The sequence below is a fragment of the Mesorhizobium sp. B2-8-9 genome, assembly GCF_006439475.1.
Lineage (GTDB): Bacteria > Pseudomonadota > Alphaproteobacteria > Rhizobiales > Rhizobiaceae > Mesorhizobium.
Map to the genome: position 1 here is coordinate 57,138 of NZ_VFTQ01000016.1, position 103,308 is coordinate 160,445.

At 64.0% G+C, this 103,308-nt stretch carries 85 protein-coding genes and 2 pseudogenes (1 of these 87 cut by a window edge); 42 read left to right on the forward strand and 45 right to left on the reverse strand.

Translation table 11 applies throughout. From position 1 onward, the window contains the following. The 6 genes in view from cyoB to FJ423_RS19545 are tightly spaced (at most 59 nt apart) and all read left to right on the forward strand, a layout consistent with a single transcriptional unit that may run on beyond the window. A protein-coding gene (gene cyoB, locus FJ423_RS19520; protein ID WP_140844041.1) for a cytochrome o ubiquinol oxidase subunit I crosses the window boundary here: on the forward strand, nucleotides 1–899 show its final stretch. It extends 1,108 nt beyond the left edge of the window; 899 of the gene's 2,007 nt are visible here — the last part of the coding sequence; the start codon falls outside the window, past its left edge; its stop codon occupies nucleotides 897–899. 2 nt (nucleotides 900–901) lie between these two features. Next, a complete protein-coding gene (cyoC, locus tag FJ423_RS19525; RefSeq protein ID WP_140844043.1) occupies nucleotides 902–1,528 on the forward strand; it encodes a cytochrome o ubiquinol oxidase subunit III in 627 nt (208 codons plus the stop codon). After that, nucleotides 1,525–1,899, forward strand: a complete 375-nt coding sequence (gene cyoD, locus FJ423_RS19530; RefSeq protein WP_140844045.1) for a cytochrome o ubiquinol oxidase subunit IV — start codon at nucleotides 1,525–1,527, stop codon at nucleotides 1,897–1,899. Before cyoC ends, cyoD begins: the two co-directional genes overlap by 4 nt. A gap of 59 nt (nucleotides 1,900–1,958) precedes the next feature. Further along, nucleotides 1,959–2,702, forward strand: coding sequence for an SURF1 family protein (locus FJ423_RS19535; RefSeq protein WP_140844187.1), 744 nt, complete (start codon nucleotides 1,959–1,961; stop codon nucleotides 2,700–2,702). Then, nucleotides 2,702–4,048 (forward strand): ATP-binding protein, encoded by a 1,347-nt coding sequence (locus FJ423_RS19540; RefSeq protein WP_140844047.1) that lies wholly within the window; start codon nucleotides 2,702–2,704, stop codon nucleotides 4,046–4,048. The genes FJ423_RS19535 and FJ423_RS19540 overlap by 1 nt, the downstream gene beginning before the upstream one ends. Further along, nucleotides 4,038–4,571, forward strand: coding sequence for a response regulator transcription factor (locus tag FJ423_RS19545; protein ID WP_210239569.1), 534 nt, complete (start codon nucleotides 4,038–4,040; stop codon nucleotides 4,569–4,571). Before FJ423_RS19540 ends, FJ423_RS19545 begins: the two co-directional genes overlap by 11 nt. Nucleotides 4,572–4,586: 15 nt before the next feature. On the opposite strand, the gene doeB is transcribed toward FJ423_RS19545, so the two are convergent. The 10 genes from doeB to FJ423_RS19595 all read right to left on the reverse strand — a co-directional run bounded on the left by doeB (nucleotide 4,587) and on the right by FJ423_RS19595 (nucleotide 14,367). Then, nucleotides 4,587–5,591, reverse strand: a complete 1,005-nt coding sequence (gene doeB / locus FJ423_RS19550; protein ID WP_140844052.1) for a N(2)-acetyl-L-2,4-diaminobutanoate deacetylase DoeB — start codon at nucleotides 5,589–5,591, stop codon at nucleotides 4,587–4,589. A gap of 4 nt (nucleotides 5,592–5,595) precedes the next feature. Further along, a complete protein-coding gene (gene doeA, locus FJ423_RS19555; RefSeq protein ID WP_140844054.1) occupies nucleotides 5,596–6,774 on the reverse strand; it encodes an ectoine hydrolase DoeA in 1,179 nt (392 codons plus the stop codon). A 36-nt stretch (nucleotides 6,775–6,810) separates the two neighbouring features. Further along, a complete protein-coding gene (locus FJ423_RS19560; RefSeq protein WP_140844056.1) occupies nucleotides 6,811–7,803 on the reverse strand; it encodes a cyclodeaminase in 993 nt (330 codons plus the stop codon). Further along, nucleotides 7,800–8,783 carry a hydroxyectoine utilization dehydratase EutB gene (gene eutB, locus FJ423_RS19565; RefSeq protein ID WP_140844058.1) on the reverse strand — a complete coding sequence of 328 codons (984 nt, stop codon included), beginning with the start codon at nucleotides 8,781–8,783 and terminating at the stop codon, nucleotides 7,800–7,802. Before eutB ends, FJ423_RS19560 begins: the two co-directional genes overlap by 4 nt. A 19-nt stretch (nucleotides 8,784–8,802) precedes the next feature. Then, nucleotides 8,803–9,579: an ectoine utilization protein EutA gene (eutA, locus tag FJ423_RS19570; RefSeq protein WP_140844191.1), complete on the reverse strand. Its 777-nt coding sequence runs from the start codon at nucleotides 9,577–9,579 to the stop codon at nucleotides 8,803–8,805. Between the two features lie 5 nt (nucleotides 9,580–9,584). Then, nucleotides 9,585–10,244 (reverse strand): ectoine/hydroxyectoine ABC transporter permease subunit EhuD, encoded by a 660-nt coding sequence (gene ehuD / locus FJ423_RS19575; RefSeq protein ID WP_140844060.1) that lies wholly within the window; start codon nucleotides 10,242–10,244, stop codon nucleotides 9,585–9,587. Between the two features lie 16 nt (nucleotides 10,245–10,260). Then, the gene (ehuC, locus tag FJ423_RS19580; RefSeq protein ID WP_095765846.1) at nucleotides 10,261–10,920 is read right to left on the reverse strand and encodes an ectoine/hydroxyectoine ABC transporter permease subunit EhuC; all 660 of its coding nucleotides are present in this window, start codon (nucleotides 10,918–10,920) and stop codon (nucleotides 10,261–10,263) included. Between the two features lie 194 nt (nucleotides 10,921–11,114). Continuing rightward, nucleotides 11,115–11,966 (reverse strand): ectoine/hydroxyectoine ABC transporter substrate-binding protein EhuB, encoded by an 852-nt coding sequence (gene ehuB, locus FJ423_RS19585; RefSeq protein ID WP_140844062.1) that lies wholly within the window; start codon nucleotides 11,964–11,966, stop codon nucleotides 11,115–11,117. Nucleotides 11,967–12,059: 93 nt separating this feature from the next. Then, complete coding sequence (ehuA, locus tag FJ423_RS19590) at nucleotides 12,060–12,845, reverse strand: ectoine/hydroxyectoine ABC transporter ATP-binding protein EhuA (protein ID WP_140844064.1); 786 nt, start codon at nucleotides 12,843–12,845, stop codon at nucleotides 12,060–12,062. A gap of 136 nt (nucleotides 12,846–12,981) precedes the next feature. After that, nucleotides 12,982–14,367 carry a PLP-dependent aminotransferase family protein gene (locus FJ423_RS19595; protein WP_140844066.1) on the reverse strand — a complete coding sequence of 462 codons (1,386 nt, stop codon included), beginning with the start codon at nucleotides 14,365–14,367 and terminating at the stop codon, nucleotides 12,982–12,984. Between the two features lie 82 nt (nucleotides 14,368–14,449). Here FJ423_RS19595 and FJ423_RS19600 point away from each other — a divergent pair, with 82 nt between their 5' ends. The 7 genes from FJ423_RS19600 to FJ423_RS19635 all read left to right on the forward strand — a co-directional run bounded on the left by FJ423_RS19600 (nucleotide 14,450) and on the right by FJ423_RS19635 (nucleotide 25,061). Further along, entirely contained in the window at nucleotides 14,450–14,935 is a 486-nt protein-coding gene (locus FJ423_RS19600) for an Lrp/AsnC family transcriptional regulator (protein WP_140844068.1), read from the forward strand. 417 nt (nucleotides 14,936–15,352) lie between these two features. After that, nucleotides 15,353–16,846: an NAD-dependent succinate-semialdehyde dehydrogenase gene (locus tag FJ423_RS19605; protein WP_140844070.1), complete on the forward strand. Its 1,494-nt coding sequence runs from the start codon at nucleotides 15,353–15,355 to the stop codon at nucleotides 16,844–16,846. 34 nt (nucleotides 16,847–16,880) lie between these two features. Next, on the forward strand, nucleotides 16,881–18,260 hold the full coding sequence (locus FJ423_RS19610) for an aspartate aminotransferase family protein (RefSeq protein ID WP_140844072.1): 1,380 nt from the start codon (nucleotides 16,881–16,883) through the stop codon (nucleotides 18,258–18,260). A 22-nt stretch (nucleotides 18,261–18,282) separates the two neighbouring features. Beyond that, nucleotides 18,283–19,383 carry an alcohol dehydrogenase family protein gene (locus FJ423_RS19615; RefSeq protein WP_140844074.1) on the forward strand — a complete coding sequence of 367 codons (1,101 nt, stop codon included), beginning with the start codon at nucleotides 18,283–18,285 and terminating at the stop codon, nucleotides 19,381–19,383. 366 nt (nucleotides 19,384–19,749) lie between these two features. Further along, nucleotides 19,750–22,299, forward strand: a complete 2,550-nt coding sequence (locus tag FJ423_RS19620) for a caspase family protein (RefSeq protein ID WP_140844076.1) — start codon at nucleotides 19,750–19,752, stop codon at nucleotides 22,297–22,299. A gap of 424 nt (nucleotides 22,300–22,723) precedes the next feature. Beyond that, the gene (locus FJ423_RS19630) at nucleotides 22,724–23,815 is read left to right on the forward strand and encodes an OmpA family protein (RefSeq protein WP_140844080.1); all 1,092 of its coding nucleotides are present in this window, start codon (nucleotides 22,724–22,726) and stop codon (nucleotides 23,813–23,815) included. An 85-nt stretch (nucleotides 23,816–23,900) separates the two neighbouring features. Further along, nucleotides 23,901–25,061, forward strand: coding sequence for a caspase domain-containing protein (locus tag FJ423_RS19635; protein WP_246680202.1), 1,161 nt, complete (start codon nucleotides 23,901–23,903; stop codon nucleotides 25,059–25,061). 16 nt (nucleotides 25,062–25,077) lie between these two features. Here FJ423_RS19635 and FJ423_RS19640 read toward each other — a convergent pair whose 3' ends face one another. Continuing rightward, entirely contained in the window at nucleotides 25,078–25,638 is a 561-nt protein-coding gene (locus FJ423_RS19640; RefSeq protein WP_224707942.1) for a hypothetical protein, read from the reverse strand. Between the two features lie 261 nt (nucleotides 25,639–25,899). On the opposite strand from FJ423_RS19640, the gene FJ423_RS19645 reads away from it, so the two are divergent. Continuing rightward, a complete protein-coding gene (locus FJ423_RS19645) occupies nucleotides 25,900–26,433 on the forward strand; it encodes an OmpA family protein (protein WP_181174843.1) in 534 nt (177 codons plus the stop codon). Between the two features lie 228 nt (nucleotides 26,434–26,661). Here FJ423_RS19645 and FJ423_RS19650 read toward each other — a convergent pair whose 3' ends face one another. The 8 genes from FJ423_RS19650 to tagH (FJ423_RS19685) form a co-directional block, all read right to left on the reverse strand. Beyond that, complete coding sequence (locus tag FJ423_RS19650; protein WP_140844086.1) at nucleotides 26,662–26,877, reverse strand: hypothetical protein; 216 nt, start codon at nucleotides 26,875–26,877, stop codon at nucleotides 26,662–26,664. A gap of 67 nt (nucleotides 26,878–26,944) precedes the next feature. After that, nucleotides 26,945–29,386, reverse strand: a complete 2,442-nt coding sequence (locus FJ423_RS19655) for a M23 family metallopeptidase (RefSeq protein ID WP_140844088.1) — start codon at nucleotides 29,384–29,386, stop codon at nucleotides 26,945–26,947. Continuing rightward, nucleotides 29,383–29,793 carry a DUF1036 domain-containing protein gene (locus FJ423_RS19660; RefSeq protein WP_181174849.1) on the reverse strand — a complete coding sequence of 137 codons (411 nt, stop codon included), beginning with the start codon at nucleotides 29,791–29,793 and terminating at the stop codon, nucleotides 29,383–29,385. The genes FJ423_RS19655 and FJ423_RS19660 overlap by 4 nt, the downstream gene beginning before the upstream one ends. An 89-nt stretch (nucleotides 29,794–29,882) precedes the next feature. After that, nucleotides 29,883–32,426, reverse strand: a complete 2,544-nt coding sequence (locus tag FJ423_RS19665) for a serine/threonine-protein kinase (protein ID WP_140844090.1) — start codon at nucleotides 32,424–32,426, stop codon at nucleotides 29,883–29,885. Beyond that, entirely contained in the window at nucleotides 32,423–33,202 is a 780-nt protein-coding gene (locus FJ423_RS19670) for a PP2C family serine/threonine-protein phosphatase (protein WP_140844092.1), read from the reverse strand. Before FJ423_RS19670 ends, FJ423_RS19665 begins: the two co-directional genes overlap by 4 nt. Nucleotides 33,203–33,319: 117 nt before the next feature. After that, a complete protein-coding gene (gene tssM / locus FJ423_RS19675; protein ID WP_181174844.1) occupies nucleotides 33,320–36,847 on the reverse strand; it encodes a type VI secretion system membrane subunit TssM in 3,528 nt (1,175 codons plus the stop codon). Then, nucleotides 36,847–38,238, reverse strand: coding sequence for a type VI secretion system protein TssL, long form (gene tssL / locus FJ423_RS19680; RefSeq protein WP_348642910.1), 1,392 nt, complete (start codon nucleotides 38,236–38,238; stop codon nucleotides 36,847–36,849). Before tssL (FJ423_RS19680) ends, tssM (FJ423_RS19675) begins: the two co-directional genes overlap by 1 nt. A 441-nt stretch (nucleotides 38,239–38,679) precedes the next feature. Continuing rightward, entirely contained in the window at nucleotides 38,680–39,759 is a 1,080-nt protein-coding gene (gene tagH / locus FJ423_RS19685) for a type VI secretion system-associated FHA domain protein TagH (RefSeq protein ID WP_140844098.1), read from the reverse strand. A 308-nt stretch (nucleotides 39,760–40,067) separates the two neighbouring features. On the opposite strand from tagH (FJ423_RS19685), the gene tssI reads away from it, so the two are divergent. Genes tssI through FJ423_RS19700 form a run of 3 tightly spaced genes read left to right on the forward strand, consistent with a single transcriptional unit; the run spans nucleotide 40,068 to nucleotide 43,186 of the window. Further along, on the forward strand, nucleotides 40,068–42,392 hold the full coding sequence (tssI, locus tag FJ423_RS19690; RefSeq protein ID WP_140844100.1) for a type VI secretion system tip protein TssI/VgrG: 2,325 nt from the start codon (nucleotides 40,068–40,070) through the stop codon (nucleotides 42,390–42,392). Between the two features lie 9 nt (nucleotides 42,393–42,401). After that, a complete protein-coding gene (locus FJ423_RS19695) occupies nucleotides 42,402–42,827 on the forward strand; it encodes a DUF6484 domain-containing protein (protein ID WP_140844102.1) in 426 nt (141 codons plus the stop codon). After that, complete coding sequence (locus FJ423_RS19700) at nucleotides 42,827–43,186, forward strand: hypothetical protein (RefSeq protein ID WP_140844104.1); 360 nt, start codon at nucleotides 42,827–42,829, stop codon at nucleotides 43,184–43,186. Before FJ423_RS19695 ends, FJ423_RS19700 begins: the two co-directional genes overlap by 1 nt. A gap of 45 nt (nucleotides 43,187–43,231) precedes the next feature. Here FJ423_RS19700 and FJ423_RS19705 read toward each other — a convergent pair whose 3' ends face one another. Genes FJ423_RS19705 through tssA form a run of 17 tightly spaced genes read right to left on the reverse strand, consistent with a single transcriptional unit; the run spans nucleotide 43,232 to nucleotide 63,389 of the window. After that, nucleotides 43,232–44,137, reverse strand: coding sequence for a hypothetical protein (locus FJ423_RS19705; protein WP_140844106.1), 906 nt, complete (start codon nucleotides 44,135–44,137; stop codon nucleotides 43,232–43,234). Nucleotides 44,138–44,155: 18 nt separating this feature from the next. Further along, a complete protein-coding gene (locus tag FJ423_RS19710; RefSeq protein WP_140844108.1) occupies nucleotides 44,156–45,223 on the reverse strand; it encodes a PAAR-like domain-containing protein in 1,068 nt (355 codons plus the stop codon). After that, the gene (locus FJ423_RS19715; protein WP_140844110.1) at nucleotides 45,220–46,245 is read right to left on the reverse strand and encodes a beta-ketoacyl synthase N-terminal-like domain-containing protein; all 1,026 of its coding nucleotides are present in this window, start codon (nucleotides 46,243–46,245) and stop codon (nucleotides 45,220–45,222) included. The genes FJ423_RS19710 and FJ423_RS19715 overlap by 4 nt, the downstream gene beginning before the upstream one ends. Further along, on the reverse strand, nucleotides 46,242–47,339 hold the full coding sequence (locus FJ423_RS19720; protein WP_140844112.1) for a DUF2169 domain-containing protein: 1,098 nt from the start codon (nucleotides 47,337–47,339) through the stop codon (nucleotides 46,242–46,244). The genes FJ423_RS19715 and FJ423_RS19720 overlap by 4 nt, the downstream gene beginning before the upstream one ends. Beyond that, a complete protein-coding gene (tagF, locus tag FJ423_RS19725; protein WP_181174845.1) occupies nucleotides 47,339–47,881 on the reverse strand; it encodes a type VI secretion system-associated protein TagF in 543 nt (180 codons plus the stop codon). The genes FJ423_RS19720 and tagF overlap by 1 nt, the downstream gene beginning before the upstream one ends. Next, nucleotides 47,863–51,402 carry a type VI secretion system membrane subunit TssM gene (tssM, locus tag FJ423_RS19730; protein ID WP_140844114.1) on the reverse strand — a complete coding sequence of 1,180 codons (3,540 nt, stop codon included), beginning with the start codon at nucleotides 51,400–51,402 and terminating at the stop codon, nucleotides 47,863–47,865. The genes tagF and tssM (FJ423_RS19730) overlap by 19 nt, the downstream gene beginning before the upstream one ends. Nucleotide 51,403: 1 nt before the next feature. Beyond that, a complete protein-coding gene (gene tssL, locus FJ423_RS19735) occupies nucleotides 51,404–52,729 on the reverse strand; it encodes a type VI secretion system protein TssL, long form (protein ID WP_140844116.1) in 1,326 nt (441 codons plus the stop codon). Between the two features lie 4 nt (nucleotides 52,730–52,733). Further along, entirely contained in the window at nucleotides 52,734–54,068 is a 1,335-nt protein-coding gene (gene tssK / locus FJ423_RS19740; RefSeq protein ID WP_140844118.1) for a type VI secretion system baseplate subunit TssK, read from the reverse strand. A 35-nt stretch (nucleotides 54,069–54,103) separates the two neighbouring features. Then, nucleotides 54,104–54,556 carry a type VI secretion system lipoprotein TssJ gene (tssJ, locus tag FJ423_RS19745; protein WP_095765815.1) on the reverse strand — a complete coding sequence of 151 codons (453 nt, stop codon included), beginning with the start codon at nucleotides 54,554–54,556 and terminating at the stop codon, nucleotides 54,104–54,106. A 4-nt stretch (nucleotides 54,557–54,560) separates the two neighbouring features. Further along, nucleotides 54,561–56,000, reverse strand: coding sequence for a type VI secretion system-associated FHA domain protein TagH (gene tagH / locus FJ423_RS19750; protein ID WP_140844120.1), 1,440 nt, complete (start codon nucleotides 55,998–56,000; stop codon nucleotides 54,561–54,563). Beyond that, on the reverse strand, nucleotides 56,000–57,064 hold the full coding sequence (gene tssG, locus FJ423_RS19755) for a type VI secretion system baseplate subunit TssG (RefSeq protein WP_140844122.1): 1,065 nt from the start codon (nucleotides 57,062–57,064) through the stop codon (nucleotides 56,000–56,002). Before tssG ends, tagH (FJ423_RS19750) begins: the two co-directional genes overlap by 1 nt. Then, nucleotides 57,028–58,902: a type VI secretion system baseplate subunit TssF gene (gene tssF, locus FJ423_RS19760; RefSeq protein WP_140844124.1), complete on the reverse strand. Its 1,875-nt coding sequence runs from the start codon at nucleotides 58,900–58,902 to the stop codon at nucleotides 57,028–57,030. Before tssF ends, tssG begins: the two co-directional genes overlap by 37 nt. 1 nt (nucleotide 58,903) lies before the next feature. After that, complete coding sequence (tssE, locus tag FJ423_RS19765; RefSeq protein ID WP_140844126.1) at nucleotides 58,904–59,656, reverse strand: type VI secretion system baseplate subunit TssE; 753 nt, start codon at nucleotides 59,654–59,656, stop codon at nucleotides 58,904–58,906. After that, on the reverse strand, nucleotides 59,643–60,119 hold the full coding sequence (locus tag FJ423_RS19770; protein WP_095765810.1) for an Hcp family type VI secretion system effector: 477 nt from the start codon (nucleotides 60,117–60,119) through the stop codon (nucleotides 59,643–59,645). The genes tssE and FJ423_RS19770 overlap by 14 nt, the downstream gene beginning before the upstream one ends. A 45-nt stretch (nucleotides 60,120–60,164) precedes the next feature. Continuing rightward, a complete protein-coding gene (gene tssC, locus FJ423_RS19775; RefSeq protein WP_140844128.1) occupies nucleotides 60,165–61,670 on the reverse strand; it encodes a type VI secretion system contractile sheath large subunit in 1,506 nt (501 codons plus the stop codon). Between the two features lie 3 nt (nucleotides 61,671–61,673). Further along, the gene (gene tssB, locus FJ423_RS19780; protein WP_095765809.1) at nucleotides 61,674–62,210 is read right to left on the reverse strand and encodes a type VI secretion system contractile sheath small subunit; all 537 of its coding nucleotides are present in this window, start codon (nucleotides 62,208–62,210) and stop codon (nucleotides 61,674–61,676) included. Between the two features lie 6 nt (nucleotides 62,211–62,216). Continuing rightward, on the reverse strand, nucleotides 62,217–63,389 hold the full coding sequence (gene tssA, locus FJ423_RS19785; RefSeq protein ID WP_140844130.1) for a type VI secretion system protein TssA: 1,173 nt from the start codon (nucleotides 63,387–63,389) through the stop codon (nucleotides 62,217–62,219). A 332-nt stretch (nucleotides 63,390–63,721) separates the two neighbouring features. On the opposite strand from tssA, the gene tssH reads away from it, so the two are divergent. Beyond that, on the forward strand, nucleotides 63,722–66,547 hold the full coding sequence (gene tssH, locus FJ423_RS19790; RefSeq protein WP_140844133.1) for a type VI secretion system ATPase TssH: 2,826 nt from the start codon (nucleotides 63,722–63,724) through the stop codon (nucleotides 66,545–66,547). Between the two features lie 83 nt (nucleotides 66,548–66,630). Here the strand turns inward: tssH and FJ423_RS19795 are convergent. The 6 genes and pseudogenes from FJ423_RS19795 to FJ423_RS19820 all read right to left on the reverse strand — a co-directional run bounded on the left by FJ423_RS19795 (nucleotide 66,631) and on the right by FJ423_RS19820 (nucleotide 73,100). After that, a pseudogene (locus FJ423_RS19795) lies at nucleotides 66,631–67,367 on the reverse strand (ribonuclease activity regulator RraA). A gap of 24 nt (nucleotides 67,368–67,391) precedes the next feature. Next, nucleotides 67,392–68,555 carry a mandelate racemase/muconate lactonizing enzyme family protein gene (locus tag FJ423_RS19800; protein ID WP_140844135.1) on the reverse strand — a complete coding sequence of 388 codons (1,164 nt, stop codon included), beginning with the start codon at nucleotides 68,553–68,555 and terminating at the stop codon, nucleotides 67,392–67,394. A gap of 29 nt (nucleotides 68,556–68,584) precedes the next feature. Continuing rightward, complete coding sequence (locus tag FJ423_RS19805; protein WP_140844138.1) at nucleotides 68,585–69,682, reverse strand: ABC transporter ATP-binding protein; 1,098 nt, start codon at nucleotides 69,680–69,682, stop codon at nucleotides 68,585–68,587. A gap of 12 nt (nucleotides 69,683–69,694) precedes the next feature. Continuing rightward, the gene (locus FJ423_RS19810) at nucleotides 69,695–70,585 is read right to left on the reverse strand and encodes a carbohydrate ABC transporter permease (RefSeq protein WP_140844140.1); all 891 of its coding nucleotides are present in this window, start codon (nucleotides 70,583–70,585) and stop codon (nucleotides 69,695–69,697) included. Then, entirely contained in the window at nucleotides 70,582–71,541 is a 960-nt protein-coding gene (locus tag FJ423_RS19815) for a sugar ABC transporter permease (RefSeq protein WP_140844142.1), read from the reverse strand. Before FJ423_RS19815 ends, FJ423_RS19810 begins: the two co-directional genes overlap by 4 nt. Nucleotides 71,542–71,618: 77 nt before the next feature. Then, entirely contained in the window at nucleotides 71,619–73,100 is a 1,482-nt protein-coding gene (locus FJ423_RS19820) for a sugar ABC transporter substrate-binding protein (RefSeq protein WP_140844144.1), read from the reverse strand. A 219-nt stretch (nucleotides 73,101–73,319) separates the two neighbouring features. On the opposite strand from FJ423_RS19820, the gene FJ423_RS19825 reads away from it, so the two are divergent. The 5 genes from FJ423_RS19825 to FJ423_RS19845 all read left to right on the forward strand — a co-directional run bounded on the left by FJ423_RS19825 (nucleotide 73,320) and on the right by FJ423_RS19845 (nucleotide 78,300). After that, nucleotides 73,320–74,030, forward strand: a complete 711-nt coding sequence (locus tag FJ423_RS19825) for a GntR family transcriptional regulator (RefSeq protein ID WP_140844146.1) — start codon at nucleotides 73,320–73,322, stop codon at nucleotides 74,028–74,030. A 48-nt stretch (nucleotides 74,031–74,078) separates the two neighbouring features. Beyond that, complete coding sequence (locus tag FJ423_RS19830) at nucleotides 74,079–75,245, forward strand: mandelate racemase/muconate lactonizing enzyme family protein (protein ID WP_140844148.1); 1,167 nt, start codon at nucleotides 74,079–74,081, stop codon at nucleotides 75,243–75,245. 58 nt (nucleotides 75,246–75,303) lie between these two features. After that, the gene (locus FJ423_RS19835) at nucleotides 75,304–76,662 is read left to right on the forward strand and encodes a mandelate racemase/muconate lactonizing enzyme family protein (RefSeq protein ID WP_140844150.1); all 1,359 of its coding nucleotides are present in this window, start codon (nucleotides 75,304–75,306) and stop codon (nucleotides 76,660–76,662) included. 102 nt (nucleotides 76,663–76,764) lie between these two features. Next, a complete protein-coding gene (locus tag FJ423_RS19840) occupies nucleotides 76,765–77,091 on the forward strand; it encodes an NIPSNAP family protein (protein WP_140844200.1) in 327 nt (108 codons plus the stop codon). A 9-nt stretch (nucleotides 77,092–77,100) separates the two neighbouring features. Further along, nucleotides 77,101–78,300, forward strand: a complete 1,200-nt coding sequence (locus FJ423_RS19845; protein ID WP_140844152.1) for a mandelate racemase/muconate lactonizing enzyme family protein — start codon at nucleotides 77,101–77,103, stop codon at nucleotides 78,298–78,300. 427 nt (nucleotides 78,301–78,727) lie between these two features. On the opposite strand, the gene FJ423_RS19850 is transcribed toward FJ423_RS19845, so the two are convergent. Beyond that, on the reverse strand, nucleotides 78,728–79,903 hold the full coding sequence (locus FJ423_RS19850) for an acetyl-CoA C-acetyltransferase (RefSeq protein ID WP_140844154.1): 1,176 nt from the start codon (nucleotides 79,901–79,903) through the stop codon (nucleotides 78,728–78,730). 134 nt (nucleotides 79,904–80,037) lie between these two features. Between FJ423_RS19850 and FJ423_RS19855 the strand changes: the two genes are divergently transcribed. The 14 genes from FJ423_RS19855 (at nucleotide 80,038) to FJ423_RS19920 (ending at nucleotide 94,257) form a co-directional block, all read left to right on the forward strand. After that, entirely contained in the window at nucleotides 80,038–81,984 is a 1,947-nt protein-coding gene (locus FJ423_RS19855) for an acetoacetate--CoA ligase (protein WP_140844156.1), read from the forward strand. Beyond that, complete coding sequence (locus FJ423_RS19860; RefSeq protein ID WP_140844158.1) at nucleotides 81,981–83,132, forward strand: thiolase family protein; 1,152 nt, start codon at nucleotides 81,981–81,983, stop codon at nucleotides 83,130–83,132. The genes FJ423_RS19855 and FJ423_RS19860 overlap by 4 nt, the downstream gene beginning before the upstream one ends. Beyond that, entirely contained in the window at nucleotides 83,132–83,572 is a 441-nt protein-coding gene (locus tag FJ423_RS19865; protein WP_140844159.1) for a zinc ribbon domain-containing protein, read from the forward strand. The genes FJ423_RS19860 and FJ423_RS19865 overlap by 1 nt, the downstream gene beginning before the upstream one ends. Further along, on the forward strand, nucleotides 83,569–84,021 hold the full coding sequence (locus FJ423_RS19870; protein ID WP_140844161.1) for a MaoC family dehydratase: 453 nt from the start codon (nucleotides 83,569–83,571) through the stop codon (nucleotides 84,019–84,021). Before FJ423_RS19865 ends, FJ423_RS19870 begins: the two co-directional genes overlap by 4 nt. Continuing rightward, nucleotides 84,018–85,256 carry an MFS transporter gene (locus FJ423_RS19875; protein ID WP_140844163.1) on the forward strand — a complete coding sequence of 413 codons (1,239 nt, stop codon included), beginning with the start codon at nucleotides 84,018–84,020 and terminating at the stop codon, nucleotides 85,254–85,256. The genes FJ423_RS19870 and FJ423_RS19875 overlap by 4 nt, the downstream gene beginning before the upstream one ends. A gap of 52 nt (nucleotides 85,257–85,308) precedes the next feature. Then, complete coding sequence (locus tag FJ423_RS19880; protein WP_095765791.1) at nucleotides 85,309–86,163, forward strand: GntR family transcriptional regulator; 855 nt, start codon at nucleotides 85,309–85,311, stop codon at nucleotides 86,161–86,163. Nucleotides 86,164–86,364: 201 nt separating this feature from the next. Next, complete coding sequence (locus FJ423_RS19885) at nucleotides 86,365–87,141, forward strand: SDR family oxidoreductase (protein WP_140844165.1); 777 nt, start codon at nucleotides 86,365–86,367, stop codon at nucleotides 87,139–87,141. A 27-nt stretch (nucleotides 87,142–87,168) separates the two neighbouring features. After that, nucleotides 87,169–87,828 (forward strand): L-fuculose-phosphate aldolase, encoded by a 660-nt coding sequence (locus FJ423_RS19890; protein WP_095765789.1) that lies wholly within the window; start codon nucleotides 87,169–87,171, stop codon nucleotides 87,826–87,828. A gap of 70 nt (nucleotides 87,829–87,898) precedes the next feature. Beyond that, nucleotides 87,899–88,900 carry a sugar ABC transporter substrate-binding protein gene (locus FJ423_RS19895; protein ID WP_246680203.1) on the forward strand — a complete coding sequence of 334 codons (1,002 nt, stop codon included), beginning with the start codon at nucleotides 87,899–87,901 and terminating at the stop codon, nucleotides 88,898–88,900. A 101-nt stretch (nucleotides 88,901–89,001) separates the two neighbouring features. After that, nucleotides 89,002–90,495 (forward strand): sugar ABC transporter ATP-binding protein, encoded by a 1,494-nt coding sequence (locus FJ423_RS19900; protein WP_140844167.1) that lies wholly within the window; start codon nucleotides 89,002–89,004, stop codon nucleotides 90,493–90,495. Next, the gene (locus tag FJ423_RS19905; protein WP_095765786.1) at nucleotides 90,492–91,523 is read left to right on the forward strand and encodes an ABC transporter permease; all 1,032 of its coding nucleotides are present in this window, start codon (nucleotides 90,492–90,494) and stop codon (nucleotides 91,521–91,523) included. Before FJ423_RS19900 ends, FJ423_RS19905 begins: the two co-directional genes overlap by 4 nt. Then, entirely contained in the window at nucleotides 91,520–92,506 is a 987-nt protein-coding gene (locus FJ423_RS19910; protein ID WP_140844169.1) for an ABC transporter permease, read from the forward strand. The genes FJ423_RS19905 and FJ423_RS19910 overlap by 4 nt, the downstream gene beginning before the upstream one ends. Before the next feature lie 21 nt (nucleotides 92,507–92,527). Further along, nucleotides 92,528–93,493 (forward strand): sugar kinase, encoded by a 966-nt coding sequence (locus FJ423_RS19915; protein ID WP_140844171.1) that lies wholly within the window; start codon nucleotides 92,528–92,530, stop codon nucleotides 93,491–93,493. Next, complete coding sequence (locus FJ423_RS19920; protein ID WP_140844173.1) at nucleotides 93,490–94,257, forward strand: SDR family NAD(P)-dependent oxidoreductase; 768 nt, start codon at nucleotides 93,490–93,492, stop codon at nucleotides 94,255–94,257. Before FJ423_RS19915 ends, FJ423_RS19920 begins: the two co-directional genes overlap by 4 nt. Nucleotides 94,258–94,777: 520 nt before the next feature. Here the strand turns inward: FJ423_RS19920 and FJ423_RS19925 are convergent. Together FJ423_RS19925 and FJ423_RS19930 are read right to left on the reverse strand one after the other, a co-directional pair. Next, nucleotides 94,778–95,905 carry an FAD-binding oxidoreductase gene (locus FJ423_RS19925; protein WP_140844175.1) on the reverse strand — a complete coding sequence of 376 codons (1,128 nt, stop codon included), beginning with the start codon at nucleotides 95,903–95,905 and terminating at the stop codon, nucleotides 94,778–94,780. Nucleotides 95,906–95,968: 63 nt separating this feature from the next. Further along, nucleotides 95,969–96,970: an SIS domain-containing protein gene (locus FJ423_RS19930; protein WP_140844177.1), complete on the reverse strand. Its 1,002-nt coding sequence runs from the start codon at nucleotides 96,968–96,970 to the stop codon at nucleotides 95,969–95,971. 101 nt (nucleotides 96,971–97,071) lie between these two features. On the opposite strand from FJ423_RS19930, the gene FJ423_RS19935 reads away from it, so the two are divergent. The 5 genes and pseudogenes from FJ423_RS19935 to FJ423_RS19960 all read left to right on the forward strand — a co-directional run. Beyond that, entirely contained in the window at nucleotides 97,072–97,935 is an 864-nt protein-coding gene (locus FJ423_RS19935) for a PfkB family carbohydrate kinase (RefSeq protein WP_140844179.1), read from the forward strand. A gap of 97 nt (nucleotides 97,936–98,032) precedes the next feature. Then, nucleotides 98,033–98,929, forward strand: coding sequence for an ABC transporter substrate-binding protein (locus FJ423_RS19940; protein ID WP_246680204.1), 897 nt, complete (start codon nucleotides 98,033–98,035; stop codon nucleotides 98,927–98,929). Nucleotides 98,930–99,007: 78 nt separating this feature from the next. Continuing rightward, nucleotides 99,008–100,537 (forward strand): amino acid ABC transporter permease/ATP-binding protein, encoded by a 1,530-nt coding sequence (locus FJ423_RS34630; RefSeq protein ID WP_095765778.1) that lies wholly within the window; start codon nucleotides 99,008–99,010, stop codon nucleotides 100,535–100,537. A gap of 112 nt (nucleotides 100,538–100,649) precedes the next feature. Then, a complete protein-coding gene (locus tag FJ423_RS19950) occupies nucleotides 100,650–101,750 on the forward strand; it encodes a LacI family DNA-binding transcriptional regulator (RefSeq protein WP_095765777.1) in 1,101 nt (366 codons plus the stop codon). Between the two features lie 1,208 nt (nucleotides 101,751–102,958). Beyond that, a pseudogene (locus FJ423_RS19960) lies at nucleotides 102,959–103,308 on the forward strand (helix-turn-helix domain-containing protein); the annotation flags it as partial.

The following is a 103,308-nucleotide window of genomic DNA, read 5'->3' on the forward strand; positions in this document are numbered from 1 at the left end:
AGATATTCAACTGGCTGTTCACCATGTATCGCGGCCGCATCCGCTTCGAATTGCCGATGATGTGGACGGTGGCCTTCATGCTCACCTTCGTCGTTGGCGGCATGACCGGCGTGCTGCTTGCCGTGCCTCCGGCCGACTTCGTGCTGCACAACAGCCTGTTCCTGATCGCGCATTTCCACAACGTCATCATCGGCGGCGTGCTGTTCGGCCTGTTCGCCGGCATCGCCTATTGGTGGCCCAAGGCCTTCGGCTTTAAGCTCGATCCGTTCTGGGGCAAGGTCTCGTTCTGGTGCTGGGTGCTCGGCTTCTGGTTCGCCTTCATGCCGCTCTACATCCTCGGCCTGATGGGCGTGACGCGCCGCATGCGCGTCTTCGACGATCCCTCGCTGCAGATCTGGTTCGTTATCGCCGCTTTCGGCGCGGTGCTGATCGCCTGCGGCATCGCCGCCTTCCTGGTCCAGATCTTCGTCTCCATCCGCAAGCGCGAAGCGCTGGCCGATCACACCGGCGACCCCTGGGACGGCCGCACCCTCGAATGGTCGACCTCCTCGCCGCCGCCGGCCTACAACTTCGCCTTCACGCCAGTTATTCGCGACAACGACGCCTGGTTCGACATGAAGAAGGCCGGCTACCGGCGCCCGCTGTCCGGGTTCAAACCGATCCACATGCCGAGCAACACCGGCACTGGCGTCGTCCTGGCGGTGTTCAGCGTCGCGCTCGGCTTCGGCCTGATCTGGTACATCTGGTGGCTGGCGGCGCTGAGCTTCGTCTGCCTCATCGCAACCGCGATCGGCCACACCTTCAACTACCACCGCGACTTCGACATCCCGGCTGCCGAGGTCACGCAAACCGAAGAGGCGAGGACGACGCTCCTCGCCGCACAGGAGGTTAGGGTTTGAGCATGGCATCGACCGCGATCATGGCCGGCGCGGAACCGGTCTTCCACCTGGAAGAAGAGCACGCGCACGCCGAAGGCGGCAGCACCATGCTCGGCTTCTGGCTCTACCTGATGAGCGACTGCCTGATCTTCGCGATGCTGTTCGCGGCCTATGGCGTGCTTGGCGGCAATTACGCGGCGGGTCCGGCGCCGAAGGATCTGTTCGATCTCGGTCTGGTGGCGGTCAACACCACCATGCTGCTCTTATCCTCGATCACCTATGGCTTTGCCATGCTGACCATGGACAAGGGCCGTGTCGGCGCGACGCAAGCCTGGCTCGTGGTGACCATGCTGTTCGGCCTGGCGTTCCTCTCCATCGAGCTATCCGAATTCGCGCACGTGATCCATGAAGGCGCGACGCCGCAGCGCAGCGCCTTCCTGTCGTCGTTCTTCACCCTGGTCGGCACGCATGGCCTGCACGTGACCTTCGGCATCGTCTGGATGGTGACGCTGATGGTGCAGGTCGCGAGACACGGCCTCATCGAGGCCAACCGCCGCCGGCTGATGTGCCTCTCGATGTTCTGGCACTTCCTCGACGTCGTCTGGATCGGCGTCTTCACCTTTGTCTATCTGATGGGGATGCTCAGATGAGCGCTCATGATCATGCCGATCGCGACCGTACCCATGGCGGCGCCGCGCACGGCTCGCTGAGGGGCTACCTGATCGGCTTCGTCCTGTCAGTGATCCTCACCGCCATCCCGTTCTGGATGATCATGACCGGCGCCATGGACAACAAACAGGCCGCGGCCATCATCATCATGGCCTTCGCGGTGGTGCAGATCGTGGTGCACATGGTCTTCTTCCTGCATATGAACCCCGCCTCGGAAGGTGGATGGTCGATGCTGGCGCTCATCTTCACGGTGGTTCTCGTCGTCATCGTGCTGAGCGGCTCGCTCTGGGTGATGTACCACCTCAACGCCAACATGATGCCCGGGCTCCACGAGATGCGGGAGATGCCATGAGCCCCATTTCGGGCGTGGGCGTGTGGCGCGCGGGGAGGACCAAAGCCGAGGCAAAGGACATGACCGGCTCTCATGCGGCCTCGAAGGGTTCCACGTCGCGATTCCTGGCTGTGGTGCTTGGGATTCTCGGCGTCCTGGTGTTTCTCGGACTCGGCGTCTGGCAGCTGGAAAGACGGGTCTGGAAGCTCGACCTGATCGCCCGCGTCGACCAGCGCATCCATGCTCCCGTCGTCGATGCGCCCGGCCCGCAGGACTGGAGCGGGTTGAGCGCACCGGACTACGAATATCGCCACGTGCGGTTGACCGGGCGCTTGCAGGGCGGCGCCAACACGCTGGTGCAGGCGGTGACCGAGCTTGGCGGCGGCTATTGGGTGCTGACGCCGATGCGCGACGACCGCGGTTTCACGGTCCTCGTCAACCGCGGCTTCATCCCGCAGGAGCGCAAGGTGGAGTTCGAGCGGGAGAATGCCGCGCTCGCCTCGCCGGCGACGGTTGACGGGCTGCTGCGCATCAGCGAGCCCGGCGGCGGTTTCCTGCGCAGCAACGATTCCGCGGCCGATCGCTGGTATTCGCGCGACGTCGCGGCAATCGCCAAGGCGCGCGGCCTGGCGGATGTCGCGCCCTATTTCATCGATGCCGAGGCATCCGGCGCTGCTGGCTGGCCGCGCGGCGGGCTCACCGTCGTCACCTTCCGCAACAGCCATCTCATCTATGCTTTGACCTGGTTTGCCCTTGCAGGGATGCTGGCGATGGCGCTTGCCAGACAGGTCCTCGCCGGCCGCCGGAACTGGGATGCAGCGTGATGAATATCGCGTGGCCCCATCGCGACAAGCCGTTCCTGACGCTTCTTCCAACTCGGCAGGGAGGCGCCGCGTCGGACGCCGACGTCACGAACAGGAAGAACCTGCTCCTGCTCATCCAGCTGCGCTGGCTGGCGGTGACGGGGCAGGTGCTGACCATCCTGGTCACGCAATACTGGTTCGCCATCCCGCTGCCGCTCGCCGAGATGGCGGGCGTGGTGCTTTTCCTCGTCGGCCTCAACATCTTCAGCCTGCTCGCCCTGCGCGGCAACCGCCGGATCTCCAACGCGCAGCTCTTCGTCGCGCTGATTTTCGACATGGCGGCGCTGACGACGCAGCTCTACCTGAGCGGCGGCGCCTCGAATCCGTTCGTGTCGCTCTATCTCCTGCAGATCACGCTCGGCGCCGCGCTGCTGGCGCCATGGTCGACCTGGCTCCTGGTGGTGGCGGCCTCGGCCTGCTTCGTCTTCCTCATCTTCGTCTTCCAGCCGATCGCACTCCCGCATCACGGCGGCAGCGACCTCCTGGCGCTGCATCTGCGAGGCATGTTCATCTGCTTCGTGCTCGCGGCCGGCCTGATCGTGATCTTCATGACGCGCATCAACCGCAACCTGCGCGAACGCGATGCCTATCTCGCCGACCTGCGCCAGCGTTCGGCCGAGGAAGATCACATCGTGCGCATGGGCCTGCTGGCCTCGGGTGCCGCGCATGAACTGGGCACACCGCTGTCGACAATAGCGGTCATCCTGTCCGACTGGCGCCAGATGCGCGGCGTCAAGCGCAACCGCGAACTTTCCGAGGACGTGGCCGAGATGCAGGCGCAGATCGAACGCTGCAAAGGCATCGTCACGGGCATTCTCATGTCCTCCGGCCAGGCGCGGGGCGAGGGCACCATCCGCACCACGATCCGCCGGTTCCTCGACGATCTCATCGAGGAATGGCGCGTCAGCCGCCAGCCTATCAAGCTGCATTACAGCAACGACTTCGAGCCGGACGAGCAGATCGTGTCCGACACGGCGCTGAAACAGGTGATCTTCAATGTGCTCGACAATGCGCAGGAAGCATCGCACGATTGGGTCGGCATCACCGCCGAGCGGCAGGATGAGAAGCTGGTGCTCTCCGTCACGGATCGCGGACCCGGTTTCGACAAGGATATTCTGGCAACGCTCGGCCAGCCCTATATGTCGAGCAAGGGGCGACCAGGCGGCGGCCTGGGCCTCTTCCTGGTGTTCAACGTGGTGCGCAAGCTTGGCGGCGACGTTTCGGCGCACAACATGGCTGAGGGCGCCCGTGTTACCCTTTCGCTGCCGCTGGCGGCGCTGACCTATGGAGACGATCGTGAAATCTGATCGATCCTTGTTCGTCATCGAGGACGACGCGACCTTTGCGCGCACGCTCAAACGCTCGTTTGAAAAGCGCGACTATGACGTCGTGGTCTGCCACGACCGCGAGGCGCTGCTGGTCGCGCTGGAAACGGCCGTTCCGGCCTACGCCGTCGTCGATCTCAAGCTCGGATCGGGATCGGGTCTCGAATGCGTCAAGCTTCTCAGCGCCCGCAATCCGTCGATGCGCATCGTCGTGCTGACGGGATTTGCCAGCATCGCCACGGCCGTCGAGGCGATCAAGCTCGGCGCGGGCCACTATCTGGCCAAGCCCGCCAACACCGATGACATCGAAGCCGCCTTCGGCCGCGCCGAGGGTGACGTTTCGGTACCGCTCACCAGCCGCCCCACCTCGATCAAGAACCTCGAATGGGAGCGCATCCACGAAACGCTGGTCGAGACCGGCTTCAACATCTCCGAAACCGCGCGCCGGCTCGGCCTGCACCGGCGCACGCTTGCCCGCAAGCTCGAGAAGCGCGTGGTGCAGTAGGGCGCCGCACCAAGATTATTCGCGAACGGCCACGGCCAGCACCGAGACGCAGTCGCCAGCCTTGACCAGACCCGGGAAATGACGCGCGGCGAGCAGCCCCGACATCCTTGTCCTGATCTCCTGCGGCGCCTGCCCGGTGCGCCCGACCGGATGGATGCGCGCGACAACCTGGCCATCCTTCACGGATTCGCCGAGATCGACCATCGTCTCGATCATGCCGTCATCCTCGGCGAAGGCGAAGCAATCGCCCGACGGCATGTCCAGCCACTGAGTTCTGCCCTTCTCGACCGCACCATCGACGATGCCGGCGTGGCGGAGCACGTTGAGGATGCCGCGCCGGGCGATCCGCACCGTCTCGGCGCGCGAAGTTCCGCCGCCGCCGAGCTCGGTGGTGACAAAGACCTTGCCCATCTCCTCGGCGGCCGTGTCATACATGCCGACCGCGTCGATCTCGGTCATGCGCATCGAGAACGGCGCGGAGAAAGCCTCGACCGCGGCGAAGGCCTTTTTCTCCTGCGCCTTGTCCGGCAGGGTATGCGCCGCGCAGAAGGGTACGAAGTCCAGCGTCTTGCCGCCGGAATGGAAGTCGAAGACGATGTCCGCGCGCGGCAGCAATTCACGCTGGAAATAGTCGGCGATCTTCTCCGTCACCGTGCCGTCCGGGCGCCCAGGGAAAGAGCGATTCATGTTGCCCTTGTCGATCGGCGAGGTGCGCGTGCCGGCCCGGAAGGCCGGATAGTTCATCGCCGGCACGATGATGACCGTGCCGGAGACATTTTTCGGATCGAGCGTGCGGGCGAGTTCGTAGAGCGCCAGCGGCCCCTCATATTCGTCGCCGTGATTGCCGCCGGTGAGCAGCGCCGTCGAGCCCTTGCCGTTACGCATGACGCAGACCGGGATCATCACCGATCCCCAGGCGGAATCGTCGCGGCTGTAGGGCAGGCGCAGGAAGCCGTGCTGGACGCCGTCGCGCTCGAAGTCGACGGTCGGCGTGATCGGCGCGGGACGCAAAGCGGACATCGGCTCAGTCCTTCACGAACAGCTTGCGCGGCACGTTGGCCAGGCATTCGACGCCGGTGTCGGTGATCAGGATCGACTCGGTGATCTCAAGCCCCATCGTCTCCAGCCACAGTCCAGTCATGAAATGGAAGGTCATGCCGGGCTTGAGCTCGGTGCGGTCGCCAGGGCGCAGGCTCATGGTGCGCTCGCCCCAGTCCGGCGGATAGGAGATGCCGATCGGGTAGCCCGTGCGGTTGTCCTTGACGATGCCGTATTTCTTCAACACGGCGAAGAAGGCGTTGGCGATATCTTCGCAGGTGTTGCCGGGCTTGGCGGCCGCGAGGCCGGCTTCCATGCCTTCCAGCGTCGCCTTCTCGGCGTCCAGGAAGGCCTGGGTCGGCTTGCCGAGAAACACGGTGCGCGACAGCGGACAATGATAGCGATTGTAGCAGCCGGCGATCTCGAAGAACGTGCCTTCATTCACCTTCATCGGCTTGTCGTCCCAGGTGAGATGCGGCGCCGAGGCGTCCGCCCCCGACGGCAAGAGCGGCACGATCGCCGGATAGTCGCCGCCGATGCCGGCGACGCCGCGCGTGCCGGCATCGTAGATCTCGGCGACCAAATCGCATTTGCGCATGCCGACCTCTATTTTGTCGACGATGCGCTGGTGCATCGCCTCGACGATACGGGCAGCGTTGCGCATATACTCGATCTCGGTCGGGCTTTTCACCGCGCGCTGCCAGTTCACCAGCGCTGTGGCATCGGCGAAGCGGGCGTTGGGCAGGTGCTTCTGCAGCGCCGCGAAGGCGGCGGCCGAAAACCAGTAATTGTCCATCTCGACGCCGATGCTGAGCTTGTCCCAGCCGCGCCCGGCCAGCACGCTGGCGAGGTAATCCATCGGATGCCGCTCGGTCGACTGCACATAATGGTCAGCGTAGCCAATGATGTTGTCATGCGCGAGATAAGCGGTGCGCTTGGCGCCGTTGGCGTCCTGGCCGCGGCCGTACCAGACCGGCTCGCCGGAAGGCGGCACGATGACGGCCTGATGCACATAGAACGACCACCCGTCATAGCCCGTCAGCCAGGCCATGTTGGAGGGATCGCTGACGATCAGCAGATCGACGCTTTTAGCCTCCATGGCTTTTCGTGTCTTGGCGAGGCGCTCCGCATATTCGCCGCGCGAGAATTTCAAATTTGGCTGCATTTTGTTGTCCTCGTTTGTTGGGCCTGGCGGCCAGCATCAACTTTCGAAATTGAGCCCGGCATTGGCGGCGCGCGCACGGTCGCGAGCCAAAGTGGCGATTGCGGTGTCCTGCACGCCGGTGCCGGTGAGGTCGGCGATGGTGATGTCGCTGGCCGAGCGCCGTCCGGGCTTGCTGCCGGCGATGATCTGGCCGAGCTCCGTGACCTCGGCGTCGGCGGCGAAGACCGCCGCCTCGACGGCGTGATGGAGCTCGCCCAGACGCCGCGTCTGCTTGGCGCTGTCGGCGACATAGAGATCGGCCATGCGCAGGATCGCCGGCGCGATCTCGTTCTTGTGCTCGGCGTCTGAGCCCATGGCGGTGATGTGCTGGCCGGCGGTGACGAAGCCTGCCTTGATCAGCGGTTCGGTCGAAGGCGTGGTGGTGACGATGATGTCAGCGCCCGCTGCCGCGTTCGCCGCATCCGGCTCGGCCCGCACGAGGATACCGAGCTTCTCGCGCAGGCGCGCGGCGGTGGCTTCAGCCTTGGCGGCGTCACGCGCCCAGATGCGCGCTTCCTCGATCGGTCTGACGAGACACAGCGCTTCCAACTGCAGGCCGGCCTGAAGGCCGGCGCCGAAGATCGCGGCGACGCTGGAGCCTTGGCGCGACAAATGCTTGGCCGCGACCGCGCCGGCGGCAGCCGTGCGGATATCGGTGAGATAGCCATTGTCGAGCAACAGCGCCTCGACCACGCCGGTCTTGGCCGAAAGCAACACCATCATGCCGCCGCCGCTCGGCAGGCCGAGCGTCGGGTTGTCGAAGAAACCGGAGCTTATCTTGACGGCGAAGCCGTCTATGCCGGGCACATAGGCGGACTTCACGTCGACCTCGCCGCGATGCTCGGGAATGTCGAGCCGCAGGATCGCTGGCATCGCCACCGGCAGGGTGGCCAAGGCGCGAAAAGCGTCCTCGATGCAGGCAACGGCGTCCAGATCAAGCGTCACGATCTTGCGCAGATCACTCTCGGTGAGAATGGTTATGCGGCTCATGCTGCGCGCTCCGCGATTGTCTCGCCGCAGACGATGCGGCGGTGCAGGTCCATGTCGATGTTCTTGCCGGAGAGGATGAGAACAGCGGGGCCGCTCACTTTGGCCTTGCCGGCAAGCAGCGCGCCTATGCCGACGGCCCCGGCGCCTTCGACAATCTCGCGCTCCTCTTCATACGCATGGCGGATGCCGGCCGCGATCTCCTCCTCCGAAAGCAGGACCGCGTCGTCGAGCAGTCCCCGGCACATGGCAAAGGTCAGCCGGTTGTCGAGCCCGATGCCGCCGCCGAGCGAATCCGCCAGTGTCGGCAGTTCCTCGACCTGCACCGGCCGGCCGGCGTCGAGGCTGGCCTTCATCGCAGCACCGCGCGCCATCGAGATGCCGATGACTTTGGTGCGCGGGCTCACGCCTTTGACCGCCGCCGCCACACCGGCCGCCAGCCCGCCGCCGGAGAGCGGCACCAGCACGCTTGCCGCGTTCGGAACCTGCTCCACGATTTCCAGCCCAAGCGTGCCTTGTCCGGCGACGATATCGGCATGGTCGAAGGGCGGCAGCATGACCAGCCCTTCTTCCGCCACCAGCCTGTCGACTTCCTGCTGGGCGTCGTCCTGGCTGTTGCCGACGATGCGGATATCCGCGCCGAGACGACGAATGGCGTCGAGCTTGTTTTCCGGCACCAGCCTCGACATGCAGATCACCGCGCGGATGCCTTCGAGCTTCGCCGCATGCGCCAGCGCGCGGCCGTGATTGCCGGTCGAGGCGGCGACGACGCCGCGCGATTTTTCTTCCGCGCTCAATGCTGCGATCGCATTGGAAGCGCCGCGCAGCTTGAACGCGCCGGTGGTCTGGTGATGCTCCAGCTTGAGATGAACAGGACGGCCCGCGCGCTCCGAGAGGCTTTGCGACAGCACCATGGGTGTCCGCTCGACCTTGCCGGCAATGCGTTCGCGCGCCGCGCGAATATGCTGAAGCTCAACAGTCATTTCGATCACGGGCACTCGTTCACTGGGCCAGCGGCTTCGTCCATAGCCGGCCGAACTCGGGCCGGGGCGTTTCGTTGCCGCACAGCCGCAGGCAATTCCAGGCGCTGGCCTGGTTGCTGGTGACGACTGGACGTCCGATCGCCTCTTCCATAGCTGGAACCGCGAGCGCGGCGCGCAGCGCGGTGCATGAGACGAACAGCGCATCGGCCTGCGGATAGATGATCTTGCGCGCCAGCTCGACCAGGGACGCCGGCGTGATGCGCGCCATCTCGCGGTCGTCCTCGAAGCCCAGGCAGGTGAAGCTCTGGATATCGAAGCCGTGCGCCGCGAAATAGGCGGCCATCGGCCGGCTGGTCTCGACGGTATAGGGAGTCAGGATGCTGACGCGCCTCACCCCGAACGCGTTCAGGCCGCGCACACCGGCCATCGGCGGGGTGACGACGGGCACGCCGGGCTTGGCTGCATGGATCGCCTGCTCGATCTCAGCGTCGCCGATCACCACCGACGCAGAGGTGCACGAGTAGCATATCGCATCGAGCGGCTCGTCCGGCAGGATGAGCGCCGCGCCCGCCGAAAGCGACGGCTGCATCTTGCGCAGGTTTTCCGGCGTCGTCGGATTGGCGTAGGGGATGCGCGCAACATAGACGCCGATCCGCTCGCTCGCCACCATGCGGCGGAAATCCACTTCGCTGGTGTGATCGGTCGCAAGCGCAATCAGGCCGACGCGCTTTTCCAGCGGACGCGAGTCCAAAGTGGGACGCGCCGTTTCGAGGCGGATCTCGGGCAATGCGTTCATGACTTTCATCTTTCGATCCTGCCGTAGCGATGCTCCAGCCAGCGCAACAGCACGACGGAGCAGAGGCTGATGACGAGAAAGAAGGCGCCGACCAGCGTCATCGGCTCGATGTAGCGGTAATAGGTGTTGGCGACGCTCTTGGCTTGGTTCATCAGTTCCAGCACGGTGATCGCCGACAGCAGCGGCGTCTCCTTGAACATGGCGATGAAATAGTTGGCCAACGCCGGGATCATCGGCGGGATCGCCTGCGGCAGGATGATATGCGTCCAGGTGTGGCGGCCGCCCAGATTGCAGGCCTTGGCAGCTTCCCACTGGCCGCGCGGCACATTGTCGATGCCGGCGCGGTAAACCTCGGCCGTGTAGGTGCCGTAATGCAGGCCGAGCCCGATGATGCCCGCCACCAGCGGCGGCAGCAGGATGCCGATGTCGGGCAGCACGTAGAAGATGAAATAGAGCTGCACCAGGAGCGGCGTGCCGCGGATGAACTCGGCGAACCAGCCGACGCTGCGCGCGACGATGCGGTTCTCCGAGCGCCGCGCCAGCGCGATCCCAAGCCCCACGATCGCCGCCAGGACCGAGCCGAGCACCGTCGCCAGGATGGTGATCTTCACCCCCTGGATAAGGGTCGGCATGATCTCCCAGACGAAGTTCCAATCCCAGTCCATTATTTGGCCCATTCCATCAGACGCGCACTCCGTCGAGGCCGCGCGCCATGCGGCGCTCCAGCGTGCGAATGCCCCAGGAGATAATCAGCGCCAGCGCGAAATAGATGACGAGAACGGAGAGGAAGGGCATCAGCGTGCTGCCGGTCTGCGAGCGCACCACCTGCGCCTGGAAAGTCAGGTCGGCGAGCGAGATAAGCGAGACGACCGAGGTTGCCTTGAGCAGCTCGATCGCGTTGTTGCCGAAGGTCGGCAGCATGACCAGCAGCGCCTGCGGCAGGATCACATGGCGCATGCCTTGCCAGCGGCCGAGATTGAGCGCCGTGCAGGCCTCGTATTGCTCGCGGCCGACCGACAGGATGGCGCCGCGCACGACTTCCGCCGCATAGGCGCCGACATTCAAGCCCAGCGCCAGCACGCCTGCCTGCAGCGGCGTCAGCGACAGGCCGGCGAAAGGTAGCACGAAATAGGCCCAGAACAACTGCACGAAGATCGAGGTGCCGCGGAAGAATTCGATGTACGTCGTCGCCAACGCGCGGATGATGAAGAAGCGCGACACGCGCCCCATGCCAGCCAGGAAGGCCATGATCAGCGCAAGCACCGACCCCATCAGCGTCAGCTCGATGGTGACAAGAGCTCCCTGCAATATCAGGCCGAGATAGCCGGACCACTGGGTCATTAGGTTGCGAATTTCCTAGCGTTTTGCGGTTGTGCGAGGCGGCTGCGACAAGTCCCTTCTCCCCGTTCACGGGGAGAAGATGCCGGTAGGCAGATGAGGGCGGAGCCAGCCTTGGCAGAATTTGGCGCCGCCCCTCATCCGTCACTTCGTGACACCTTCTCCCCGTTGAACGGGGAGAAGGCAAAGGCCGCGTCCTACTTCGCCGCGCAGAGCTTCTCGCGCGTCGTCGACATCGCCGCCTTGGCGGAGAAGCCGTAGGGCTCGATGATCTTGGCGAACTCGCCGGACTTCTTCATCTTGGCGAGCTCGACGTCATAGGCGTCGCGTAGTGCCTCGTCGCCTTTCTTGAAGGCCGCGCCATCGCAATAGACCGGCGCGCCCTGCACCGGCGCGATCACTTCGAGGTTCGGGTCGTTGGCCTTCTTCATCAGGTCGTTGATCGAGAGCACAGGCAACGAATAGGCGTCGATACGGCCGTCCTGCACCATCTTCAGGCCGCTCTGGCCGTCCGGCACGACGATGACGCGATCGCGCGGCACGCCGGCAGTGAGCGCCAGCTTCTCCTCGGTGCCGCCGCCCGGCGCACCGACCGTGGCGGAGCTGTCCTTGGCGATGTCCTCGTAGCTCTTGAAGCCCTTCGGATTGCCCTTCTTCACCAGCATCGCTTCGGCATCGCAAAGCACCGGCTCGGAATAGGCGACTGCCGCGCAGCGCTCCGGCTTCATAAACAGACCGGCGGTGACGACGTCGAAGCGGCCGGCCTGCAGGCCGGGGATCATCGCGCCGTATTCGGAGATGGAAGCGACGACGTCGTTGACGCCGAGACGCTTGAAGATCTCGCGCGCCACGTCGGGTGCCGCGCCCGAAACCTTGCCGTCGGCCGCGACCGCCGTATAGGGCGGCTCGTTGGCGATGGCGACGCGGGCGAAGCCTTGCTGCTTGAGCTGCTCCAGCTTGGCGTCATCCGCCGACCGCGCGCCGGGGGCGAGCAGCATCGCGGTGATCGCGAGGCCGGCGACGCCAGCCAGAATGCCAAGTTTCTTCATTGTTCCCAACTCCTTGTTTGTCTTCTTGGTTTGCCTGGTTCGGGCGGCCTTTGACCGCCCGTGGACGGCTTGCGCCGCCCGCTCGCATTGCGGTCAGACGCGATGTCCGGCCGCGATGATCTTCTTCAGGAAGCTCTGCGTTCTTTCCTGTTTGGGATGGCGGAAAATCTCATCGGGCTTGCCTTCCTCGACGATCCTGCCGCGGTCGAAGAACAGCACGCGGTCGGCGAAGTCGTGGGCGAAGCCCATCTCATGGGTGACCAGAAGCATCGTCATGTCGGTCTCGGCGGCGAGCTTGCGCATGACGTTGAGCACTTCCTCGACGAGCTCGGGGTCAAGCGCCGAGGTGACCTCGTCGAACAGCATGATCTTGGGCGACAGCGCCAACGCCCTGGCGATCGCCACGCGTTGCTTCTGGCCGCCGGAGAGCTGCGCCGGCATCGCCTTTGCCTTGTCCGCAAGTCCGACCATGTCGAGCAGTTCCATCGCCCGCTTCTCGGCGGCGGCGCGCGCGACGCCCTTGGTCAGCATCGGCGCCAGGGTCACATTGTCCATGACGCACTTGTGCGGGAAGAGATTGAACAGCTGGAAGACCATGCCGATTTTCTGGCGCATCCTGGCCAGGTGCCGCTCGTCGGCCGGCAGCAGCTGGCCGTTGCGCTCCATGTGGTAGAGCTGCTCGCCGTCGACCTGGATGTGCCCGCCGTCGATCTTCTCCAGCGTCATCAGGATGCGCAGGATCGTCGTCTTGCCGGAACCGGACGGGCCGATCAACGCCAGCTTCTCGCCAGGCATGACCTGCATCGACAGGCCGTCCAGCACCTTGAAGGCGCCGAAGCTCTTCGAAATCGCATCAACCTTGATGATGGGCGCGGGCAATCCATGTCCCCGTTCTGGAGAAGCCTATGTTCTTAACGATGCGAAACGTGCCAAATCATGTCAATTGGAAAAATAATATCATGACAATATTTCCGGCGCGGCACAATTTCAGGGCAATCTGAGCTTCCTTTGTGCATCAGATGGCGAGCAGGAGATGCTCCGGATCGCCGAGCAGCAGTTTGGCGACAACGCTCAGGCCCGCCCGCAGTTCCCCCTCGGTGGTCGATCCGAGGGAGATGCGCACGGCCGGATGCCAGGGCGTGTCGGCGATGCGGAACGAGGTGCCTGGCGCGATCGCCACCCCGCGCAGGCGCGCCTGCGCGACAAAGCTCTCCTCGGCCCGGTCGCCCGGCAGCTCGAGCCACAGATGCAGCCCGTCGCGATGACAGCGATAGTCGACACCCGTGAGCACTTCCGCGGCGATCTCCTGCCGGCGCCTCAGCGCGCCACGCTGCCAGTTGACCAATTCCATCGCTGTGCCGTCGGTCACCCAGCGCGTGGCGATCTCTGCAACCATCGGCGTCGCCATCCAGTTCGAGACGAGGTGGCGGTTGGCGACAGCCGCGACATAGCGGTCCGGTACCGCGAGATAGCCGATGCGCAGGCCTGGCACGACGATTTTGGTGAAGGAGGTGACGTAGAGCGTCCGTTCCGGCGCGAAGGCGGCGACCGCCGGCGGCCGGCCTTCGACCAGCGGCCCGAGCACGTCGTTCTCGATGATGGCGATGTCGTGCTTGCGTGCGACCGCCGCGATCTGCTCGCGCCTTGTGGCGTCCATCAGCGTCGCCGTCGGGTTGATTACCGACGGCTGCACGAACACAGCGCGAATGTCCGAGAGGCGGCAGGCCTCGTCGAGCGCTTCGGGGACCAGCCCGTTGCCGTCGATCGGCAGGCCTTCGAGATTGAAGCCGAGATAGCGGGCGAGCGGGATCAGCGTGTGGTGGCCGATCGCCTCGGTGGCGACCGTCGAGCCGGGCGGCGCGACGCTCATCAGCGCCACCGTCATGCCGGCAGTGGCGCCGTTGGTCAGGCTGATGTTCTGCGGCGAGGCTTCAAGGCCGCAAAGTTTCAGCCATTCGATCGCGACCGCGCGGTGGCGCGGGAAAACCATGTTCGGCCGGAACGATAGCGCCGAGCTCGACGGCAGGTTCTCGGCCAGCCAGCCCAGCGCCTGCTTTAGTTTCTCCAAATGCATCGGCTCGCAGACCGGCTTCAGGATCGAGAGGTCGATGACCTCGCCCAGCCGTTCCGGGATGTAGGGCGGCTCGGGCTCGCGGCGCTGCGTCTGCACGAAACTACCGCGGCCGACCTCGCCGGAAATCAGTCCCCGGCGGATCAACTCCTCATAGGCGCGGCTGACGGTCTGCACCGAAAGCTTCAGATCGTCTGCCAGCCGGCGGTGCGTCGGCAGCCGCGTGCCGTTGGCCAGACGCCCGTCATGGATGGCGCGCGCGAACTGGTCGGCCAGCGAGAGATAGGCCGGCCGGCGGATGAGAGCAGGATCTGGCTGCCAAAATGTCATGACTTATTAGAGATCGAAATCAGTGCAATTGACAATCGAAATAATGCATCGTCATGGTGTCCGCAACGAAAGGCGGACCCGCATGGCGGCAGCGAAACTCGACCCGATCGACCTCAGGATTCTCGATGCCATCCAGCGCGACGGGCGTATCACCAAGCTCGCGCTGGCCGAGAAGGTCGGCCTGTCGCCAACGCCGTGCTGGATGCGGCTGCGCAAGCTGGAGAAGGCCGGCATCGTCTCCGGCTATCACGCCGCGATCGCCATGCGTGTCATCGCGCCGGTGGCGACGGTGCTGATGGAGGTCACCCTGGCCAATCATCGCCAGGCTGACTTCGACCGCTTCGAGCGGGTGGTGCGCGATATCCCGGAGATCGTCGCCTGCTGGTCGGTGGGCGGCGGCGTCGACTACGTACTGAAAGTGATGGCGCGCGACATCGACGCCTATCAGCGGCTGGTCGACGGCCTGCTTGAGCGCGAGATCGGCATCGACCGCTACTTCACCTACATCGTCACCAAGACGGTCAAGGACGAGACCGTGCTGCCGGTGGCCGATCTGCTGCCGGAATAAGGGCGAGTCGATCCCACGATCAGCGTGGAGATTAGCCGAAACGTCCGCTACTTCGTCATCCACGGGCGGAGCAAGGAGCGAAGCGACGCGGCGCAGACCCGAGGATCCATTCCGTAAGGCCAAGGCGTTGCAACGGTGCAGAATTCTGCTCCGCTGCGCCCTTCGATCAAGGTCACGGAATGGATCCTCGGGTCTACGCGTCCGCTTCGCTTCCGCTCCGCCCATGGATGACCAAGTTGTGGGAGGCGGCCAATTTCACCGGTTGGTGGCATCCGGCGGCTGGTAAGCTAGAGAGATTGACCTGCTCTCCCGGACAAATAGAGACAATCTCTCTACATCGGACCGCCGAAACAGCCTCTTTGTCCCGATTGCACGACTAGTCTCTCCATATCGCCTCGGCACCGGGAGACCCGACTGATGTCCGCACATTTTGCCCGTACCAACCACCATGACGCGCTCGACCGCCTCGCCGATCGCCGGCTGCTGCGCGCGCTCGCCTATGTCGATGGCCATTGGACCGCGAGCGAAGCGGCGGCAAGCTTTGAGGTTACCGATCCGGCCACCGGCGCTACCGTCGCCTTCGTAGCCGCGCTCGATGCCGCCCAGACGACAAAGGCGATCAATGCGGCGTCGCGCGCGTTTTCCGCCTGGCGCTCGGCGCTGCCGCAGGAGCGCTCGAAAATCCTGCGAAAATGGTTCGATCTGATCATCGCCGCCAAGGACGATCTGGCGCTGCTGATGACGCTCGAGCAGGGCAAGCCGTTGAAGGAATCGCTTGGCGAGATCGACTACGCCGCGTCCTTTATCGAGTGGTATGCCGAGGAAGCGAAACGCCTCAACGCCGAAAGCGTCACCAGCCATCTGCCGAATGCCGAGATGTCGGTGCGCCGCGAGCCGCTCGGCGTCGTCGGGGTCGTCACGCCCTGGAATTTTCCGTCGGCCATGCTCACCCGCAAGGCGGCCGCGGCGCTCGCCGCCGGCTGCACGGTTGTGGCGCATCCGTCCTCGGAGACCCCGCTGTCGGCCCTGGCGCTGGCGGAACTCGGCGAGCGTGCCGGGCTGCCGGCAGGCGTCTTCAACGTCGTCACCGGCGATGCGCGCACGATTGTCGGCGCGATGTGCGCCGATGCGCGGGTCCGCGCCATGAGCTTCACCGGCTCGACCGAGGTCGGCCGGCTGATCGCCGCGCAGAGCGCTGCGACGATGAAACGACTGGTGATGGAACTCGGCGGCCACGCGCCGCTGATCGTCTTCGACGACGCCGACATCGATAAGGCCGTGGCGATCGCGCTCGATGCCAAATTCGCCACCTCCGGCCAGGATTGCCTCGCCGCCAACCGCATCTATGTGCAGCGGCCGATCTATGATCGCTTCTGCGCTGCTTTCGCCCGCCGCATCGAGCAGCTCCGCACCGGCAATGGCTTATCGGCAGACGCCGATATCGGACCGCTGATGCATGAGCGCGCGGTCAAGAAGGTCGAGGAGCAAGTCGCCGATGCGCTCACCCACGGTGCACGCTGCCTGACCGGCGGTAAGCGTCACGCGGCCGGGCCGCTGTTCTACCAGCCGACGCTGCTCGCCGATGTGCCGGACGAAGCGCTGATCATGCGCGAAGAAACCTTCGGCCCTGTCGCGGCTGTGACGCCATTCGACGACGAGGCGGAAGTCGTCGCCCGCGCCAATGCCACGGAATATGGCCTGGTCGCCTATGTCGTCACCGAAAACGGCGCGCGCCAGGCGCGCATGGGCCGCGCCTTGGAGTACGGCATGGTCGCCATAAACCGGGTCAAGATCACCGGCGCGCCGATCCCTTTCGGCGGCGTCAAGCAATCAGGCATCGGCCGCGAAGGCTCCCGCCACGGCCTCGAAGCTTTTACAGACCTCAAATACCTTTGCCTCGACGTAGCCTAAGCTACGCAGGCCTCATTCTCGTCAGGAGTCAAAAATGCTCGAACAGTCCAACGAACTCTCCGCTTGGGACCGCGACCACTTCTTCCATCCCTCGACGCATATGGGCACGCACGCGCGGGGTGAGTCGCCGGCCCGCATCATGGCCGGCGGCGAAGGCGTCACCGTCTGGGACAACACCGGCAAGAAGAGCATCGATGCCTTCGCCGGCCTCTATTGCGTCAATGTCGGTTACGGCCGCCAGAAGATCGCCGACGCCATCGCCGAGCAGGCGAAGAACCTCGCCTACTATCACGCCTATGTCGGGCATGGCACCGAGGCCTCGATCCGGCTCTCCAAGATGATCATCGACCGCGCGCCGAAGGGCATGAGCCGAGTCTATTTCGGTCTCTCCGGCTCGGATGCCAACGAGACCAACATCAAGCTGATCTGGTATTACAACAACGTTCTCGGCCGGCCGGAGAAGAAGAAGATCATCTCGCGCTGGCGCGGCTATCACGGCTCGGGCATCATGACTGGGTCGCTGACCGGGCTCGAGCTGTTCCACAACGCCTTCGACCTGCCGCGCGCTCCGATCCTGCACACCGAAGCACCGTATTATTTCCGCCGCGCCGACCGCTCGATGAGCGAGGAGCAGTTCTCGCAATATTGCGCCGACAAGCTGGAAGAGATGATCCTGGCCGAGGGCCCCGACACGGTCGCGGCCTTCATCGGCGAGCCGATCCTCGGCACCGGCGGCATCGTGCCGCCGCCGGCCGGATATTGGGCAAAGATCCAGGCCGTGCTCAACAAATACGACGTGCTGCTCGTCGCCGACGAGGTGGTGACCGGCTTTGGTCGTCTCGGCACCATGTTCGGTTCCGACCATTACGGCATCAAGCCCGACCTGATCACCATCGCCAAGGGCCTGACCTCGGCCTATGCGCCGCTTTCCGGCGTCATCGTCGCCGACAAGGTCTGGCAGGTGCTGGTCAATGGCTCGGACAAGCTCGGCTCGCTCGGCCATGGCTGGACCTATTCGGCGCACCCGATCTGCGTTGCCGCCGGTGTCGCCAATCTCGAGCTGATCGACGAGATGGACCTGGTGCGGAACGCCGGCGAGACCGGTGCTTACTTCCGCGCCGAGCTTGCCAGGGCCGTTGGCGGCCACCGGAATGTCGGCGAGGTGCGTGGCGATGGCATGCTGGCCGCAATCGAGTTCGTCAAGGACCGCGACGACCGCGTCTTCTTCGATCCGGCGCTGAAGGTCGGGCCGCAGATCGCCACCGCGCTCGCCGCCAGCGGCGTCATCGGCCGCGCCATGCCGCAGGGCGATATCCTCGGTTTCGCGCCGCCGCTCTGCCTGACGCGCGAGGAAGCCGACATCGTCGTCGCAAAGACCGCCGACGCGGTGAACAATGTATTGGCCAGCATCTGAGAAGTGACATCCGAGAAGCGACATGAATGCCATGACCAGAACTCTTCCCGCCACCATGGCCGCCGTGCAGCTTACGGGCCATGGCGGCCTTGAGAAGCTCGTCTACCGCACGGATGTGAAGGTGCCGGCACCTGCCGCCGGCGAGGTGCTGGTCAAGGTCAGCGCCTGCGGCATGAACAACACCGATGTCTGGGTGCGCCAGGGCGCCTATGGCACGGAGGAAGATGCCGGGGCGGTGTCGACGTGGCGCCGGCAAGGCAACACTCTGACCTTCCCGCGCATCCAGGGCACCGACACTGTTGGCACGATCGTCGCCGTCGGCGACGGCGTGTCCGCGGAGCGCATCGGCGAGCGCGTCATGGTCGATTTCTCGATCTATAATCGCGACGACGATTCGCTGGCCGACATCGACTATATGGGCCACGGCCGTGACGGCGGTTATGCCGAATACCAGGCGCTGCCGGCCGAGAACGCGCATGTCGTCGACACCGATCTGAGCGACGTCGAGCTAGCCACCTTCTGCTGCGCCTATCTCACCGGCGAGCAGATGCTGGAGCGGGCGGCGCTAAAAGCTGGCGAGCGTGTGTTGGTCACCGGCGCCTCCGGCGGTGTCGGCTCCGGCATCGTGCAACTGGCGAGGGCGCGGGGCGCCATCCCCTATGCCGTCGTCGGCAAGGGCAAGGAACAGGCCGTGCTCGACATCGGCGCCGAGAAGGTGATCACGCGCGGCGTGGCCGACCTGCTCACCGCCGTCAACGAAGCGACGAATGGCCAGCCCATCGATGTGGTGGCCGACCTCGTCGGCGGCGCCATCTTCAACGACCTCCTACGCATCCTGCGGCCCGAAGGCCGCTACACGACTGCCGGCGCGATCGCCGGGCCGGTCGTGCAGCTCGACCTCCGCACCATGTATCTGAAGCAGCTCCAACTCCACGGCTCGAGCCAAGGCACGCGCGCGGACTTCCGCCGTATCGTGCGCTACATCGAGGAAAAGAAGATCAAACCGCTGGTCGGCGGCGCGTACAAACTGTCGGACTTCCACCGCGCCCAGACCGACTTCATGGCCAAGGACTTCGTCGGCAAGCTGGTGGTGGTGCCGGACGCGATGTGGAGCGGCGCCTGACCCGGGAAAGAGGCCGGCTTGGGCTCGGCGGGTCGCCGTAGCCTTCCGTCCGGAATTGCGTAAAGCAAAGAGATAGGACGTTTTCGCCTTTTCCATGAAACGCCGTGGCGTCGCAGACACGCAGCGCTGCGCGGAGGCGTGGCTCGCCGATGGCGATCCTGCATCGACAGACGCCGATGCGCTTACCCAGGTCATTGCGGCGCCGGGGTCTCTGGGTTATTTTAGCAGCTGGTTGAATGCGCGATCTGCCTTGCCATCGCAGGCGCGTTCCTTGCCGTCTTGGCAGATTGTGAAGTCTTTAACAGACCGCGATGCCGCAAGCTGCGTTCTTGTGGCCGACGGGTGATAGCAGTTAGGGATTTTACCATGCTGCGATGCTGCGCGCTGATAGCAGCCTTGATCCTCGTGGGCCTCGCGACGGTGCAGGCGCACGCCGATCGAAGGGTTGCGCTTGTCATCGGCAATTCCGAATATCGCGAAATCCCTGCGCTGAAAAATCCGGACAAGGATGCCGACGACGTGTCGAGCACGTTCCGGCTGGCCGGCTTCGATGTGTTCGTCGCCAAAGATCTCACCAAGCTCCAGTTCGAGAAGGAATTTCGCAATTATCTCGCGGCGGCGGACGGCGCCGATTTGGCGGTCGTCTACTATTCGGGTCACGGCTTTCAGATCGGCGGCGAGAATTTCCTGATCCCGGTCGATGCGTCGCTCAAGGATGCGGCGGACATCGAGGTGCAGGCGGTCAAGCTCGACGACGTCCTGCAACAGTTGCGCGCCAAATCGAAGATCCAGGTGATCATCCTCGATGCCTGCCGCAACAACCCGTTCCCGCGCAAGGATTACTGGCTGCGCGACCAGTTGATCGCGGCCGGCGGCACCGGCCTCGCGCAGGTGAAAAGCTCGCTGAACACGCTGATCGCCTTCGCCACGGAACCCGGCGCCGTCGCCTATGACGGGTCCGGCGATCTCAGCCCGTTTTCATCCGCCTTCTCGCGCCGCGCGCTGGCGCCGAACCAGGAGATACGCTCGGTCATGGCGGCCGTCCGCCGCGATGTGGTCGAGGCCACCAAGGGCGCGCAGGTTCCCTGGGAAAATTCCTCGCTGATCGACGAGGTGGTGCTGATGCGCCGCGCCAGCCGGCCGGCTTTGCCGCCGGTGCTGGAAAAGACCGTACCGTCGGGCGTCGGTCCGGTCGCGCTCGACCTGCCGGTGCCGGTCGATGTCGATGGCGGCGCGGTCACTATCAGCATCGAAAGGCCGCCGGCGCTGGGGCGTCTGATCCTGGACGGCAAGCCGGTCGCGACGGGCGAGCCGATAGAGGGCAAGGATCTGCCGCGGCTCGCGATGGATGTGCCGAAGGGCGCCGACGCCGAGGACCAGGTCGATATGCTGGCCTATGCCGCGCATGACGAATGGGGCGGCGGATCGCAGGGCATACTGGTGTTCCGGGTCAAGAATGGCGAGGGTGCCGCGGGCAAGCAGCTTGTCGCCTCGCTCGAGTCGAAACAGAAGCAGCAGGTGGTGGAGCGCGGCATCCACATCGCCGGCGCCGCCGAGGCGATCGAGAACCGCGACGTCAAGATTCCGGTCGGTATCGGCCCGGTGCCGCTGAAGCTGGATTTCCCGACCAACGATCCGGCCGTAAGCGTGAAGCTTGCGAGCTATCCGGCAACCGGGACGCTGTCCCTGCCGGACCGGACCTTGTCGCCGCAATCGAGCCTGATGGCCGACGAGGTCGATAAACTGCGCTACGAACCGCAGATAGGCGCGGTCAAGCCATTGATAGTCGGCGTCGAAATCAGAGCTGACAACACATCGTCGAAGCCGGCGACGATGAAGCTGTCGCCAAGCGTCGATCCCTGCGACACGCAGGCAGGCGAACCCTTGGACCTGCAGGGCGTCGTTCCCGGCCTGTTGCCGAACGAGATCGGCGCCGGGGCGGTGGAGGCCTGCCGGGCGGCTGTGAAGGCCTATCCCGATGTCGCCCGCTTCCACTACGAACTCGGCCGCGCGCTGCTCGCCGCCGGCAAGGTCGAGGAGGCCAAGAAGGCGATCCAGAAGGCTGCCGACAAGGGACATGTCCGCGCCGTGTTCGAGCTCGGCTACCTCAACGCGACCGGCACGGGTATGCCCGCGAACCGCAAGCAGGCCAACACTTTCTACGCGGCGGCGTCCAATAAGGGCGACCCCTATGGAATGACTTCATGGGGCCGCGCCTTGTTCAACGGTTACGGTGTCGATCGCGACACCGGCAAGGGGCTTGACCTGCTGCTCAAGGCGGCGGCGATGGGTCATACCTATGCGATGAACGACCTTGCGGCGATCTTCACCGAAGGCCGCAACGGCGTGCCGGCCGATCCGGCTCGCGCCGTGGCCTTCCTCAAGGCCGGCGTCGAGCGGCAGGACATGTATTCGATGAACCTGCTTGGCCGCAATTATCTCTCCGGCACGGGGGTCGAGAAGGACCCCAAAACCGCGCTCACGCTGTTCCAGAAATCGATGGATCTCGGCCAGCCCTATGCCCCCGGCAGCCTTGCACGCATGTACAGGGACGGTGTCGGCGTGCAGCAGGATCTGGCAGAGGCGCAAAGGCTGTTCGAGCTGGCGACCGATCGCGGCGATCAGTCGGCCGCATATGATCGCGCGGCGCTGGAGATGCAAAGAGGCGACAAGGCCGACCAGGCGGTGGCCGCGCGCTATCTTGCTTTCGCGGCCGCGCTCGATCTTCGCAACGAGATTCCGGACGCAAAGGCGACGCTCGCGAAATTTGGAGCCAAGGCGAAGACAGCGGCTCTGAAACAGATGCGTGGGGAACTCAAATCCAAGATTTCGGCGGACGGCTCGTTGGACGATCAACTGGTCAAGACGGCCAGGGCGGTCTGGGAACAAGCCAATCCGCGCCGGGACCTGTTCTGATCAGCAAGGAGGCAATGTTGTGGGCTGGGCATCGAAACACGCAATCGTCGCAACAATCCTGTCCGGTGCTCTCGCAGTCGCGGGCTGCACGACCGTGACGCCCAGGGTCGAGCCGGCCCCGACGGAGAAGCATAGGACGAAGGCTGTTCGCACGACGACCGCGCCAAAAGTCGTCGAGCGCAAGAAGGTCACCGCCAAGAAACTGATCAAGCCCGTTCAGACCGAAACCGCGCCTGTCATTGCACCGATAGGCGGGGGAGGGGGCAGTGGCGGAGGCGGCGGAGGCGGTTGGGGATGAGGACTCGGGAGCTGCGGCCGAGTCGTTTATCAAGTCCGCCGTAACCGCTCGCCAAGCCGGGGCAAGTGCTCTATGCTCCGATCACATGCCGGTATCGAGATCGGGTTGTCCTGGCGGGGGCGTTCCATGTTCGAAGTCGTCGCATTCTGGCGAAAAATGCGAGCCAAGGCCGCGGCTTTTGGCTTGGTCGTAGTCGCGCTGCTGGTCTTCGGATCGCAGGCTGCGAGCGCCGCGCCGAACTGGACGCTCGATCCGTCCGCTTCGGTGCTCACCTACCAGTCGGTCAAGAAGAACACGATCGTCGAGACCAATAAGATCAGGAACATCACCGGCACGCTGAGTTCCGCCGGCGACGCCAGGATCAGCTTCGACCTCAATTCCGTCGATACGGGCGTCGACCTGCGCAACGTTCGCATGCGTTTCCTGTTTTTCGAGACATTCACCTATCCGACGGCCGAAGTGACTGCGAAGGTGGACCCAGCGGCGTTCGCCGATTTGCCTACCAAGCGCCGCGTGAAGACGACACTGCCGTTCCGCCTCAGCCTGCATGGCGTCGACAAGGATCTCGAGGCAAGCGTCGTCGTCACCATGATCAGCGACGCCCAGGTTTCCGTCGCTTCGGAAGCGCCCGTCGCGGTCCATGTCGAGGATTTCGGCCTCCTGCCCAACATCGACAAATTGCAGCAGGCGGCCAACGTGACCAACATCGTGCCCACGGCGTCGGTGTCCTTCGATTTCGTCTTCACCGCCGACGGCGCCAAGCCGGCCGCCGTGCAGACCGTTGCGGCCTCGACCGCCGAGGTCGGCCCCGTCGCCACCGATGCCGCGAAAGCCAATTTCAGCGACGAGGAATGCCTCAACCGGTTTGCCGTGCTCTCGCGCACCGGCGCCATCTATTTCCGCCAGGCGAGCGCGAGGCTCGACGCCAAGAGCCGCCCGCTGCTGGCGGAGGTCGAGGGCGTCGTCGGCAAATGCCCGGCCCTCAAGGTCGAAGTGTCCGGCTATACCGATTCCGACGGATCGCCCGAGGCGAACAAGGCGCTCTCCGAGCGGCGCGCCCAGGCGGTCGCCGATGCGCTTATCGCCGACGGCGTGCCGCGCAACCAGATAAGCTCGGCCGGTTATGGCGAGGACAAGCCGGTCGCCGCCAACGACACGCCCAAGAACAAGGCGCTCAACCGGCGGATCGAATTCTCCGCCAGCAAGCTCACCAACTGAGGTGACGGTGGGTCCTGGTCCGATCGCCTTTTGCGGTGGCCTGCTTCGCGCCGCGGGAGTTGTGGCGCTTGCCCTGATTCTGACGATGGCCGCCGCAAATGCCGAGCGGCGCGTCGCGCTCGTGCTCGGCAACTCGCAATATCAGCACGCGGCGCCGCTCGCCAATCCGGCGTGGGATGCGCAGGCCATGGCCGATCGGCTCAAGGACCTCGACTTCGAGGTGGTCTCCGGCTTCGACCTCACCAAGCAGCAGACACAGACTACGGTCGCGCAGTTTGCCAAGCAGGTGCGGGGCGCCGACATCGCGCTTTTCTTCTATGCCGGCCATGGCCTGCAGGTCTCCGGTAAGAATTATCTGCTTCCGGTCGACGCCGCGCTCGAGGACGAGACCTCGCTCGATTTCGAGGCCGTCTCGGTCGATTTCGTCCTGCGCCAGATGTCGCGCGAGACCAGCATAAGACTGGTTTTCCTGGACGCTTGCCGCGACAATCCGCTCGCCGACGTGCTGGCGAAGACCGCCGGCATCAAGGGCGCAAGCAGCGGCCTCGCTGAAATCCCGATCGAGAATGGCGGCGCCGGCACGCTGGTCGCCTTCGCCGCAAGTCCGAACCAGCTCGCCTATGACGGTTCGGGCGACCACTCGCCGTTCACCACGGCGCTGCTCCAGCATATCGGTGAAGCCAACGTCTCCATCACCGAAGCGATGAACAGGGTGACCAGCGATGTCTTCAAGGCCACTGCCGGCAAGCAGCGCCCCTGGATCAACGTCTCGCTGACCACCGAGGTCGTCCTGCACAGGATCGATCTCAATGCGCCGCTGATCGTCGGCGAGGCAGGTCCGCCGCAGGCCGAAGCGGGCTCCGGGACGCGCAACACCGGCGCGGCGTCCGGCCAGACCGACGAACAGCTTGCGCTCAATGCGCTGCGTGAAAGAATCCCGAAGTTGGGAACGGACGGGCCGATCTTTTTCGATCGCCCGGTCAAGTTCGGCGACCCGGCGATCGACGGCAAGAGCATAGCCCAACTGATCAAGGGACAACCGCTTTTCAGTCCGGTCGAAGGCCTCGACAAGTCGGTCTGGCAAGGCAAGCACTGCGACGGCTGCCACGAGTGGAACGAGACCCGCCTTTGCGAGCAGGCGAAGAATTTCGCTGCCAACGACGTCTCCGTGCTGCGCCTGCAGCATCCGCTCGGCACGCGCTTCAAGGTCGCTTTGGCCAGGTGGGCGCAAGGCGGCTGCAAATGACTGTGTGCGGTAGGCCCTAATACGCGTCGACCGATTGCCGCTGCGCCTCCATCTCCACCATCTGGATGCCCATATCGACGAAGGCCGAAAGCACGCCAAAGCGGTCCGCGGTCGAGACGCGCGCCAGCCCCGCCAGGATCCCGGCGTTGACGGCGTGGGCGGCGGGAAATCCAGTCGACAGCATATCGAAGGCCGGGTCGCGCCACGCCGCGGACAGAGCGATCCAAGCAGCCGGCGTCGTCGGCGACGGATCGACGGCGTCGCCCAGCGCCATTCGATGACGGGGATTGCCAGGCTCGCCGACCCAGTCATTGACGAGCGCCAGCAATTCGAGGTCCCTATCGGCAAGGAGTTCTGAGAGATGGCTCAGGCATTCATGCCCCCACCAGACCGCGGCGCGTTCCGGCAGGAGATAGGCACAGAACGTGACAGCCTCCTCCGGCACGCGCCCGGCGAGCAGGGCGCGGCAGAACTCGAGCGGGGATTGATTGGCGGGCGGCGATTTCATGTCCCGGGCGATCGCGGGACAGGCAAGAAAGAGATCCCTTGCGGTTCTGTATCCGAGTTCGTTGGCCATGGCTGCCAAACCCCGAGAGCCAGCTGATAACCACTCAAGCCTTTAGCCGAGAGCCGGTCAAGCCTTAGAGCCGGATGAACCCGTCTCTAAATCAAAGAACTAGAGCATGATGCCGCCCGAAACCGCTTCATATTTTTCGGCATCATGCTCTAGCTTTTAGCAGGTGGCGGCCATCGGCAACGTGCGCTTGTTCACAGACAATCGCTTCAAGATTTGATATGGTGCGCGCCAGCGAAACCCGCTCAAACAGGAGTGACGGTCATGCGGTGGGGCAGCTCAGCCTTGGCATTGGCGACCGTGCTTTTTTCAACGCACGTTTTTGCCGATCCGCTACAGAAATCGGAAGACATCGTGAAGTTCTTCGCTGGCCAGGGTAATCTTGGCGCGTCGCGGGGTATCTGCGTCGGCACCGAGGAAGAGTGCAAGAGCAAAGCCGACAAGAACGAGGCGCCCCAAAAGGGCAGCCTCGACATGATGATCAATTTCGCCCTGGATTCGGCCCAGCTCGACCAGACCGCCCGCACGGAGCTGGACGAGTTCGCCAAGGCGCTGAAGGACAATAGGCTGAGCACGTTCAGCTTCGTCGTCGAAGGCCACACCGACGCGACCGGTACGGATCGCTACAACCAGGACCTGTCGCAGCGAAGGGCGCAATCGGTGGCGGCCTTCCTGACAGCGAACGGCGTTCAATCGACCCGCCTCGAGCCGATAGGCCTGGGCAAGTCGCATCCGCGCGTCGCCAATCCCTACGATCCGGTCAACCGCCGGGTGGAAATGCGGATCAGGACGCAATAGGGCGGTCGGCGCCGATCAGCTCTTAGCGAACTGCCGATGGGCGACTGCCGACAGGCAGGGCTCGCATTCTCGATCAGTTCTAAAGCATGACCCGAAAAGTGGGAGCCGGTTTTCGGGACCATGGCTTAGAGGAAGCAATTTACCACTCGTTTACGATATTAGCGCAGCCTGATATTCGGCCATGCCGGTACAGCGTACATGCCCAAAGAGCCCCAGCGCCGATCCCCCTCAGCGCTGGGGTTTTTTACGCATGATCCATTCGACCACGTTGGGATCGACGTAATCGTCCCCGGTCATGATGCGAACCAGCTTCGTCGCGCGCGGTCGCCATTGATCTTCAGGAATCTCATCCTCATCGACCCAGCGCCTGAACGCTTCGCGCATGACGTCGAATTCGAAGCACGAACCGTTTTCGTTGGATTGCTTTTTGACCATGGCCGGCAACGTCGAATCCTCTCAAATGTTCCAGCTCACCGCGCGTCGAAATCGTGCCTTAGCCAAAAGACCACGGTCAGCCGGGTCCCGGCGTATTCTGGATCGAACCTATCAGCGCGGCGATCGCCTGCTTGTATTTTTCGAATTCGGGAGACGTCTGCCGGATTTCGGTCGTGGTCGTCGCCGGCTGGCCTTGGTCGGTCACCACGCGCGGCACCTTCTGCCCCATTTTCCGCTCGGCCCAGTCCACGACATAACTGGCGGTCTTGCCGGTAAGGAACGGGTTGGCCTGGATGACGGCTGATCCCAGAACCGCGGTCAATTGCGACGAGCCCGGCGCCGCCAGCACCTGATGCGCCCCTTCCATGCCGAGGAAATGGCAAAGATAGAGGCGACCGGCGGTGATCTGGTGGCCGCGGGCGCGCAGATAGGCTTCGCCTTCGCGCGCCAGGTTGCGCACCATTTCGCGCGACAGCGTCGCGTCGTAGCGGAGCGCCAAAAGGTCGGCGGTCGAAAGCGAGCGGGCGAGATCGGGACGATAGGTGTTCATCATGCGGATCCAGGTCTTGGAGATGAACTGGCCGGCGCCGGTCGCCGACGAAAGCGGGTTCTTGGCACGGGCGCTGCCGCCGCTTTCGACGTGCACGATCCGGTCGGTCAGCGTCTCGACGGCGGAATCGCCTGAGCCGCCGGAGCTGACGGAAACGGCGGTGGCGACCGAAGTGACCGTGCCCAGCGGATCGATCGCCACGCCATTCTGATAGAGTTCGAAATGCAGATGCGGGCCGGTCGAAAGCCCTGTTGTGCCGATATAGCCGATGACGTCGCCGGCCTTCACCTTGGTGCCGACCCCGCTGGCGATGGCGAATTTCTGCATATGCGCATAACGCGTCTCGCGGCCGTTGGCATGCGTGATCTTCACCAGATTGCCGTAGCCGCCGCCATCGCCCTGAAAGGAGATCGCGCCGTCGAAGGCGGCCACGATCGGCGTACCGACCGGCGCCGCCCAGTCGACGCCCTTATGGATTCGAACCGTGCCGAGGATCGGATGCTTGCGCGGGCCGAAGGTCGAGGTCATCACTCCGGCGACCGGTGTGACCATGCCGTTGGTGACGGTCAGCGATCGCACCTGATCGTCGCCCGTCACGCAGGCATACTGGCCGTCGCTCTGCTGGAAGACGAAACAGTCGAGGCTCTTTTGCGCGCCTTGGACACCGACATAGAGCACCCGGCCGGAGATCTCGCCTTGGCCGCGCGGCGTCTGCGAATAGATCAGCACCAGGCGCTGGTCCTCGCTGGCAAAGGCGTCGAGGTCCTGCCCCCGCGACAGATACATGATCGCCTCGCCGATGACGCTGGTCGGCACCTTGTTGCGTGCTGCCGTCGAATAGATCGCGTCGAGCAGGCGGTACTGCCGCTTGGGCCCGCCCTGGTCGGAGGCGCCGGAATAGTTGAACAGATCCTCGCGGACCCAGGGGTCGACGCCCGACACGAAGGCGCCGGCCGCATTGCGCGTCAGCGTGCCGACATAGACATTCTTGGCGTAGATCGAGACCTGCATCAGCGACATCATCGTCGTCTCGCGGTTCGGCCGGAACCCGCGCATGGCCACCACAAAGCCGGGCTCCAGCCCGTCGCGGTTGAACAGCGTCTTCAGCGCCTCGCCCGCAAGCTTCGCGTCGTCGGCGGAGAAATGCGCGTCGAGTGCCACGCTGTCCAGGCTGCGGTCGTTGAGGATCTTCACGAAGGTATCCTCGGTCGCCTCGAAGCGCTGATATTCGCTGGCGACGGTCGCCACGGTCGTGTTGTTCTCGACCGCGGTCTTCTTGAAAGCCGGGAGCGCGGCTTCCCCCTGGTCGATGGTCTCGCCCCAGCCGGCCTCGGGGTCGTCGGCGTCGGCCTTGGGCGCCGGGCCGGCGTCGCTCTCGTCAGGCGCCGCCTGGAGGTCGTTCTCGAGGTCGCCCTGCTGATCGCCCTGTTGATCGTCTGGCGCCGCGGCCGGAGCGGGCGGTGCCGGTTGCGCGTCGTCGGGCGTCGCCGCCGAAGGCTTGGAAGCGGCCTGCCGCTGCGCCTGGAAGAAGGCGAAGTCCTCCTGCGTCGACGGGATCGTCGTCATGAACTTCTCGCTGGCGCTCAGCATTACGTCGGACAGCATCTCGATCTGCGGCGAAGCCCCGGAACTGTCGAGCTCAGCCGGGCGCGCGACGGTCTTGCCTTTCTTCGCGCTGTCGGCATCGGGCGCCAGCGTGATCCACATCGGATCGCCGGCGAGGTCGATGATCGCCGGCACATAGACCGAGGCATCGGGCGGCACGTCCTCCATGCCCTCGACGGGATGCAGCTCCTCGTCCTCGTCGCCGAACGACCAATAGTCCCTGGTTAGGTAGAAGCCGGTGACCAAAGCGACGACGGCGAGCGTTGCGGCCCCTGCAAGGATTCCGCGCCAGAGCTTGCGCCGGCGCTCGGCCAAGCGCGCCAGCTTCTTCTGCCTGAAGCTCGTGTCGATCGAGTGCGTCACGGGCTGCTTCCGGTCAGGAAGTAGGTCCAGCGCACCTGCTCCTGCGTATCGACCTCGACGAAGCGCGCCGCGATATGGCCGCGCTGCCAGCACTCTTCGATGCCACGGATCGAAAAGCGCCGCCGGTCGATGCACATCTCGGTCGATCCGTTGAGGATCGCGTGGCCGAAGACGTCCGTCGCGTAGAGGTAGATGTAGCGATTGGCCAGCTCCTCGCGGATGACGTTGACGCACTGGTTGGCGCCGATGGTCCACCAGCCGTCAGTCTGGTCGGCATTGTCGACTTTCTGTCCGACCGCGAGATTGACGACGTCGAGCGTCTGGTTGCAGACGGTGAATTCGGCATGCGCCTTGCCGGGCGAAAGGATCGAGAACAGCGCCGCGCCGAGCAGCGCCACAAGCGTCATGCGGCCCGGCAATCGGAGCCGGTTACGCTGCTTGCGTGGCGAGGGCTGGTGCAAATAACGCAGGCGGCGAAGGTCCATCGGCGTTCATGCTATCCGCCAAGCCGGAAATAGGTGGCCGTGGCGGAGAACTGCGATCCATCGGCCTCGATCTCCTCGAGGATCCTCGGCAAAAGCTCCGAGGCCGGCGTCGGTCTGGAGAACATGGCAGCCTGGATGTCCTTGGGGCCGGTGATCACCAGCATGATCTGCGGCACCGCCTTGCCGGCTGCTTTGTCCGCGGCAGCGAGACCGATCGGGATGTTGAAAGTCACCTTGTCGGTCTGCGGCACCATGCGGTCGTCGAGATTGAAGGCGATGCCCTTGTGGTCGATCAGCATGATGTTCGAGACAAGCCCGCCGCCCGTATACAGCGCGCCGCTGACCGGCGATCCGTCGGGGACCGATGTCCGGTCGAGGACAAGCTGTGGCTTTGCAGCCGAGCTTCGGTCGAGGAAGCGAAGGAAGGTGGGCACTCCGCACTGCGGCGGGGTGATCAGGCGCACGCTGATGTCCGGCTCGACATGGAACCTCGTCTGGAAATCGTTGAGCAATTGTTCGAACGGCTGCACCGCCGTTGCGTATCCCTCGATCGTCGGGGTGGCGCCAGGTCCGGAAGTGACGTTCGCGTAAAAACAGCTGCCGCCGCTGAAATCACGCACCCAGGAGCGCTGGTCGTTCCACTTGATCATGTCGTCTTCCGCTGAAGGAAGCGCCGGCTTCGGCACATTGATGGCAACGTCGGTGTTGTCGGGCTGCTTGGCCGCCGGTGTCTGCGCTTGCTGCGCTGGTTGTGCCGGCGCGATCGGCGTTTCCGGCTGACTAGGTGTTGGGGTCTGCGCCTTCGGCTCGGCCGGCGGAGGCGTCGGCTGCGTCGATGCCTGGCTTTGCGAAGCTGGAGGTGGGGAAGCCGCCGGCTTGGGCAACTTGGAAAGCATCTCCACGAGCTCTTTTACGCTCGGCTTGGCCGCCGGCGGACTTGCCTCCTGCGCCGGCTTGTTCTCAGCCGCCTGGCTCGGTTCCGGCGTCTTGGCTGCCGGCTTGCCTGCAGGCTGCGCCGGCTTGTGGCTTTCGGCGGCCGCTAGCGCGGGAGCTGGCGCAGGCTTCGGCGATTGCGCCGCCGGCGGTTGCGCCGGTTTGGTCTCGACCTGTGGGAGATGCGGTTGGCTGTTGGCCTCGCTCTCCGGCTGAGTGGCAGGCCGGGCCGGCCTCTCGACGGGCGTCTTGGCCTCCGCATCGGGTTGGACAGGCGGCTTCGCCGTCTCGATGGTGGCGGCGCCGTCAGGCTTCGGCGCCTGCGGCTGAGCCGCGGCCGGTGCCTGCGCCTGAGATTTCGGCGCCTCCGGTGGCTGCGCCTCGGCCACCGGCTTGGCGGCTTCGGCGACCGGCTTCGGCGTCAGTGGCTTGGGTGTTACCGTTGCCGGCGGGGGCGCCAGGACACCGCTGAAATAAACGCCGCCCCCAACCAGCACAGCGAGAGCCGCGACCCCTCCGGCGATGGCGGGCATGCGCGAAGTCTTTTTGGGTGCGGCCGGTGCGGGCGCACTGGCCGGGGCGGCTGCCGGCGCGGGCCGTGGCTCCGACAGATGTGCGGGACGCACATGCTCAACGAAGCGGGGCTCGCCGGGAGACGCCGGCGGCTGCGGTTTGGAATCCGGCAGCGCCGTCCAACCGGCGCGCGGCAGGCCGGAGCGTTCGCGTGCCCCAAACGACACCGGCGGCGGCAATGTCGCCTCGAGATCCTCGCCGCGCGAGGCCCTGGCAATCTCGGCCATGCTGGCCGGCCGGTCGCGCGGATCCGGCTGCAGCATGGCTTCGATCAGCTCGCGGAAATCGGGATCGATATCCGACAGGTCCGGCACCGCCCGGCGCTTTTCGATGACCTCATATTGCGACCCGCTCATGTCGAGCGGCTTTCCGCGCAGCGCTGCCGCCAGCACCAGGCCGAGGCTGTAGATGTCGGATTGCTCGCTGACCTCGCCGCCATAGAGGCCGAGCTGTTCGGGCGAGACGTAATTGTATTTGCCGGCGAACTTTCCGCCGATCAGCGTTTCGCCGCCGACGGTGGCCGACCGGGCGATGCCGAAATCGATGATCTTGGCGCGCTCCACCCGACCGCCGGGCAGGATGATGTTGTCCGGCGAGAGGTCGCGGTGCACCGCGCCTGCCTGGTGCACCGCGGCGAGCCCCGAGGCGAGGCGATGGCAAAGCCGGCGCACATCATCCCCCGGCATCGGCCCGCGGCGCATGACGTCGAACAGCGACTGGCCGTCCACGAACTCCATCGCAAGATAGGGACGGCCGATCCCCGGATCGATGGTGAAGACGTGGTAGCGCACCACCGCGTCATGCGACAGATGGTTGAGGATCGATGCTTCCTTGCGGAACAGCGACAGGATCGTCTGGTCGCGGGCGAATTCGGGCAGCACGATCTTGATCGCCACATGGTCGCCGGTCTGGATGTTGTGGCCGCGATAGACTTCGCCCATGCCGCCGGAGGCGATCCTCTCGTCGAGCTCGTAAATGCCGCTGAGCTGTGTGCCGACACCCGTATAGGTGACGTTCGTCGACAGCCGTGTCTTGTCGTCGTCGCTCATCCGGCCAGCCCCTCCGCCGCGGACCGATCCGAATGGATCGCGCCGCTTTGCCCGTCGCCGACCTTCACGAGCACGATGGTCACATTGTCGGTGCCGCCGCGGGCCAGCACGGTTTCCAAGAGGTTCTCGCATGCCGTCCGCGGCGTGGCGGATCTGACCGCGGCCTCGATCTCGGCGTCGCTGACATGCGCGGTCAATCCGTCGGTGCCCAGAACGAAGACATCGCCCGCCATCAGCTCGCCCTGCTGGAAATCGATCTCGAGCTGGTCGCTGACGCCGATCGCATGCGTGATCACGTTGCGGCGCGGCCAGACGCGCGCTTCCTCGGCGCTGATCATGCCGCGGTCGAGCAATTCCTGCACCTCGGTGTGATCCTTGGAAACCTGGAAGATCGAGCCGTTGCGGACGAGATAGATGCGGCTGTCGCCGGCCCACAGGCAGGCGAAGCGCCCATCCATGGCAAGCAGGGCCGCGAAAGTGGAGCCGATGGTGATGCCGCGCGAGCGCGAGATGTTGCGGATCTCGGCGTTGGCGCGGCTGAGCCTGTCCTCGAAGCGGGCACGAAGATCCGGCGCCGAGCTCGCAATTCCGATCGTCGCGAGATGGTCGACGATGCTGGCCGAGGCGACTTCGCCGGCCTCATGGCCGCCCATGCCGTCGGCCACCACCCACAGCCCTGTCTGCGGCTCGATGAGGTAATTGTCTTCATTGTGGTCGCGCACGCAGCCCTTGTGGCTCACGCCGAAGCTGTCGATGGGGAAGGCGACAGTGCTCAATTTGCCACCAAGCGCTCAGCAGGCGTCCTCTGTGACCAGCCATGGGCCGCGTGCCCAGGCCACTCTGCCACAAGCGTATGTATTAGAGTACCGAAATGAAGGCTGGGACCGACCATCTCAGAACGCCTTCGGACAGCTGAAGCCGGACAAGGCCGGCAGCAGCAACGGATTGGCGCCCGAGCCGGCCTGGATGGTGTAGGCGACATCGCGTCCGCCGATCACGAAGCGCGCTTCGGTGTTGGCGCCGTCGCCGGTGATGGTTGCTTTGTCGAAAAGCCGCTTCAATGCCCATGGTCCTTCAAATTTGAGCGCGGACTCCCGGCCGGGCATTTCCGGCACGAGGCTGAGGCTCGCCGATCCGGAAGCGGCGCCGCTCGGCCATGTCACGATGCTCGGCGCGTTGCCGGCCTGGGCGCTCTGGACCGTCTGCCCGTCGACGTCGAGCAAAGCGCTGTCGACTTCGCTGTTCAATGAGGTGGGCGTTATGGTGATCGACACCGAGGGCACCGAGCCACCGGAAGGGAAAAAGGCGCTGCGGATTTCCGCCGCCGACTGGAACGCCTTCAAGGTCGACTTGGCCAGGTCGCGGCTGGAACGGACGTCCTGCTTCCAAGTCCACTCCTGGCCGGTCATGTCGATCAGCGGCGCGAGGTTCTGCGCGAAGAACCGATCCATCAGCCCGCCAGGCGCGAACAGCTTGGTGAAATCCGCCATCGAGATCTCGTCCGTGCCGTCGCGTGTGAAGGGATAGCGGCCGTTGACTGCCTCCTCGCAGACGCGCGTCACCGTCTGGTCGAGGCTCTGGTTGAGATTGGCTACGGAGGCCTCGGCGACATTGCCTTCGAGCTCGTCCGCCGCCGCGTTGACCATGCGCGCCAGCGGCTTCGGCAGGCGCGAGACATTGGCCCTTAGCGTCGAGATCTGCAGTTGCAAATTGGCGTTGACGCGTTCGGTCTGCGTGGGGACATCGGCCGCGAGCTTCAGGCTCTGGAAGATGTCGTGGAAATTCTGGGTCAGCGCGTCGAGCGGCCGGCGCCCGGCGGCCCCGCCGACGAGCGCTTGGAACGAGCGGAACTGCGCCTCGACGTTCGCGCCGGCATTCTGCGCAAAGGCCGAGCTCGCGCCGGCGCGGCTCTGCGACTTGCCGCCGGCGATCTGCAGGCCGATGCGGGCCAGTCCCTTGGCCATGCTGGCGGGGTCCTGCTGCGCCGTGCCGATATCGCCGTCGGCGCCGCTGTCCTTCGTCAATGCGGTTTCATCGGCGATCGCGGTGAAGAGCTGGTCGAGCGGCGACTCCGGCGCGGCGAGGGCGGAGAGCGCCAGATATTGCGGTTTGTCCTTCAGCATCGCCTTGAGCTTCAGCTGGTCGAGCACGCCGTTCCAGGCTGCGGCGAATTCCTTGCCGTAGCGGTCGATGAGCTCGGGACCGAGCCTGGGCAGGTCCTGGTCGATGCCGCCCTGTTCCCCGCCGCCGCCGAGCACCCACTGGTCGTCGACGAGCATCTGCGCGATGCGCGAGAGCTGCGGCAGGAAGAAGCCATTGAACCCGGCGCGCGTGTAAAGGCCGGGGACCTGAAGATCGGCGAGCTCGCTGCCATCCGTGCGCTCGAACACCAGCTGCGCTTCCGGACCGGCTTTCGCGGCGATGGAGAAATCCTGCAGCTTTGCCGCGTAGACCGCTGACTTGATCTGCGCCGAGGCGCGGTCGGCGAGGCTCATGCGTCCGAGCGAGCGCTGTGCGGCCTCGACCAGCGGCTGGTTGAGCGCAAAGGTTGGATCGTAGGCGTCGTCAAGCGCAAGCATGGCGCGCAGATGCTTTTCGAGCTGCGCGCGGCCTTCGCGGTTGTTCTCGCCGGGGTAGCGGTTCTCTTCCCAGTCCTGCCTCATCCAGGAAACGATCAGCTCGTCGTCGACCTTCGGCGCCCTGCCGCCCAGCATCAGGTAGATCTTGAGCGGCTCGTAAAGCGCGATCGGATCGGCCATCCTGGCCTGGATCGTCCGCTCGGCCTGCACCAGCAGCCGCGAGCGGAAGGTCCGCTCCAGCGCCTGCCGGTAGGCCGTCTTCGAGGCCGACAGCAGCCGCTCGCGCTGACTGAGCCCGAACGTCTCCTCGATCGGCTTTCCCTGGTCGCTATTTTCGAAACCGGCCGGCAGGTTGCGCAGCTGGTCGAGCGGACCGATGACGTTTTCGAGGTCGACATCCGTCACCGTGGTGCTCTTGAGCAGGCTATCGGCGCTGTCGCGATAATGCGCCATGGCTTGGCGTGTGGAAGCGATCAGCGCCTTGTTGGCGAAGAAGCTGAGGCCAAGCATGCCGAGCGCCGCGAACGCCGCCAGCGCGATTGCGGCCAGGCCGCCGAACCTGGCGAGCCTGATGCGGCGTTCGGCCGCCCGATCGAAGGACACCCAGCCCGATTCCGGGAAGATCACATTGGCCAGCAGGTCGTGCAGGAAGAAGCTCTTGCCGGCGCCGGAAAGATGCGCCTGCGAGGCACTGCCGAAACTGCGGCCGATCGCGCCCAACACCTGGTCGAAGGGCGTTCCTTCCTGCGTGCCGGACGAGAAATAGAGCCCGCGCAGGCTGACATTGACCTGCGACCTCGATGTGTCGAACAGGCTGCCGACAAACTGCGTTATCCGGTTCTTCAGCGCCCCGAACTGGGCCGGGAAGCCGAACAGCGCGATCCGCGCCACCGGGTCGGGCTCTTCTTGCAAGCGATCGGCGACTTCTTCGGCGAGCCGCTTCCCCAGCTCGTCGAAGGCTGCGGGCGCCTCGCCGGCCATGTTTTTGGTGCGGTCGGCGGTCTGGAACGTCGCGCCCCATACCTTGCGCCTGCGCGCCTCGTCGAAATCGCCGAAATAATCCATGAAGCCGCAGATGAGATCGGCCTTGGTGAAGAGCAGATAGACCGGGAACTGGACCTTCAGCGTCTCGTGCAGCTCGCGCAGGCGGCTCCTGATCTCGGCGACATGCGCGTCGAGTTGCCGGTCGTCGAAGCCGATCAGGTCGGCAAGGCTGATGGCAAGGATCACGCCGTTGATCGGTTGCCTGGTGCGGTGCTTCTTGAGCAGTCCCAGGAAGGCGAGCCAGCTTGCCTTGTCGTGCTCACGGTCCGATTCCTGCGTCGTATAGCGGCCGGCCGTGTCGATCAGCACCGCCTCGTCGGTGAACCACCAGTCGCAGGATCGCGTGCCGCCGACGCCGGCCAGCGGCTGCGCGCTGCCGGAGCCGGCAAGCGGGAACTTCAGCCCGGAATTGACCAGCGCCGTCGTCTTGCCGGCGCCTGGCGGGCCGATGATGATGTACCAGGGAATATCATAGAGGAAATTGCGCTTGCCGCTCGTCCGCTTCAGCGTCGCGATGGCTTCGCTCATGCGCGCTTCAAGCACCTGTGAATCGTCGTTGCGCTCATCGCTGCGCACGATCGCCGTTTCGAGCGCCTTTTGCGCCTTGCGCCGCCGCCAGAAGCGGACCCCGTAGAACAGCGCAAGCACCGCAACGGTGACGCCGATGATGGTGGCCCTGAGCCACACAGGCCCAAGCGGGCGCGTATCGGCGAAGCGGATCAGCGGCCCGGTATACCAGACCGCCGCCGAGAAACCGGCAAGCGCGGCCAAGCTGAAGATCCGCAGCATCCAGCGCATCAGTTGCCGTTCTCCGCCGCCGCGCTCGTCTGCAGGGTCTCCTGTTTCGGGATCATAACGTCGACGCGGCGGTTCCTGGCGCGACCGTCCGCCGTGCCGTTGTCGGCGATCGGTTCATCCTCGCCCCTGCCGTCGGCGGTCAGCCGCGACGGGTCCTTCAATTGCTTGGCCAACATCGCCTGGACGGCCTTCGCCCGGGCGACGGAAAGATCGAAGTTCGATTTGAAAATGCTCGATTTCTTCGGCTTCACATTGTCGGTGTGGCCGATGATATTGATGGGCCCCGGTTCAGCATCGAGCGCCGTGGCGATGTCGGCGGCGACAGGCTGGAACTGCGGCTTCACCTCCGCCTGGCCGGGCGCAAACAAAAGCTGGTTGTTGATCTCGATGATGATGAACTCGCCCTTCTCGCCGACGCTCAGTCCGCCGCCGGCAACCTCCTTGGCAAGTGCGGCGCGGATGCGGTCGATCTGGATGGTGTCCGGAACCGCGGGCGGCGGCGGGCTGGCTAGCACCGGCTCAGTGGGCGCCGCCACGCTGGCGCGCTCGATGGTGACGGGCGTCGACGGGTTGAGCGCCAGCAATTCGCCGGCGGTCGCGTCGCCTTCGTCGGTGATCAGCACCCGCAGCCCGAAGAAGGCCACTGTCACCAGCGTCGCCGCGGCGGCCGCTGCCGCCCAGAGCGGCAGCCGCGCCCTTGGCTTCGGCAGCGCCGCCGCCATGCCTTGCCAGCGTGGCGAGACGTCGTCGTTGGCGCGCGGCTTGAGGTAGCGCAGCGTGTCGTAGACGTCGCGCCGGACGCGTTCGAGCATGTTTCGTTCGCTTGTCAGCCCCCGATACTGGCCTTGGAAGCCGAGCGACAGGCAGGCATGCATCAGTTCGAGCAGGTCGTAATGCGCTTCCGGCTGGGCGAGAATGTTGTTCAACGCTCCATAGAAGCCCGTGCCCGTCGGTTGGGTGTGGAAGAACCGCGCCGCCAGGCTGTGCTGAAGCCAGCTGTCCTTGTCCGGCCAAGGTAGATTGCCGACGAGGTCGTCGGCGGTTTCGCAAAGGGCGAATTTGGCGATGCGCGCGTCTTGCTCGGCTACGCCGGCTTTGACGATCGCGCGGTCGAAGGTCTCGATCGCATCGGCGATACGCTCCGCCAAGGGTGCGGCTTGCCGTTCGACCGGTATCAGCCGCAATTGGCCGAAGAGCATCAGCAGCGGCGCCGCCGCGGCAAGGATCGGATTTGTCGCGGCATATCGCACGCCCTCGGCGGCGGCGAGCAGGGCATCCTGCGGCAGCCCCGGCGTCGCATTGTCCACCGCTCCCGGGGCGGGCCCCTGAAACAGCACGGTTCCGGACGACCAGCCGGTTGGCATCTGTCGGCCGCCGCCGGGGTCGAACATTGTCGCCTCGCGGGCAGGCGATGGAGCAGGACGTGCGCCTTCCGGACCGGATCTCTCGGGAGCCGCAAGCGGCTTCTGCTTCGGCCGCGGCGCGCGGATGACGGTTCTATCCGCCGGCCTGGAAGGATCGTCCTTGGAACTCATCGGCGACGACCCGCCCTCGAATTGCAATGAGCAGGTTTTGGCCCGGGGCAACGCGTTCCAGCCTGAGCCTCGGCGGCGCACCGCATGGACAGGCTCATCTCGCCGAAACATGACATTGCTGCACACGCCCCAAGCCACGCCGCTTTGCCCGCCGGGCAAGCGTCCCTGGGCATTCTAGTCGCCCGGATACCCAATTGAAACGGCCCGCCGATTGAAATCAGAGAGCAAGATGCTCGAAGAGGCGGCTTCTTCTATGAGACCCGTCACATACGGCCGGCGCGGTCCGTGCCCGTGCGGCTATTTCTGCTTGTCGGCCTTGGCGTAGGCTTCGGCGAAATAGGCGAGGAAGACATCCAGCATGCCGTTCTCGTGCTTGTCTTCCATCGTCCGCCAGGTCGCGACAAGCGCATCCCAGGCCTGGCTCTTCCTGGACGAGAAGGACGCCGGCGGGATCTTTTTGGCGATCGCTTCCGGCGACAGGTCATCAAGCAGCCTGGACAGCGCGGCCTGCATGGCGGCGTAGGTCGCGATCTCATGGGTCTTCAGGTCGCGGAACGCATCCTCGACGCTGCGCCTGGCATCGAGATAGCCGGCCCTGCGCCTGGCGAACATGATCTCCAATATGTCGTCAGTGCCCGGCACGAATTTCAGCGGGTTGTTGTCCTCGGCGCCGATCATCGTGCGGTGCGAGCTCTTGGCGAGCACCTTTGCCGCCGCACGCGCCTTGAGCAGCAGGGATAGCTGCTCGACCGTCGTCCTCAGCACCGCGCCGATCTCGGCCGCGACATCGTGCGGGTCGCGCGACTGCAGCAATTCAGGCGCGATGCCCGCCGCCCTGGCGATCTCCCGCAGCATCGCGTCCGCTTCCGCCGGCCGATTGGCCGGGGCCGCCGGACCGGGCTGCGGGGCCGACGATCTGGAGACTGGCGCCGTCCCGGTCGGGCGCTGTTCCGCCGGACTGAAGAACGGCTCATGGCTGGGAACCGACGGGCCGCCGAGCGAGGGCGGCAGCTCGCGCTGCGTCGATCCCGTCCTGGTCTGCGGATGTCCGGTCGCGGCCCGTTCGTTTTCGATTGAAACGCCGACGACATAGCGGCCGATCAGCAGCCGGTCGCCCTGGGCCAGCCGATGCGGTCCGCTCATGCGCTGGCTGGACCCGTTGACGAAAGTGCCGTTGCGCGAGACATCGTAGAGCCAGAATGAACCCGCCTGATAGCGGACCTCACAGTGCCGGCCCGAAATGAACTTGTCCGGGTCCGACAGCGTCCAGTCGCAATTCTCGCGGCCGATCTCGAAGCTGCGGTCGCGGGCGGCATAGCTGGCGGCAGTGCCGCCCGGCAGCCTGTCGACATTGCTGATCTGGAGCGAGATGAACATCCGGAAGCGTCGCCCAACTTGGTCAACAAAATGCTTATTTTCCGCGCAGTTCCAGGCGGAAACGCCAACGCAGCTTTCCTGGAAATGCTCTGGCATTCTAGCAGCTTGCGAGCGCGGCGGGAGAGCTGCGTTTCACACCGGCGCACGGGGCGGTTTAGCCACGGCTGTTATTTGGCCGCCGCCAAACATGTGCTAGGCTGAAAGCGGTCCGGTGCGGTGGGCGTGAAAAGTTCCCGAACGTGATGCGGTTAACATAGCGGGGGCTTCAATCCATCATACTGGCGGCCGCGTCCAGGAGGGGCACGACCATGCCGAACGAACGCGCCACGGTTGTGCAGACGCCGGCGGGCGCCGACCTGACCTTCACCCATCTCATCGGCCGCGATGAGATCAGCCGCTGTTTTGCCTATACGGTTGGGTTCGTCTCGAAGAACCGCGACATCGACCCGTTGAAGATGCTGGGCGGCGTCGTTTCGGTCGAGGGCGAATCCGATCCGAAGCGCTGGTTCAGCGGCCTCGTGTCGGATTTCAAACTGACCCGCATCGAGGACCGGCTGGCCTTCTACGAGGCGACCGTCAGGCCATGGCCCTGGTTTCTCGGCAACACCACCGACTGCCGCATCTTCCAGAACATGACGGCGGTGGAGATCGTCGAGAAGATATTCTCGAAATACGGCATCGCCAAATTCGAGAAGCGGCTGCAGGGGTCCTATCCCCAGCGCGAATATTGCGTTCAGTACGACGAGAGCGATCTCGATTTCGTGCAGCGGCTGCTCGAGCACGAAGGCATCTTCTATTTCTTCGAGCATGACGAGGGCAAGCACACGCTCATCCTCTGCGATGCGATGAGCAAGCTGAAGCCGGCGCCCGGTTACGAGAAGGTGCTTTACAATTTCGAGGGCCAGGCCTCGCGGCGCGATGTCGAATACATCACCGAGTGGATTCCGGGCAGCGCGGTGCGCCCGGGCGCCTATGCCCATACGGATTATGATTTCGAGAAGCCCGGCGCCGATCTGATGGCGAAATCCGCCCAGCCCTTCGCCCATAAGGAGGCCTCGGGCGAGAACTACCGCCAGCCCGGCGCGCATCTCGATGTCGGGCGCGGCGACAAGATCGCCGGGATCCGCCGCGAGGAACTTCAGGCAGTGCATCAGCACAGCACGGCGGTGGGTACCGTGCGCGGTCTTTTTTCCGGCTGCAAGTTCACGCTTGAAAGCTTTCCGCGCGACGACCAGAACCAGGACTATCTGGTGGTCAGCGCCGAATATCGCCTGTTCGACCCGGGCTACCGGACGCAGAACGAGGCCCACAGCGAGAATTTCAAGGTGGTGCTCGGCGTTGCGCCCACCAAACTGCCCTACCGCCCGGCGCGCATCACTCCGCGGCCGATCATGCGCGGCCCGCAGACGGCGACCGTTGTCGGGCCTTCGGGCGAGGAGATCTTCACCGACAAATATGCGCGGGTGAAAGTGCAGTTCCACTGGGACCGGCTCGGCAAGAAGGACCAGAACTCTTCCTGTTTCGTGCGCGTCTCGCAGACCTGGGCCGGCAGCAACTGGGGCTTCATCCAGATCCCACGCATTGGCCAGGAGGTCATCGTCGATTTCATCGAAGGCGATCCGGACCTGCCGATCATCACCGGCCGCGTCTACAACGCCTCGCAGATGCCGCCCTATGGGCTGCCCGGCAACGCCACGCAATCCGGCTGGAAGTCGAATTCCTCGAAAGGCGGCGGCGGCTACAACGAGCTGATGTTCGAGGACAAGGCGGGCTCCGAGCTGGTCAACTTCCAGGCCCAGAAGGATCATCACCTGCTGATCAAGCACGACCGCAACAAAACGGTCCAGCACGACCAGTCCGACCGCATCGACCATGACGCCAAGCACTCCGTCGGCCACAACCTCGACGAGGACGTCGGCAACAACAAGACCGTCAAGATCGGCGTCGACCAGACCACCAACATTGGCAGCAACGACACCGAGACGGTGGGCAAGAACAGGTCGCTGACGGTGGGGGCGAATGAGACCATCCACGTCGTCGGCAACTCGACGGAAAACATCGACGCCAACCATTCGCAGACGGTGGGGCTAGTGCAGACGGTCACGGTGGGCGCGGCGCGTGTGGATACGGTGGGGGCGGCTGAAGCGCGAACTGTCGGCGCTTCGCAGACGAACACGATTGGGGCGACACGGTCGGTCACTGTGGGGTCGGCGCAGAGCCACCAAATTGGTGCCGACGACAGCTGGAACATCGCGTCAAATCAGGACGTGACGATCGGCGGCGGCCAAACCGTCAACATCGCCGGCGATCAGAAGTCGAAGATCGGCAAGGGAAGGCGTGCCGAAATCGCCGCCGACGACGGAACCAAGGTGGGGGGCGCCTACGAGTTGCGGATCGCCAAAGGGAGCATGGTTCAAATCGGCGAGGACGGAAAGATAAATGTCGGCAAGACATTCCTGATCGAGGCCGGCGATTCGATTGCCCTCAAATGCGGCTCCGCAGCGATTACGATGAAGAAAGACGGCACCATAACCATCGAAGGCAACGACATCTCCATCAAGGGCTCCGGCAAGATCAATGTTAAGGCCTCGAGCGACATCACGATGAAGGGGTCAGAGATAAAGCAGAACTGAGGGCTGGCCATGGCGGTGACAAAAGAACGGATTGATGGCGTTGTGATCGGCATTTTCCTGGGCTTCGGTGAGGATTCCCCCCTTGTGGTTTTCCCGGGCAATCCAAAGGAAACTGCCGTGTCGGCGCGAAGCCTCGCGGAATTGACCTCGGACATGATCGGCGCCGAGGTGGCACTGCTCTTCCAGGAGGGCGATCCAGGCCGGCCGCTGATTGTCGGGCGGATTGTTGACCCCGCGCATAAATCTGATGCGCCGCACGTGGTTCGGGACGGAGAACGTGTGAGGATCAACGCAAATGAGCGCATTGAACTTCGCTGCGGAAAGGCCACGATCATCATGGAAAAAGACGGACGCATCACGATCCGCGGCACCTACGTAACGAGCCATGCCAGCGCAACCAACCGTGTTCGTGGGGCATCGGTGAATCTCAACTGATGCCCAAGGTTGTCCTGCGCGAGATCGTGCGTCAGCACGCGGAAATGGCCGCGTTTCTTTGGACCGTCTATGACCATCATTTGCTGCATCCCGACGAGAATCCCGATATGGACGAGGAGCGGCTCGAGCGCCTTGTCGAAAGGCTGGATGCTCATCTCGATGGCCTCCGGACCGCCGGCGATGCCGGACGGGAAATTGCTGAGGCCCTCTATGCCGAGTATCCCGAAGCGGGAGAGATGTTCGTCTTGCGCATGCTGATCGACGGCGCGCCGAAACGCGTTGCCGACCTCGACCTTGCCAAGGTGCGAGCGTACCTGTCGCAGAACGGCCATCAGTCTGGTGAGACGTCCGTAGTGTGAACCTCGTCTGCGGAGGTAAAGAAATACTGCCCCCGCTGGGCAGTTTCAGATAAGTCGAAGGCCGTCATCGTAGACAAGAGTCAGCGTCTTCCATCTGCGGCCATCGAACCGCCACGCCGTGTCGATGCCGGCGACGTACAGGAACTCGCCATCCGTGCGGAGGTCTGAGGCAATGCCGGTGTCCTCGAATGGCAGAAGCGCGTTGGCCTTTTCGATGTTCAGCCCGGCCTCGTCGCCCCAATAGGCATTGCCATTGAAGGTTCGCACGGAGAGATAAGTCATGTCGGCGGTAGCGGTTATCTCGGTTATTTCGTCATTTGCAATTCGAAGGCAGACGCCGTCATCGCCGGCGACCCTGATCTTGCCGTCAGGCGCGACGTCGATACCGCGCAACTGATCGTGCCGGTGTGTTTCCAAGGACTGCCAGCCTGCACCCATCAGGCGGTGGAGAGTGCCCATCTCACCGCATGCATAGATGCCGTGCTTGCGGTGTCCATGAATATCCAAGTACTCGTTGGATCCGAGCGGCGTAATCGCCTGCCATCGCGGCCCAACGAGCCGGAAGGCCACGCCGTCCGTGCCAACCGTGATCGGCCCTCCGGCATCCTCTGCCCAGACCTGCCTGAGGCTTTTGTCGCTGACTTTGTCACGTGTCCAAGTCGTACCAGCGTATCGCCAGATCCAGGTGGTCGCCTCAAGTGCGAACAACTCGCCAGAAGGCGCGGCTGAGAGCGCCATCAGCCATTCAGACGTTACCAGGGCACCACGGGATTTCTTGGGGTCGAAATTCTCGACGACGAAAATCACCGAGACAGTGGTGACGTAGTCGGCATCGCTGAGCAGGAACAGGATGGCCACTTTGTTGCCGCTCAACGGCGCAACCTGCAGGCATTCGATGTCGGTGTCCGGATCGGTTGCGAATCCCTCGAGGTCTTCTTTGTCCATCTTCATTCGCTTCGTCCTTTCCGGCTAGCAGGAAACTTTCGAGGGGGCCACATCCGCGGCTGTCACAACGACGGATTCCCCACCCGCCGCCTTCCTGAGGCGCTTTTTGGCGACTTGAACAAGACGAGCCTGATCCTTCGCCTTAGGGCAAGTCCCGTGGCAGGCTTTCTTGTCCTTCACCTGTTTCTCGGACTTGTTCATGCTCTTCTTCAAGTATTCCATGTTCGCAGTCTTGAGGCATTCTGTGGCAGCGGCGTGCACGGCAGGCGGAATCTTGGGGTCGTCAAGGTTTTTCACCGTGCTGTTCACGCATTCGTCAGTAAAATCGCCCAGCTTGCCGGCAGAATTGTTGCTCAGCCAGTTGCGGGCATCCGCAGACTTTTTATTGTGCGGGGTTTTGCGCTTCTTGCCGACCACCTTTTTGCCGGGCGCGCCCGCAGCCTTGGCTTTTGCCGCTTCGCCCGCCATCCATTTCGCCTTCATGCAAATGCATGGCGCTTCTTTGTCGTCGTAGTCCTTGCAGCAGTCCAGAGTCAGGTCGCGCACACCTTCGGCCGTGAAGAACTGGACCTCAACGGTATGCTCCTTTTCATAGCCTTCCGGGCATTCCAGCTCCTTGTACGGCTTTATCTCGAGATCCGAGCATTTGAAGGTTGCCGGCGTGGCCGTAGCGACCTTCGGCATTGGAGGTCCGCCCGCGGTAGGGGAGGCGTGATCGTTCGATGAAATGTCGGTGAAACGGCTGATCGGCTCGCCATCCATCTTGACGTCGCCGGACCAGGCATGGGCGTATTCCTTGCCCGTATTGACCGAGGTGATGATGTTTTTCTTTGGCGCGCAGCCCGCCTCGTTGCCGCTACATCTGGTGTAGTAAGATTTGTTTTTCTGCGTGACAGTCTTTCCGCCGATCTTGACTGTGCCTGTTCCGTTGTCCGTGTCGCTGTCCATTCCAAACGTTGGATAGGGTACCGGGACGCCGGGCGGTGTTGCCGGAGTTTGTGGCGGGGTGAAGCAGACGTAAGGAAAGGCCGCGATGACCTGGTTAGCCTGCGCTTTGCAGGCAATCTCAAGACTATTGGCGTAGACGGTCATGCCCTTCTCCCGTAAGCGAACACCGCGGCGCCGCACGCACCTGCGTCGGAAGACGCCTCGATGAGGACCGGATTGCCGGCGGCATATCCTTTGCCGGCTGCGGTCCACGCCATGCCTACCATAAGCGGAACGGCTGCGGCACCGATGTTGCCCAGAGACTCCGCGGGCGACCATAGGTCCTGGAACTCATGGCGCCCCCGCAGCAGGCGGATCGAGGCCAGCGCGGTCTGCTTGAACCAGTATTGCTCGCCGATCAGGTCGGCGATGCGATAGCCGAGCCGGTTCATATCAATCCCGGTTTCGTGGAACGCCGCATCGTAGGCAGCCGTCATGCCATCGGCGCGCAACGGCAGATCTTGGTCGTTGTAAATAGAAGCCTCCTCGCGCGAAAGACCGAGGCCGAACAGCCGGAAACCGTTACCCTGCGGTCTCGAGCAGAGAATGGCCGCAGCGGCTTCGCCTGGAATGAAGCCGTTGGAATTATCCGCCGTAAGCAAGCGGCGCTTGCTGAGGTAGTGGGAAATTGTTGATCCGGTCAGATAGCTGTCGACGCCTGCAATCATGACATAGGGAGCTTCGCCAGATGCAAGCAGTCTGCGCGCTTGATCGAACGCTACGTGCCCGGAAGGACGTCCATAAGCCACGATGCGAGAACGCAGATGAGGTTCGATCTCGACGATTTCGCTGATCCGGCGGAGCAAGGCGAGATTGTCCCGGACCGGGCGGCCGGGGCGATCCTCCTCCGGTAGGCAGAGGATGAGCGCCGTCTGCCCTCGAGCTTGCGGATGATTTCCGAACGCTTCCGATATCGCCCCTGCTGCTAGGTGGGCCATTCGTTTTTCGCCGATCCAGTTGCGTGGCAGCGGCACCGGCGCACCCGTAAGCCAGCCCGCGGGTGAGCCCACGAAACGGGTTTCCTGGAAGCCATCGAGCCGAGCGCGCATCGCTGCGCAGGCTGAGGGCGCGTCAAGGCCAACGGCCGTCACCATACCAACCGAAACGATCTCGACCGGGGAGGTCATGCTTCCTCCTCCTCCGGCGCCGTGCCGTTGGCGCGGATATAGGTGCGGCCTGTCGCGCGCGCCTTCAGCATTGCCGGCGTGGGCGGACCGACCCAGCACTCGGAGAAATCGAGGATAGTCCGCTGGATTCGCTGTGAGACGCGCCAGACCAGCGAGAAGCGACGCCTTTCGGGGTCAAGGAGGACGGTGTCGGGAAAAATATCACCTTCGTAGGCCTTTTGGTTCCCCTTGAACAAGGTGATGGGCAATGCAGTCGACGGCAGCCGAAAGCTAACACGCCCATCGGGCGTGAGGTTCACAAGCGCAATCTCCTCGCCGCCATGCGGGTGATCGATCTGCTGGTCCTCAGGCGCCATCTGGAAATAGCGTTCGTCGAAGTCCGGCGGCAGGAACGGAAAAATGTTCTTCGTCCAGTTGTCGTCATAGGTGCCGCCATATTCGATGCGGCCAGGCCAGCCGCGGCCCATCGGCCCAAAGCTCATCGGCTTGTAGTCGCCGAAGGGCGAGCGGATTTCCTCGTTGACAGCTTGCGTGTTCGGTAGCCGCAGGCCTGGGATGAGACGCTGGTTCTTCGTTCGCGACCAGCCGGTGCCGACCGGGTTGTATTTGTAGCTGGCGGGCAGTTCGTCCTCCGGATCCAGGCGATCGATGCCGCCCCAGGCGACATCGTAAGAGATCGGCAGTTTCAAAAAGGGCTGCGGTGCTGTCGCGCTGAACACTGGCCCGATGGAGCGCCATTCGCGGTGGCCGACGACCTCGAAGAGCTTCGACCAGTTGCCGACTTTTATGCCGACCGGCACGCGCTCGGCCGGGCGGCCTCCCGGCGCATAGGCACAGCCATTGGCGATGACATCGCAGCGCGCCTTGCGGAAGGCGAAATCCGTCTCCCACAGCGTCGCCGAATAGCCCGGCGCGCCGGTGTGCGTGTCGGCCATCACCAGCGGCACCTGTTCTGCCGATTTCCGCACCAGCCCGCCGGGCGTCGTCGGAAAATCGAAAGTGCCCTTCACCACCACGACCAGCCACTCATGGCCGGCCTTGTCCATGCCCATGGTGAACTGGTGCGGATAGCCCATCTGGTTCCAGATCTGCATCAGCTGGTCTCCCAACTAGCCGCGAAAATCTGCTCCAGCACCGGCTGCGGCGCCTGCGGATCGACGTCGAAAATATCCGTATGCGCCGTCCATGCCACGAGGCCGTCGATGACATCGCCCTCACCCTCGACGGGCGGAATGGGCAGGTCCGCAAGCGCCGCGTCGAGTTCGTCGGGCGTCAGCTCGCCCCGTTGCGCGGCGAGGGCGGCATTCTCGATGCCGTCAAACCACCTATCCGCATAAGCCAGCTTCAGCGGCGCCTCCGAAATCCGGGCGACGACGCTGAGCGGGAACCGCCGGCCGACCCGGTCGGCGCTCTGCAGCACGATGCCCGCCGAGGCACCGAAGGAACCCGGGCCGGCCAGAAAACGCAGCGCCGTGTTCTGCGGCCAGGCTTCGAGCCCGAACAGCGGCACGATGTGCTGTGCCAGCCAGCGGTCCCACACGCGCACGAAATCGCCCGGCAGCCGGCGCGTCACGAAATCGCCGGCGGCGGGCATCTTGCCGTAGAAGCCGGGCAGGATCAGATCTGCGGCGGACATGTGAATTTCTTGAACATTTCGAGCGTGTAGGGGTTCTCGACGCTGGCCGCCTTGAGCTCGAAATCGGCCCACATCCCTTTGGTGCCGAGCCGCAGGCTGTAGACGTCGGTGAGCTTGGTCGCGTTGAAGCGGCCGCCCCGCAGCATCCTCAGCCATGCCCAGCTGCCGGTTTCGTTGAGCATCACCTCGGGCGAGCCGTCGACCGGCTGGAAGGCGAGCGAGATCACGCCGGTGCCGTCCTTGCCCGGCCACGTCATCGGCTGCGGCCTGGTTGCGTTGTTGTAATAGACGAGGTTCTGGCCATCGAGGTTGAGCGTCACCCGCGCCACGTTGGGCGACAGATCCTTGGGTTCCAGCGTGAAATTCATCACCGGTCCGGTGCCGCCGGGGAACAGATCGTCGCGAATGTGGCGCGCCTGCTCGAACGCCGCCAGCGCCGCCGGGTCGAGGCCGAAATCGGCGCGCCATTTCCATGGCTCGCTGGCGGTGTCGACATAGTTGATCAGATGGTCATTGGTGAAGGCGTCGATCAGCCCGGTCGGGCCGAACAGGCGCTGGAAGTCGCGCACATTGACGTCGACCGCGCTGTCGGGGCTGAACGGATAGCGGTTGTTGAGCGCCGCCTGGCAGAAGGGCAGGATGTCGGCGCGCCAAATGGCGTTGAGCTCATTGGTGACGGCCTTCTGCGACAGGCCGCTGGTGTCGCCGGCAATTCCGCCCAGCCAGTCGTTGATCGGCGAAGGAAGGATCTGCGCCTGCCTTGCGACCGCGCCCGTCAGTTCGGCCAGCCCGCCCTGTTTCTTGATGGCATCTTGCGGATCGGGGTTGGCGGTCACCGTCTGCAGCACGTTGGACAGCGCCGTCAGCGCCACGACGGCGGCGTCGAGCGCAGGCGGCTGGCCGTCGACCTGGGCGATCGTGCCCTTGAGCGGCTTGAAATGCTCGGCCACCAGGCTGCCGGTCATATCGACCTGATCGGCCGAGCCCGCGCGGGGCAGCAATTTCGCTCCCGTTTTCACCACCTTGCCCAATTTGCCGAGCTTGCTGAGCAGCTTCGAACCGGTCTTGGCGGCGCCGCTCTTGTCGTCGGCCGGCGCCTCGTCGGAACGGGTCAGGTCGGTCTCCTGCACCACCGCGGTGAGCAGGCGCTTCAGCGCGGAGTCGGCGCTGGAAAGATCCTTGAGGTTCTCGCTGGCGACGTTGAGGTCGGTCAGCGGCGCCAGCCGCATGTCACGCAGAAAACTGTCCCACTGCGCGATATAGTCGTCGTAATAGAGCTTCAGAATGTCTTCGGACAGCGCCGAGACCGACGTCTCCGAATTCTCCGAGCAGCCGCCGGCAAACACCGCGCGGTCGAGCGCCGCCTGTCCGGCGACATCCTCGACCCGGTCGAGGATCGCGTCGTGGAAGCCGGCATAGGTGTAGGGGCCCGGCACGCCGACGCGCAGCGTCTTGTCGGAGCGGCGCGCGAACACCTTGGCGCCGTTCGGTCCGGCGAAATTGGCCGGCACCCATTCCTTGACCGCCGCCACTTCGGGGTCGGCAAGCAACTGCTTGTAGGCGCGCTCCGGCAGCGAGATCGTGCACACCGTCTTCAGCGCCTCGGCGACCAGCTCCTTGTCCGGCGCGATGTAGCTGTCGTCAACGGCCATGCGGCGGATCGCGGCAAGCTGGTGCTCTTCGGCGTCCGCTGTCGGGAAGGGCGCGGCCGGCGCGAATTGCGGCAGGCTGTTCACCCACCAGTTCTGCACGAAATCGGTGTCCATCTGCGATAGGCCGGTCATCATCCGGTAGGTCTTCAGCGCGCCGAGCATGAAATCCGGATCGCGGATCTGCCGCCACATCGTGGCTTCCAGCAACGCGACCATATGCGGCTCCAGCACGTTGCGCAGCGCATGGTCGTAGGTATCGGCCTGCGCGCGTACCAGCTCGGCCGAGGCGGTCGGGCCGAGCAGATTGTGGACGGCATCCGGCGGTGCCGTGCGGGCCGTGGCCACCGCGTCCATCGCCGCCAGCGCGCCGTCCATGGTCGGCTGCTCAACCGCGGCCGGCATCGCGGCGACGTCCGTGAGCGGCGCCTGCAGCGCCTCGAATTGACCGGCCTGTTCGGCGATCGCATTGCGGTTGTCGAGATAGGACCAGGTGAACAGTCCGCCGGCGAGCAGGGCGGCGAGCGCACAGGCGGCGGCGGCTCCGCGCCAGATCCAGGCGCGGCGGCGCTGCGCCAGCGGATCGAATGTGCCGAGGCCGGCTTCCTTGAAGATCACCTCGGTCAGAAGGTTCCTGAGGAAGAAGCTGCGTTTCTCGACGCGCGCCGCCGGCATGGCGCGACGCGGCGGCAGCCCGAAGGATGAGGAAAGGGCGGCAGTCAGCCGGTCGATCGGCGCGCCTTCCTGCGTCGCCGAGGTCAGATAGAGGCCGCGCAGCCAGGCGGCTTCCTCGTAGCGGCTCTCGCCGAACATCGCCTCGACCAGCACCTGGATCGGCTCGGACAGGCTGGCAAGCTGCGCCGGGAAGCGGAAGATCTCGGCCCGCTGGCCAAGCTTGTCCTCGTCCTCCAGCCGCGGCACCAGCCGCCGCTCCAGTTCGGCGGCAAGCCTGGCGAGTTCCGTCTGGATCATGCCGGCATTGACGCGGGCATCGAGCGGGAAAGTGGTTCCCCACACTTGCTCGCGCGCCGTGGTCGACAAGCCGCCGAAGAACGCTTCGAACCCTTTGATCAGATCGGCCTTGGTCAGCATCAGATAGACGGGAAGGCGGATCTCCAGCCGGTCGTTCAGCTCCGCCAGCCGGCGGCGGATCTTTCTGCCATGCGCCTTGATCGCGTCGTCGCCCTCCGACAGCGTGTCGATCGACAGCGCGACGATCACCCCGTTGAGCGCGCGGCGGCCCCGATGCTTCTTCAGGAGGTCGAGGAAGCCCAGCCACTCCGCCGCGTCGACATCCGGCTGGCTTTCCTGCTGAACGTAGCGGCCCGCCGTGTCGATCAACACCGCGTTCTCGGAGAAGAACCAGTCGCAATTGCGCGTGCCGCCGACGCCTTGCAGGTCGTCCGTGAGGTCGATCGGGAAATTGAGGCCGGACTGGCGCAGCGCCGTGGTCTTGCCGGTGGCCGGCGGACCGACGATCACATACCAGGGCATCTCGCGCAGGAATTTTCTGCCGCCGAGCTTACGGCGCTTCAGTTCCGCCATCACCTCGCCGAATTTGGCGCCGACGGCCGCAACGCTTTCCTCGCCGGGCGTGAGCTGCTTTTCGGCGACCGGCGCCGCGATCTCGGCGACGAACATGCGGTTGGCGCGGATCGCGCGGCGCTGCGCGATGATCAGCCAGATCAACCACAGGATGATCAGCCCGGCGATGATGGCGATGCGCACATTGTCGGATTCGAACGGCGCGTAAGGGCCGACCTGCACGATCGGGCCGAACACCCAGATCAGCAGCGAAAGCAGCGCGATGCCGATCAGCGTCCAGAGAAAACGCGAGGTGATGACGGCCCAGAGGAAGCGCAGGATGAACATCTCAGAGCCTCTTCTCGACCAGAACCTCGACGCGCCGGTTGAGCGCGCGGCCCTCGCGCGTCGAGTTGTCGGCCACCGGATCGGTTTCGGCGCGCCCCTCGGAAGAGATGCTCTCCTGCGGCACGCCGGCTTGCACCAGAAGCTTGGCTATGGTTTCGGCGCGCGCTTCCGACAGACGCTGGTTGCTGGCCAGCGGGTTGGACTTTTGCAGGCGCACATTGTCGGTGTGGCCGACGACAGTGATTTTTCCGATCAGCTCCTTATTGTCCAGGATCACCTTGGCGATCGCTGCGATCAGCGGTTCGTATCCTTCCGTCAGCGTCGGCCGGGAGGACTGGAACAGCTCGGGATTGGAGGACTGGATGACCAGCTTGGCCAGCGAGACGCTCTCGGTGCCACTCAGCGCCCCCTTGAGGTTGTCCGGCGCTTCGGCCTTGAATTCCGGCAGCAGCGCGAAATCGACCGGTTGCGGCTCGGCCGCGGGTGCATCCTGCTTGGGCGCCGCGCGGGTGATGTCGCCGCGCGAGGCCGGCGGCAGCGTGCGCACCAGCGCGGAAAGCTCGACCGCCTGGCTGCTCAGGCCCATCGACAGGCCGATATAGGCTGCCGCGGCGACGACGATCGCGGCAAGCGCCATCACCCAGATCGGCACGATGAAGCGCTGCGGCTCGTCGGAGGCGATCACGCCTTTCCAGTTCGGCGACAGCGGCGCGTCTTCGGCGTCCGCATTGCGCAGGAAGCGCGCCGCCGCCACGCGCACGGCGTTGAGCGAACGGTCGCCGGCGCGGCCGGGCACGCGGTATTTGCCGCGGAAGCCGAGCGCCAGGCAGTAATATTGCAGCTCCAGCATTTCGCGGTCGCGGTTGGGATGCCGCTCCAGCTCGTCGAGGCGGGTGAAGAACTGGGTGCCGGCGTCGACATCGCCGCGCAGCATGACGACCAGCGGCTGGCGCGGCCAGGCGCTGGCGCCGCCCCACGGCGTGTTGAGCGCCAGATCGTCGAGCAGCGCCGCCACCGCCCATGCGGCCTGGTCGGCGCGCTCCAGCGATGAGCCCGCTGCCACCGCCGCGTCTCGGGCCCGCACCAACTCGTCGAGCAGGCGCGTGCGCATGAATTCCGGGTTCTCCGGCGCCAGCGCGCTTTCGAGTTCCGGCGCGAATTCGAGCAGCGGCGCGAAGATGTTGATCAGCGTGTTGGGATGGGCACGCGCCCGTTTGACCGGCGCGCCCGGTGCTAGCGGCGCCATCGGCCGGGGCGCGGCTCCGGTTAGGCGGATGCGGGTTCGCTCGCGATCCTCCGACAGTCCGAAAGGATCATCCCGGCTCATGGCCTCACCTGTTCACCGAATAGCAGTCGACCTGCGGCTCGCTCGGCAGCACACCGGAAACGCCGATGACGAAGCCGGGCGCGTCGAGCAGCGAAGCCCAATGCTCGCTCTTCTGGTCGAGCTCCAGGCACAGCCGGTCGCCGTCATACGGGATCTCGCGCGGCTGCGAATGCAGCGGTTTCAGCGGAATGCCCGGCAGGCGCGACTTCCACAATCCTTCGAACTGGTCGGCGGAGCCGACCGTCGCCTGGTTGACAAAGATCTTGCGCAGCGCGTCTTCCGAAAGCTCGGAGCCGACGCGGATGACGATGCGGCTGGCGACCAGCAGTTTCGGATTGTCGATGCGCACCTTCCACACATTGGTCGCGTGCCGCATGACCGGCAGCGCGCGCGACTTCGGCTCGATGTAGCGCAGGCTGAGGATGAGCGAACGCAAGGCGTCGGCCAGCGCCATATAGGCGGGACCCGGCGCCATGTGGTCGTAGGCCGGCAATTCGCCGAGCCGCCGCGAGCTCGAGCCGTAGGTGGCCATTTCGCCGGCGAGGCCGGCAAGCTCGAGATAGAGCTCGGCCGGATGGAAGACATCCTGCGCCAGCATATGCGCAAGGCGCGGCCGCGCGGCATTGGCGAGATGCAGCATCAAAAGGTCCTCGACGCTGCGGCCGGCGCCGCCCATCACCATCTTGCCATGCGCCTCGGCGATCTGGTCGAGGCCGGTGACGACCTCCTGCAGCAATTGCCGGTACCAGTGGACGGCGCCGGTGATCAGCGTCGGCGGCAGGAAGGCCTGGTCGAGCGAGACGCCGCCGTCGGCGCGCACGCCTTTGATGTCGGCGACCGGCAGCGCCGTATAGCCGCCAACCGATTTGCCGGGCGCCAGCAGCACCGCTTGCGGCCGCGCGATCTCGATCTCTTCCGGATCGGCGCCGCCCTGCACGGCATCGCGCACCGCAACGATCTTGCCGTGGTAGCGCGCGCCCGTCGACGCGGAATGCGCCGGATCGAAGCCGACGCCGCCGGGCGGCTCGAGCGGCAGCGCCACCAGCACCGGCCCGGCGCCGGTGTCGGCGGTGACCGGCAGCGGCTTCGGCGCGTCCATCAGCTCCGGGATGGAGAAGGGCGTGCCGTCCGGGAAGATGCCCCGGGCGGACACGATCGACACCTGGCCGGCATCGAGCAGCGACTGGTCGAGCGTCAGCTGCTGGAAGCCGAGCGTATGGAGCTGGCCGGCCTGCAAGGCGCCGCGCACCATCCCCTCGAAGAACCGGTCCTGCTGCTGGAAATGCTGGGTCCTCAAGAAGAGTCCCTCGGACCACAGCACCCTGTTTGCGTCGCTCATGCCACTGCTCTCTGCACTGCCTCGTCGTCAGTCTGCTAGGCGGAAATGCCGCCCTTGCCGAGGCTGACGTTGATGGTGAATTTCGACCCCGGCGATACCGACTTGGTCGTGCGCCAGTTGCGTCCGCCGGGCTCGCGGATCAGCGCGACGAAGCCGAGCGCCGTCGCGTTCGGTTCGACCGTGATGGTCTTGGCTGCCGTCTTGCCCGGAGCGACCGAGATTGCGTCCGATCCGATGAGGTCGGCGCCGAGCGCCGAGCCGGCATCGCCCTGCAGCGCGAAATAATCGGCCGAGTTGAACTTGCCTGTGCTGGCAAGCCGCATCACCAGCACGGTCACCGGCCTGTCGCCGCCGCCCGGTCCCGGATTCATGCCGGCGCCACCGGTCACGTTGACCGAGATGACCGATGGTTTCGGCGGGCCGCTCTGGCAAGCCGCAAGCAGCCCCGTCGCGCCGATGGCGACGATGAATTCACGTCTGTCGATCATGTCCCTACTCCTCTTCGTATGCGTCCCTGAAATCTGCGCCGATCTCGCCCAGGAAGCTCGATTCCGCGCTCTGGGCGATGTCGCGATGGCGTTTCTGGTAAAGCTCCCACAGCTTGGCATTGCGCCCGCCGGCAAGCAGATTGCCGATCGCCGAATTGGACTTGAGCTCTTCCTCGATCGCGGCCGGATCGAAGCGGTCGATCATGCGCCGCAGCGCCGCCTGTACGCCGCGCCAGGCGCGCACGTGATGCTGCGCGAGGTCCTTCACCGCGTCGCCGATCGCCGCCTCGCCGGACAAAAAGCCGGGACTGCGTTCCGCGATGATGGTGACGATGACATCCTCGACCGTCGGCAGGAATTTGAGCGGGTTGACCTCGGAGGCGCCGACCATGGTCTGGGCGACGCGCGCGCTGCCCTTCTCCTCGGCGCGCTTGCGCAAGAGCTGCATCAGCCCATCGAGCATCAGCCGGTACTCGCGCCCGAATTTCTCCATTTCGGCGATCGGATCGCGCCCGGGGAAATCGGCCTCCTCGACGCCCATGCCGCGCAGGAACGCCGCGCGCAACGCCATGTCGCTGGGCGCCGGTTGCATCGAACGTGACGGTTTGGGAGCGGGACGCGGCGGCGCAGCGGGTTCGGCCCGCACCGGCATCTCCCATGGGCGGGCGGCCTGCGGCTTCTCGGCGGCCTTTTCGACGCGGCGAGCTGGATCGGCACTGTTGCCGGAAGCGGGCGTCGCGGCTGGCCCGAAGCCGAAATCGTCGAAGCCGGACGGTTTCGCCGCGGGTTCGGGCATATCGCTGCGCAACGGCATGTCGCCGAAGCCGAACGGATCCGACCTGCCGACGGCGGGCTCGTCGTTCGAGGCCGGCGTCGCCACCGGATCGAGGCTGAACGGATCGTCGAACGCCGGTGAGCTGCGCTGATTGGAACTGCGATCGTAAGCTCCGGGCACAGGCTGCTCGAACGGATCGGGCAGCCCGGCCGGGCGCGGCCGCAGCGGCTCTTCCTCGACCTTGGCCGAGAAAAAGTCGTCGCCGCCGATGCTGGCCGGCGTCCGCGATCGCGGCGACCATGCCGGCTCGGCGTTGGCGATCGGCGCCTGGCTGATCGAGGTGTGGCCGGCGCTGGGCTGCACCTCGACATGGAGCACATAGTCGCCCATGCGCAGCCGCATGCCGCTTTGCAGGCGCGTCGACCTGCCGGTGCCGAGCGGGCTGTCGGAATCGTCGATGAACAGTCCGCTACTCGACGTATCGGTGACGTAATAGCCGTCGCGGCCGCCGCTGATCTTGCAGTGCGCGCGTGAGACGAACATGTCCGGATCGTCGATCTGCCAGCCGGCATCGGCGCTGCGGCCGATCACCAGCTCGCCCTCGTCCAGCCGGGCCTGCCTGACCACTTGCGAGCGCGGGCCTTGTTCCAGGGTCAGCAGCAGGCTCATCAGGCTGCCTCCGCCATGTCCGGCCGCCAGCCGACGATGGTGCGCAGCCTGAGATCGTCGGCGTCGCCCTTTTCGGCAGGGCGCGCAAGCCAGGAGGTACGGCCGAGCTGGATGGTTCCCATCTTCGGCGAAGGCACGGCGCCGCGCGCGAGCACGATGCGCAGATCGACATCGAGCGCTTCGCCGATCATGTCGCGCACTGCCTTCTTGAACAGGGCAAGGCGCCGTTCTCCAGGCAGGAACGATTTGAAGTCGTCGAGGCTTAGCGGGCCGACCCGCAATTCGATCCGGCTCTGCCGGCTGAAGACGCGCGGTCCGATCGTTGCCCCGCCGCCGAGCGACGCATAGGCCTTGCCGACGCGGCTCTGCAGCGCTGTGGGAATCGTGATCCAGGCGGCGACGAATTCCTTGATCTCAACCGGCACCTTGAAGGCGGTGGCGAGAAACAGCGTCAGCCGTTCGGCCCCCTCGACCTGGTTGGCCAGCGATCCGGCCTGGCGCAGCCGCACCGTGTCGAGCTCGGGGTCCTGCATGCCGGGAAGGCCGATGCCGGCCATCGCTTCCAGCATGGCGCGGACGCGCCCACCGACCGAACGTTCGACCTGCACCGCCGGATGAGCATCGGCCCATGCGCGGTAGTAGAGCGCGATCATGCGATGCTGCAGGATGTTGACGAAGTCGACGAAGGTCGTGTCGCTGGTCTGCTCGGCGTCGGCGCCGCTGAACCAGCGCTGCGACAGCCGGTCGAGCACCCAGCGCGTCAGATGCAGCGGCATCGGCCCTTCCGGCCCGAGCAGGCCGAGATTGGCGATCGTCACCCGCGCCGGAGCGTTGTCCCTGGCGTCCTGGAATTTGATCACGTCCCTGGCCGAGAAGCTCAGGCGCACATGTTGGCCGAGCCTTGCCGGCTCACGGTCCGCGGTTCCGGAATGCCCGAACAGTCCGCGCCGCTGCTCCAGGCGGCGCAACAGCTCGAAGAAGTCGAAGCTCTCCGACAGCGCCTCGGCCTCGGCTGGGGCGGGCTGCGCTAGATCAGGTAGCGATTGCCGGGCGTCATCGGCCATGGCACATCCTCCTGCTTCTGCAGCAGCCGCGTACGCGTCCGCACGAAACCGTTTATCCCGGCATGGCGGGCAAACAGCCGCGCCAGCAGGGCCGAAAGCAGCAGCGTGCTCTGGCCCGCCAGAACCGACTGATCGACATGCAGGGTCACCTCGGTGCCGCGTCCGAAACACATCGGCCCGTCGATCTTGAGCCGCTCGATCACCGGCCGCGAATCGATCCGGGTGATCGAATGCACGTTGCGGGCAAGGCTCGGATCACCACGATCGGCATAGAGGTCGAGCAAGGCATGCAGCGGATCGACGCCGCGGCCTTCTTTGGCGAGGCTCAGGAAATTGAGCGAGAGCTGCGCCACCAGCCGCCAGGCGAGATTGTCGGCGCGGGATTCGCCTTCGGCGCCGGCCGGCAGCGCCGCCGGGATCGCCGGCTGCGGCGGTCGCAGCGCGCCGAGCAGGCGTACCGCTTCCACCGGGTCGGCGGTCTCCAGCGTCAGCGACGGCGTATCGTCCAGGATCGGCAGGTCGCGGTTGGTGCAGAGCGCCATCACGTCGAGCCGCTTGAGCGGCCGGTTCGGCTGGCTGCCGGCCGGACGCGAGACTGCGATAAAGACATCGTCGCCGGTGTAGGAGGTGCGGGTCAGGCCGTCGCGCCGTTCATCCTCCGTGGCCCGCCGCGGGCGCCGCTCGGCCGAATAGACCCAGCCGCTGCCGCGGTTCTGTCCCAGGCTGAACAGTTCGGGGATGGTCGCCTCGCTGCCTTCGGCATCGGCGTCTTCCACCCGAGTGACCCGGAAGATCTCGAAATCGCGCGCCCGGGTGCGGTCGGCGTGCAGCACCTGACGCGTCCGGCGCGAGTCGATCTCGATGACGTTGCACTCGCGTTCGAAGAGATTGATGATCGGCGTCGCGAACAGCTCGAAATCGGCCACCGTCACATCGGCGAGTTCCGGCACCGGACGCCGGAATAGGAAGATGATCTCTATTCCCCCATCGCACTTGCGCACCACCGGCTGCAGGCCGGCAACGCGCACATAGTGGAAGCGTTCGGGGATCATGAAATATTCGCGCAGCAGCCGGTATCCCTCAAAGGTCGGCCGCGTGCGCGGCATCAGCGCTTCATCGTCGTGGATCCCGACCATTTCTGGCTCGGGCAGCGCGGTGAGCGGATTGGTCTTGCCTTCCGCCCGCGCGCCGACGGCCGAACAGGCGCCGAAGATCGCATCGAAGATGAGCGGCGCCTTGGCGCGTCCGGCGAAATAGAGATCGAGGCGGTCGAGCGACAATTCGCTGAGCTTGCCCTTTCCGGTCCGGGTAAGCGCGATGCGGAATGCCGCTTCGCCGCGCACGCCGCCGACCGGCGCGATGCCGGCGGCGGCGAGCGCGCTGCGGTCCTGGAAATAGCTGACCGAATTGATCGCGATCGGCCACAGCGTCACCTCTTGCGCGGTGGTGAAGGTCGAACGCGTCGAGAGCCCAGGATGCAGGCCGGAAACTAACCGCGTGCCGCGCGCCACCGCATGGCCGGCGATCATCGATTGCACCTGCTGTCCAGGTTTCAGCACGGCCATCGCCGTCGCCGGCGCCGGCGTCACAAGGTCGGGATAGAGCACGTCGAGCACGGCGCGCGAGAAGCGCGAGCGCTCGGCGTCGACCTTCAGCCGCGTGCGCGCGGCAAGAAAGGCCACGCCGTCGAGCAGCCGTTCGACATAGGGATCGGGGCAGGGGACGGTATCGAGGGAAAGGTTGCGGGCCACCGCCGGATGCATGTCGGCGAATTCCGCGGCTAGCGCGCGGATATGGGTCAGTTCCTCTTCGTAATACTCCACGAAGACCCGATCCATCTCAGGTCTCCCGGAATTCGGTTCGCGCCAGGCCGTTGTCGAGATTGATCGTGGTGCGCAGCCGCATGCGTTCCGGCGTCGGCGTCATGATCAGCACGGCGTCGATCTCGATCTTGAGACCGACGGTCTTGTCGCCAAGCGTGACGTTGACGGTCGTGGCGCTTTCCTTGAGGCGCGGCTCAAAAGTGGCGAGCACCGCACGGATTTCGCGCGCTAAAGTATCGCGGTCGAAATCCCGCGACGAACGGCCCGAAAAGGACGGCACGCCGTAATTGACGACGCTGCGCCGCACCTCCGGAAAATCGGCAAGCGGCGGCAATTCGTCCAAGGGCTGTTCATGCTCGGCGTCGGAAAGCATCGGGACGGACTCGAAACGCTCTGTGTTGAACAGGGCCTCGATATCGCGCCGGACCGCTTCCCTGAGCACGCGCGCCGACACCACCACGCCGCGGCTTTCGATCTCGGTGCGGTGCTCGGTCTGGAAGACCAGCCTGTGCAGTCGCCGTTTCTGCTCGGGCGTCAATTCCGCATCGGCATCGATGGCGCGGGCGCTGCCGGCAAGAAGAGCCTCGACGCGCTCGGCGCCGAGTTCTTCATCCAGCAGGCGGCGCAGCCCATCGATCTCCGACGTCAGCCCGGGCAAATCGTTGACAAGGCGGTCCCAGAGGGAGGGCTGGACCGCCTCGCGCTTTGCCCGAGAGCTGCCGGCGAGCTGCGCCTTCGCGGCCGGCCGCTTGGCCTCACTTGCCGACATAGACGTCCATTTCGATCTCGTCGTCCTTGTCGTAGACGAACTTGATCTTCTTGTAGGCGAAGCTGACCTCTTCCTCGATCAGGTCTGGCTCGTCGTGCGCCTGCCGCATGTCGTATTCCATGATCGAGGCGTCGGTGAGCGTCACCACCAGATAGTCGCTGGTCTCGCCGTCGATGGTGCGGCGTGCCGAGAACACCACCTCATCGAGCGCCTTGTTCTCGAACAGTGCCTTCTTCAGATAGGGCGACGACTTGTCGTAGTGCTTGATGAATTTGATCATACCCATCGACACGCGGCCGCGCCGCGAGAGCGAATTCGGGTCGTAGGGCGCGATCATCTTATAGTCGACGCCATGGATCTCGATTTCGTCTTCATGGCCGTCGCGCTTGCTCGGGCCTTTGATGTCCGGGACTTTCAGGAAGCCGTCGATCTTCGTCGAAGGCGCATCGGTTCTCTCTGGCATTGTCTTTCTCCACCGCTACAAACAAGATGACTTTGCTTAACGATTTCAGCCCTTCACCGACGGCAGTTCCGATACCAGCCGGAGCGAGGCGTTGATGCCTTCCAGCTGGTAGTGCGGACGCAGGTAGAAACGGGCATTGTAGTAACCGGGCCGGCCCTCGACGCTGTCGACCTGGACCTCGGCCGCAGCGAGCGGGCGCTTGGCGCGCGCCTTGTCATCGGCAAAGGCTGGATTGGCCAGCACATACCGGTTGATCCATTCGGTCAACCAGATCTCCATGTCGGTGCGTTCCTTGAACGAGCCGATCTTGTCGCGCGCAATCGCCTTGAGGTAGTGCGCGAAGCGCGAGACCGGGAACAGATAGGGCAGGTTGGCGGAGAGCCTCTCGTTCGCCTGCGCGTCCGGATCGACCAGGCGCCCGGCGCGCGTCTCGTCGTCCTGCAGCGAATGCGCGCCGATGAAGGCCGCGAGGTCGGTATTCTTGCGGTGCAGGATCGGCATCAGGCCGAGTTTCGCCAGTTCCGCCTCGCGCCGGTCGTCGATGGCGACTTCGGTCGGGCATTTCATCGCGATCGAGCCGTCGTCGGTAGGGAAGGCGTGCACCGGCAGGTTCAGCACCGTGCCGCCATTCTCGACGCCGCGGATCTGGGTGCCCCAGCCATAGAGCTTGTGGCTGCGGTTGATATTGACGCCCATCGGGAAGGCGGCATTCATCCAGACATATTTGTTGTGGTCGCCACCCACTTCTTCTTCGAAGGTGAAGCCCTTCACCGGAACGGTCTCCGAGCCGTAGGGCAGGCGTGCCAGCACGCGCGGCATCGTGAGCCCGATATAGCGGGCGTCCTCGCTCTCGCGCAGCGACTGCCACGAGGCATAGGCCGGGTTGTTGACGATCATCTGCAGGTCCTGCGGGTTGGGCAGTTCCTGCCAGCTGTCCATGCGGAACAGCCGCGGCGAGGCGGCGGCGATGAACGGCGTGTGCGCCGAGGCGCAGACGCCGGAAATGTTGCGCAGCAGGCCGACGTCGCGCGGGTGGTTGGAGAATTCATAGGCGCCGATGATGCAGCCGATCGGCTCGCCGCCCAGCATCGAATACTCGTCCGTGTAGACCTTCTTGAAGATCGGGCTCTGGTCCCACATCTGGCCTTCATAGTCTTCGAGCGTGTCGGCCAGCTGCTCCTTGGAGATGTTCATCACCCGGATCTTCAGCTTGGTATCTGTCTCGGTGTTGTTGATCAGGTACCAGAGGCCGCGCCACGTGCCTTCCATCTCGCGCACTTCCGGCGCATGCAGGATCTCGTTGACCTGCGTCGTCAGCATCTTGTCGATGCCGGCGATCAGCGACTTGATCGACTTGATCGCGTTGGACGAGATGGTTGTGCTCTCGGAGCGCGACTGTGCGGCCAAAGCCAGGTTGCGCACCAGTTGCTGCAGCTTCTCGCTGTCGTCCTTCTTGACCTTGAAATCCTTTTCAAGGAGTCCGCTGAATTCGCCGAGATCTATGGCTTCCGCCTCGGCGGTGGCGGCTGCGGTCTTTTGCTGTTCGGCCATGACTTACTCCTCGCCCTTGCCGTCATCCATCGCCTGGCTGGCGATCTTGCTCAGCAGCGGCTCGTTGTTCAAAAGCTGTGCGATGCGCTTTTCCGCGTCGACGCGGCCGTCCATGAAGCCGAGCAGCTCCTCGAGCTGACGGCGCATCTTCAGGATCTCGGCCAGTTGCGGAACCTGCTCGGCGATCTTGTCCGGCGCGAAGTCGCCCATCTTGGAGAAGGTGAGATCGACCATGAGCTCTTCCTCACGCTCCTGGCCCTCGGCCTGCGGCAGGGTGTTCTTCACCCGTGCCTTCACGCGCGGCCCCATCGCCTCCATGAATTTCGGGAAGCGGTTGGCGTCGGTTTCGACGAAGTTGCGGTCAAGCACCGACTTCGACGCTTCCTTGGTCTGCGAAGCGCCCGCAAGGTCGGCCATCACGGCCATGACGAACGGCAGTTCGATCGTCGTCGGGCTGCCGTAGGTTTCGACGTCGTAGGCGATCTGCACGCGCGGCGCGCGGTTTCTTTCGATGACCTTCGCTTTGCTCTCTGCTGGCATGCTTTTCTACCTTTCATCCTTCTGGGCCGGCTTCTTGGGATCGGGAACGCCGGCAAGCAGCCGGAACTCCTTCAGCCCCGACGGGGCGAGATCTTCCATCAGTTCCACGAAATCCATGTGCACCATCCGGCGCACGCGCCGCGCGAGATGCGGAATGGGGCTGGACGGTTCGGTGCGGTCGTAGAAGGCGACCACGAGGTCGAGGCATTTGACGACCTCGTCGCGCGAGTTGATGCGGTCCGGCAGACCGGTGCTCGCTTCCACGGCGCTTGCCACACTTGCCATCGTCTCGGCTCCATGACCGTTGCGGGCGGGCATTGCTGGTTCCGCCGCAGCCTGCGGAGCGGCCTTCGCGGCACCATTCGCCGTGGCGCCGGCACCGGAATTCCGCTCCAGCGTCGTCAGCAAACGCTGCAGGAACTTCTTCAATTCCGGGACAGTGGCGCCATGGCCGTCGATGCGGGCGTTGAGCGCGGCGTCCACCGCGTCGAGGGCAGCGATCGCGGCCCGCGCGTCGGCGAGCAGCGAGGTCATCACATCCGCTGCTTGATCGATTTGCGCCGCGCATCCGGTGCGAACGCGGTTCAACAGCTGATTGTGGGCGCTCGTCAGCGCCGCCTTTTCGGCGGCCCCAAGGCCAGAGGCCGCTTCCTGGAGCATGACGCGTTCGTCGAGCGCAGCCTGTTCGAGGTCCCGGCCGCTGATCGGTCCGATCGCGCGCGGGGAGAAGAAGGCCATCTGCCTGAGGTTCGCCAGCAAGCCTTCCTGGCCGTTCTGCAGATCGAGCAGCGCGTTGATGCGCCGCAAGGCAGCATCGCGCGGCGCGCCCGTCCGCAGCGACGGGTGCATGGTGTCCCAATACTGCTCGAAGGTTCGCGCAATCAGCGTCAGGCCCCGGGCGAGGCCGGCCAGCCCTTCCTCGTTGGCCAAGGCCCGCGTGACGATAACCTGCAGGCGCAGGTCCCGGCCGCGGGCGCGCAACTCTTCGGCCTTTTCGAGCACCGCCGCCCAGTCGACAGGACTGGGTTGCGAGGTGGGCTTGCTGTTACCGTCATGGACAACTTTGAGCTGAGGCTCGGCCAGGCGCTCCAGCTCATGAAAGGCCGGGTCGTTGCGCAAGTCCTCTCCCGACGGATTCTCACCGTTCAGAGGATTCAGCCAGAGTGCGAGATCAATCACACCAACCCCCAGCCAGCGGCCCTGAGACCCCTATGTAACGTAACGTTATCACCGGCTTCGCGCGACGACAATTGAGCACCTGCGCAAAAACTAACGGAAGCTAAACGCGACCGTTCTCTTCGGCGAAACCCATTGCGCGATTGCCGGACCCGGTATGTGAAATGGCTCGCATAGCCCGGGCAGCAATCGTGTTTGTTGGCCACGAGTTTGCAAGGCTTGTGTATCCGGGCGGTGCCGCCCGGATAGATTCAAAAACCTTATCCGCCATGCGGCTTTGTCAAGCAGCCGCTTATATGGCAGGGTACGGTCGGCAGGTTGCGGGAGCAGGTTCGATGGAACAGCGCCGGTCATCGCAGAGCTTCAAGCGTAAGGAACTGGTCGCCAAGCTGAACGCCACCGGGGTGCGCGCCTTCAAGGCCGCGGCCGACACGGCCAAGCTGCGCGGCAATCCTTATGTCGAGCTTGTCCATTTCATCCAGCAGTTGGTGCTGTCAGAGCGCTCGGATGTGCAGATGATCATCGCCGACGCCGGGCTGGATGCCAGCCGGCTGACGGCCGACATGACCCGAGCCATCGATAAGCTGCCCTACGGCGCCACCTCGGTGGAGGAATTCTCCGACCACATCTTCCACGCCATCCAGGAAGGATGGAACCTTGCGACGCTGGAGTTCGGCGTCGAGGAAGTGCGCAGCGCCCATATCCTGCTTGCCTGCCTGAAGACGCCGGTGCTGGAAGGCCTGGTCTCCAAGATCAGCGCCGAATTCGACAAGATCGACGCCGATGGGGTCATCTCCCGCTTCGCCGATGTCACCGAAGGCTCGCTCGAGGCCGGCTCACCGCCCGCCGAGCACGCTGCCGAGACGCCGATGAAGCGCGGTCCGGGCGGGGATTCGGCGCTGGCGAAATACGCCACCGACCTCACACAGCGCGCCCGCGACGGCAAGATCGACCCTGTCGTCGGCCGCGACCCGGAAATAAGGCAGATCGTCGATATCCTCATGCGCCGTCGGCAAAACAACCCGATCCTGACTGGCGAGGCCGGCGTCGGCAAGACCGCGGTGGTCGAGGGTTTTGCGCTCCGCATCGTCCAAGGCGACGTGCCGCCGACGCTGCAGAATGTCAGCGTGCGCATGCTCGATGTCGGGCTGATGCAGGCCGGCGCCAGCGTCAAGGGCGAGTTCGAGAAGCGGCTGAAGGCGGTCATCGACGAGGTCCAGGCCTCAGAGGTGCCGATCATCCTGTTCATCGACGAGGCGCATACGCTGATCGGCGCCGGCGGCGCGGCCGGGACCGGCGATGCCGCCAATCTCCTGAAACCGGCATTGGCGCGCGGCGAGCTTCGCACCATCGCGGCCACGACCTGGGCTGAGTACAAGCAGCATATCGAGAAGGACCCGGCGCTCACCCGCCGTTTCCAGGTGGTCAAGATCGATGAGCCCTCGGAAGCGGTGGCCGTGCTGATGTTGCGCGGCGTTGCCGGCGTGCTGGAGCAGCACCACAAGGTGCAGATCCTGGACGAGGCGATCGAGGCCGCGGTCTCGCTATCGCACCGCTACATCCCGGCCAGGCAATTGCCGGACAAGGCGGTCAGCCTGCTCGACACCGCCTGCGCCCGCGTCGCGGTCTCGCAGCATGCGACGCCGGCCGAGGTCGAGGACATCCTGCGCCGCCGCCAGGCACTCGAGGTCGAGAGCGGCATCATTGGCCGCGAAGCCGCGATCGGCATCGACGTCGCCGACCGGCAGGCCCGTGTCGACGCCGGACTGGCGGAAACCGAGACTGCTTTGGCCGCGGCCCAGGCGCGCTGGGACCGGGAAAAGGCCTTGGTGGCCGAAATACTCGACCTGCGCGCAAAATTGCGCGGCGAGGGCGTGCCGCTCGATGCGGCGGACGATGAGGTCACTGCGGAGGCCGAGAGCGCGGAAGAGGCGCCTGATCAAAAGGCTTCCGAGAGCAAGATCGGCGAGAGCAAGACTGGCGACGGCAAGGCTGCCGAGGCCAAGAAAGCCGAGGCCACGAACGCCAAGGCTGCGAAGGCCGAAGCGATGTCCGCCGAGCCGGCAGACGAAGCGGCCGCCAACCTGGCGCGGCTGCGCGAGCTGATGGCCGAGCTTGCCGCGGCGCAGGGCGAGACGCCGCTCATCCTGCCCTCGGTCGATCGCAATGCGGTTGCCGCCGTGGTGCAGGACTGGACCGGCATCCCGACCGGCCGCATGCTCTCCAGCCAGACCGAAAAGGCGCTCAAGCTCGCCGCGACCCTGTCCGAGCGCGTCGTTGGCCAGGATCATGCCATGGAGATGATCGCCAGACGCGTGCAGACCAGCCGCGCCGGCCTCGGCGCGCCGGAAAAGCCGGTCGGCGTGTTCCTGCTTTGCGGCCCCTCCGGCGTCGGCAAGACCGAGACCGCGCTGGCGCTTGCCGAGACGCTCTATGGCGGCGAGCAGAACCTGATCTCGATCAACATGTCGGAGTTCCAGGAAGCGCATACGGTCTCTACGCTCAAGGGCGCGCCGCCCGGCTATGTCGGCTACGGCAAGGGCGGCATCCTGACCGAGGCGGTGCGCAGGAAACCCTATTCGGTGATCCTGCTCGACGAGGTCGAGAAGGCGCATCCCGACGTGCACGAGATCTTCTTCCAGGTCTTCGACAAGGGCATGATGGACGACAGCGAAGGCCGCCGCATCGACTTCAAGAACACGCTGATCCTGCTCACCTCGAATGTCGGATCCGACGTCATCATGGATCGCACGAAGAACGGCACGGTGCGGACCGGCATCGACGATCTCGATACCGCGCTGCGCGCCCCGCTGCTGAAGGTCTTCCCGGCCGCCTTCCTAGGCCGCGTCGTCACGATACCCTATTACCCGTTGTCGGATTCCATGATCGAGGCGATCGCCCGTCACCAGTTCGGCAAGATCGCCAAGCGCCTCAAGGATACCAACGATGCCGAGCTGGTGATCGGCGACGGCGTCATGGACCTAGTCAAGGCGCGCTGCACGGAGATCGAATCCGGCGGCCGCATGATCGACGCCATCCTCACCAACACGCTGCTGCCGGAACTCAGCCGCGGCGTCCTCAACCGCTCGCTCGAGGGCAAGAAGATGGCGAAAGTCATCGTCGGCGCGTCGCCGGAAGGATTTACCTACGCGTTCGAATAGGCCTTCATAGCAAGGGGAAGCCGCCTTTGCGCGACCGGATGGTCGATGCCTCGCGCCGCCGGGCTGGGAGCCTGCTTGCCAACTCAAAGGCGTCTTGTCCTGCGCCACTCCTCATACTCTGCGCGGGCATCGTCGTGCAGCGGATAGTAGCGTTGCAACGGAGCGCCCTGCATCAGCTTCTCGCGTGAAAACTCTTCCCAATCGTGGTGTTCTGAGCCTCCTCGATGACCTTGGCGGCCATAGCGACGGGAACCACCACCGCGCCGTCATCGTCGGCGACGATGATGTCTCCGGGGATGACCGTCACGCCGCCGCAAGCAATCGGGACGTTGACCGCATTGGGATAGATCCTGGTCTGCACATGATAGTTTGGCGTCCAGCCGCGCAGCCATAGCGGCAGATCGAGCTTTTCGACATTGGGCCGGTCGCGCATGCATCCATCGATGACGATGCCGGCGCCGCCTCGGCCCTTGAAATAGGTGGACATCATATCGCCGAAGACGCCCGAGCTCATGTCGCCGCGGGCGTCGACCACGACCACGTCGCCCTCCTGCGCATGATAGAGCACATGCCGGTGCAGTTGCGTTTCCGGATCGGTATATTCTCCTTCGTCGAACAGGTCCGGCCGTTGCGGCAGGAATTGCAGCGTCAGCGCCGGCCCGACGATCGACTTCCCATGGTTCTGCGCCACCGGGCCGACCATGTGCGGACTGCGGAAGCCCATGTGGCCGAGCGTGCCGGCAACGGTCGCGGCGCCGATCTCTTTCAGCGCATCGATCAGGTCCTTGGGCGGACGCGTAATGTCGGAAATATGCGTCATTGTCGAACTCCGGATGAGTTGGAACTACCAGTTGGTGACAGAACCGTCGCGGCGTTTGAGATGCGGCGCTTCCCAGAAGCGGAAACTCTGCGCCTTGATCGCCTCCTCGTTGACCTCGACGCCGAGCCCCGGCAGATCGCCGACCGGGTAATCTGGGCCGTCCAACCGCGGCTGCACGGGGAAGAAGTCGGAACTGTCGAAGCCCAGCTTCCTTTCGGGCGCCCTGGTTTCGAGCCAGGCGAAGTTGGGCACGGCGGCGGCCAGATGCACGGTCGCCGCGGTGCACACCGGACCGAGCGGATTGTGCGGCATCAGGTCCACATAATGCGCCTCGCTCCAGCCTGCGACCTTCATCGCCTCGGTGAGCCCGCCGACATTGCAGACATCGAGCCGATTGAACTGATGAATGCCGCGCTCGATGTAGGGCAGGAACTGCCACTTGCTGGCAAATTCCTCGCCGATGGCAAAGGGGATGTCGGTCATCCTGCGCAGGGACTCGTAGGCCTCCGGCGTCTCGTCGCGTATCGGCTCCTCGAGGAAATCGAGCACGCCGCGGCCGAGCTTGCTGCAGAAGCTCGCGGCCTCCGCCACCGACAGCCGATGATGATAGTCGATGCCGAGCACCACGTCCTCGCCCAGCGCTTCGCGCGCCTTGTTCAGCATGCTCGCCGTAGCGCCGATCGACTCGCGCGGCTCGAAGATGTCCTTGCTGTTTTGGCCGGAGGGAAAGAAGCGGATGGCCTGCCATCCCTGCGCGCGCAATTCATGGGCGCGTTCGATGGCAGCATCGCCCTCGGCCTCGTCTCCGGTCGAGGCGAAGGTGGGGATGCGGTCGCGCTGCTTGCCGCCGAGCAGGTCGTAGACCGGCACTCCCAGCGCCTTGCCCTTGATGTCGTGAAGGGCGATGTCGATGGCGGAAATCGCCGCCTGCAGAACCCGCCCGCCCTCGAAATACTGGCTGCGATAAAGCTCCTGCCAGATCCGGCCGATCTGCATGGCGTCGCGGCCAACGAGGAACTCGCGATAATGCTCGACGGCGCCGGCCACGGCCTTCTCGCGGCCGCTCAAGCCGCTCTCGCCCCAGCCGAAGATGTCCTGGTCGGTCTCGACCTTGACAAGCATCTGGTTGCGCGTTCCTACCCACACTGGGTAGGGCTTGATCGCGGTGATCTTAAGTTTCGTCGCCATTCGCGCCACGTCCACACGCGTTCGCCGCGTCAATCGGCCCTGAGGGCCATTTCGGTTTCACTGTCGAACAGATGCATCCGCTCCTGGTCGAACTCGAGCCAGATCCGCTCGTCGGGCGCGACGGCAATGCTCGGCGGCACGCTGACATTGACGATGGCGCCTGACAGGAAGGCCTGAACGAATGTCACGTCTCCGGTCGGTTCCACCGTATAGGCCTTGGCCGGAATGGTGCCGGGGACAGAACTCTTGTGCAGCTTGATCGTCGAATGTCGCGCGCCGAGCACGACTTTCCGGGTCGTTGCTGTCGCGACCTTCCGCGCATTGGGCGGCGACAGCTCAAGGCTCCAGCCCTCCGCGCTGGTCAACACCGTGCCGCCGTTCGCCGTCGATGCCTCGAGCGGAATAAGGCTCATCGCCGGGCTGCCCACGAAGCTCGCGACGAACATGTTCACGGGATGCGCGAAAACCTGCGCCGGCGAATCATATTGCTGCAGATAGCCGCCGTTCATCACCGCCATCCTGTCCGCCATGGTCACGGCCTCCAGCTGGTCGTGCGTCACATAGATGATGGTCGCCTTCAGGTCCTGGTGGAACCGCTTGATCTCGGACCGCATCTGCACGCGCAGCTTCGCATCGAGATTGGAGAGCGGCTCGTCCATCAGGAACACCGCCGGATCTCGAACGAGGGCGCGGCCCAGGGCCACGCGCTGCTGCTGACCACCTGAAAGTTCGCGCGGCTTGCGCTCGAGCAACTGCGTCATATCGAGCACGCGCGCCGCTTCCCTGACCTTCTTGTCGATCTCGTCCTTAGGCAGCCTGCGCATCTGCAGCGGGAAGGCCAGGTTCTTGTAGACCGATTTCTGCGGGTAGAGCGCATAGTTCTGGAACACCATCGCGATGTCCCGGTCCTTGGGATCTAGGTGGTTGACCACGCGGTCGCCGATGATGATATCGCCCGATGTTACCGAGGTCAGACCCGCCACGAGATTGAGCGTGGTTGTCTTGCCGCAGCCTGAAGGGCCGACGAGAGCGACGAACTCGCCGTCATTGACCGTCAGCGAAACGTCGTTGACAGCTTTGAAGCCGCCATAGGTCTTGACGAGATCTTTGAGGACCACGTGGGCCATCGGCAGCGACTCCTAGTGCTTGACCGCGCCTTCCGTCAGGGCGCGTACGAAGTATCGTTGCAGGACAAGAAACAGCACGACGACGGGCACGCTCATCATGAAGCTTGCCGCCATCAGGCCCGGGAAATCCGTCGTATTTTCCGAGAAGAAGCGCTGGATGCCGACCGGCAGGGTCAACTGCTCGTTCTTCGAGAGGAAGGTGTAGGCGTAGATGTACTCGTTCCAGGCGCCGATGAAGGAATAGATCGCGGTGGCGATGATCCCTGGCGTCGAGAGCGGCATCACGATCAGGATGAAGGCCTGGAACCGTGTAGCGCCGTCGATACGCGCCGCCTGCTCGAGCTGCACCGGGATATTGTCGTAAAAGCCCTTGAGCAGCCAGATCGCCAGCGGCAAGCCGAAGGTCAGATAGGTGAGGATGAGCGAACCATGCGTGTTCACCAGCCCGAGCGCACGCATCAGGATGAACAGCGGCACGAGAAAGATCACCGCCGGGAACATGTTTCGGAGCAGCACTGCGAAGAACAGGAAGTTCCGGCCCGGGAAGGTAAAGCGCGAAAACGCGTAAGCCGCGGGAACCGCCACGATCACCGAAAGGATGGTCGTGGCAGTGGAAACGTAAAGGCTGTTCCAGAAGAAGCGCAGGAAATCCTGACCGACGCTGTTCTGCGGATCGAGTAGCTTCTGGTAGCTGGCAAGGGTGGGCTGGTCCGGCCACCATTGCGGCGGAAATTGCATCGCCGCGAAGCCGGACTTGATCGAGGTCAGCAGCATCCAGATCATCGGCAGCGCGGTGTAAAGCAGCATGAACACCAGGAATATGCGGCCGCCCCACCGCCACCCGTCGATTCGCATGCGGCGACGGGCCCGGTCTCGAGGGGCCGTCTCGGCAATCGTGCTCATGCTCCCCCGTCCTTCCGCTCGTTGCCGCTCAGCGCACGGACATAGAAATAGCCGAGTGTCATCAGGATGAAGAACAGCAGCACCGAATAGGCCGACGCCACGCCCCAGCGCTGCCGGCCGAAGGCAAGCTCATAAATGTGGGTGATCCAGATATGCGACGCATTGGACGGCCCGCCGCCGGTCATGATCCATGGGATGATGAAGGAGTTGAAGTTGGCTACCGCGAGCAGCAGGATCGTCACCGTCGAGACGTTTCTCAAATGCGGGAAGGTGACGTGCCAGAAGCGCTGCCACGCATTGGCCCCGTCGACTGTCGCCGCGCGCAGCAACTGGTCGGGAACCGTCTGCAGGCCGGCCATCATCATGATCATGGCAAACGGAAACTCGCGCCAGATATTGACGACGATCAGGGAAGGCAGCACCGTGCTGACATTGTCGATGAAATTCGGCGGCCCTCCGGCCAATCCGAGGCCAACCAGAACCGCGCCGATGACCCCGAAATCCGAATGGTAGATCCACTTCCAGATATAGGAAGCGGCGACCGCGCTGATGACCCAGGGAATGATCAGGATGGCGCGCAGGATACCGCGGCCGACAAAGTCGCGGTGGAGCGCCAGCGCGGCGCAAAAGCCAAGGACGAAGGAAATGAAAGTGGAGGCCGCTGTCCAGATAAGCGTGTTCCAGGTGACCTTCCAGAACACCTCGCTTGTGAGGATGGCCGCGTAGTTGTTGATGCCGACGAAGATCTTGTCGCGGAGCTGCAGGCCGGGCGGGGTGTTGAAGAAGGACAGCTCGATTGTGTAGTAGATCGGATAGGCGATGACGATGAGCATTACGGCGATCGCGGGAAGCACATACGCGTAGTCGGCGCGATGCTCCCAGATACTGCGGAGCACGCCGGACCCGGCGGGTTGCAATCTGCGGCGAGCCTCGGCCTTGCCGGTCGCGATCGTCACTGTAGCGCGCCCTTGTTCATGGGGAAGTATCGGCTGCGCTCGCGGCGCAGCCGATCGGATCGTCGGTCAGGCCCGGATTAGAGCCCGCCTCCCATCAGGTCTTTTACCTTCTTGGCCGCGTCCTCCGCCGCCTGATCGACGGTCATCGCTCCGGTCAGGGCATTCTGCAGCATGTCCGGGATGATGATGTTCATGATTTCGGGCGACTGCGGCAGCGCCGGGAACGGGATGCCGTATGGCAGCATCGAGGTCGTGACGTCGAGGAACTTGATGTTGTCCAGACGTTCCTTCATCCATTTGGTCTTGAAGCCGTTGAGGTTGCCTGGGTTCGAGCCGGCATAGGCCATCTTCAGCGACCATTCCGGGCTCGTCCACATGCAGATGATGGCCTTTGCGGCCGGCTCGTCCACCTTGCCCCCCTCGACATATTCGGGCTTCAGGATGTGGATGTTCGAGCCGCCGAACACGACGGCGCGCTTGCCGTCGGGGCCGGTCGGAATGAGGCCATAACGCATGTTGTCGATGACGGTCTGTGCCTTGTCCTTGTCGGTGCCCGTCGCCTTCTTCTGCAGGTCGAGCATGACGTTGTAGTCGGACGGATGCGAGATCATCATGCCGAGCTGGCCGGCGAGAAACAGGGGCTGGTTGTCGGCCTGCTGGTTGGTGAGCGCCGAGACCGGAACCGATTTGTCGCGAACATACATGTCGTAGGAGGCTTGCAGCGCCGCCTTGCTCTGCGGGCTGTCGAGCTCGATCTGCTTGTAGGTTGGGTTGGGGGTAGCCTCGTCGAAGACGCCGCCGCCATAGGCCCACAACTGCGGCATGAAGCGGTAAGGCGTGTTGCCGGCATTCTTGCGCGCCACCAGGCCGTAGCCGGCAATGCCGAGCTTGTCGTGGATCTGCTTGGAATATTTGACGACGTCGTCCCAGGTTGCCGGGGGCTTGTTCGGATCGAGGCCCGCGCGCTTGAAAATGTCGGCGTTCCAGATGAAAGCCATCGTCTCGTTGTTGGTCGGAATTCCGTAGGTCACGCCGTCCCAGGTGACGGCCTTCATGGCGCCGGGCCAGAAGTCCTCGGTCGAATACCCCACATCCTCTGGCTTGAGCGGCTGCAGATAGCCCTTCGAGGCGAATTCGGTGCCGCCCAGGATTTGCAGGCGGACCGCCATTGGCGCTGCGTTGCCGAGCAGCGCCGTGCGGAACTTGTCGAGAAGGTCGTTGTAGGTGAGGGCTTGTTCCTCGAGCTGGATGTTCGGATAGGTCTTGCGGAAGGTTGCGAAGAAATCCTTGTAGTACTGGCGCAAAAGGTCCGGGTCGCCCTCGAACACGCCCTGGTACCAGAAGGTCAGTCGGCCCTTGTAGTCGAGCGGGGTGACCTTGGCGCAATCGCCCGCAGTGTCAAAATCCTGCGTGCCCGCAATGGAGCGCACATATTCCGGCGACCACTTGCTCAGGTCGACCGGCGGCGCGCCCAGCGCCGGCGCGGCCATCAACGATGCCATTAACGCAGTGGAGACAGTGCCGCGCAGGACGGCACCGCCGAGCGTAATCCTCGTCATAGGTATCCTCCAGGTTTCTCTCCCGTGCCGCTCTGCGTCGAGGCAAGCGGTCGTTGCTCGTTCGATCGCGGGATATTTGCCAGTTCTAATGTATCCCTTCGACGACTTTGTACGTTTTCAGATCACAGATTATCTGTCAACGCGAAGAATCGTACATTGTTTTATCGAAACCGAGCGTGATATAGGGCGGAGGGTGTATTCACTTGGGGGAGATAGGCCTTGGCCGAGACAAGCGATTTCAAAGCGGAGCCACCTGCGGGAATTGACCCCATCGGGGCTTCCAGCGAGGGCGCCTCGCTTTATGAACTGATCAGGGATGACATCATCGAAGGACGGCTGGCCGCCAACGAACGGCTTGTGGTCGCCGATCTCGCCCGGCGTCACGGCACCTCGACCAACCCGGTGCGCGAGGCCCTGCAATTGTTGCGCGGAGAGGGCTTTGTCATCTTCAGTCCCAATCGCGGGGCACGCGTGCGACCCATAGATCAGGACTTTGTCCGGGATATCTACGAGATCGGCGTCCTGATCGAACCCGCCCTGACGCGATGGTTCGTGAACATGGCCACCGACGAGGACATCGCCGAGCTCGAACGTCTCCAGAACCTGATCGAGGAGAACAATTTTGCCGACACGTTCAGGCACAGCGAGCTCGATACCGCCTTCCACACCGTGATGTACCAGCGGCATTATAACCGCCATGCGGCCGAGCTCTGGTGGAAGCATCGCGAGGTGCTGAGGGCGGTCAGCCGGCGGTTCAATTTCACGCTTGCCAGGCGCGCCGCGATCATCCGCGAGCACCGCGAGCTCATCGCGCTGGTAAAATCGGGAGAGGCCGAGAAGGCGGCCGAACTCATTGCCCGCCATGTCGAGGGCTCCGGCCGGCATGTCCTCGAACACATGCGCGCGCGAAGCGCCGCCCGGGCAGGGTAGCCGATCCGCAACACCGTCAGCCTGGCCGTTTCAGAGAGGATAGTCCAGATGAAAATCACCAGCATTCGGCCATGGCTGATCAAGTCCGATGCGTCTTACTGGGGCGAGTATCTGTTCGTCGAAGTGACGACCGACGAGGGGGTGAGCGGCTGGGGAGAGATCACCACCACGACAAAGCTCGCCAACCGCGCGCTCTGCACGATCCTGCGCCAGATCGGCGCCGCCGTAACAGGCGAGGATCCGGCGCGTATCGAGTATCTCTGGCACAAGATTTTCCGCAGCTTCACCTATATGGGCAGCCGCGGCGCCGCCGTCGAATGCGTCAGCGCCATCGACATCGCCCTCTGGGATATCCGTGGCAAAGTCCTCGGCAAGCCGATCTACGAACTGCTGGGCGGACCGGTGCGCGACGAAATCGCGCTTTATACCCATCCCAACCAGGCCAAATTCACCAGCAAGGAAGCCGTGATCCGCGAAATTCGCGACATCGTCGAGTCCGGTCACACCGGCCTCAAATTCGATCCTTTTCCCCATCAGGGCCCCAGCGTCGATGGCGTAGCCCGCGAAAGGCGGGACGGTTATCTCGACGGCAGCATGACCCGCAAGGACGAGCGCGAGGCCGCCGAACTGACGGCCCTGATCCGCGAAACGGCAGGCCCCGATGTGGACATCCTCATCGATGCGCATGGCCGCTTCGATGTTCCGACCGCCATTCGCCTCTGCCGCAGCCTCGAAGAGGCGGGCCAGATCGACTGGTTCGAGGAGCCCTGTCCGCCCGAGAGCCTCAATGCCCTCAAACAGGTGCGCGACAAGGTCAGCGCCGCCATCTCGTGGGGCGAGCGCGGCCACACGAAGTGGGATTTCGTGCCGGTGCTCGAGGGCAAGCTCGCCGACTACATCATGCCGGACGTCACCTGGACCGGCGGCGTCACCGAGCTCAAGAAGATTTCCGCCCTGTGCGAAGCCTATTACGTGCCCGTCTCGCCGCATGACGCTGCCGGACCGATCAACGTGGTCGCGGGAGCGCAGGTGATGATGACCGTTCCCAACTTCTATAAGCTCGAAACCTCGGAGTGGGACCTCTCCAAATACGACCACCTCATCGACAAGCCGCTCGATGTTTCGAACGGCAGCCTCAAGCTGACGTCGAAGCCCGGTCTCGGTGTTGAGATGAATCGCGACTACCTGCAGGCCCACGAGATCGAGTTGGGCTAGCAACGACCTGTGCGAGCCAGGCGAGGGGCATAACCATCGACGAGAACGAGGATAAGTCATGCCGAAGACGGATGCAGCCGACGAGGCTCTCAATCGGGTCAACACCAATTCCAGACCGTCCGAGCTTCGCATCACCGACATGCGGGTGGCCGAGATCGTCGGCGCGCCGTTCACCTCGGCGCTGCTCAAGATCTACACCAACCAGGGCATCGTCGGGCTTGGCGAGGTGCGCGACGGCGCCAGCGCCACTTATGCGCTGATGCTGAAGAGCCGGCTGCTCGGCGAGAATCCCTGCGATGTCGACCGGCTATTCCGCCGCATCAAGCAGTTCGGCGGGCACGGGCGGCAGGGTGGCGGCGTGTCGGCGGTCGAGATCGCGCTCTGGGATCTCGCCGGCAAGGCCTATAGCGTGCCGATCTACCAGATGCTGGGCGGCAAGTTCCGCGATCACGTGCGCGTCTATTGCGATACCGACGCCGAGAAACCGAGCGGCACCGAGACCGGTAAACGCCTCAAGGAACGCATGGACCGCGGGTTCACCTTCCTCAAGATGGATCTCGGCTTGATGCAGATCGCCCACATTCCGGGTGCTGTGACATCGCCCGCCGGCGCGCTCGAAGGGTTTCACGCCAATCCGCGCGGCCGCGGCGGCACGATCGAGGAGCGCAAGGCCCGCAATCTCGCCTATGACGCGCAGAACGTGCGGCACCCGTTCACCGGTCTGCATTTCACCGAGAAGGGAATCGATCTTCTCGAGCGGTACATCCACGAGGTTCGCGAAGTCATCGGCTACGAGATCCCTTTGGCCATCGACCATGTCGGCCACATCTCTCTGCAGGACGGCATCCGCCTGTCGCGCCGCATCGAGAAGTACGTCCCGGCCTGGCTCGAGGATGTGATTCCCTGGCAATACACCGAGCAATACCGGCAGCTGCAGCAAGCGACCTCGGTGCCGATCTGCACCGGCGAGGACATCTACCTCAAGGAGGCCTTCGACCCTCTGCTGAGAAGCGGCGGCCTTTCCGTCGTCCATCCGGACCTCCTCACCAGCGGCGGTATCCTCGAGACCAAGAAGATCGGCGACATGGCGCAGGACCACGGCGTTGCCATGGCGATCCACATGGCCGAAAGCCCGATCGCCGCGATGGCCGCGGCGCATGTCGCGACCGCGACCGAAAACTTCATGGCGCTCGAATATCATTCCGCCGATGTCGACTGGTGGGACGATATCGTCACCGGCCTGCCCAAACCGCTGGTGAAGGACGGCTTCATCACCGTTCCGGACAGACCGGGCCTGGGGATCGACGACGTCGTCGACGAGGTGCTCGCGCAGCATCTGCAGCCCGGTGTCACGGGGATATGGCAATCCACCGAGCATTGGGACAATGAATATAGCTGGGACCGGACCTGGAGTTAGCCGGATCGCCCGCCCTCATTCCCCCAGATTCACAGGACCAACGACCGACCATTCGTGTCGACCGCTCCTAAGCCGGAGATGAAGAAGGAAACGGACGAAACCATGATCTACGAACTGCGTATCTATGACTGCCTGCCGGGCAGGCTGCCGGCTTTGCTCAAGCGCTTTTCCGACCAAACGCTGGCCATCTGGGAGAAACATGGCATCCGCCAGGCCGGGTTTTTCACCACGGCGATCGGCGAAAACAGCAATCGTCTCACCTATTTCCTCGCCTGGGAATCGCTGGCCGAGCGTGAGGCGAAATGGGTGGCTTTCGTCACCGATCCGGCATGGCACAGGGCCCGGGACGAGTCTGAGCGCGACGGGCAGATCATTGCCAATATCAGCAGCCAGCTGCTCACGCCGACAGCTTTCTCGTCTGTGAACTAGGACTGCGCCATGAAGATCACCGACCTGCGCTGCGCCGTCATCGGTCAGCACCCCATCGTGCGCATCGTGACCGACGAAGGTCTTTACGGCCTTGGCGAAGTCGAGTTCACCAAGACCTACCTCAAGCCCTTTGTTCTGCATTTCCGCGAGGCGCTGATCGGCGAGGACCCGACCGACGTCGAGCGAGTGATGCTGAAGATCCGCCAGCGCGGCTCGTTCAAGCCCTATGGCGCGGCGGTGAGCGCGATCGAACATGCGCTGTGGGACATTGCCGGCAAGGCCGCCGGCGTTCCGGTCTATAAGCTGCTTGGCGGCAAGGTGCGCGACAAGGTGCGCGTCTACAATGGCTCGATCCGCCGCAAGCGCACCGGCGACCGGCCGGAGGACTACGCCGCCGACGTCAAATGGATGATGGAGCAGCCGCAGAACTTCTTCATGATCAAGCAGGGAATCTCGTTCCACTCCAATATGAAGGACACCATCGAGGGCTTCCATTACGGCGTGACGCAGAAGAAGGCCGGCTATCACGGCGCCATGGATCAGGGCGTGATCAGCGAGCGCGGCTTCAACCATATGCTCGACTGCGTGATCGCGATGAAGGAAGTGCTGGGCGACAAGGTGAGCCTGGCGCTCGACTGCGGCCCGGGCTGGATGTTGCCCGACGCGATCAAATTCGCCCGCGCGGTCGAGAAGTACAATTTGATGTGGCTGGAGGACATGCTGACCGGCGATTATGTGCCGTGGGTCAATCCGCAGGCTTATCGGGAGCTGACCGCCTCCACCTCGACGCCGATCCATACCGGCGAGCAGATTTACCTGCGGCACAATTTCAAGGAGCTGATCGAGACGCAAGCGGTGCGCGTCATCGGCCCCGACCCGGCCGATATAGGCGGCATCGCCGAGCTCAAATGGGTGGCCGAGCACGCCTACATGCATTCCATCCTGATGGCGCCGCACGGCACCGCCAACGGCCTGCTCGGTCTTGGCGCGCTGATCAATGTCTGCGCCACCTTGCCCGCCAACTACATCGCCTTCGAATATCCGAGCGCCTCCGATCCCTGGTGGGAAGACATCGTCATCGGCCTGCCGTCGCAGATCGTGAAGGACAGCATGGTGGAGCTGCTGGAAGCGCCGGGACTGGGGCTCGATATCGATGCCGAGGCGGCCAGGAAATATCTCAGGAAAGAGGATGCGGGTTTCTTCGACTGAGCGTAGAAGCTTCGGCGCAGGGGAATGTCGGGAGAAGAGAGGATGGTGCCAGAGGCGGAATCCAAGTCAGAGAAATCTGGCTGTCGTTTCAAATGGTTAAGATTCGCGCAAAAGCAGTGCTAACCAACAAAAAATACCAACAAAATATTTCTGTGGATTGGTTTGGTTCCCGAATGTTACTCGCAGGTCCCAACTCGACGCAGCTGGACTGCTGCCGGTCGCCATTAAGGCAGTCCGACTTTGTCAAGCGCATGGCGCAAGTTGACCGAAGTGACCTCCTGCTGACAAAGTCTTGAACGTCTGCTTCGCGCCTAATGTCGGCCGTAGTCTTGAGCTCTTTCGTTGACCCAAAGCTGTCGTTCGCCAGATGCTGGCCAAGCCCCATTGCCCAATTCCCTCAGGCAACTAACTGCTCAGAGTTTCAGGCTCACCGCTCCAGGCAGATCGCCACGCCCTGGCCGCCGCCGATGCAGAGCGAGGCGAGGCCCTTCCGCGCGTCGCGGCGGATCATTTCGTGGAGCAGCGTCACCACGATGCGGCAGCCGGAGCCGGCCAGCGGATGGCCAAGCGCGATGGCGCCGCCGCTCATGTTGATGATGTCCTCGTTCCAGCCCATCTCGCGGTTGACCGCGATGGCTTGCGCGGCGAACGCTTCGTTGACCTCCATCACGTCGAGATCGGACGCGTGCCATCCGGCCTTGTCGAGCGCGCGGCGCGAGGCCGCCACCGGTCCGAGGCCCATGTCCATAGGCTCGACCCCGGCTGAAGCGTAGGAGGCGATGCGGGCTAGGGGCGTCAGGCCGAGTTTCTTCATCCGCGCCTCCGACATCACCAGCACCGCCGCCGCCCCGTCGTTGAGGCCTGACGAGTTGCCGGCCGTGATCGTGCCAGCCGCATCGAAGACCGGCCTCAGCCGGCCGAGGACTCCCATGGTGGTGGAGGGATTGGGATGTTCGTCACGGTCGATGACGAGATCGCCCTGCCTTGTCCTTATCGAGATCGGGACGATCTCTTCGTCGAACCGGCCAGTCTGGATGGCGGCGTCCGCCTTCTCCTGTGAGCGCAGCGCGAACCTGTCCTGTTCCTCGCGGGTGATCTGGTAACGCTGCGCCAGCGCCTCGGCCGTTACGCCCATATGCACCTGATGGAAGGCATCCCACAGCCCGTCGGTGATCATCGAATCCTTGAGGGTACGGTCGCCCATGCGGATGCCGCCGCGCATATCGGAAATGAAGTGCGGTGCCGAGGTCATCGAGTCCTGTCCGCCGGCGATCACGCAATCGGCGTCGCCGCAGCGAATGGCCTGGGCGGCGAGATGGATCGACTTCTGGCCGGCGCCGCACACTTTGTTGACGGTCATGGCGGGGATACTGACCGGAAGGCCAGCCTTGAGCGCGGCCTGCCGCGCCGGGTTCTGCCCGGCGCCGCCGGTCAGCACCTGGCCCATGATCACCTCGCTGACGGCATCGGGCGCGAGCTGAGTATCGGCAAGCATTGCCTGGATAAGCTGCCCGCCCAGCTCCGCCGCGGACAGGCTGGCGAACGCGCCGTTCAGCTTGCCGATGGGCGTGCGCTTGGCGGCAACGACATAAACCGCATCCATTTCCGATCCTCCGCACGCGCGACCCACACAGGCGGGATCGCCGCTTGACATTCTGGTTATAACCAATAATCATGAAATGCATCGGCAGGCAAGGTCGCGGCATCGAGCCCGGCCTGCGTTGCGGGAGGAAATCCATGTCATCCGTGCTTTGGACGCCGGCGCCGGCCGCGTTCCAATCATCCAACCTTGCGCGCTTTTCGACCGCCAACGGCTTCGACCCGCGCGACTACGATACGCTGCATCGCTGGTCGATCGGCGATCCCGGGGCCTTCTGGCGGGCGGTGTGGGATTTCGCCGAGGTCGTCGGCGATCCAGGCGCGATCTCCTTCCTGCGCGACGACAATGCGCCGATGACCGGGAGCCGCTTCCTGCCGGAAGCAAAGCTTAATCTTGCGGAAAACCTGTTGCGTGGCGACGGCGAGAGGGTCGCGGTGATCGAGGCCGACGAGGGCGGCCATTTCCAGGCGATCACGCTCGCTGAATTGCGCCGGCTTGTAGCTCGAACGGCCAACGGCCTGCGCGCGGCCGGTATCGGCAAGGGCGATTGTGTCGGCGGTATCTTGCCCAATAGGGTCGAAGGGCTCGTGGCGCTTTTGGCGACGCTCTCCATCGGCGCCGTCTGGTCGTCCTGTTCGCCGGATTTCGGCGCCGCCGCGATCGTCGACCGCCTCGGCCAGATCGGCGTCAAGGCGCTGTTCGCCGCGCCCCGCTACCGCTATACGGGCAAGGAGCACGACATTTCCGGCAGGCTGGGCGAGATCGTCGCCGCGATGCCGACAGTGACGATGCTGGTGCTGACCGGCGAAGCGGCCGCCAAGCCGGATTGCGCGGCGGCTAGCGTTGCGTTTGACAAATTCGGCGGCGAAAGGCCACTCACCTTCGAACGCGTGCCCTTCGACCATCCTGCCTATGTGCTTTACACCTCCGGCACGACAGGCGCACCGAAGGCGATCGTCCATCGGGCCGGCGGCGTGCTGCTCCAGCATCTGAAGGAGCACCTGCTGCACGGCGATGTTCGCCCAGGCGACGTCATGAGTTGGTACACGAACACCGCCTGGATGATGTATCACTGGCTGATCTCCGGCCTTGCCTGCGGTGCGACAGTGGTTCTCTATGACGGCGCGCCGATCCTGAAATCGGCCGATGGCCTCGACCCCAGTCCGCTATGGACGATGGCCGAGCGTGCCCGCGTCACGCATTTCGGCACCAGCCCGAAATATCTGGCGACGCTTGCCGCCGAAAATTACGCGCCCGGGCGCCTGCACGACGTTTCGCCGCTGCGCTCGCTGCTGTCGGCCGGCGCGCCCGTCTCGCCCGGGCAATTCGACTGGGTCTACGAGCATGTGAAGCGCGACATGATCTTTGCCTCCATTTCCGGCGGCACCGAGATCATCGGCTGCTTCCTGCTGGGATCGCCGATCCATCCTGTGCGGCGCGGCGAGCTGACGGTGAAAGGCCTTGGCCTCGCCGTGGCCGTCATGGACGAGCGCAACGCGCCGGTGATCGGCCGCCAGGGCGATCTCGTCTGCACCGAGCCCTTCCCGTCGATGCCGCTGACCTTCTGGGGCAAGGACGGCGACGAGCGTTATCACGCCACCTATTTCGCCACGCGCCACGAGATCTGGACGCATGGCGACGTGGCTGAGATGACCGCTTACGGCTCCGGCGTCATCCACGGCCGCTCGGACACGACGCTGAAGCCCGGCGGCGTGCGCATCGGCACGGCGGAAATCTATGCCGCCTGCGAAAACTTTGCCGAGATCGAGGATTGCCTGGTCTTTGGCGCGCCGGTCGAAGGCGACGAGGAGATCGTGCTCTGCGTCAAGCTCAATGATGGCTATGCGTTGACCCCAGAGCTTGCCGCGCAAATCCGCGGCGCGATTCGCGAAGGGGCCTCGCCGCGCCATGTGCCGCATCGCATCCATGCGGTGCAGGCCGTGCCCTATACGCTGAACGGAAAACGCGTCGAGGGCGCCGCCCGCACCACGCTCGAGGGCAAGCCGGTCAAGAACATGGCTTCGCTCGCCAATCCGGCATGCCTAGAGGAATACCGCACGCTCGACCGGAGCAAGGCGGCATGAGCCGGCCGAAGGGAGCGATCGTCGGCATCGGCGAGTTGAAGCCGCAGCGCCTGACCAGCGGCGTGAGGACGCTGGAGATGATCGCCGAGGTCTCGCGCCTGGCGGTGCTCGACGCCGGGCTCGATCCGGCGGCAATTGACGGGCTGCTGGTCGGTCCCCAGGTCGGCGAGACGCCGCAGCATGTGCCGGCGACGATTGCCGAATATCTGGGTCTCGCGCCGACCATGGCCAATGTCGTGGACCTCGGCGGCGCATCCGGCGCCGGCATGGTCTGGCGCGCGGCCGCCGCGATCGAGGCAGGCATGTGCGAGACGGTGCTGTGCGTGCTCGCCAACAACCGCGAGGAGACGCCGCCTCGTTCTCCCAACCGCAATCCGATCCGCGAGTTCGACGTGCCTTTCGGCGCCTCGGGCGCCAACATCTCCTATGCGCTGCTGATGCAGGCGCATATGGCCGCATACGGCTCGACCGCGCGGGACTTCGCCCTGATCGCCGCGGCCGCGCGCGCCAATGCGCAGCTCAATCCCGACGCCATCTTCTTCGGCAAGCCGGCCGATGTGGAGGCGGTGCTGGCCTCGCCGATAATCGCTTCGCCGCTGCACCTCCTCGAAATCGTCATGCCGGTCGCCGGCGGCGAAGCGGTCGTCGTCACCTCGGTCGAACGCGCGCGGTCGTTGCGAAAGCCGCCCGTGCATCTGCTCGGCGCCGGCGAGAAAGTCACGCACCGCGCGGTCAGCCAGGCGCCGAGTCTTACCTCCGGTCCGTTGAAGAGCGCCATGGCGCGGGCCTTCCAACAGTCCGGCACGCGGGCCGATGAGATGGACCTTCTGTCGCTCTATGATTGCTATACGATCCTGGTCGCCACCACGATCGAGGATGCCGGCCTTTGCGCGCCGGGCCAGTTCGGCGCGTGGCTCAACGACCACGACCTTTCCCACAAGGGCGACAAGCCGCTCAACACGCATGGCGGCCAGCTCGGCTTCGGCCAGCCGGACCTTGCCGGCGGTATGACTCATGTCGTCGAGGCGGTACGCCAGCTGCGCGGCGAGGCGGGCGAACGCCAGATCGGCAAGGCCGGGCTCGCGCTGGTCACCGGCAATGGCGCGACGATGAGCGAAGCGACAGCGCTCGTGCTGGGAGCCGCCTGATGTCCGTCGATCTCAATACGCTGAAAACCCCTGGCCCGACGATCACCGCGCTGACCAAGCCGTTCTGGGATGCCGCCGCCGAAGGCCGGCTGACCATCCAGCACTGCGAGGACTGCGGCAAGGCTATCTTCTATCCGCGCCCGATCTGCCCGCATTGCTGGAACAAGCGCCTGGTCTGGAAAGACGCATCGGGCAGAGGGCGGCTCAAGTCTTTTTCGGAGGTGCACAAGCCCGGCCATGCCGGCTGGCTGCCTGTGGCACCTTATGTGGTCGGCCTTATCGAATTGGTCGAAGGCCCGACGATGCTGAGTTTCATCCTGGCCGGCACACGGCCGCTACAGATCGGGGACATGCTTCGGCTTGCGCCGACAGCCATCGGCGGTCGCGTCCTGCCGGCCTTCAAACCAGTCGAACCCGGAGCAGAGGAGAAGCCGCAATGAGCACCGAGACGAAAGACGGTTGGGTGGGTGTCGTGAAGGGTCGCCCGCAGGTCGGGGCCTTCGCCGAGCGCACGCGCCGCACAAGGATGAGCGACATCGAGGCCTTCACCGACATCACCGGCGATCGTAACCCGCTGCATTACGACCGAACGCTGGCCGAGAAGTCGGTGTTCGGCAAGCTGATTGTCCAGGGCGGCGTCACCTCCGGCATCCTAAACGCGCTGGTCGCGGAGGATCTGCCTGGCCCCGGAACCGTGTTCCTCGAAGTGGCCTGGAAGTTCGTCAAGGCGGTCGGCGTTGACGAGGAGATCACCGGACGCGTGGAGGTCAAGGAAGTGCGGTCCGATAAGCCTATCTGCAAGATCGAGACCAGCGTGCGCAACGGCCAGGGCGAGCTTTGCCTCACCGGCACAGCCACGGTCTTCACCGTACCGCTGCAAGGCGCATGAGCACGGCCAGCGGGCTTGGCACGGCGGCCGACAGCGAGCGCTGGCGCGTGCTGTCGCTGCTTTGCCTCGCAGTCGTCCTGTCGCTGACCACCTGGTTCTCGGCGACCGCGATCCTTCCTGAACTGAGGCAGGAGCTGGCGTTGGGCGCGGGCGCCGAGGCCTGGCTGACCAATGGCGTCCAGGTTGGCTTCGTTCTAGGCGCGCTGGCGGCGAGTCTGGTCAATCTTCCCGACCTCGTACGGCTGAGTCATCTGATGGCGGCGGCGGCGCTCGTCGCCGCTTTGGCCAACGCGACGCTGCTCTTCCATCCCGGGCCTGGCGGCATGATCGCCGCGCGCGTCGCCACCGGTGTTGCGCTCGCAGGCGTCTATCCGCCGGCGCTGAAGCTGGTCGCCACCTGGTTCGCGCGCGACAGGGGACTGGCGCTCGGCGCCGTCATCGGCGCGCTGACTGTCGGCTCGGCGCTGCCGCATCTTTTCCGCGCTGTCTCGACCGCGCTCGACTGGCGTCCGGTGGTTGCCGGGGCAAGCTTGGCCACTGCGGCGGGCGCGCTGCTCTTCCTGCTGTTCGCGAAGGAAGGACCCCATCCCTTCGGCAAGGCTATCTTTGAGCCCTCGCGCATCGGCCAGGTCTTTCGCGAAAAGCCGCTGCTGTTAGTCAATCTCGGCTATCTCGGCCATATGTGGGAGCTGTACGCCATGTGGGCGTGGCTGCTCGCCTACACGCGCGCCGCCTTCGAAGCACAGGCGATCGGAACGGCGGCCGCTGCCTCGCTCTCGACCTTCCTCGTCGTCGCCTCCGGCATTCTGGGGTGTTTGCTCGGAGGCTATCTGTCGGACCGCGTCGGCCGCACCGCCACCACCGCCGGCATGATGATCATCTCGGGAAGCTGCGCGCTGCTGATGGGTTTTCTGTTCACCGGCCCGCCCTGGCTGTTCATGCTGGTGGCCATTGTCTGGGGCGTGTCAGTGATCGGCGATTCGGCGCAATTCTCCGCCGCCGTCACCGAGCTTGCCGACCGCCGCTTCGTCGGCACGGCACTATCGGTGCAACTCGGCGCCGGTTTTGCGCTGACGGTGTTCGCCATCTGGCTGACCCCACGCTTCGCCGACTTCATTGGCGGCTGGCGCTGGGCCTTCCTGCTCCTGGTTCCCGGACCACTTTTGGGGGCGGCCGCCATGCTATGGTTGCGAAACTTGCCGGAGAGCGTGAAAATGACCGGCGGTCTCCGCTAGGGAGGCGCTGCCGCTTATCTGAGTCGCGGCAAATGAATTGCGGCAGGACCGGATGGAACAAGCAACCAGAACGCGCGGGCGTCCTCGTTACGATCAGGAAGACGCCGAGGCGGCCGAGGCCTTCCGCTCGATCGGCTCGAAAGTGCAGCTCAACCGCGACGAGGCCGCACCGCTCTGGGTGCAGTTGCGCAACCAGGTCGAGGAAGCGATCAACACCGGCCTGCTTGCCGCCAATTCACGCATTCCCTCGGAACAGGCGCTTTGCGATTTCTTCGGCGTCTCGCGCCCTGTGGTGCGCGCCGCGATCGGCTCGCTGTCCAACGAAGGCCGCATCATCAAGATGCCGCGCAAGGGCATGTTCGTCGCGGCACCCCGCGAGCATGTCGACTTCATGACCGCCAATCTCGGTGTCTTCGACGATTTGACCGCCAAGGGCCACAAGGTCTCGACCCGCACGCTGGAGATCTACCGCTGCCCGCCGAGCGACAAGGAGTCGAAGGTCTTCGGCATTCCCGCCAATGGCAGCGTGGTCCGCATCAGCCGCGTCTATATGACTGACGGCACGCCGATCACCATGACGCGCATCAGTCTGCCGGGGCACCGGGTGCCGGGTCTGGAGAACATCCTGTCGGAAAACCAGTCCATCTTCGGCACTATCCGCGCCGTGTTCGGCCTGACGGTGAAGCGCGCCGACCGCTGGCTGCGCGCCGCGCTCCCCACCAAGGAAGAGGCCGACGAAATGGGCGTCGCCGCCAACACGCCGCTGATCGAGATCGAGTCAATCGCCTATGACGCGGACGGTGCCGCGCTCGAATATTACGAGGCCTTTTATAATTCCTCCGTCGCCCGCATCCATATGGCGGTCGAGCAGCCGTCAGCGACGGTGAACGGCGTCGATCGCACCTGACTTGCCAGTCACCAAAAAAGAATCTGTTTTCTGGTTATAACCAGATTGACGGGTGGAAAAAGCTTCTGTAACGTCCCTGTCACGGGGTCGGGAGGAGCCTGACCCCGGAGGCATTATCAGGATCGGCTGGCTTGCGGCGCTGCTTCGGCGGCGAGGGCAGTGTTTTGCCCGCGCTCAAGTTCGTCCTGATGGAGGACGTGCATGGATTACCGGTCGCAATTCGACCTAACGAGCGAGGTCGCCGTCGTCACCGGCGGCGCCAGCGGGATCGGTCTCGAGGCCGCCAGGGCGCTGGGGACTTGCGGCGCGCGTATCGTGCTTCTCGACATGAATGCGGACGGGCTGAAAGCTGCTGCCGAGGCGCTCAAGGCGGCTGGCGTCGCGAGCGTCGATGGCCGCGTGCTCGACGTCACGGATCCGCAAGCCGTGGAGGCGATGGCCGCTCAGATCGTCGCGGACTTCGGCAAGGTCGATGTCCTGGTCAACAGCGCCGGCATCGCGCGACTCAACGCCGCGCTCGACACGCCGGACGAGGAATGGCGCCTGGTGATGGATGTCAACGTCAACGGCGTCTACTGGGCCTCGCGCGCGTTCGGCCGCTCGATGGTCGCTCGCAAGAAGGGCTCGATCGTCAATCTGGGCTCGATGTCGGGCCTGATCATCAACCGTCCGCAGACGGCGCCGTCCTACATGGTGAGCAAGGGCGCCGTGCATATGATGACCAAGGCGCTAGCGGTCGAATGGGCAAAGTCAGGCGTGCGCGTCAACGCGCTGGCGCCGGGCTATGTCGGCACCGAGATGACGCTGAAGATGCGCGAGCGTCCCGAACTCTTCAACACCTGGATCGACATGACGCCGATGGGGCGCTTGGGCACGCCGCAGGAGATCGCCTCGGCGATCCTGTTCCTGGCGTCGCCCGCGTCGAGCTACGTGACGGGCGCGATCCTGTCGATCGATGGCGGCTACACGGCCTGGTAATTGGCCTCGCAAGGATTGGAATACCGCATGACCCTTTCGGACCTCGAGGCGCGCCGGGCCATCATCGATGCCTGCATCGAGATGAACGCGCTGGGCATCAACCAGGGCACGTCAGGCAACATCAGCCGGCGCCATGGCGAGGGCATGCTGATCTCGCCGACCAGCACGCCCTATGACACGCTGCAGCCGGAAGACATCGTCTTCATGGGCTGGGACGGTGAGGTCGACGGACGCCTGCCGCCGTCCAGCGAATGGCGCTTCCATCTCGACATCATGAAGGCCAGGCCCGAGGTCAACGCCGTCGTCCACGCGCATCCGACCTACTGCACGACCATCGCCATCATGGGCCGGAAGATACCGGCGATCCATTACATGGTCGCGGTTGCCGGCGGCAGCGACATACGCTGCGCGCCCTACGCCACCTTCGGCACGGCGGAGCTTTCGGCGCATGCGGTGGAGGCGCTGCGCGACCGCAAGGCCTGCCTGCTTGCCCAGCACGGCATGATCGCCGTCGGATCGAGCCTCGCCCAGGCGATGTGGCTGGCGGTCGAGGTCGAGACGCTGGCGCGCCAGTATCACGGCGCCCTGCAGATCGGCGAGCCGCCGATCCTGTCCGACGAGGAGATCGAAAACGTCATCAAGCGCATGGCGAGCTACGGCCTGCGCGACAATGACGCCGCTGCTTGAGGGGCAGCAATTTCACAGTTTCGCATATCCTCCGGGAAGGCCCGGAGCGATCAACAAGGGAGGAATGAAAATGACCAGATCCATGAAAGGCCTCGTCAAGGCGCTCGCTTTTGGATTAGCGGCGGCTTGCAGCGTTGCCGCCGTCTCCGGCGCGAGTGCCGAGGAGCTGTCGCTCAAGGGCAAGCGCATCGGTGTCTCCGCCATCGGCACGGACCACTATTGGGACCTGATGGCGTTCCGCGGCATCCAGGACCGCGTCAAGGAACTCGGCGGTGAAGTCATCGCGCTCGATGCCGGCCGCAAGGACCAGCAGCAGATCGCGCAGCTGCAGACGCTGATCGCCCAGAAGCCCGACGCCATCATCGAGCAGCTCGGCAACCTCGAAGTGCTGAACCCCTGGCTGCAGAAGATCCGCGACGCCGGCATTCCGCTGTTCACGGTCGACACCGCGACGCCGCACGCCATCAACAACACCACGTCGAACAACTACAATATCGGCGCCGAGATCGCGCTGCAGATGGTCGCCGACATGGGCGGCAAGGGCAATGTGCTGGTATTCAACGGCTTCTACAGCGTGCCAGTCTGCAAGATCCGCTACGACCAGCTGAAATACGTGCTGACCTCGTTCCCGGATGTGAAGATCATCGAGCCGGAACTGCGCGACGTCATCCCGAACACGGTGCAGAGCGCCTATTCCAATGTCACCGACATGCTGACCAAGTCGCCCGAGAAGGGGTCGATCGGCGCGGTTTGGGCGTGCTGGGACGTGCCGCAGATCGGCGCCACGCAGGCGGTCGAAGCCGCCGGCCGCAACGAGGTCAAGACCTACGGAATCGACGGCAGCCCGGAAGTCATCAAGATGGTGATGGACCCGAAGTCGTCGGCCGGCGCGGTCGCGGCTCAGCAGCCCTTTGAGATCGGCAAGACCTCGGTCGACAACGCCGCCAAATATCTGGCCGGCCAAAAGGTGCCGCCGTTCACTTTCGTGCCTTCGGTGCTGATCAACAAGGAAAACGCCGCCGAAAAAGGAAAGCCGTTCCTCGACGCTGCCGAGAAAGCTGGCGTTCAATAGGACGGAACGGAACGACGGGCAGCCGCGCCTATGCGGCCGCCCGTCACAGCCAACCAGGATTGACGGCCATGCAGACAGCAACAAGAGAAATTGCTGTATCGATGACGGGCATATCGAAACGGTTCGGTCCGGTGCGCGCGCTGGAAAACGCGAACCTCGAGATCGCGCGCGGCTCGATCCTCGGCCTTGTCGGCCAGAACGGCGCCGGCAAGTCGACCATTATCAAGGTGCTGGCCGGCATCATCAAGCCGGACAGCGGCACGATCGTCATCAATGGCGAGGTCATTACCTCGCTGACACCAGCGTCGGTCGAAAAGCTCGGCGTGCACTTCATCCATCAGGACAGGCTTCTGGTGCCGACCGCGACCGTCGGCGAAGCCGTCTTCCTCGGCCACGAAATCGGCCTCGGTCCATTCGTCAGCCGCCGTGCCATGGAGCGCCGCGCCGCTGATCTGTTGAAGCGCTTCTTCGGCATGGAACTGCCGGCCGGAACCCTCGTCAAGGACCTCACCACGGCGCAGCAGAAGGTGGTGCAGATCACCCGGGCGCTGGCGCAGAAGGCGTCGGTGCTGGTGCTGGACGAGCCGACGGCGGCGCTCGTAAAGCGCGAGGTCGACAGCCTGTTCGACGTGCTGCGCCGGCTGCGCGACGACGGCATCGCCGTGGTCTTCATTTCCCACTACATGCAGGAGATCGAAAAACTCTGCGACCGCGTCACCGTGATGCGCAACGGCACCGATGTCGGCACAGTCGATCCGCGCCAGACGCCGATCGACGAGATCATCGCGATGATGATTGCCCGTGATGTCGGCGAGATGTTCCCGAAGCGCTCGGTCACTTTAGGCGCGCCGGTGCTGGAGGTTTCCAACCTCCGCCTAGGCGGCAGTTTCGAGAACGTCGGCTTCAATGTGCGCGCCGGCGAGATCGTCGGCCTCACCGGGCTGCTCGGCTCCGGCGCCAAGGAGATCGTCCAGTGCCTGTTCGGCCTCAAGACTGCCGATGGCGGCCAAGTCAAGGTCGAGGGCAGGGAGCTGTCGCTGTCCACGCCGGTCAAGGCCGTGCGCGATGGCATCGCCATGCTGCCGGAAGATCGCCGTGCGCATGGCGTGGCGCTTGGTCTGTCCGTGCGCGAGAACATCTCCTTGGCCAGCCTGCGCCGCTATTCGCGCAGCGGCATGGTCAGCCGTGGCGCTGAGAACCAGGCGGTGGACGGCCTGATCAAGGAACTGTCGATCAAGACACCGCATCGCGACGCGCTGGTGCGCGAGCTCTCCGGCGGCAACCAGCAGAAGGTGGCGATCGCCAAATGGCTGAGCTGCCAGTCGCGCGTCTATGTGCTGGATGAGCCGACGGTCGCCGTCGATGTCGGCGCCAAGGTCGAGATCTACAACCTGCTGAACCGGCTGGCGGGCGAGGGCGCGGCGATCCTGCTTTTGTCCTCCGACCTGCTCGAGCTGGTCGGCGTCTGCGACCGTGTCCTGGTCATCTATCGCGGCCGGCTTGCCAGCAGCTTCTCCGGTCCCGCGATGAACAGCGACGCGCTGCTGGCGGCTTCGTCCGGCGCGCGCTCGAACACCGACGGGGTGGCCGCATGAGCGCGACTGTTCTCCACACCGAAGTCGGCGTTTCCGACGAGAAGCAGACCGCCGCAAAGAGCGCCGGCCGGCGCTTTGGCGCGCTCGTCGTGCGGCTCGGCGCGATCGCCGCCTTCGCCGCGATCATGGCCTATTTCGTCATCTTCGCGCCGGGCTTCACCTCGACCTTCAACCTGATCAACGTCGTCGAGCAGTCGGCGATTCTGGGTGTGCTCGCCTATGGCATGACGGCCGTCATCATCGGCGGCGGTTCCGATGTCACTGAAGGCGGCATAGATCTGTCGATCGCCGCCAATATGGGGCTCTGCGCCGCCGTCTACGCGACGCTCTTGTCGATGGGCTATGGCGATTTCCTTTCCGTGCTCGCGGCCATCGCCGTCGGCATGGCGGTCGGCGCGTTGAACGCCCTTGCCGTGGTCGGCCTCGGCATCCTGCCGTTGCTCGCAACGCTTGCCGTGCTCAACGTCGCAGCCGGCATGGAACTCACGCTCACCCAGAACACGGTGGTCGGCGCATCCTCCCCGCTGCTCGGCGTGCTGGTTTCGGGCAGCTTCCTCGGCGTCTCCGCGCTTGCCTGGGCGCTGATCGTCTTCTCCGCGATCATGATCGTGCTCGTTCACGGTACTTCTTTCGGTCTCAGGCTCTACGCTGTCGGCGGCCATCCCGAGGCGGCGCGCGCGGCCGGCATCAGCGTGCCCTTCTATGTCTCCTTCACCTATGTTCTAAGCGGCCTCTGCGCGGCGGTGGCGGCGATCCTCACCGTCTCGCGCCTGTCGGCCAGCACGCCCGGTTCCGGTGAGCTGCTTCTGTCGGTGCTGGCGGCGGCCTTGCTTGGCACCGTCTTTTCGCGCCGCTTCGTGCCGACCATGGGCGGCACGCTGCTCAGTGTGCTGTTCATCGGCCTGCTCGCGAACGGTTTCCAGCTGCTCAACGTCTCCAGCTACTGGGTCAACGGCGTGCAGGGCGCGCTGATCCTGCTGGTGGTGGCCATCACATCCTTTGCCCGCGGTTCGGAGGGTTCGCGATGAGCGTCTCAGCCAACGACAATTCAGCCGAGGTGAGTGTGCGCGGCTTCCTCGCCAAATACAGCGTGCTCATCGCCTTCGCGGCCATCGTCATCTTCTTTTCGGTGGCGAGCCCGACCTTCCTGACGCCGGCTAACCTCTTCAACGTGCTGGTCAACAACGTCGTCATGCTGGCGATCGTGGCGCTGGGTCTCACCATTGTCATCTCGTCGGGTGGCATCGATCTGTCGGTCGGCGTCTCGGTCGACATGGCAAGCATGATCTTCGTCATGCTTCTGGCCGCCGGCTACAGCGGCATCGTTGGCGTCGCGGGCGGGCTCGGCGCCGCGCTGATCGTCGGCGTGCTGAATGCGATCCTCATCACCAGGCTCAACATCAGCCCCTTCCTGGCGACGCTCGGCGTGCTCTTCATCGGCCAGAGCACGCAGCAGCTCGCCACCAGCGGCGGCCAGCCGATCTATCTCACCAGCGGGTATGCAGCAGACCAGTTCAACGCCATCGCCCGCACCGCTTTGTTCGGGATACCGACCCCGGTCATTGTGCTGATCGTCCTCGTCGTCGCGGTTCATGTCCTGCTGCATCGCTCGGTGTTCGGCCGCTACGTGCAGGCCATGGGCGCGCAGCCCGGCGTAGCCTGGTATTCCGGCATCCGCGTGCCGCGCGAATTGTCGATGGTGCATGTTTTGTGCGCGCTGCTTGCCGGCGTCACCGGCATCCTGCTCTCGGCGACCGTGAAGTCCTACGTGCCGCTCTCCGGCAACGCCTTCCTGCTCGATGCGATCGGCGCCACCTTCATCGGCACGACGCTGAGCCGCGAGCGCAAGCCCTCGGTCATCGGCACGCTGCTTGGCGTGCTGCTGCTCGCCATCGTCAAGAACGGGCTGCTGCTTGTCGGCTGGAATTTCTACTGGCAGCAGGTCGGCATCGGCGTGCTCGTCTTCCTGGTGCTGGCCGCAAGCTTCGGCCTGCGCCGCGCCGCCTATTGAGTTCGAAAGGTCAAGTCAGCCATGCCCCAATTCGACGTCAGCTCGATCGGTTTCTACGTCCTTGACATCCTCGGACGGCCGGTCTCGCGCATCCCCGAAGGCGGCCGCGCCGACTATATCGAGGAGATCCGCATGACCGTTGCCGGCACCGCCGGCGCGACCGGCATGGACTGCGCTATCCTCGGTCTGAAGACGCGGGCCGTCACCACGCTTGGCACCGACGATATGGGCGACTGGTTCCTCGCCAAGCTCAAGAAATACGGCCTGGAGACGAGCCTCGTGCGCCGCGACGGCAGCGTCCAGACCTCGTCCACGATTTTGCCGGTGCGGCCGAACGGCGAGCGTCCCGCATTGCATGTGCCGGGCACAGCCGCCCTGTTCGAGGTCGCCGATGCTGATCTCGATGCCGCGCTCGACGCGACCGTAGTCCATGTCGGCGGCACCGGCCTGTTGAAGCGCTTTGACGGCGAACCAACGGTACGGCTGTTGAAGCACGCGAAGGCACTTGGCCGCATCACCACTTTCGACCTCATCCAGGCGACGCCGGAGACCTGGAAACTGGTCGAGCCTTGCCTGCCCTATATCGATTATTTCGTGCCCAGCATCGACGAAGCCGGCGAGATGGCGCATGACCGCGATCCGGCCCGCGTCGCCGCCTTCTTCAAGGCGAGGGGCGTCAAGAACTGCATCCTCACGCTCGGCGCCCACGGTGTGCATGTCTCGCCCGAGCATGGCGAGGATTTCCATCTGCCCGCCTTCGAGGTCGACGTGTTCGACACCACGGGCTGCGGCGATTCCTTCACCGCCGGCATCATCGTCGGCATCGTCAAGGGCTGGGACCTGAGGCAGTCCGCACGCTTTGCCAGCGCCGTCGCCGCCAAGGTGGCGATGGGGCTCGGCTCCGACGGCAAACTCGTTTCGTTCGACGACACGATCGCGGCGATGAACTCGCTCCCGGTCAAGACATCAAAGGTGGAAGCAGCATGACCATTCTCCCCGAAGCCAAGGGCAAGACGGCTCTCGTCACCGGCGCCAGCCGCGGCATCGGCAGGGCGCTCGCCAAGGGGCTCGCCGAAGCGGGCTTCGATGTCGCCATCACCGATCTGCCGTCGCAGGCGGCGGAGCTCGACCTGACCAAAGGCGAGATCGAGGCGGCCGGCCGCAAAGCGTATGTCTACACGATGGACGTCAGCAAGAAGAAGGACATCGAGGCGGCCGCGCAGGCCCTGCTCAAGGCTGCGGGCAGCATCGACGTTCTGGTCAACAATGCCGGTATCCTGAAGCCAAGTCTACTGCAGGATCTCGACGAGGCCAATTGGAATGCGCATTTCGACGTCAATGCCAAGGGCGTGCTGATGATGTGCCAGGCGGTGCTGCCGCATATGCGCGCCAGGAAGTCGGGCAGGGTGATCAACATCGCCTCGATCGCCGGCCGGCAGGGCGTGCCGACGCAGGGCCACTACGCCGCGACCAAGGCGGTGGTGATCACGCTCACCCGCGTGCTGGCGCAGGAGGTCGGCATGGACGGCGTCACCGTCAACGCCATCTGCCCCGGCATCATCCTGACCGAGATGGGCAAGAACAATCTGGGCAGCGAAGCGGCGATCCGCCATTGGGAGGAGGTCGCGGCGCTGAAGCGCCTCGGCGCGCCGGAAGACATCGTCGGACCGGTGCTGTTCTTCGCCTCGGATCTCTCGGCCTTCGTCACCGGCCAGGCGCTCAACGTCGACGGCGGCATCTACTACCACTGACCACTCGCTCGGTGGCCGCGCGATCGCCAAGCCCACTTCTTGGCGCAGAGCCGCCGTTTACCCATGGAATGCTTGAGTCGGATTCGGCTCAGAACGGCTGGTTCAGCGGAAAGCTTGAGGAAGTGTCGAGGGCGTTCAAAGAAGGGAGGGATCGTCTTAACGTAGGGTTGAATTGCGCATGGAACAGCTTCAAGTCACTCTCCATCTTGGTCATTGGGTTCGTCAGACCATACGAGAGAGTACGAGGGAAAAAGGTTGGCGGGCCAGCCGCTAACGTATTGATTTTCCCGTTTGTTCTCACGCCCTCGGAGCCTACCACACTATGCCTACATCTACTGTTCTCGCTGAATTTTTGAGAGTCGATTCATATTATGGATTCGAACCCTCTCGTTTGAAGAAGCTCGAAGTGTCTTTTGGCATTTCGCAGGGGCGTCGCATTCGGTGAAATCGGCGTGCTTCTGATTCAGATGGACTCTAACGTTGAGCTACCATAGCCCATTTAGACAATTAGCCTCGCCACTCAACTGAAACGGCTGGCCCGGAAGGCGGCGAGCATTGGGTGCGGGTTGCCTGAGACAATCTCACGGGCAAGCAACTCTCCGACAATCAGTCCAAGCGTGGCGCCACTGTGGCTGAAGGCAACGTGGAGACCTGGGACGGTCTCGATCTCTCCAAGCACCGGCTCGCCGTCGCCGGGGATAGGCTTCGGGCCGACGGCGCAGGCGGCGAGCTGGAGCCGAGGATTGCCGTCGAGCACTGCACTGGCTTCGTCGAGTAGCCCCCGGATGGTCTTGTCGTGCACGGTGTAAGTGCCATCCGAGTTAGCCACCACTTGTTCCTCCGACCATGCAGAATCCAAAACAAGTGCACCGTCCGGCGTCGGACGCACCGCAACACGCGGCGTATTCAGCACGGCACGGAGGGCTGTCTTGATCGGTTTGGTCTTCAGGAGCAATGAGATCGGCGTGGCGTCGGGGACATAGATGTCGATCTCGGCAAGCATGGCAGGTGTGGCCGGTCCAACAGCAAGCAGCACCGAACCCGCCTCGATCGGCGCATCGCCGGCAACGACGACGCCACGTGCGCGGCCGCCATTGGTGTCTATCCGCACACGTCCGGCATCCTGGATAAGCTTGCCTCCACGAGCGCGAAATTCGATGAGCAGAAGATCGATCAGAGAAGGCAGGTCGACCCATCCTTCGCCAGGATTGAAGATGGCGCCCTGTGGGCTGATCGCACCGGCATTGACGCCGGGCGTCACGGCGGCCACTTCCGCCGGGCTGAGCAACAGGGCGTCATAGCCGATGTTCTGCTCCAGCTGGCAGATCGAGACGATCTGGTTTTTGTCCTCATCCGCATCCCAAGTCAGCCCACCGTCGAAGCTGAGCCACGATGCCGTTTCCGGCCTTGTGGCGGCCAGCGTGCGATAGCGATCGATGCCGGCCATCCTTAATCGGTGATAGGCAGTGTCGGCGCGCCGCGCCGAGTTCAACCAGGAGAGTGAACGGCCCGAAGCCCCTTTGGCCGGCGCACCATCGTTCACGATCGTCACGTCGAGGCCAAGACGAGCAAGATGCAGGGCGGAGGAGACACCAAAGATGCCTGCGCCGACGACGATCACCTTGCGCGGCTTTGGGGATGTGGTCATGGGGAGTTCTTTCTGCGCTGAAGAGGAATGGGGGAGGCCGAGATTGGGCGAAGAACGGTAGACCTAGTAGTCCTTCAGCTTCTTCATGTAGCGCCGGCCCTCAAGCATCGGCCGGTCGCGCAGATCGGCCAGCTTGTAGGCAAACCGCCACAGAGTGTCGAAGAAGACCAGAGGCACGAGATAGGGCTTAATGCGATCTGCCATGCCCGTGAGGTCGAGCTCCGTTGCGTCGAGGAGCAGAATGTTTTCGCGGCTGCCATATCTGAAAAGAAAGTCGCGCGCACGCTCAGTGAGGCGCCGTGTCTCGTCCAGGCCCAGCATCACGATGAAGCCGGCATCCTCGTCCACCACCTCGAAAGGACCATGGAAGAACTCGTTGGCATGTATAGCCTGCGAGTCATACCACTGCATCTCCATCAAAACGCAGATGGCGTATGAATAAGCCGCGCCATAGCTGGCGCCGCTGGCGAGGGTGTAGATTGCATCGCGCGGCGCAAAGCGGGGTGCAAAGGCCTGAAACCGGTCGGCATAGGTTTGGTGCGCACGATCGATCGCCGGCTGGAGATGGCGGAGGCTGATCAGCAGGTCGGCGGTCAATCCGGCATTCTCTCGACCATCGATCAGGCCAGCGAGCACCATGTAGAGCACTCCGTAGTTGCTGTAGGCTGAATCGATTGTTTTGCCCGTCGTATAAGAAGCCTGGTAGGCGATCGAGTGATCGACCACACGAGCAAGCGGCGATGCTTGGTCGAGTGTCATGCCGATCGTCATGGCGCCTCGATCACGGGCATGGTCGGCTGCGCGCACCGTCTCCTTGGTGGTTCCGGTCTGGGAGCAAAGGACAACGAGCGTATCGGGCCCCAAGCGCCGCGGATCACGGCAGACGAACTCATCCGCATTGTAGATGTCACAGGCCATCGTGCCGCTGTGACGGTCGACGAAGTATTTTCCTGCCATCATGATCGAGAGCGAGCCGCCGCACGCTACGAGAAATAGATGCGAAAACCGCTTGCCCGCTGTAGCGGCCAGAGCGCGTTCTACATCGGCGGGCAGTGCGGAAATCATCGGTATCCTCGTCTCGTTGGAAAGCTTGAGGCTGGTGCACAATTGACAAACAGCAGCCATTTGTGTGAACGTTCTCATATCCATAAACCGAAAGTTTCGCCATGGTCAAGATTGCCGCGATGGGTGATAACGTTGTCGATTGCTATCTTGCCCGGGGCGAGATGTATCCTGGCGGCAACTGCCTCAATGTGTCGGTCTATGTCAGCCGCTTCGGGGGGCAGTCGGCATATGTCGGAGCGATCGGCAGAGACCGCGCCGGGGACCTGATCCAGGCCGCGCTGTCATCGGAGCGTGTGGACATCAGCCAGCTCCGCCGCCTCGACGGGCCCACCGCATACTGCGTCGTAGGTCACCGCGACGCCGATCGGATTTTCCTGACCTTCGATCTCGGTGTGTCGATGTTCACGCCTAACCGGCAAGATCTCGATTTTCTCTCGGGCTTTCAGGCCGCCCACATCGGTCAGTCTAGCGGGCTCGATGCATGGGTGCCGAAGATTTCCACTAAGTCTCTGGTGTCTTACGATTTTTCGACACGGCGAGACCCGGAGCATCGCTATTCGATCGGACGCCACTGCTATCTGGCCTCAGTGTCGGGTGACGGTCTCGATGACGAGCAATCGGACGCAATCGCATCCGAATTGCTTGCATGCGGTTCCAAATGGGTTTTGGTCACTCGCGGACGGGCTGGTGCGCTGCTTCGCAGCCATTCCTTCTCCTACCGCACGCCGGCTCGGCTGGTCCAACCGATCGATACATTGGGCGCGGGGGACACATTCATTGCCAGAACGCTATTCGGCTTGCTTCGCCGGGAGGCGCCTGAGGACATCCTCGGCCAAGCCGCGGAGGCAGCGGCCGCTACGTGCCAGTATTTTGGGGCGGTCGGTCATGCGGCGGTGATCGATTTAGGCGCGATCACGTCCGAAATCCTCCTCCGAGCACGGCGCCTACAAGACGAAACGGTATAGTTGCCGGATTCTCCGGGAGAATTGACCCAAAGAATTTGCGGTGCTAACGTGAGAACGTTCTCATCATGAATTAGGCACCGTCTGAGAGCGTCGGTCCATGGATGAGAGCTCAAGTGGGGTTGCAAGCCGACTACGGCTATCAATGAGAGGAGAAGACATGCAAACGAATTCGAGCAGACGTCGGCTGATCAAATGTGGTCTGGCCGCGACCGTTGCGCTGGTAACCGGGTTTGGAACTTTGGTCGCGTCAACGCAGTCAAAGGCGGCCGGCAATCCCTACAACCTCATTGATCCTTCGGTAATCAGTGTTGGGACCATGGGCGATGCAAAACCTTACGTCTTCACCGACGCCAATGGCAATTTCACTGGATTCGACGCGGAATTGTTCCGTGACGTGGCCCGCCGGCTCGGTTTCAAGGACGAGCAGGTCGTTTTCACCGGCCAGGAATTCTCGGCGCTGCTGCCCTCCGTTGCCAGCGGCCGTTTCGATGTGGCCGTGGCCGCCATCGGCACGACCGCGGAGCGCAAGAAGACGGTGGATTTCAGTGACGGCTACCTCGCTGGTTACCTGTCGATCATCTCGGCCGATCCGGCACTGACCAGCAATGAGAGCACCGCCGGAAAGCGCATCGGCGTGATCCAGGGAACCCTGCAGGAGATCTATGCCGAGAAGAACCTGAAGGGTGACATCGTCAAATTTCCCGACAACAACACCGCGGTAGCTGCACTGAACAACGGAACGATCGATGGCCACTTCACCGACTATGAATCGGCCAAGCAGTATGTCGAGCGCTATAAAAACCTGAAGATAACGATGAACGTGCCATCTTTCGATGCGCCGGCCGGATTCGTGGTCAAGAAAGGCAATGACGCGTTTCGGGAGGCCCTGAACAAAGCACTGCACGAGGCCATGGACGACGGCACCTGGAAGCGGCTGCACGAGAAATGGTTTCCGGGCACTCCGATGCCGGATCAATATTTGCCCAAGAAGTAAATTGGCGCCTATTTATTGTCGCATTCCGGCCGGGTCCCGTGAGCAGCGGAGCCCGGTCGAACTACAGAAGGGCCTGATATGAGCTGGTTCGATACCTTCTCGCGCAGCTTCCTCGATTTCCAGGCCATGGCGGAAGTTCTGCCGAACATGGTCATGGTCGGCCTCAAGAACACCCTGATCCTGGCCCTTGCCTCGACATTCTTCGGCACGCTGATAGGAATCGTGCTGGCCATCATGGGGATATCCGACAACCCTGTCCTCAAACTCCTGGCGCGCGTCTACACCGATATTTTCCGCGGGCTTCCCGCCATCGTCACCATTCTGATCATTGGCCAAGGCTTTGCCCGGCTGGGCCGAGAGCTGTTCGGTCCGTCGCCTTATCCGCTGGGCATTCTAGCGCTGAGCCTGATTGCTGGTGCCTACATAGGAGAAATCTTCCGCGCCGGCATTCAGAGCGTCGAGCGCGGACAACTCGACGCCACGCGCACGCTCGGCATGACATATGGCCAAGGCATGAGGCTGGTCGTCATTCCCCAAGGTATCCGCCGCGTGCTGCCGGCGCTGGTCAACCAGTTCATCGGCAACGTCAAAGATTCCAGTCTTGTCTACTTTCTCGGTCTTCTCGCTTCGGAGCGCGAACTGTTCCGGGTTGGGCAGGATCAGGCCGTTCTGACCGGCAACCTCTCGCCGCTTTTGCTGGCCGGCATGTTCTACCTGGTGATCACCGTACCCTTGACTCACCTTGTCAACTATATCGATGCGCGCATGCGCATCGGAAAGCGTATCGTGGCTGTGCAAAGCGGGCTTAAGGAAGTCGCCGAGCTTGCCGACGCGGGCGCGCTGGACGTTGCAAAGCCATCCGTTGCAACGTCCACGCCCTTCAAGGGCGGCAGCATTGAAATCAAAAACGTCGATATGGCCTATGGCAACCTTCAGGTCCTGCATGACGTCAGTCTGAAAGTAGAGCCAGGGACTGTCACCTGCCTCATCGGACCATCCGGGTCGGGCAAATCAACGTTGCTTCGATGCCTGAACCGGCTCGTCGAGTGTCGCGCGGGGGACATTCTGCTCGATGGCGAAAGCATTCACCAGTCTACCCCCGACCAGCTTCGCCGCCGCGTTGGCATGGTTTTCCAGCAGTTCAACCTGTTTCCCGACCGCAGCGCGCTCGCCAACATTACTTTGGCACTGCGCAAGGTCAAAGGCATGTCACGTGAAAAGGCCGACAGCGTGGCCAAAGCAAGATTGCAGGAGGTCGGGTTGCTGGAGCGCAAGGACCACCGGCCGGCCAATCTTTCGGGTGGACAACAGCAGCGGGTGGCAATCGCGAGGGCACTGGCGCTCGAACCTGAAGTCATGCTCTTCGACGAGGTTACCAGCGCTCTGGATCCAGAACTTGTGAAAGGCGTCTTGAATTTGATGGCCGACTTGGGACAACGAGGCATGACCATGGTCGTCGTTACGCACGAGATGAATTTCGCTCGCAAGGTCGCGAACCAGGTTGTGTTCATGGACGAGGGCCGGATCGTCGAAGCAGGGCGGCCGCAGGATATTTTCGACAATCCGCAGAGCCCACGCCTTCGGCGCTTTCTGTCCGAGGTGCTATGACTGCAATGGTGTGCGCAACTTCCGGTGATGCGGTTTTCGGCCTTGCGGGACAGGGTCTGCTGCCGCTAGCTCGTCTCTTCACGATGCACCCACGGGCGGCAAGGCTTGCTGAGTGACTCCGAGATCATCGAAGAACCCAACCATCATCGAGGTCGCTCGCCGGGCCGGGGTGAGTTCCGCCACCGCAGGGCGCGTACTTGGTGACTACGGCTACAGCAGCCCCGAAGTTCAGGAGAAAGTGCGCGCCGCCGCAGCCGCGCTGGGCTACCGCCCCAACCGCCTGGCCAAAGGTTTGATTACCGGCAAGACACAGACCATCGGAGTTGTAGTCGGCGACATCGAAAGCCCATTCTATGCGAGCGTGCTGCGCGGAATAGGGGACGTCGCGCGTAGCGGAGGCTTCGGCGTCATCGTTACGAACAGTGACGAAAATGCCGAACTCGAGCGAGAGGCGGTTCAGCTGCTGTTGGAAAAGCAGGTTGACGGGCTAATCGTCTCGTCGACCTTTGTTGATGAGCCGGACCATCTGCGGGAGGCTGTCGCAGCCCACTGTCCCGTCGTGCAGTTCGATCGCATCACTGCCGGCCTGGAAACCGATTCGGTCGTGGTCGACAACGTCTCTGCAACGCGCAGCAGCATCGCGACGATGATCGAGGCCGGTCATAACCGCATTGCCATACTGGCCGAACTCGGACCCGGCCAGCGCGACGATGTCGGCTCCTTTGTGGCAAATACCGATCTCTCCAGCTCTGATGTTCGATATCATCATCCGAGCTGGCAGAGGCTGTTGGGCTACTTGGAGGCCCATCGCGCCGCAGGCGTCGAGCCTGACATACGGTTGATACGCCGCGTGGCGGTCTACTCCAGCGAGGCAGCCCGGAAGGAAGCGCTCGATCTGTTGACAATGCGCAATCCGCCGTCCGCACTGTTTACCGCCGACGGCGTGATGTCGACGGGCGTTTTGGAGGCGACCTCCGCGTTGAAGCTCGCTATCCCTGAAGACGTCTCGCTGCTTTGCTTCGACGATCTCGACTGGATGCAATTCGTGGCCCAAGGTATCACCGCTATAGCGCAGCCAGCGCATTTGATTGGAGCGGCAGCGGCCGAACTCCTCTTGAAGAGACTGGTGGAGGCCACGAGACCCCTGGAGCACCGTGTTCTGTCGGCCCATCTTGTGGAACGCAATTCGATCTCAATTCGTACCGACCGGTAATCGTCCTTTCCAGAGAGGCGCTGAGGCACTATATGCCGGCGGTTTCGAGCGGCAGCGGCTCGTGGCCGAGGCGGCCGCGCTGCTGGTCGAGCCTGAACCAGCGGCGGAACTACGCTTCGTCGTGCGGTTTACGCGACATGTGCCGACCGGCACGAGCGACCCCGCTCTGAGGGCCTGCTTGTCCCACCCGACTCTTTCGTCAAGCGGACGCAATGCGATCGAGTCGGCACCCCCCGGTGGCCTTCTTCGATACCATCGGTCATGCGCAGACCGCCTTACCGCCTCTCATGCAACGCATGTTCACTCTGAACTGCGCCTACGTCTGCTGGCCGCCCTGTTGGACACTCACGACGACCGAAGCGTGACGAAAGAAACCAAACGAGACCGCACCGTTCGCTTGGAATCGGTATGCCGATGCACGAGTTTGAATTTCTTATGAAAATCGGCAAGCTCAATCGATCGGAGCACTGTCTCTGATCGAAAAGGACGATAGCGACCCTGCCAAGATTTATTCTGATCTCGCCAGCAGGCGGACTCCACGTTCGTAAGCTTTTTCGGGACTATTTGACGTCTCGCCGCGATGAGCATTTGCCGGCTGGGCGGCGGCATCCGCCGCGGCGAGAATGAGGCGGGCTTAGCTGACGTTCATGCGGTTCGGCGCGCTTCCTGGCACGGCTCAGATCGCTGACATCATTCTGGGCGCGAGACCATACGGAACGAAACGGGAAGATTTCAGGTGGTGTTCGATCGTCAGTGGGTTTTTCGGGCGTTGGATATTCGTCTCCCTGGCGAGCCGATCTCCCGAATACACTTTATGGCCATAGCTGGAGCCCGCCACCGTCAGATAATTTCGCGAGTTTGGAAGCGGGCGACGTGCCGGCATTTCACGTCGGAAAGGGCCATTTATCAGATCTCCTTTGGCTGTCTCAATACCATCAGAATGTCCATTAGCAACGGAATACCATCTCCACCCGCCGTTGGACCAAATGCGCTCGAAACGGCCCAACCGCGCTCAAATTCGCGAACTGACCCGAAAAGACCAACAATTTCAGCCGTTTGCAGAGGCTGCGGCGTAGAAGCTTCAGCGAAAGAGACTATCAGGAGAAGTGCCCTTCCCGAGAGATGGGTGACAGTTCATTCTGGATAGATGGGTTACACTTTTGGCCCTTTGCAAGGAGAGCAAGGTGCCTTGGAAGGAGTGTAACGTCATGGACGAGCGGCTTAAGTTCGTGGCCCGTCTGCTGGACGGAGAGAAGATGGCGGTCCATTTGCCGGGAATTCGATATCTCGCGCAAGACCGGCTACAAGATCCTCGCGCGCTACAATGATAGCGGCCTTGAGGGGCTGACGGATCGGTCACGCCGACCCTATCGCCACGCCAATCAGCTTCCGTTTCAAATCGAGAAGCTGATTGTGCGCCTGAAGCAGGACAAGCCGACTTGGGGTGCGCCTAAGATACGCGAGCGGCTGGCCCGGCTCTATCCGGATGTGCACAGGCCTGCGATCTCGACGGTGCATGCGGTGCTCGACCGGCACGGTATGGTCGAGCACCGCAAGC

Coding starts and splice junctions, on each gene's coding strand:
- tssF (WP_140844124.1), bottom strand. CDS start 58,902: ATGGATCGGGTCTTCGTGGAGTATTACGAAGAGGAACTGACCCATATC.
- FJ423_RS19770 (WP_095765810.1), bottom strand. CDS start 60,119: ATGCCAGAGAGAACCGATGCGCCTTCGACGAAGATCGACGGCTTCCTG.
- tssB (WP_095765809.1), bottom strand. CDS start 62,210: ATGCCAGCAGAGAGCAAAGCGAAGGTCATCGAAAGAAACCGCGCGCCG.
- doeB (WP_140844052.1), bottom strand. CDS start 5,591: ATGTCCGCTTTGCGTCCCGCGCCGATCACGCCGACCGTCGACTTCGAG.
- FJ423_RS19540 (WP_140844047.1), top strand. CDS start 2,702: ATGAATATCGCGTGGCCCCATCGCGACAAGCCGTTCCTGACGCTTCTT.
- eutA (WP_140844191.1), bottom strand. CDS start 9,579: ATGAACGCATTGCCCGAGATCCGCCTCGAAACGGCGCGTCCCACTTTG.
- FJ423_RS19885 (WP_140844165.1), top strand. CDS start 86,365: ATGGATTACCGGTCGCAATTCGACCTAACGAGCGAGGTCGCCGTCGTC.
- FJ423_RS19870 (WP_140844161.1), top strand. CDS start 83,569: ATGAGCACCGAGACGAAAGACGGTTGGGTGGGTGTCGTGAAGGGTCGC.
- FJ423_RS19840 (WP_140844200.1), top strand. CDS start 76,765: ATGATCTACGAACTGCGTATCTATGACTGCCTGCCGGGCAGGCTGCCG.
- FJ423_RS19620 (WP_140844076.1), top strand. CDS start 19,750: ATGCTGCGATGCTGCGCGCTGATAGCAGCCTTGATCCTCGTGGGCCTC.
- FJ423_RS19645 (WP_181174843.1), top strand. CDS start 25,900: ATGCGGTGGGGCAGCTCAGCCTTGGCATTGGCGACCGTGCTTTTTTCA.
- tssH (WP_140844133.1), top strand. CDS start 63,722: ATGGAACAGCGCCGGTCATCGCAGAGCTTCAAGCGTAAGGAACTGGTC.
- FJ423_RS19910 (WP_140844169.1), top strand. CDS start 91,520: ATGAGCGTCTCAGCCAACGACAATTCAGCCGAGGTGAGTGTGCGCGGC.
- tssG (WP_140844122.1), bottom strand. CDS start 57,064: ATGGCCGATGACGCCCGGCAATCGCTACCTGATCTAGCGCAGCCCGCC.
- FJ423_RS19640 (WP_224707942.1), bottom strand. CDS start 25,638: ATGGCCAACGAACTCGGATACAGAACCGCAAGGGATCTCTTTCTTGCC.
- FJ423_RS19595 (WP_140844066.1), bottom strand. CDS start 14,367: ATGACATTTTGGCAGCCAGATCCTGCTCTCATCCGCCGGCCGGCCTAT.
- FJ423_RS19865 (WP_140844159.1), top strand. CDS start 83,132: ATGTCCGTCGATCTCAATACGCTGAAAACCCCTGGCCCGACGATCACC.
- tssC (WP_140844128.1), bottom strand. CDS start 61,670: ATGGCCGAACAGCAAAAGACCGCAGCCGCCACCGCCGAGGCGGAAGCC.
- FJ423_RS19935 (WP_140844179.1), top strand. CDS start 97,072: ATGGTCAAGATTGCCGCGATGGGTGATAACGTTGTCGATTGCTATCTT.
- tssE (WP_140844126.1), bottom strand. CDS start 59,656: ATGTCGGCAAGTGAGGCCAAGCGGCCGGCCGCGAAGGCGCAGCTCGCC.
- FJ423_RS19855 (WP_140844156.1), top strand. CDS start 80,038: ATGTCATCCGTGCTTTGGACGCCGGCGCCGGCCGCGTTCCAATCATCC.
- tssL (WP_348642910.1), bottom strand. CDS start 38,238: ATGTTCGACCCCGGCGGCGGCCGACAGATGCCAACCGGCTGGTCGTCC.
- FJ423_RS19900 (WP_140844167.1), top strand. CDS start 89,002: ATGACGGGCATATCGAAACGGTTCGGTCCGGTGCGCGCGCTGGAAAAC.
- doeA (WP_140844054.1), bottom strand. CDS start 6,774: ATGCAGCCAAATTTGAAATTCTCGCGCGGCGAATATGCGGAGCGCCTC.
- FJ423_RS19600 (WP_140844068.1), top strand. CDS start 14,450: ATGGCGGCAGCGAAACTCGACCCGATCGACCTCAGGATTCTCGATGCC.
- FJ423_RS19715 (WP_140844110.1), bottom strand. CDS start 46,245: ATGACCTCCCCGGTCGAGATCGTTTCGGTTGGTATGGTGACGGCCGTT.
- FJ423_RS19850 (WP_140844154.1), bottom strand. CDS start 79,903: ATGGATGCGGTTTATGTCGTTGCCGCCAAGCGCACGCCCATCGGCAAG.
- ehuB (WP_140844062.1), bottom strand. CDS start 11,966: ATGAAGAAACTTGGCATTCTGGCTGGCGTCGCCGGCCTCGCGATCACC.
- tssI (WP_140844100.1), top strand. CDS start 40,068: ATGCCGAACGAACGCGCCACGGTTGTGCAGACGCCGGCGGGCGCCGAC.
- tssK (WP_140844118.1), bottom strand. CDS start 54,068: ATGAGCGACGCAAACAGGGTGCTGTGGTCCGAGGGACTCTTCTTGAGG.
- tssM (WP_140844114.1), bottom strand. CDS start 51,402: ATGTTCATCCTGCGCTTCCTCTGGGCCGTCATCACCTCGCGTTTTCTC.
- FJ423_RS19705 (WP_140844106.1), bottom strand. CDS start 44,137: ATGAAGATGGACAAAGAAGACCTCGAGGGATTCGCAACCGATCCGGAC.
- FJ423_RS19700 (WP_140844104.1), top strand. CDS start 42,827: ATGCCCAAGGTTGTCCTGCGCGAGATCGTGCGTCAGCACGCGGAAATG.
- FJ423_RS19895 (WP_246680203.1), top strand. CDS start 87,899: ATGACCAGATCCATGAAAGGCCTCGTCAAGGCGCTCGCTTTTGGATTA.
- tssL (WP_140844116.1), bottom strand. CDS start 52,729: ATGAGCCGGGATGATCCTTTCGGACTGTCGGAGGATCGCGAGCGAACC.
- FJ423_RS19720 (WP_140844112.1), bottom strand. CDS start 47,339: ATGCAGATCTGGAACCAGATGGGCTATCCGCACCAGTTCACCATGGGC.
- FJ423_RS19660 (WP_181174849.1), bottom strand. CDS start 29,793: ATGACGCTTGTGGCGCTGCTCGGCGCGGCGCTGTTCTCGATCCTTTCG.
- ehuC (WP_095765846.1), bottom strand. CDS start 10,920: ATGACCCAGTGGTCCGGCTATCTCGGCCTGATATTGCAGGGAGCTCTT.
- FJ423_RS19915 (WP_140844171.1), top strand. CDS start 92,528: ATGCCCCAATTCGACGTCAGCTCGATCGGTTTCTACGTCCTTGACATC.
- FJ423_RS19665 (WP_140844090.1), bottom strand. CDS start 32,426: ATGAGCGACGACGACAAGACACGGCTGTCGACGAACGTCACCTATACG.
- FJ423_RS19800 (WP_140844135.1), bottom strand. CDS start 68,555: ATGGCGACGAAACTTAAGATCACCGCGATCAAGCCCTACCCAGTGTGG.
- FJ423_RS19820 (WP_140844144.1), bottom strand. CDS start 73,100: ATGACGAGGATTACGCTCGGCGGTGCCGTCCTGCGCGGCACTGTCTCC.
- FJ423_RS19695 (WP_140844102.1), top strand. CDS start 42,402: ATGGCGGTGACAAAAGAACGGATTGATGGCGTTGTGATCGGCATTTTC.
- FJ423_RS19920 (WP_140844173.1), top strand. CDS start 93,490: ATGACCATTCTCCCCGAAGCCAAGGGCAAGACGGCTCTCGTCACCGGC.
- FJ423_RS19925 (WP_140844175.1), bottom strand. CDS start 95,905: ATGACCACATCCCCAAAGCCGCGCAAGGTGATCGTCGTCGGCGCAGGC.
- tssJ (WP_095765815.1), bottom strand. CDS start 54,556: ATGATCGACAGACGTGAATTCATCGTCGCCATCGGCGCGACGGGGCTG.
- FJ423_RS19610 (WP_140844072.1), top strand. CDS start 16,881: ATGCTCGAACAGTCCAACGAACTCTCCGCTTGGGACCGCGACCACTTC.
- FJ423_RS19830 (WP_140844148.1), top strand. CDS start 74,079: ATGAAAATCACCAGCATTCGGCCATGGCTGATCAAGTCCGATGCGTCT.
- tagH (WP_140844098.1), bottom strand. CDS start 39,759: ATGTTCATCTCGCTCCAGATCAGCAATGTCGACAGGCTGCCGGGCGGC.
- FJ423_RS19860 (WP_140844158.1), top strand. CDS start 81,981: ATGAGCCGGCCGAAGGGAGCGATCGTCGGCATCGGCGAGTTGAAGCCG.
- FJ423_RS19615 (WP_140844074.1), top strand. CDS start 18,283: ATGAATGCCATGACCAGAACTCTTCCCGCCACCATGGCCGCCGTGCAG.
- FJ423_RS19930 (WP_140844177.1), bottom strand. CDS start 96,970: ATGATTTCCGCACTGCCCGCCGATGTAGAACGCGCTCTGGCCGCTACA.
- FJ423_RS34630 (WP_095765778.1), top strand. CDS start 99,008: ATGAGCTGGTTCGATACCTTCTCGCGCAGCTTCCTCGATTTCCAGGCC.
- FJ423_RS19535 (WP_140844187.1), top strand. CDS start 1,959: ATGACCGGCTCTCATGCGGCCTCGAAGGGTTCCACGTCGCGATTCCTG.
- FJ423_RS19875 (WP_140844163.1), top strand. CDS start 84,018: ATGAGCACGGCCAGCGGGCTTGGCACGGCGGCCGACAGCGAGCGCTGG.
- tagH (WP_140844120.1), bottom strand. CDS start 56,000: ATGAGCCTGCTGCTGACCCTGGAACAAGGCCCGCGCTCGCAAGTGGTC.
- FJ423_RS19560 (WP_140844056.1), bottom strand. CDS start 7,803: ATGAGCCGCATAACCATTCTCACCGAGAGTGATCTGCGCAAGATCGTG.
- FJ423_RS19835 (WP_140844150.1), top strand. CDS start 75,304: ATGCCGAAGACGGATGCAGCCGACGAGGCTCTCAATCGGGTCAACACC.
- FJ423_RS19940 (WP_246680204.1), top strand. CDS start 98,033: ATGGATGAGAGCTCAAGTGGGGTTGCAAGCCGACTACGGCTATCAATG.
- FJ423_RS19890 (WP_095765789.1), top strand. CDS start 87,169: ATGACCCTTTCGGACCTCGAGGCGCGCCGGGCCATCATCGATGCCTGC.
- FJ423_RS19810 (WP_140844140.1), bottom strand. CDS start 70,585: ATGAGCACGATTGCCGAGACGGCCCCTCGAGACCGGGCCCGTCGCCGC.
- cyoC (WP_140844043.1), top strand. CDS start 902: ATGGCATCGACCGCGATCATGGCCGGCGCGGAACCGGTCTTCCACCTG.
- FJ423_RS19710 (WP_140844108.1), bottom strand. CDS start 45,223: ATGACCGTCTACGCCAATAGTCTTGAGATTGCCTGCAAAGCGCAGGCT.
- tssM (WP_181174844.1), bottom strand. CDS start 36,847: ATGCGCTGGATGCTGCGGATCTTCAGCTTGGCCGCGCTTGCCGGTTTC.
- FJ423_RS19905 (WP_095765786.1), top strand. CDS start 90,492: ATGAGCGCGACTGTTCTCCACACCGAAGTCGGCGTTTCCGACGAGAAG.
- FJ423_RS19635 (WP_246680202.1), top strand. CDS start 23,901: ATGGCCGCCGCAAATGCCGAGCGGCGCGTCGCGCTCGTGCTCGGCAAC.
- FJ423_RS19605 (WP_140844070.1), top strand. CDS start 15,353: ATGTCCGCACATTTTGCCCGTACCAACCACCATGACGCGCTCGACCGC.
- FJ423_RS19880 (WP_095765791.1), top strand. CDS start 85,309: ATGGAACAAGCAACCAGAACGCGCGGGCGTCCTCGTTACGATCAGGAA.
- cyoD (WP_140844045.1), top strand. CDS start 1,525: ATGAGCGCTCATGATCATGCCGATCGCGACCGTACCCATGGCGGCGCC.
- tagF (WP_181174845.1), bottom strand. CDS start 47,881: ATGTCCGCCGCAGATCTGATCCTGCCCGGCTTCTACGGCAAGATGCCC.
- FJ423_RS19845 (WP_140844152.1), top strand. CDS start 77,101: ATGAAGATCACCGACCTGCGCTGCGCCGTCATCGGTCAGCACCCCATC.
- FJ423_RS19805 (WP_140844138.1), bottom strand. CDS start 69,682: ATGGCCCACGTGGTCCTCAAAGATCTCGTCAAGACCTATGGCGGCTTC.
- FJ423_RS19630 (WP_140844080.1), top strand. CDS start 22,724: ATGTTCGAAGTCGTCGCATTCTGGCGAAAAATGCGAGCCAAGGCCGCG.
- ehuD (WP_140844060.1), bottom strand. CDS start 10,244: ATGGACTGGGATTGGAACTTCGTCTGGGAGATCATGCCGACCCTTATC.
- eutB (WP_140844058.1), bottom strand. CDS start 8,783: ATGACTGTTGAGCTTCAGCATATTCGCGCGGCGCGCGAACGCATTGCC.